Annotated in this window: 115 protein-coding genes, 1 tRNA gene, 1 pseudogene and 1 other annotated feature (2 of these 118 running past the window's edge); of the genes and pseudogenes, 66 read left to right on the top strand and 51 right to left on the bottom strand. The window is 62.3% G+C overall.

Going from position 1 to position 110,728, the window contains the following annotated elements; all coding sequences use genetic code 11:
• From ACZ1JW_RS01960 to ACZ1JW_RS01945, 4 genes are all read left to right on the top strand, one after another.
• Window positions 1-1,168 carry the 3' portion of a GMC oxidoreductase gene (locus ACZ1JW_RS01960; RefSeq protein WP_465141756.1) on the top strand. It extends 512 nt beyond the left edge of the window, so only the last 1,168 of its 1,680 coding nucleotides appear in the window; the start codon falls outside the window, past its left edge; it ends in the stop codon at window positions 1,166-1,168.
• A gap of 1 nt (window position 1,169) precedes the next feature.
• Window positions 1,170-2,624, top strand: a complete 1,455-nt coding sequence (locus ACZ1JW_RS01955) for an MFS transporter (protein ID WP_465141755.1) — start codon at window positions 1,170-1,172, stop codon at window positions 2,622-2,624.
• Window positions 2,625-2,685: 61 nt separating this feature from the next.
• The gene (locus ACZ1JW_RS01950) at window positions 2,686-3,273 is read left to right on the top strand and encodes an HD domain-containing protein (protein WP_465141754.1); all 588 of its coding nucleotides are present in this window, start codon (window positions 2,686-2,688) and stop codon (window positions 3,271-3,273) included.
• 102 nt (window positions 3,274-3,375) lie between these two features.
• Complete coding sequence (locus ACZ1JW_RS01945) at window positions 3,376-4,974, top strand: fatty acid--CoA ligase (protein ID WP_465141753.1); 1,599 nt, start codon at window positions 3,376-3,378, stop codon at window positions 4,972-4,974.
• Between the two features lie 262 nt (window positions 4,975-5,236).
• On the opposite strand, the gene ACZ1JW_RS01940 is transcribed toward ACZ1JW_RS01945, so the two are convergent.
• The 6 genes from ACZ1JW_RS01940 to ACZ1JW_RS01915 form a co-directional block, all read right to left on the bottom strand.
• On the bottom strand, window positions 5,237-6,217 hold the full coding sequence (locus tag ACZ1JW_RS01940) for a DUF4402 domain-containing protein (protein ID WP_465141752.1): 981 nt from the start codon (window positions 6,215-6,217) through the stop codon (window positions 5,237-5,239).
• Window positions 6,217-8,985, bottom strand: coding sequence for a hypothetical protein (locus tag ACZ1JW_RS01935; protein WP_465141751.1), 2,769 nt, complete (start codon window positions 8,983-8,985; stop codon window positions 6,217-6,219). The genes ACZ1JW_RS01940 and ACZ1JW_RS01935 overlap by 1 nt, the downstream gene beginning before the upstream one ends.
• Before the next feature lies 1 nt (window position 8,986).
• Entirely contained in the window at window positions 8,987-9,916 is a 930-nt protein-coding gene (locus ACZ1JW_RS01930) for a fimbrial biogenesis chaperone (RefSeq protein ID WP_465125134.1), read from the bottom strand.
• Window positions 9,917-9,934: 18 nt separating this feature from the next.
• A complete protein-coding gene (locus tag ACZ1JW_RS01925) occupies window positions 9,935-10,342 on the bottom strand; it encodes a hypothetical protein (RefSeq protein WP_465125135.1) in 408 nt (135 codons plus the stop codon).
• Between the two features lie 78 nt (window positions 10,343-10,420).
• Complete coding sequence (locus ACZ1JW_RS01920; protein WP_465125136.1) at window positions 10,421-10,945, bottom strand: DUF4402 domain-containing protein; 525 nt, start codon at window positions 10,943-10,945, stop codon at window positions 10,421-10,423.
• A 568-nt stretch (window positions 10,946-11,513) separates the two neighbouring features.
• Window positions 11,514-11,789, bottom strand: a complete 276-nt coding sequence (locus ACZ1JW_RS01915; protein ID WP_144902088.1) for an HU family DNA-binding protein — start codon at window positions 11,787-11,789, stop codon at window positions 11,514-11,516.
• A gap of 355 nt (window positions 11,790-12,144) precedes the next feature.
• Between ACZ1JW_RS01915 and ACZ1JW_RS01910 the strand changes: the two genes are divergently transcribed.
• The 3 genes from ACZ1JW_RS01910 to ACZ1JW_RS01900 are packed head-to-tail and all read left to right on the top strand — an operon-like array spanning window position 12,145 to window position 17,873.
• Window positions 12,145-13,326: an efflux RND transporter periplasmic adaptor subunit gene (locus ACZ1JW_RS01910; protein WP_465141750.1), complete on the top strand. Its 1,182-nt coding sequence runs from the start codon at window positions 12,145-12,147 to the stop codon at window positions 13,324-13,326.
• 6 nt (window positions 13,327-13,332) lie between these two features.
• The gene (locus tag ACZ1JW_RS01905; RefSeq protein WP_465141749.1) at window positions 13,333-16,467 is read left to right on the top strand and encodes an efflux RND transporter permease subunit; all 3,135 of its coding nucleotides are present in this window, start codon (window positions 13,333-13,335) and stop codon (window positions 16,465-16,467) included.
• Window positions 16,464-17,873 (top strand): efflux transporter outer membrane subunit, encoded by a 1,410-nt coding sequence (locus tag ACZ1JW_RS01900; RefSeq protein ID WP_465141748.1) that lies wholly within the window; start codon window positions 16,464-16,466, stop codon window positions 17,871-17,873. Before ACZ1JW_RS01905 ends, ACZ1JW_RS01900 begins: the two co-directional genes overlap by 4 nt.
• Before the next feature lie 289 nt (window positions 17,874-18,162).
• Here ACZ1JW_RS01900 and ACZ1JW_RS01895 read toward each other — a convergent pair whose 3' ends face one another.
• The 5 genes from ACZ1JW_RS01895 to ACZ1JW_RS01875 are packed head-to-tail and all read right to left on the bottom strand — an operon-like array spanning window position 18,163 to window position 23,884.
• Window positions 18,163-19,332 carry an acyl-CoA dehydrogenase family protein gene (locus ACZ1JW_RS01895; protein ID WP_465141747.1) on the bottom strand — a complete coding sequence of 390 codons (1,170 nt, stop codon included), beginning with the start codon at window positions 19,330-19,332 and terminating at the stop codon, window positions 18,163-18,165.
• Window positions 19,329-20,543, bottom strand: coding sequence for an acetyl-CoA C-acetyltransferase (locus ACZ1JW_RS01890; RefSeq protein WP_465141746.1), 1,215 nt, complete (start codon window positions 20,541-20,543; stop codon window positions 19,329-19,331). The genes ACZ1JW_RS01895 and ACZ1JW_RS01890 overlap by 4 nt, the downstream gene beginning before the upstream one ends.
• Window positions 20,544-20,545: 2 nt before the next feature.
• Window positions 20,546-21,772, bottom strand: a complete 1,227-nt coding sequence (locus ACZ1JW_RS01885; protein ID WP_465141745.1) for a CoA transferase — start codon at window positions 21,770-21,772, stop codon at window positions 20,546-20,548.
• Window positions 21,773-21,775: 3 nt separating this feature from the next.
• Window positions 21,776-22,954 carry an acyl-CoA dehydrogenase family protein gene (locus tag ACZ1JW_RS01880; RefSeq protein ID WP_465141744.1) on the bottom strand — a complete coding sequence of 393 codons (1,179 nt, stop codon included), beginning with the start codon at window positions 22,952-22,954 and terminating at the stop codon, window positions 21,776-21,778.
• A gap of 12 nt (window positions 22,955-22,966) precedes the next feature.
• Complete coding sequence (locus ACZ1JW_RS01875) at window positions 22,967-23,884, bottom strand: SDR family NAD(P)-dependent oxidoreductase (RefSeq protein WP_465142817.1); 918 nt, start codon at window positions 23,882-23,884, stop codon at window positions 22,967-22,969.
• Between the two features lie 153 nt (window positions 23,885-24,037).
• Here ACZ1JW_RS01875 and ACZ1JW_RS01870 point away from each other — a divergent pair, with 153 nt between their 5' ends.
• The 3 genes from ACZ1JW_RS01870 to ACZ1JW_RS01860 all read left to right on the top strand — a co-directional run bounded on the left by ACZ1JW_RS01870 (window position 24,038) and on the right by ACZ1JW_RS01860 (window position 25,839).
• The gene (locus ACZ1JW_RS01870) at window positions 24,038-24,967 is read left to right on the top strand and encodes a LysR family transcriptional regulator (protein ID WP_465141743.1); all 930 of its coding nucleotides are present in this window, start codon (window positions 24,038-24,040) and stop codon (window positions 24,965-24,967) included.
• Between the two features lie 151 nt (window positions 24,968-25,118).
• The gene (locus ACZ1JW_RS01865) at window positions 25,119-25,679 is read left to right on the top strand and encodes a hypothetical protein (RefSeq protein WP_465141742.1); all 561 of its coding nucleotides are present in this window, start codon (window positions 25,119-25,121) and stop codon (window positions 25,677-25,679) included.
• A complete protein-coding gene (locus ACZ1JW_RS01860; protein ID WP_465141741.1) occupies window positions 25,654-25,839 on the top strand; it encodes a hypothetical protein in 186 nt (61 codons plus the stop codon). The genes ACZ1JW_RS01865 and ACZ1JW_RS01860 overlap by 26 nt, the downstream gene beginning before the upstream one ends.
• 80 nt (window positions 25,840-25,919) lie before the next feature.
• Here ACZ1JW_RS01860 and ACZ1JW_RS01855 read toward each other — a convergent pair whose 3' ends face one another.
• The 4 genes from ACZ1JW_RS01855 to folE form a co-directional block, all read right to left on the bottom strand.
• Window positions 25,920-26,297, bottom strand: coding sequence for an endonuclease domain-containing protein (locus ACZ1JW_RS01855; RefSeq protein ID WP_465141740.1), 378 nt, complete (start codon window positions 26,295-26,297; stop codon window positions 25,920-25,922).
• Between the two features lie 212 nt (window positions 26,298-26,509).
• Entirely contained in the window at window positions 26,510-26,986 is a 477-nt protein-coding gene (locus ACZ1JW_RS01850) for a PaaI family thioesterase (protein ID WP_465125147.1), read from the bottom strand.
• Between the two features lie 43 nt (window positions 26,987-27,029).
• A complete protein-coding gene (locus ACZ1JW_RS01845; protein WP_465141739.1) occupies window positions 27,030-27,971 on the bottom strand; it encodes an NAD(P)/FAD-dependent oxidoreductase in 942 nt (313 codons plus the stop codon).
• A 46-nt stretch (window positions 27,972-28,017) separates the two neighbouring features.
• Window positions 28,018-28,614, bottom strand: a complete 597-nt coding sequence (folE, locus tag ACZ1JW_RS01840; protein WP_465126335.1) for a GTP cyclohydrolase I FolE — start codon at window positions 28,612-28,614, stop codon at window positions 28,018-28,020.
• A 165-nt stretch (window positions 28,615-28,779) separates the two neighbouring features.
• Here folE and ACZ1JW_RS01835 point away from each other — a divergent pair, with 165 nt between their 5' ends.
• Window positions 28,780-29,370 carry a PAS domain-containing protein gene (locus ACZ1JW_RS01835; RefSeq protein WP_465125149.1) on the top strand — a complete coding sequence of 197 codons (591 nt, stop codon included), beginning with the start codon at window positions 28,780-28,782 and terminating at the stop codon, window positions 29,368-29,370.
• On the opposite strand, the gene ACZ1JW_RS01830 is transcribed toward ACZ1JW_RS01835, so the two are convergent.
• Both ACZ1JW_RS01830 and ACZ1JW_RS01825 read right to left on the bottom strand, forming a co-directional pair.
• Window positions 29,367-30,341, bottom strand: coding sequence for a sensor histidine kinase (locus ACZ1JW_RS01830; protein WP_465125150.1), 975 nt, complete (start codon window positions 30,339-30,341; stop codon window positions 29,367-29,369). The two genes, ACZ1JW_RS01835 and ACZ1JW_RS01830, sit on opposite strands and share 4 nt — an antisense overlap.
• A 144-nt stretch (window positions 30,342-30,485) precedes the next feature.
• Window positions 30,486-30,878: a hypothetical protein gene (locus ACZ1JW_RS01825; protein WP_465141738.1), complete on the bottom strand. Its 393-nt coding sequence runs from the start codon at window positions 30,876-30,878 to the stop codon at window positions 30,486-30,488.
• A gap of 153 nt (window positions 30,879-31,031) precedes the next feature.
• Here ACZ1JW_RS01825 and ACZ1JW_RS01820 point away from each other — a divergent pair, with 153 nt between their 5' ends.
• Both ACZ1JW_RS01820 and ACZ1JW_RS01815 read left to right on the top strand, forming a co-directional pair.
• Entirely contained in the window at window positions 31,032-31,427 is a 396-nt protein-coding gene (locus ACZ1JW_RS01820) for a protocatechuate 4,5-dioxygenase subunit alpha (RefSeq protein ID WP_465141737.1), read from the top strand.
• The gene (locus ACZ1JW_RS01815) at window positions 31,424-32,269 is read left to right on the top strand and encodes a class III extradiol dioxygenase family protein (RefSeq protein WP_465141736.1); all 846 of its coding nucleotides are present in this window, start codon (window positions 31,424-31,426) and stop codon (window positions 32,267-32,269) included. The genes ACZ1JW_RS01820 and ACZ1JW_RS01815 overlap by 4 nt, the downstream gene beginning before the upstream one ends.
• A 134-nt stretch (window positions 32,270-32,403) precedes the next feature.
• Here ACZ1JW_RS01815 and ACZ1JW_RS01810 read toward each other — a convergent pair whose 3' ends face one another.
• The 4 genes from ACZ1JW_RS01810 to ACZ1JW_RS01795 all read right to left on the bottom strand — a co-directional run bounded on the left by ACZ1JW_RS01810 (window position 32,404) and on the right by ACZ1JW_RS01795 (window position 35,902).
• On the bottom strand, window positions 32,404-32,778 hold the full coding sequence (locus ACZ1JW_RS01810; protein ID WP_465125154.1) for a Rap1a/Tai family immunity protein: 375 nt from the start codon (window positions 32,776-32,778) through the stop codon (window positions 32,404-32,406).
• 378 nt (window positions 32,779-33,156) lie between these two features.
• A complete protein-coding gene (locus ACZ1JW_RS01805; protein WP_465141735.1) occupies window positions 33,157-33,459 on the bottom strand; it encodes a GIY-YIG nuclease family protein in 303 nt (100 codons plus the stop codon).
• Between the two features lie 185 nt (window positions 33,460-33,644).
• Window positions 33,645-34,271, bottom strand: coding sequence for a response regulator (locus ACZ1JW_RS01800; protein WP_465125156.1), 627 nt, complete (start codon window positions 34,269-34,271; stop codon window positions 33,645-33,647).
• Window positions 34,268-35,902, bottom strand: a complete 1,635-nt coding sequence (locus ACZ1JW_RS01795) for a sensor histidine kinase (RefSeq protein WP_465141734.1) — start codon at window positions 35,900-35,902, stop codon at window positions 34,268-34,270. The genes ACZ1JW_RS01800 and ACZ1JW_RS01795 overlap by 4 nt, the downstream gene beginning before the upstream one ends.
• Window positions 35,903-36,149: 247 nt before the next feature.
• Here ACZ1JW_RS01795 and ACZ1JW_RS01790 point away from each other — a divergent pair, with 247 nt between their 5' ends.
• The 4 genes from ACZ1JW_RS01790 to ACZ1JW_RS01775 all read left to right on the top strand — a co-directional run bounded on the left by ACZ1JW_RS01790 (window position 36,150) and on the right by ACZ1JW_RS01775 (window position 38,339).
• Window positions 36,150-36,725: a helix-turn-helix transcriptional regulator gene (locus ACZ1JW_RS01790; protein ID WP_465141733.1), complete on the top strand. Its 576-nt coding sequence runs from the start codon at window positions 36,150-36,152 to the stop codon at window positions 36,723-36,725.
• A 112-nt stretch (window positions 36,726-36,837) separates the two neighbouring features.
• Window positions 36,838-37,239, top strand: a complete 402-nt coding sequence (locus tag ACZ1JW_RS01785) for a hypothetical protein (protein ID WP_465125159.1) — start codon at window positions 36,838-36,840, stop codon at window positions 37,237-37,239.
• Between the two features lie 48 nt (window positions 37,240-37,287).
• Complete coding sequence (locus tag ACZ1JW_RS01780; RefSeq protein ID WP_465141732.1) at window positions 37,288-37,746, top strand: hypothetical protein; 459 nt, start codon at window positions 37,288-37,290, stop codon at window positions 37,744-37,746.
• Between the two features lie 65 nt (window positions 37,747-37,811).
• Window positions 37,812-38,339: a MarR family transcriptional regulator gene (locus ACZ1JW_RS01775; protein WP_465125161.1), complete on the top strand. Its 528-nt coding sequence runs from the start codon at window positions 37,812-37,814 to the stop codon at window positions 38,337-38,339.
• A 52-nt stretch (window positions 38,340-38,391) separates the two neighbouring features.
• Here ACZ1JW_RS01775 and ACZ1JW_RS01770 read toward each other — a convergent pair whose 3' ends face one another.
• The 3 genes from ACZ1JW_RS01770 to ACZ1JW_RS01760 all read right to left on the bottom strand — a co-directional run bounded on the left by ACZ1JW_RS01770 (window position 38,392) and on the right by ACZ1JW_RS01760 (window position 42,914).
• Window positions 38,392-39,048: a hypothetical protein gene (locus ACZ1JW_RS01770; RefSeq protein ID WP_465141731.1), complete on the bottom strand. Its 657-nt coding sequence runs from the start codon at window positions 39,046-39,048 to the stop codon at window positions 38,392-38,394.
• 428 nt (window positions 39,049-39,476) lie between these two features.
• A complete protein-coding gene (locus ACZ1JW_RS01765) occupies window positions 39,477-41,915 on the bottom strand; it encodes a tetratricopeptide repeat protein (RefSeq protein WP_465141730.1) in 2,439 nt (812 codons plus the stop codon).
• Window positions 41,916-42,914, bottom strand: a complete 999-nt coding sequence (locus ACZ1JW_RS01760; RefSeq protein ID WP_465141729.1) for a hypothetical protein — start codon at window positions 42,912-42,914, stop codon at window positions 41,916-41,918.
• Between the two features lie 297 nt (window positions 42,915-43,211).
• Between ACZ1JW_RS01760 and rpsL the strand changes: the two genes are divergently transcribed.
• The 29 genes from rpsL (at window position 43,212) to gdhA (ending at window position 62,456) form a co-directional block, all read left to right on the top strand.
• Window positions 43,212-43,583, top strand: a complete 372-nt coding sequence (rpsL, locus tag ACZ1JW_RS01755) for a 30S ribosomal protein S12 (RefSeq protein WP_011444902.1) — start codon at window positions 43,212-43,214, stop codon at window positions 43,581-43,583.
• Window positions 43,584-43,725: 142 nt separating this feature from the next.
• Window positions 43,726-44,196 carry a 30S ribosomal protein S7 gene (rpsG, locus tag ACZ1JW_RS01750; protein WP_039334380.1) on the top strand — a complete coding sequence of 157 codons (471 nt, stop codon included), beginning with the start codon at window positions 43,726-43,728 and terminating at the stop codon, window positions 44,194-44,196.
• Window positions 44,197-44,292: 96 nt separating this feature from the next.
• Window positions 44,293-46,365, top strand: coding sequence for an elongation factor G (gene fusA, locus ACZ1JW_RS01745; protein ID WP_465125165.1), 2,073 nt, complete (start codon window positions 44,293-44,295; stop codon window positions 46,363-46,365).
• Between the two features lie 91 nt (window positions 46,366-46,456).
• Window positions 46,457-47,647 (top strand): elongation factor Tu, encoded by a 1,191-nt coding sequence (gene tuf, locus ACZ1JW_RS01740; protein ID WP_144902039.1) that lies wholly within the window; start codon window positions 46,457-46,459, stop codon window positions 47,645-47,647.
• A 171-nt stretch (window positions 47,648-47,818) separates the two neighbouring features.
• The gene (gene rpsJ / locus ACZ1JW_RS01735) at window positions 47,819-48,130 is read left to right on the top strand and encodes a 30S ribosomal protein S10 (RefSeq protein WP_039334374.1); all 312 of its coding nucleotides are present in this window, start codon (window positions 47,819-47,821) and stop codon (window positions 48,128-48,130) included.
• Between the two features lie 313 nt (window positions 48,131-48,443).
• The gene (rplC, locus tag ACZ1JW_RS01730; RefSeq protein WP_465141728.1) at window positions 48,444-49,202 is read left to right on the top strand and encodes a 50S ribosomal protein L3; all 759 of its coding nucleotides are present in this window, start codon (window positions 48,444-48,446) and stop codon (window positions 49,200-49,202) included.
• A 3-nt stretch (window positions 49,203-49,205) separates the two neighbouring features.
• Window positions 49,206-49,829, top strand: a complete 624-nt coding sequence (gene rplD / locus ACZ1JW_RS01725) for a 50S ribosomal protein L4 (protein WP_465125167.1) — start codon at window positions 49,206-49,208, stop codon at window positions 49,827-49,829.
• Window positions 49,822-50,124 carry a 50S ribosomal protein L23 gene (locus tag ACZ1JW_RS01720; RefSeq protein WP_039334368.1) on the top strand — a complete coding sequence of 101 codons (303 nt, stop codon included), beginning with the start codon at window positions 49,822-49,824 and terminating at the stop codon, window positions 50,122-50,124. Before rplD ends, ACZ1JW_RS01720 begins: the two co-directional genes overlap by 8 nt.
• Before the next feature lie 9 nt (window positions 50,125-50,133).
• Window positions 50,134-50,970: a 50S ribosomal protein L2 gene (gene rplB / locus ACZ1JW_RS01715; protein ID WP_144902033.1), complete on the top strand. Its 837-nt coding sequence runs from the start codon at window positions 50,134-50,136 to the stop codon at window positions 50,968-50,970.
• Window positions 50,971-50,976: 6 nt separating this feature from the next.
• Complete coding sequence (gene rpsS / locus ACZ1JW_RS01710) at window positions 50,977-51,255, top strand: 30S ribosomal protein S19 (protein WP_144902031.1); 279 nt, start codon at window positions 50,977-50,979, stop codon at window positions 51,253-51,255.
• Window positions 51,255-51,632 (top strand): 50S ribosomal protein L22, encoded by a 378-nt coding sequence (gene rplV / locus ACZ1JW_RS01705; RefSeq protein WP_144902029.1) that lies wholly within the window; start codon window positions 51,255-51,257, stop codon window positions 51,630-51,632. Before rpsS ends, rplV begins: the two co-directional genes overlap by 1 nt.
• A gap of 2 nt (window positions 51,633-51,634) precedes the next feature.
• The gene (gene rpsC / locus ACZ1JW_RS01700) at window positions 51,635-52,330 is read left to right on the top strand and encodes a 30S ribosomal protein S3 (protein WP_144902027.1); all 696 of its coding nucleotides are present in this window, start codon (window positions 51,635-51,637) and stop codon (window positions 52,328-52,330) included.
• 22 nt (window positions 52,331-52,352) lie between these two features.
• Complete coding sequence (rplP, locus tag ACZ1JW_RS01695; RefSeq protein ID WP_144902025.1) at window positions 52,353-52,787, top strand: 50S ribosomal protein L16; 435 nt, start codon at window positions 52,353-52,355, stop codon at window positions 52,785-52,787.
• A gap of 11 nt (window positions 52,788-52,798) precedes the next feature.
• A complete protein-coding gene (gene rpmC / locus ACZ1JW_RS01690; RefSeq protein ID WP_039334358.1) occupies window positions 52,799-53,005 on the top strand; it encodes a 50S ribosomal protein L29 in 207 nt (68 codons plus the stop codon).
• A gap of 10 nt (window positions 53,006-53,015) precedes the next feature.
• Entirely contained in the window at window positions 53,016-53,285 is a 270-nt protein-coding gene (gene rpsQ / locus ACZ1JW_RS01685; RefSeq protein WP_144902021.1) for a 30S ribosomal protein S17, read from the top strand.
• Window positions 53,286-53,399: 114 nt separating this feature from the next.
• On the top strand, window positions 53,400-53,768 hold the full coding sequence (gene rplN / locus ACZ1JW_RS01680) for a 50S ribosomal protein L14 (protein ID WP_084278971.1): 369 nt from the start codon (window positions 53,400-53,402) through the stop codon (window positions 53,766-53,768).
• A complete protein-coding gene (gene rplX / locus ACZ1JW_RS01675) occupies window positions 53,768-54,085 on the top strand; it encodes a 50S ribosomal protein L24 (RefSeq protein WP_144902019.1) in 318 nt (105 codons plus the stop codon). The genes rplN and rplX overlap by 1 nt, the downstream gene beginning before the upstream one ends.
• Window positions 54,078-54,659, top strand: a complete 582-nt coding sequence (gene rplE, locus ACZ1JW_RS01670) for a 50S ribosomal protein L5 (RefSeq protein ID WP_465141727.1) — start codon at window positions 54,078-54,080, stop codon at window positions 54,657-54,659. Before rplX ends, rplE begins: the two co-directional genes overlap by 8 nt.
• Before the next feature lie 29 nt (window positions 54,660-54,688).
• Complete coding sequence (gene rpsN, locus ACZ1JW_RS01665; protein ID WP_144902015.1) at window positions 54,689-54,994, top strand: 30S ribosomal protein S14; 306 nt, start codon at window positions 54,689-54,691, stop codon at window positions 54,992-54,994.
• Window positions 54,995-55,004: 10 nt separating this feature from the next.
• Window positions 55,005-55,400, top strand: coding sequence for a 30S ribosomal protein S8 (gene rpsH / locus ACZ1JW_RS01660; RefSeq protein ID WP_039334346.1), 396 nt, complete (start codon window positions 55,005-55,007; stop codon window positions 55,398-55,400).
• Window positions 55,400-55,933 (top strand): 50S ribosomal protein L6, encoded by a 534-nt coding sequence (gene rplF, locus ACZ1JW_RS01655; protein ID WP_465141726.1) that lies wholly within the window; start codon window positions 55,400-55,402, stop codon window positions 55,931-55,933. The genes rpsH and rplF overlap by 1 nt, the downstream gene beginning before the upstream one ends.
• A complete protein-coding gene (gene rplR / locus ACZ1JW_RS01650; RefSeq protein WP_144902011.1) occupies window positions 55,933-56,283 on the top strand; it encodes a 50S ribosomal protein L18 in 351 nt (116 codons plus the stop codon). The genes rplF and rplR overlap by 1 nt, the downstream gene beginning before the upstream one ends.
• A 2-nt stretch (window positions 56,284-56,285) precedes the next feature.
• Entirely contained in the window at window positions 56,286-56,996 is a 711-nt protein-coding gene (gene rpsE, locus ACZ1JW_RS01645; RefSeq protein ID WP_465125170.1) for a 30S ribosomal protein S5, read from the top strand.
• Between the two features lie 6 nt (window positions 56,997-57,002).
• Window positions 57,003-57,179, top strand: coding sequence for a 50S ribosomal protein L30 (gene rpmD / locus ACZ1JW_RS01640; protein WP_144902007.1), 177 nt, complete (start codon window positions 57,003-57,005; stop codon window positions 57,177-57,179).
• 171 nt (window positions 57,180-57,350) lie between these two features.
• Window positions 57,351-57,866 (top strand): 50S ribosomal protein L15, encoded by a 516-nt coding sequence (rplO, locus tag ACZ1JW_RS01635; RefSeq protein ID WP_465141725.1) that lies wholly within the window; start codon window positions 57,351-57,353, stop codon window positions 57,864-57,866.
• A gap of 150 nt (window positions 57,867-58,016) precedes the next feature.
• Window positions 58,017-59,384: a preprotein translocase subunit SecY gene (secY, locus tag ACZ1JW_RS01630; RefSeq protein WP_465141724.1), complete on the top strand. Its 1,368-nt coding sequence runs from the start codon at window positions 58,017-58,019 to the stop codon at window positions 59,382-59,384.
• 30 nt (window positions 59,385-59,414) lie between these two features.
• Complete coding sequence (locus ACZ1JW_RS01625; protein ID WP_144902001.1) at window positions 59,415-60,065, top strand: adenylate kinase; 651 nt, start codon at window positions 59,415-59,417, stop codon at window positions 60,063-60,065.
• Between the two features lie 45 nt (window positions 60,066-60,110).
• Window positions 60,111-60,917, top strand: coding sequence for an SRPBCC family protein (locus ACZ1JW_RS01620; RefSeq protein ID WP_465141723.1), 807 nt, complete (start codon window positions 60,111-60,113; stop codon window positions 60,915-60,917).
• A gap of 183 nt (window positions 60,918-61,100) precedes the next feature.
• Window positions 61,101-62,456 carry an NADP-specific glutamate dehydrogenase gene (gdhA, locus tag ACZ1JW_RS01615; protein ID WP_465125175.1) on the top strand — a complete coding sequence of 452 codons (1,356 nt, stop codon included), beginning with the start codon at window positions 61,101-61,103 and terminating at the stop codon, window positions 62,454-62,456.
• A 68-nt stretch (window positions 62,457-62,524) separates the two neighbouring features.
• On the opposite strand, the gene ACZ1JW_RS01610 is transcribed toward gdhA, so the two are convergent.
• Together ACZ1JW_RS01610 and ACZ1JW_RS01605 are read right to left on the bottom strand one after the other, a co-directional pair.
• Window positions 62,525-62,908 carry a hypothetical protein gene (locus ACZ1JW_RS01610; RefSeq protein WP_465141722.1) on the bottom strand — a complete coding sequence of 128 codons (384 nt, stop codon included), beginning with the start codon at window positions 62,906-62,908 and terminating at the stop codon, window positions 62,525-62,527.
• Window positions 62,909-62,918: 10 nt separating this feature from the next.
• Window positions 62,919-63,728: a helix-turn-helix domain-containing protein gene (locus tag ACZ1JW_RS01605; RefSeq protein ID WP_465141721.1), complete on the bottom strand. Its 810-nt coding sequence runs from the start codon at window positions 63,726-63,728 to the stop codon at window positions 62,919-62,921.
• Window positions 63,729-64,098: 370 nt separating this feature from the next.
• Between ACZ1JW_RS01605 and recA the strand changes: the two genes are divergently transcribed.
• The 5 genes from recA to ACZ1JW_RS01580 all read left to right on the top strand — a co-directional run bounded on the left by recA (window position 64,099) and on the right by ACZ1JW_RS01580 (window position 69,946).
• Window positions 64,099-65,169 (top strand): recombinase RecA, encoded by a 1,071-nt coding sequence (gene recA / locus ACZ1JW_RS01600; RefSeq protein WP_144901993.1) that lies wholly within the window; start codon window positions 64,099-64,101, stop codon window positions 65,167-65,169.
• Window positions 65,170-65,319: 150 nt separating this feature from the next.
• Entirely contained in the window at window positions 65,320-65,946 is a 627-nt protein-coding gene (locus tag ACZ1JW_RS01595) for a glutathione S-transferase family protein (protein WP_465141720.1), read from the top strand.
• Window positions 65,947-65,950: 4 nt separating this feature from the next.
• A complete protein-coding gene (locus ACZ1JW_RS01590) occupies window positions 65,951-66,766 on the top strand; it encodes a class I SAM-dependent methyltransferase (RefSeq protein WP_465141719.1) in 816 nt (271 codons plus the stop codon).
• Between the two features lie 52 nt (window positions 66,767-66,818).
• Entirely contained in the window at window positions 66,819-69,464 is a 2,646-nt protein-coding gene (alaS, locus tag ACZ1JW_RS01585; protein WP_465141718.1) for an alanine--tRNA ligase, read from the top strand.
• On the top strand, window positions 69,464-69,946 hold the full coding sequence (locus ACZ1JW_RS01580; protein WP_465141717.1) for a hypothetical protein: 483 nt from the start codon (window positions 69,464-69,466) through the stop codon (window positions 69,944-69,946). Before alaS ends, ACZ1JW_RS01580 begins: the two co-directional genes overlap by 1 nt.
• A 3-nt stretch (window positions 69,947-69,949) precedes the next feature.
• Here the strand turns inward: ACZ1JW_RS01580 and ACZ1JW_RS01575 are convergent, their stop codons facing one another.
• Both ACZ1JW_RS01575 and ACZ1JW_RS01570 read right to left on the bottom strand, forming a co-directional pair.
• Entirely contained in the window at window positions 69,950-71,734 is a 1,785-nt protein-coding gene (locus ACZ1JW_RS01575) for a cation:proton antiporter domain-containing protein (protein ID WP_465141716.1), read from the bottom strand.
• Between the two features lie 112 nt (window positions 71,735-71,846).
• Window positions 71,847-73,070, bottom strand: a complete 1,224-nt coding sequence (locus tag ACZ1JW_RS01570; protein ID WP_465125183.1) for an NADP-dependent isocitrate dehydrogenase — start codon at window positions 73,068-73,070, stop codon at window positions 71,847-71,849.
• A gap of 197 nt (window positions 73,071-73,267) precedes the next feature.
• Between ACZ1JW_RS01570 and ACZ1JW_RS01565 the strand changes: the two genes are divergently transcribed.
• Window positions 73,268-74,032 carry a crotonase/enoyl-CoA hydratase family protein gene (locus ACZ1JW_RS01565; protein WP_465141715.1) on the top strand — a complete coding sequence of 255 codons (765 nt, stop codon included), beginning with the start codon at window positions 73,268-73,270 and terminating at the stop codon, window positions 74,030-74,032.
• 240 nt (window positions 74,033-74,272) lie between these two features.
• Here ACZ1JW_RS01565 and ACZ1JW_RS01560 read toward each other — a convergent pair whose 3' ends face one another.
• The 3 genes from ACZ1JW_RS01560 to ACZ1JW_RS01550 all read right to left on the bottom strand — a co-directional run bounded on the left by ACZ1JW_RS01560 (window position 74,273) and on the right by ACZ1JW_RS01550 (window position 76,847).
• Entirely contained in the window at window positions 74,273-74,584 is a 312-nt protein-coding gene (locus tag ACZ1JW_RS01560; protein WP_465141714.1) for a hypothetical protein, read from the bottom strand.
• Between the two features lie 877 nt (window positions 74,585-75,461).
• Window positions 75,462-75,887, bottom strand: a complete 426-nt coding sequence (locus ACZ1JW_RS01555; protein WP_465141713.1) for a hypothetical protein — start codon at window positions 75,885-75,887, stop codon at window positions 75,462-75,464.
• Between the two features lie 69 nt (window positions 75,888-75,956).
• Window positions 75,957-76,847: a hypothetical protein gene (locus tag ACZ1JW_RS01550; RefSeq protein WP_465141712.1), complete on the bottom strand. Its 891-nt coding sequence runs from the start codon at window positions 76,845-76,847 to the stop codon at window positions 75,957-75,959.
• 158 nt (window positions 76,848-77,005) lie between these two features.
• On the opposite strand from ACZ1JW_RS01550, the gene ACZ1JW_RS01545 reads away from it, so the two are divergent.
• Together ACZ1JW_RS01545 and ACZ1JW_RS01540 are read left to right on the top strand one after the other, a co-directional pair.
• A complete protein-coding gene (locus ACZ1JW_RS01545) occupies window positions 77,006-77,746 on the top strand; it encodes a hypothetical protein (protein ID WP_465141711.1) in 741 nt (246 codons plus the stop codon).
• Between the two features lie 67 nt (window positions 77,747-77,813).
• Window positions 77,814-78,479 carry an ATP-binding protein gene (locus ACZ1JW_RS01540; protein ID WP_465141710.1) on the top strand — a complete coding sequence of 222 codons (666 nt, stop codon included), beginning with the start codon at window positions 77,814-77,816 and terminating at the stop codon, window positions 78,477-78,479.
• Between the two features lie 104 nt (window positions 78,480-78,583).
• On the opposite strand, the gene ACZ1JW_RS01535 is transcribed toward ACZ1JW_RS01540, so the two are convergent.
• Window positions 78,584-78,892 (bottom strand): DUF6626 family protein, encoded by a 309-nt coding sequence (locus ACZ1JW_RS01535; RefSeq protein ID WP_465141709.1) that lies wholly within the window; start codon window positions 78,890-78,892, stop codon window positions 78,584-78,586.
• A 738-nt stretch (window positions 78,893-79,630) separates the two neighbouring features.
• Here ACZ1JW_RS01535 and ACZ1JW_RS01530 point away from each other — a divergent pair.
• Window positions 79,631-80,197: a tyrosine-type recombinase/integrase gene (locus ACZ1JW_RS01530; RefSeq protein WP_465141708.1), complete on the top strand. Its 567-nt coding sequence runs from the start codon at window positions 79,631-79,633 to the stop codon at window positions 80,195-80,197.
• A 268-nt stretch (window positions 80,198-80,465) separates the two neighbouring features.
• Here the strand turns inward: ACZ1JW_RS01530 and ACZ1JW_RS01525 are convergent, their stop codons facing one another.
• Entirely contained in the window at window positions 80,466-81,071 is a 606-nt protein-coding gene (locus tag ACZ1JW_RS01525; RefSeq protein ID WP_465141707.1) for a hypothetical protein, read from the bottom strand.
• Window positions 81,072-81,149: 78 nt separating this feature from the next.
• A complete protein-coding gene (locus ACZ1JW_RS01520; protein ID WP_465141706.1) occupies window positions 81,150-81,455 on the bottom strand; it encodes a hypothetical protein in 306 nt (101 codons plus the stop codon).
• Between the two features lie 238 nt (window positions 81,456-81,693).
• Between ACZ1JW_RS01520 and ACZ1JW_RS01515 the strand changes: the two genes are divergently transcribed.
• Entirely contained in the window at window positions 81,694-81,798 is a 105-nt protein-coding gene (locus tag ACZ1JW_RS01515; protein ID WP_465141705.1) for a hypothetical protein, read from the top strand.
• Between the two features lie 7 nt (window positions 81,799-81,805).
• Here ACZ1JW_RS01515 and ACZ1JW_RS01510 read toward each other — a convergent pair whose 3' ends face one another.
• Together ACZ1JW_RS01510 and ACZ1JW_RS01505 are read right to left on the bottom strand one after the other, a co-directional pair.
• On the bottom strand, window positions 81,806-82,282 hold the full coding sequence (locus ACZ1JW_RS01510) for a hypothetical protein (protein ID WP_465142828.1): 477 nt from the start codon (window positions 82,280-82,282) through the stop codon (window positions 81,806-81,808).
• 320 nt (window positions 82,283-82,602) lie between these two features.
• A complete protein-coding gene (locus ACZ1JW_RS01505) occupies window positions 82,603-82,977 on the bottom strand; it encodes a hypothetical protein (protein WP_465141704.1) in 375 nt (124 codons plus the stop codon).
• A gap of 351 nt (window positions 82,978-83,328) precedes the next feature.
• Between ACZ1JW_RS01505 and ACZ1JW_RS01500 the strand changes: the two genes are divergently transcribed.
• Window positions 83,329-84,387 (top strand): hypothetical protein, encoded by a 1,059-nt coding sequence (locus tag ACZ1JW_RS01500; protein WP_465141703.1) that lies wholly within the window; start codon window positions 83,329-83,331, stop codon window positions 84,385-84,387.
• 261 nt (window positions 84,388-84,648) lie between these two features.
• Window positions 84,649-84,831, top strand: a complete 183-nt coding sequence (locus ACZ1JW_RS01495; protein ID WP_465141702.1) for a hypothetical protein — start codon at window positions 84,649-84,651, stop codon at window positions 84,829-84,831.
• Between the two features lie 545 nt (window positions 84,832-85,376).
• Here ACZ1JW_RS01495 and ACZ1JW_RS01490 read toward each other — a convergent pair.
• The 5 genes from ACZ1JW_RS01490 to cpdR all read right to left on the bottom strand — a co-directional run bounded on the left by ACZ1JW_RS01490 (window position 85,377) and on the right by cpdR (window position 88,760).
• Window positions 85,377-85,760 (bottom strand): hypothetical protein, encoded by a 384-nt coding sequence (locus ACZ1JW_RS01490; protein ID WP_465141701.1) that lies wholly within the window; start codon window positions 85,758-85,760, stop codon window positions 85,377-85,379.
• Between the two features lie 399 nt (window positions 85,761-86,159).
• Window positions 86,160-86,837: a PDZ domain-containing protein gene (locus ACZ1JW_RS01485; protein WP_465141700.1), complete on the bottom strand. Its 678-nt coding sequence runs from the start codon at window positions 86,835-86,837 to the stop codon at window positions 86,160-86,162.
• A 190-nt stretch (window positions 86,838-87,027) separates the two neighbouring features.
• Window positions 87,028-88,014, bottom strand: a complete 987-nt coding sequence (locus ACZ1JW_RS01480; protein WP_465141699.1) for a site-specific integrase — start codon at window positions 88,012-88,014, stop codon at window positions 87,028-87,030.
• Between the two features lie 176 nt (window positions 88,015-88,190).
• A tRNA-Val gene (locus ACZ1JW_RS01475) sits at window positions 88,191-88,265 on the bottom strand.
• A 117-nt stretch (window positions 88,266-88,382) separates the two neighbouring features.
• The gene (gene cpdR, locus ACZ1JW_RS01470; protein ID WP_465126337.1) at window positions 88,383-88,760 is read right to left on the bottom strand and encodes a cell cycle two-component system response regulator CpdR; all 378 of its coding nucleotides are present in this window, start codon (window positions 88,758-88,760) and stop codon (window positions 88,383-88,385) included.
• A gap of 202 nt (window positions 88,761-88,962) precedes the next feature.
• Here cpdR and ACZ1JW_RS01465 point away from each other — a divergent pair, with 202 nt between their 5' ends.
• Window positions 88,963-89,925, top strand: coding sequence for an N-formylglutamate amidohydrolase (locus ACZ1JW_RS01465; protein WP_465125186.1), 963 nt, complete (start codon window positions 88,963-88,965; stop codon window positions 89,923-89,925).
• A gap of 289 nt (window positions 89,926-90,214) precedes the next feature.
• Here the strand turns inward: ACZ1JW_RS01465 and ACZ1JW_RS01460 are convergent, their stop codons facing one another.
• Both ACZ1JW_RS01460 and ACZ1JW_RS01455 read right to left on the bottom strand, forming a co-directional pair.
• Complete coding sequence (locus tag ACZ1JW_RS01460; protein ID WP_465125187.1) at window positions 90,215-90,994, bottom strand: SapC family protein; 780 nt, start codon at window positions 90,992-90,994, stop codon at window positions 90,215-90,217.
• 109 nt (window positions 90,995-91,103) lie between these two features.
• The gene (locus ACZ1JW_RS01455; protein WP_465141698.1) at window positions 91,104-92,522 is read right to left on the bottom strand and encodes an FAD-binding oxidoreductase; all 1,419 of its coding nucleotides are present in this window, start codon (window positions 92,520-92,522) and stop codon (window positions 91,104-91,106) included.
• A 194-nt stretch (window positions 92,523-92,716) separates the two neighbouring features.
• Here ACZ1JW_RS01455 and ACZ1JW_RS01450 point away from each other — a divergent pair, with 194 nt between their 5' ends.
• The 3 genes and pseudogenes from ACZ1JW_RS01450 to ACZ1JW_RS01440 all read left to right on the top strand — a co-directional run.
• Window positions 92,717-93,259 (top strand): hypothetical protein, encoded by a 543-nt coding sequence (locus tag ACZ1JW_RS01450; protein WP_465141697.1) that lies wholly within the window; start codon window positions 92,717-92,719, stop codon window positions 93,257-93,259.
• Between the two features lie 144 nt (window positions 93,260-93,403).
• A complete protein-coding gene (locus ACZ1JW_RS01445) occupies window positions 93,404-94,801 on the top strand; it encodes a DEAD/DEAH box helicase (protein WP_465141696.1) in 1,398 nt (465 codons plus the stop codon).
• Window positions 94,802-95,125: 324 nt separating this feature from the next.
• Window positions 95,126-96,351, top strand: a pseudogene (locus ACZ1JW_RS01440) (IS3 family transposase); the annotation flags it as partial.
• Window positions 95,407-95,521 (top strand) — a sequence feature (AL1L pseudoknot). Its footprint overlaps the pseudogene before it by 115 nt.
• Before the next feature lie 695 nt (window positions 96,352-97,046).
• Here ACZ1JW_RS01440 and ACZ1JW_RS01435 read toward each other — a convergent pair.
• On the bottom strand, window positions 97,047-99,341 hold the full coding sequence (locus tag ACZ1JW_RS01435; RefSeq protein WP_465141695.1) for an ATP-dependent helicase: 2,295 nt from the start codon (window positions 99,339-99,341) through the stop codon (window positions 97,047-97,049).
• A 170-nt stretch (window positions 99,342-99,511) separates the two neighbouring features.
• On the opposite strand from ACZ1JW_RS01435, the gene ACZ1JW_RS01430 reads away from it, so the two are divergent.
• Both ACZ1JW_RS01430 and ACZ1JW_RS01425 read left to right on the top strand, forming a co-directional pair.
• Window positions 99,512-100,138, top strand: a complete 627-nt coding sequence (locus ACZ1JW_RS01430) for a hypothetical protein (protein ID WP_465125193.1) — start codon at window positions 99,512-99,514, stop codon at window positions 100,136-100,138.
• Between the two features lie 128 nt (window positions 100,139-100,266).
• Window positions 100,267-101,526 (top strand): MFS transporter, encoded by a 1,260-nt coding sequence (locus ACZ1JW_RS01425; RefSeq protein WP_465141694.1) that lies wholly within the window; start codon window positions 100,267-100,269, stop codon window positions 101,524-101,526.
• 109 nt (window positions 101,527-101,635) lie between these two features.
• Here ACZ1JW_RS01425 and rsmD read toward each other — a convergent pair whose 3' ends face one another.
• Both rsmD and ACZ1JW_RS01415 read right to left on the bottom strand, forming a co-directional pair.
• The gene (gene rsmD, locus ACZ1JW_RS01420) at window positions 101,636-102,181 is read right to left on the bottom strand and encodes a 16S rRNA (guanine(966)-N(2))-methyltransferase RsmD (RefSeq protein ID WP_465141693.1); all 546 of its coding nucleotides are present in this window, start codon (window positions 102,179-102,181) and stop codon (window positions 101,636-101,638) included.
• On the bottom strand, window positions 102,178-102,990 hold the full coding sequence (locus ACZ1JW_RS01415; RefSeq protein WP_465141692.1) for a pseudouridine synthase: 813 nt from the start codon (window positions 102,988-102,990) through the stop codon (window positions 102,178-102,180). The genes rsmD and ACZ1JW_RS01415 overlap by 4 nt, the downstream gene beginning before the upstream one ends.
• Window positions 102,991-103,174: 184 nt before the next feature.
• Here ACZ1JW_RS01415 and ACZ1JW_RS01410 point away from each other — a divergent pair, with 184 nt between their 5' ends.
• On the top strand, window positions 103,175-104,878 hold the full coding sequence (locus ACZ1JW_RS01410) for an AmpG family muropeptide MFS transporter (RefSeq protein WP_465141691.1): 1,704 nt from the start codon (window positions 103,175-103,177) through the stop codon (window positions 104,876-104,878).
• Here ACZ1JW_RS01410 and ACZ1JW_RS01405 read toward each other — a convergent pair whose 3' ends face one another.
• The 4 genes from ACZ1JW_RS01405 to trpB all read right to left on the bottom strand — a co-directional run bounded on the left by ACZ1JW_RS01405 (window position 104,879) and on the right by trpB (window position 109,191).
• Window positions 104,879-106,186 (bottom strand): bifunctional folylpolyglutamate synthase/dihydrofolate synthase, encoded by a 1,308-nt coding sequence (locus tag ACZ1JW_RS01405; protein ID WP_465141690.1) that lies wholly within the window; start codon window positions 106,184-106,186, stop codon window positions 104,879-104,881. It abuts the gene before it with no gap.
• Window positions 106,187-106,331: 145 nt separating this feature from the next.
• Window positions 106,332-107,183 (bottom strand): acetyl-CoA carboxylase, carboxyltransferase subunit beta, encoded by an 852-nt coding sequence (gene accD, locus ACZ1JW_RS01400; RefSeq protein WP_465141689.1) that lies wholly within the window; start codon window positions 107,181-107,183, stop codon window positions 106,332-106,334.
• Window positions 107,180-107,980, bottom strand: a complete 801-nt coding sequence (trpA, locus tag ACZ1JW_RS01395) for a tryptophan synthase subunit alpha (protein WP_465141688.1) — start codon at window positions 107,978-107,980, stop codon at window positions 107,180-107,182. The genes accD and trpA overlap by 4 nt, the downstream gene beginning before the upstream one ends.
• Window positions 107,977-109,191, bottom strand: a complete 1,215-nt coding sequence (trpB, locus tag ACZ1JW_RS01390) for a tryptophan synthase subunit beta (RefSeq protein ID WP_465141687.1) — start codon at window positions 109,189-109,191, stop codon at window positions 107,977-107,979. The genes trpA and trpB overlap by 4 nt, the downstream gene beginning before the upstream one ends.
• A 385-nt stretch (window positions 109,192-109,576) precedes the next feature.
• Between trpB and ACZ1JW_RS01385 the strand changes: the two genes are divergently transcribed.
• Window positions 109,577-110,035 carry an outer membrane protein gene (locus ACZ1JW_RS01385; protein ID WP_465141686.1) on the top strand — a complete coding sequence of 153 codons (459 nt, stop codon included), beginning with the start codon at window positions 109,577-109,579 and terminating at the stop codon, window positions 110,033-110,035.
• Between the two features lie 166 nt (window positions 110,036-110,201).
• Here the strand turns inward: ACZ1JW_RS01385 and ACZ1JW_RS01380 are convergent, their stop codons facing one another.
• Window positions 110,202-110,728, bottom strand: partial view of a phosphoribosylanthranilate isomerase gene (locus tag ACZ1JW_RS01380; protein WP_465141685.1) — the 3' portion only. It continues 88 nt past the right edge of the window; 527 of the gene's 615 nt are visible here — the last part of the coding sequence; its start codon lies beyond the right edge, outside the window — the gene reads right to left on this strand; its stop codon occupies window positions 110,202-110,204.

The raw sequence follows: 110,728 nt of genomic DNA, 5'->3' as shown, positions 1-110,728 counted from the left end.
CGGCAAGTTCCAGCCGCCGATGGCACTCAATGTCGTCGAACAGCACGTGCGCAAGGTTGTGGCCGACAAGTACGGCCGCTGCGTCACCATCGGTCGCGTCGCCAACATGACCGAGGCCAAGCCGGACGAGGGCCGCTCGGCCTGCCAGAACCGCTCGATCTGCGCGCGCGGCTGCTCGTTCGGGGCCTACTTCTCCACCCAATCGAGCACGCTTCCCGCCGCCAAGGCGACCGGAAATCTCACGGTGGTGACCGACGCCATCGTCGAGGCGGTCGACTACGATCCCAAGACGAAGCGCGTGACGGGCGTGCGCTACGTGAACACCAGGGACGGCACGCGCGCCTCAGCCACCGCCCGTCTCGTGTTCCTCAATGCAGGCGCGTTCAACTCGGTCCACCTGCTGCTCAATTCGCGCAGCGAGGCGATGCCGACCGGCCTTGCCAATTCCAGCGGCGTGCTCGGCACGCAGATCATGGACCACGCCAACACGCTGTCCACCATCGCGCTGTTCCCGCAGTTCGGTGACCGCACCACCTTCGGCAACCGCCCGACCGGCGCAATCATCGCACGCTATCGCAACATGGACACGATGGACGGCGTCGGCCACACTCGCGGCTACTCGTTCCAGGGCGGCGCGCTGCAGAGCAACTGGGGCGCAGGCAAGCGCGAGGCTGGGATCGGTGCAGAGCTGAAGGACAAGCTCCACCAGCCCGGCATGTGGCGCTTCGTCCTCGTCGCCTTCGCCGATTGCGTGCCGCGTGACAGCAACCGCCTGACGCTCGACAAGGTCAAGACCGACCGCTTCGGCATCCCGCAACTCCACGTCGACTTCGCCTTCGGCAAGGAAGAGCAGGCCGCCCTCGCGCAGGCCAAGGCCGACGCTGCCGAGATGATGACGGCTGCAGGCGGCAACGTGATCATGGGACTCGACCAACCCGGCCCCGGCGGCACCGCGATCCACGAAATGGGCGGCGCGCGCATGGGCCTCGATCCGAAGTCTTCAGTGCTCAACAAGTGGAGCCAGGCGCACGACATCCCCAACCTGTTCGTCACCGATGGCGCTCAGATGGCCTCGTCGGCCTGCCAGAACCCCTCGCTCACCTACATGGCGCTGACGGCGCGGGCCTGCGATGCTGCGGTGAAGATGCTCCGCGAAGGCACTATCTGAGGTGACCTCCCCGACCATCGCCGGCATGACCGAGCGGCAGAAAAGTCTAGCCTTTTTCACCCTGATCACCGCGCTGGTGCTCGAGATCGTCGACGTCACGATCATCAACACCGCGCTGCCTGCCATGCAGGCCGATTTCGCTGCGCGCGGGCAGGATCTGGGCGGCAGCGCCGCGCAGTGGATCGCGGCGGGCTATTCGCTCGCCTTCGGGCTGCTGCTGATCCTTGGCGGCAGGCTTGGCGATCTGTTTGGCGGCCGGGCGATGTTCCTCACCGGCGTTGCGGGCTTCACCGTGGCCTCGGCGCTCTGCGGCATGGCGGCAGACCCGCAACTGCTGATCGCCGCGCGCGTGATGCAGGGTGCGGCAGGCGCGGTCATGGCGCCGCAGGTCATGGCGGTGATCCAGATTCTCTACGATCCCGTCGAGCGCATCGGACGCCTTGCCTGGTTCGGCGTGATCGGCGGACTTGCGGGCATTGCCGGGCCGATCATCGGCGGCCTGCTGATCTCGGCAGACATTGCAGGCCTCGGCTGGCGCACCGTGTTCCTGATCAACCTGCCCATCGGCATCGCGGCGTTCATCGCCGGCTGGCGCTACCTGCCGCGCGAAGTGGCGCACAAGGGCGGGCGGATCGATGTGATCGGCACGCTCGCGTTCGGCGCGGCGCTGGCGGCCATGCTCTTCCCGCTGGTGCGCGGCGAACATGCCGGGCTCGATACGGGGAGCCTCGCGCTTCTCGCCGCCTCGCCCTTCCTGATGTGGGCGGCATGGCGCGGTCTCGTCGCCCGGGCAAGCGCCGGTCGCCCGGTGATCTTCCCGCCGGAACTGATCCACAACCGCCTGTTCCGCACCGGCGCGCTGATCGGCCTCGTATTTTCGGCGGCCAACACCGGCTTCCTCTTCGTTTTCGCCCACGCGCTGCAATCGCGGCTCGGCTTCTCGCCCCTGCAGACCGGTCTCGTCCACATTCCGTTCAGCGCGGGCGTTATGATCGGCATGGGCTTTCTCGGCCGCCGCTACCTTGCCAAGGCGGGCAAGTGGGTGATGGTCTGCGCCTCGCTCGCGCTGTTCGTGGCCGATACCGCAGCGCTCGGCTGGATCGCATGGGGCGGTCCCGGCCTGCCGCTGCTCCTGCCCGCGCTGCTGCTGGCAGGCGTCGGCATGGGCACGCTGTCCGGTCCCGTCTCGCCCGTTGCTCTCGCGAGGGTGGACCGGTCCCACGCAGGCGCGGCCAGCGGCATCCTCAAGACCGTGCTGCAAATGGGCAGCGCCTTCGGCATAGCCCTCGTTGGCAGCGCCTACTTTGCATTGGGCGGACCCGTGACGGCTCAAGGCCCCGGCGGCGTCTATGCCGCGCTCGGCGTGATCCTCGTCCTCCTCGCCGGATGCCTCGCCCTCGCGCTTTCGCTGCCCGACCGGATATTTGCGACCCAACCATCTTCCCAAGCGGCATAATCGCGATACACTCTCCCGCAACAACCGCGCCGAACAAGGCGCGCGGGAGAGGACAAGCGCGATGGAAGACCTGCCAAGGGCAAAGTTCCACACCATGACCGAGGGCACCCAGCAAGACTGGGACGCGATCATGACCCACCTGCGCCCCCATGCGCAGAGCGGCGGGGCGAGGGTGCTCGATCACCTGCGCCTGCTCGAAGGCGATTGCGGCGGCTTTGCGGTCGACCGTCTGACCCACTGCCTCCAGACCGCCACCCGCGCCCACCGCGACGGCCGCAGCGAGGACTACGTCGTGATGGCCCTGCTGCACGACATCGGCGATACGCTGGGTGCCTACAACCACCCCGACATCGCCGCCGCCATCCTCAAGCCGTTCGTGTCGGAAGAACTGCTGTGGATCGTCCAGCACCACGGCATTTTCCAGGGCTACAACTTCTTCCACTTCATCGGCCTTGACCGCAACCTGCGCGACAAGTTCGCCGACCACCCCCATGCCGCCGCCACCGCCGAATTCATCGACAAGTACGATTGCCCCGCGTTCGACCCGGACTACGACACCCTGCCGCTCGATTTCTTCGAACCCATGGTCATGCGCCTGTTCGAAAAGCCCCTGACCAGCATCTACAAGAAGGCCATGGCCGAGGCTTGAGGCGGTCTGTCGCACCCGACACACACACTGTCACGAACACCACCCTTGCGCCCAACCTTAATTGCGTGATTAACTGCGCAAAATCGCTTGGGAGAGCAAGACATGGCCGATCCAGCCGTGAAGTCCGCCACCGCAATGCCTACCACAGCAGAGCGCACCGCGGACCTGTTCACGTTCGAGGAGTTCCTTCGCTTCTGGGCCGATGACCGCCCGCAAGGCACCGCGCTCGACGGTCCCGACCGCACGCTGACCTATGGCGCGCTGGAGCAGACCACCGCGCAAGTCGTCGCAGGCCTGCGCGATCTCGGCCTCGTGAAGGGCGATCGCGTGGCCTGGTTCGGCAAGAACAGCACCCTCTACTTCACCCTGTTCTTCGCCGCCGCGCGCCTTGGCGTGGTCATGGTGCCGATCGGCTGGCGGCTTGCTCCGGCGGAAGCCACGTGGATCGCCAGCGATGCCCAGGCCAAGGTCGTGTTCCTCGGTCAAGGCTTCGAAGGTCTCGCCGATGCCTTCAGCGCACTGCCCGATGTCCGCATCGCGATGACGCAGGAGCACGCGTGGCGCTGGATCGATGCGCAGGAGGCCGCCCTCTTCGAGGCCGCCGGACCCGACGATGCCGTGCTGCAGCTCTACACCTCGGGCACCACCGGCAATCCCAAGGGCGCAGTGCTGTCCAACCGCAACCTGTTCGGCCTGCGCAAGCAGTCCATCGGCAGTGCGCAACCCTACACCACGATGACCGACGACGAGGCGATCCTCGTCGCCATGCCCTGCGCCCACATCGGCGGCACCGGCCTTGGCGTCATGGCCATCGGGGCAGGGCTCCCCGGCGTGGTCCTTGCCGAATTCGAACCGCGCGCGGTGTTCGACGCGGTGGAGCAAAAGGGCGTCACCCGCTTCTTCATCGTGCCCGCCGCGTTGCAGATGCTGCTAAACCACCCCGACTGCGCCAGCGTCGACTTCAGCCGCGTGAAATACATCATCTACGGCGCCTCACCGATCCCGCTGGTGCTGCTGCGCGAATGCATCGCCATGTTCAAGGCCGAGTTCATCCAGGCCTATGGCATGACCGAGACCACCGGCACGATCTGCATGCTTCCCCCTGAGGACCACTGCGTCGAAGGCAACCAGCGCATGCGCTCGGCTGGAAAACCGCTTCCCGGCGTCGAAGTCCGCGTGATTGGCGAGACCGGCGAGGCGTTGGGTCCGAATGAGATCGGCGAAATCCAGACCCGCTCGTCCAACAACATGCTCTGCTACTGGAACCTGCCCGAAGCCACCGCCAAAACGATGACGTCCGACGGCTGGATCGCCACCGGAGACGCCGGCTACCTCGACGAGGACGGCTATGTCTACATGCACGACCGCATCAAGGACATGATCATCTCCGGCGGCGAGAACGTCTACCCTGCGCAGGTCGAAAGCGCGATCTACGGCCACCCCGATGTGCTCGAAGTCGCCGTCATCGGCGTGCCCGACGCGACCTGGGGCGAGGCGGTCAAGGCCGTCTGCGTGCCCAAGCCCGGCCACGCCATCGATCCGCAGTCGATCATCGACTGGACCCGCGAACGGCTCGCCGGATTCAAGGTCCCCAAGTCGGTCGACGTTATCGCAGCACTCCCCCGCAACCCCTCCGGCAAGATCCTCCGCCGCACCTTGCGCGAACCCTACTGGGCAGGGCGGGAGCGTCAGGTCAACTGAGGGCGAGGCGTCCCGTCACACCAACCTCGTTATCCGGGCGAAGGCCGGGACCCACGACGGCTCAACCTTGCACGACGGAGGAAATGGATTCCGGCCTTCGCCGGAATGACGGGTGGAAGAGGGAGCGATGAGAGTTTGGAACCCACCCAAACCCGAAAAAGACTCCGTCGCCCCGGCGCAGGCCGGGGCCCATGACGGTGCAATCCCACAAACCCTTCAAAACCAAAGCAAAGCTCGAAGCCCAAGCTCAAAGCACCACCACTCAGTTATACTGCACCGTCACCGTCACCGTCCCCGTAAACGTCCCCAACGCGCTCGAGCCCGAGAGCGGCACCGTGCCGCCCACGTTCACCTGCACGCTGCCTGCCGTCCCGGTCGAACCGCTCAGCACCTGCGCCCCGCCGCCAGTGTTGGAAAGCGTCGCCGTCACCGATCCGCTGCTGCCCGACAGCGTCACCGAACTCGGCACCGAAACCGTCACCGCCTGCCCGCCTTCGCCCGCCACAGTGAACCGGGCCGCCGTCGCGGCGGGCGAGGGAAAGCGGCGGACATTGGTGCCGGTCACCGAGGCCACGCCACCCGGCGTCAAAGTCAGCGTGCCCGAACCGCTGCTTGGCCGGGTCACGCTGCCGAACTGCAGGTCCTGCGTCTTGGCGATGCTGATCGGCCGGATCACTTTGGCGAGGATGTTGCCGACCAGCGAATCCGCGCCCCCGCCGAAGGAGCGCTGCGCGGTGATGATGTATGACGATACCGCGTTGCCTGTCGGGTCTGCAGAATCGTTGCCATCCACCGGCAGGTCGAATCCGATCAGGAATGTGCGCGCCGAACTGCGCGGGATCGGCGCAAGGTTGATCACGATATAGCTGCCCGCACTGAATGCCGAAGTGATCGTCGCAGTGCCGTTGGCGATGCTGATTGCGGTGATGTAGTTCAACCGACCCGTCGGCGTCCCCGCCAGCGCCAGCGTCACCTGCACGTTGGTCGAATTGCAGGCACTGGTGTTGCTGCACGAGATCGTCACCACGGCGTTCGCCCCCGAGCCTGACAGCCGCACGCCGCTCCCCGAAAGCAGGGTCACCGCCCCCGATGTCGCGCTTGAGCGGAACACTGTCTGTCCCGATGATGCCGAGACGATGTCGCCGAAGTTCGCGTCGGTGATGGTGTCCACCGAATATGTCTGGGCCTGCGCCGCGCTTCCGGCGAACAGCAGCATCAGGGTCAGGAGGAACAAGCGCAGCATCAGCGGGAAACCATCTGTGTCGGCTGGTTGAAGGCGACTTCGCCCGAAGCGTCAATGCTGCGTCCGTCAGCCCCCACGGTCACGAACACGGGTTCCTTCAAGTGCATGCCAAGCCGCGTGGCCTGTTCGGGATCGATCTCCAGCGCATAGCTGCCCGGCTTGACCTCGTCGAACACCGCAGTGCCGTCGAACTCGGTCATCCCTTGCACGACCACGCCCTTGGCCGAGACCAGCCGCAGCTTGACCGCCGATAGTCCGCTCAAGGAGCCCTCGCGCCCGCGGAAGCGGATGCGCGCGACCAATTCAGACGTCGGCACCATCGGATAGTTGATCTGCGCGACATTCCCCGCGCGCGCGGCGAATGTGATGTTCTGCGGCGGCGGGGCGACGAACATGGTCTCCGCGCCTGAGACATCGGCACGCAGCGACGTCATAGTGCCATCGCCAAGCCCCGTCACGAATGCACGCCCCTGTGCGTCGGTCACTGCCTTCAGTCCGCCGCCTTGGATGACCACGCCCGGCACCGCTTCCTCGCCCGCATCGCGTGTCCCGTTGGCATTGGCATCGATGAACGCCAGCAGCGCTGCGCTCGCACCGTTGGCGGGGCCGGGCGGGGTCATGCGATAGCGGCCTTTCAGCGGATCGCGGGCAATCCCGAAGTTGAGCTGTATGCCAACCCGCCAGCGGTTCTGGCTGGTCGACCAGTCGCCGCCCAATGTTGCCGTCGCCATCGGCAGGCGTGCGGTGAAGGCTGCCTGCAGTGCCGTGTCGCTGGCGGAGAAGTTGCGCGTCGCGCCGAGCCGCAGGCTGTAGCGCTCGCCGATCGTACGGTCGGCAGCAAAGCCCAGCGTGTCGAGCCGCGTGCCCGGCTTCAGGCGGAAATCGGCCGTCGCGCGCAGCTGCCACTTGTAGTCGATCAGCCGCATCGCGCCGAGATTGGCGTTGATCCGCGTGTCCGAGAAGCTCCCCTGCGTCCGGCGGCTGTAGTCCGCCCCGATCGCCAGCAGCGTCTGTCCGACATTGGCCGTGGTCCGCGCGCGGGCCGAAAGCGTCTGCCCGCCATCCTTGAATTCGGCGCGCTCGAAGCGGCCTGAAACCGGCAGGCCGAGCGAGCCCGGCAGCGGCACGGCAAGGTCGAACACCACTTCGCTGTAGCGGCGCATCGGACGGCCCGGATCGAACAGCATGTTGGCCTCGTCGGCAAAACCGCCGCCATATTCCACGTGCCGTCCAAGGAAGCTGATCCCCTTGATCCGCCCGGCCAGCCCGAGCGAGACCGCGCGCCCCTTGCCGAAATCGCTCGCCAGATCGGCCTGCACCGCAAGCCCCATCAGCGAGGTGCGCGTGCCGAGCGAGCCCATCGTATGGCTCGCCCCGCCAAAGTCGGTGAACCGCGAAAGCCCCGCCGCCACTGTCACATGCTCGCTGATCCCGTGCGCGATGTTGAATGTCGCGCGCAAGTCGCCCTTGCCCTTGCCGAAGCCGCTGAGGTTGGCGTCAGAAAGGTCGATCAGCGTGCGGTCCTGCGACACCACGCCGAGGTCCACCGTGGTCCTGCCCGCCGCCAGCTGCCCGCCGCCGACGTTGATCACCCGCGTCCGCTCGAGCCGCTCGCCACGCGGGCCATAGAGCACGACGCGCAGCGCGTTGCGCCCGCGCACCAGCGGAATGTCGTTGAACTCATAGCGCCCTTGCGCGGTCGATCCACGCTGTGCGGACCGCAGGATGTCGTTGACGTAAAGCTCAGCGTCATAGCCCAGCGGCAGCTCGCCGCGCAGGTTGATCCGCTGGAACACGCTCGCCTCGTCCAACCGCGATGACGAAAACACGAAGCCCGCCCCGCCAAGGCTGCGCGCGCCGACCACTTGCGGCGGCGTGAACACATCGCCCGCCGAGGCCGACGTGCCGCCGAGCGCGCCCAGCAGCCGCCCTTCCTCCGACCGCCGCGTAAACGCCACGCGCGCCGAGGAGGGCTTGCCCTGATCGTCTGTCGCAAGCCACGCCGAGAAGCCGGTCTGCAGCAGGTCGGCGGCAACGCGCCCCTCGAACCGCGTCACAGCCCGTCCGCCACGCGCCCCGCCTTCACGGTTGTAGCCAAGCTCGCTGGTGAAATCGAACGAGGGCGCGCCCACCCAGCGATAGGGCGTCGCCACGCGCAGCGCATCATCCTGCTGCTCGGGTGCCCCTGCAAGGCCTGCCATGCGCGCCAGCCGCTCGCGCTGCGCCTGCAGCGGCAGCTTCTCGGTCGCCTCCAGCGTCAGGATCATCTCGTCAGCCACCGACGTGATGCGCAAGGGCAGGAGTTTGGCCACCAGCGAGGCGCGCAGGTAGATGTCGGTTTCTGTAATGAGGCTGTCGGGTGGCACCAGCGCCACAACCTTGCCGCCAATCAGCGCCTGCCCGGATTTCAGATCGATGGTGATCGGCCGCTGCCCTTCACCGATGCGGCCCGAGGCGATGCCATTGCCCACATCGATGTCGAGCGGGATCTCGAGCAACCGCGACAGCTCGCCCAGCGGCAGCAGCGGATCGGCGGGATCGCCATAAGCGGTCAGCGCCTCGCTGATCGTGGTGCCGTCCAGCTGGACCGAGAACAGCAGCAGGTCATTGCCGAATGCGGGCACGGGCAGCCCAGACGTCGACAGGGCGCGCGTGGCTAAGCCCGCCTCGCGCGCGGCGTCGGCGGATTGCGCAGGCGCAACCGGTCCCTCCAGCGCGCCGCTGTTGCCAGCGGCGGCCAGGGCCAGGATACCCAGCGTTGTCAGCATGTCAGGGGGCGGTATAGGTCCCGCTGGCGATGGCGACGGGCTTCTTGCCGTCGTCCGCGCTGTAGGTCGCCGTCACCACTTCGCCCTTCTTCAGCGGGCGCAGCAGCGGCACCAGTGCCTCGCGCTCGTCGGCTTCGGGATAGACCGCGATGCCGCGTGCGACTCCGACTATCTCCTTGGCCGTGCGCAGTTCAAGGTTGCCGTAGAGCGATGTCACACCCTTGCGGCGCAGCGTGACCGAGAGGGCAGGCCCTTCGCGCACCGTCGCTGCCGCAATCGGCCCGATGCTGCCGGTCGCGTCCGGCTCTCCGCCGCGCACGATCAGCGGGATCGAGATGCCGAAGACCGACTGGATGCGCAGCACCAGCTCGCCCTTTTCCGCAGCCGCCGCCTGCTCCGCCGTCAGCCCGGTATCGGGCGCAGGAACGGTAGTGACGGTCAGATGCGTGCGATATTCGCTCGTGTCGGCGCCGTCGGCCAGCGTGGCGCGCACGCGGATCGTCTTGCCCTGGCCCGGCGGCAGCGTCAGCCGGCTCGGCGCTGCCAGCACGAAGGGCTTGGCAGAACGGACCTTGGCACCCACCGCTTCGGCTGCAGCACCGCGTTCAACCAGACGCGCCAGCGGCACGATCTCGCCCGAAGGCAGCATCGCGTTGTCGACCAGCGCCACGTCGACCGTCACCGGCGTCGTCCCCTGGTTGAACACATAGACCGCCTCGGTGCGCTTCGTGCGATCGAAGATCACGCGGCGCGGAGTAATGTTGATGTTGGCCGCAGCCGCCTGCACCGGCACGCTGAGCTGCGGTGCCTCGGCCTTGGGCGCGGTGATCGGCAGCGAAGCCTGCTGCCCCCACGCGCCGGTCGGCACCAGCAGCGGCAGCAAGGCCAGCATCGTCCTGGAATAGCGCTTCATGGCAAGATCAGCCTTCATGGAAGCCCGCTCAACCGGTCAGTTGAACTGGGCAAGAAACAGGATCGAACTTCCGCCCGGCGAGGCAGCACGGATCGTGTTGCGCAGGCGGGCAGGGGAGGCGGCGGTCTGCAGCAGGTCGATGCGGTAAACCCCGCTTGCCATCACCACCACGCCGCTCTGGCGCGAGGCATTCTGCCCGCCAGGCTTGCGCGGCGACAGCAGCATCGAGACCGAATCTCCCATGCCCCCGTTGAGAAACACCGCCGAGACGGCGTCGCTCAGGATATCGAACGAAAAGCCCGCACCCACCGGTTCGACGATCACGACCGACGCGCCTGCATCAGCCGTTGCGGCGTGGGCGACCGGAGACAGGTCCAAGGCCGCGCCCGCGATCAGAACCGCAGCGGCCAGTTGCCGCGCCTTGTTCTTGTTCGATGAGCGCATTGCCTTTCCCCCTCCTGCCTCCGGTACCCTTCCGCCCCGGGAGAGTTGCCGCATGGCGACATCTCTCCCGGAGTTGCCTCACTGATACGTGACGGTAACCGTGAAGTTGCCGGTATAGGCACCGGTCGCCTGTGTGTCAGGCAGGCTGAACGAGCCACCGACGTTGAGCGTGGAGGACCCTGCAGCAGCCAGCGCGCCCGAAAGCGTCACGGTCGAGCCGAAGTCGGGCAGCAGCGTGACCGCGATGGTGTTGGTGCCGCTGGTCAGGTTGACGGTCGCCGGGATCGAGGTCGTGACCGACTGGCCGCCTTCGCCATCGACGGTGAACTGTGCGCGGCTGGTGGTGCTGGCAAGCGCAACCGCGCCGCTGGCTGCAACGACGGTGTTGCCGGTGTTGGCCAGCGTGACCGTGCCCGTACCGCCGGTGCGCGGACGCACGATGCGGCCGAAGGCGAGGTCGCTGTTCTTGGTGATCGTCAGCGGGCGGACGATGGTGACCGACCCTGCTGCAGTGGCACTGCTGGTATTCGCGGCCTGGGCGAAGGCGGTGCCTCCGGCCAGCAGCCCGGCGGCAACAGCCGCACTGGCAAGCAACTTCTTCATCTCAATTCCCCTATCCAAGACCCCGGAGCCACCGGGGCCGTCCCGAAGCGAAATCCGTGAGGCTTGCCCGCAGATTTCGTTGCCGGCGAAACTGGCCGGACAGGGATTTCCCTAGGTAGACGTGCCTAAGCAATGGTTAACGGAAATGCGACCCGAGGCCGTTCAGCTGATCGCGATCGAGGGTGTATATTAACGATCAAATCAATGAAAATTATCGGCAATATGCCAAAATTCGGCAATGTGTAACGTCCGACTTTAACTGAACTTAATGTCAATGTGACCTGATTCCGGCTCGAAATTCGTTAACTTTCGGGGGGAGCCAGACTGTCTAGAGACAGGCTGTTATAGCGCCTTTCGGACCAGCGCCGGGGATGCCCGATGGCGAAAGATGCTCGGATGAAGAGTCAGGCCACGCAAGGCTGTCGGCGAGTCTGGTGCTGCGAGCCGAAAAGGCGGTGCCAGGGCGCGCGCCACGCACAAGAAGGGGCGCGCAAGGATGGGAATGCGAAATAATGGAGAGCAGGGGTGGACCCGGCGCCTGCACTGGCAGGCGCCGGTCCCGAACGGATCAGCCGTTCAGCTTGTCCTTGACCGCCTTGGCAGCCGAGAAGGTCAGCTTGTTCGAAGCTGCGATCTGGATGGTGGCGCCGGTCGAGGGGTTGCGGCCTTCGCGGGCCGGGGTGTTCTTGACCTTGAACTTGCCGAAGCCGTTCAGCGAGACTTCCTCGCCCTTCGCGGCTGCGTCGGCGATCGCTGCAAAAACGCTGTCGACGACCTTGCGGGCGTCTGCCTTGGTGAGGCCGTGGCTTGCTGCGATGGAATCGGCGAGGTCGCTGTTGTTCATTGTCCTGATGTCCTCTGCTGGAAAGGGAGCGCACGGCTAACGCATGGCGAACCGCGAAAGCCATGGCCTTTGCGCGTCTTTCCACTGAATTTCACAGGCACCGAGCGATTTTAGCTCGATTTTGGGCTTGTGCCCCGCCGAATCGGCATTTTTCGGGAACCTGCAGGGCATTTGTAACTTTGTGTCGCAACCCGCGACCTTGCCCATCAAGGGGCGTGCGCGGCTGCAGCAATATGCTAGACACAGGCTTCAAGGCCATTTCGCACTTGCGAAGTAAGGGCGGGTTTCGCACTGCGTGATTCGCCTCGAAGCAGTGCCGGAATGTGCAAATTGGCGTTTTCGAGTGAGACTGTCCTTGCGCTCCAGCATCCGTAATTCGTTTCTCGCAGGCCCCGTCGTAGTCGCATTGCTCACGCTTGGCGCGTGCGGTTCGTCCGACGCTGCCAAGCCCAAGCCGACCCCGGTCGTCGGCGTGATGATCGCAAAGACAGAGCCGGTCGAACTGACCGCCGAGCTTTCCGGCCGGACCGAAGCGTCGGAGGTCGCCGAAGTGCGGCCGCAGGTTGCCGGCATCGTCATGCAGCGCCTGTTCCAGGAAGGCTCGTTCGTGCGTGCCGGGCAACCGCTCTACCAGATCGATTCCCGCCTCTATGCCGCCAGCCAGGCGCAGGCGTCCGCCTCGCTCGCCGCTGCGCAGGCCACGGTCGAGGCCAATCGCCTCAAGGCAGAACGGTTCGAGGCGCTGGCCGTGCAGGGCGGCGTCAGCAAACAGGACGCGGCAGACGCACGCGCCGCCTACAACCAGTCGCGTGCTGCCGTCGGGCAGGCCCGGGCGGCGCTCGCCTCGGCACAAGTCAACCTCGGTTTCACCCGCGTGTCTTCGCCGATCAGCGGGCGCATCGGCATCTCGATGGTCACCAAGGGTGCCCTCGTCACCAATGCGCAAGCCACGCCCATGGCCAAGGTCCAGCGGCTCGATCCGATGTACGTCAACATCAAGCAGTCGGGCGCGGATTTCATCGCCCTGCGCCGCGCGATCGAAAGCGGCAAGCTTGTGTCGGGCGCGGCCCCGGTAACCGTCATCCTGCCCGATGGCAGCACCTACCCCATCGCCGGCAAACTCAATCCCGCCGACATCGACGTCGACCCCGAAACCGGCACTATCACCGTTCGCGCCGTCGTCCCTAATCCCAAGGGCGAATTGCTTCCCGGCCTGTTCGTGCGTGCCCGCGTGGCGCAGGGCACCGTGCCAGACGGCATTCTCGTGCCCCAGGCAGCGGTCAGCCGCGATCCGCGCGGTCGCGCCAGCGTGCTTGTCGCCAATGCCAGGGACGAACTCGAAAAGCGCGAGATCGTGGCGGACAGCCCGGTCGGCCAGAACTGGCTTGTGACCTCGGGACTGAAGCCTGGCGACCGCGTCGTCGTCGAAGGCCTCATCAACGCGCGCGAGGGCCAGAAGGCCAAGGTCGTCCCGGCGGGCAGCAAGCCGAAACCCGAAGCAGGCCCGGGTGCAACCGCCAAGAGCGGCGGGAACTGATCCCGCATGATTTCCCGCTTCTTCGCGCACCGCCCGATCTTCGCATGGGTGCTGGCCATCGTGATCATGGCCGCAGGTCTGTTTGCCGTAAGCACGATGGGGGTCGAGCAGTACCCCGACATTGCCCCGCCCACCGTCTCGATCAATGCCAATTATGGCGGCGCCGATGCCGCCACGGTCGAGAATTCCGTCACCCAGATCCTCGAGCAGCAGCTCAAGGGGCTCGACGGAATGCTCTATTTCAGCTCGACCTCGTCGAACGGCTCGTCGAGCATCACCGTCACGTTTGACAAGGGCACGGACCCCGATACCGCGCAGGTCCAGGTCCAAAACGCGATCTCGCGCGCAGTCAGCCGCCTGCCCGCCGTGGTCCAGCAGCAGGGCGTCAACGTCAACAAGGCGCAGTCCGACCAGCTGATGGTCGTCTCGATCTATGACGAGAGTGGCAAAGCCACCAATTCCGACATCTCGGACTACCTCACCACCCATTTCCAGGACCCGATCTCGCGTGTCGAGGGCGTCGGCAGCGCGCAGATCTTCGGCGGTTCCTTCGCCATGCGCGTGTGGCTCGATCCGCTCAAGCTCGCCGCCGTGCAGCTCATGCCGTCCGACGTGACCGCGGCCCTGCAGGCGCAGAACACCCAGGTCGCCGCGGGCGAGATCGGCGGCAATCCCGCGCCCGAAGGCCAGCGCCTCAACGCCACGGTCACCGCCCGCTCGCGCTTCGAAACGCCCGAGCAGTTCGAGAACATCGTGGTCAAGACCAACGTCGATGGTTCGGTGGTGAAGCTCAAGGACGTCGCCCGTGTCGAGATGGGCGAGGAAAACTACGGCGCGCTCAGCCGCTTCAACGGAATGCCCGCCACCGGTATGTCGATCAGCCTCGCCTCGGGCGCGAACGCCACGCGCACCGCCGATCTGGTCAAGGAAAAGGTCGCCGAACTGGCAAAGGACCTGCCGCCGGGTTACCATACCGCCTACCCCCGTGACAGCAGCATCTTCGTCAAGCTCTCGATCGAGGAAGTGGTCTGGTCGCTGTTCGAGGCGATCGCGCTTGTCGTGATCGTGATGTTCGTTTTCCTGCAGAACTGGCGCGCCACGCTGATCCCGGCGATTGCCGTGCCGGTCGTACTGCTCGGCACCTTCGGCGTGCTCTCGCTGTTCGGCTACACGATCAACACGCTGACCATGTTCGGCGTCGTCCTTGCCATCGGCCTGCTGGTCGATGATGCCATCGTCGTCGTCGAGAACGTCGAGCGCGTGATGCACGAGGAGCACCTCGGTCCCCTCGAAGCCACCGTCAAGTCGATGGACGAGATCACCTCGGCGCTGATCGGCATCACCCTCGTGCTGACCGCCGTGTTCGTGCCGATGGCCTTCTTCGGCGGCTCGACCGGGGCGATCTATCGCCAGTTCTCGGTCACCATCGTCTCGGCAATGACCCTGTCTGTCCTCGTCGCTCTGGTCTTCACGCCCGCCCTGTGCGCCACCTTGCTGGTGCCGGTCGAGCGCGAGAAGCCCAAGGGCCGGTTCTTCTCGCGCTTCAACCGGGCCTATTCCGGGCTGGAGGAGCGCTACAAGACCCGCCTGTCCCGCACCGTCGCGCGGCCCTTCCCGTGGATGGTGGCCTTCGGCGCAATCACGGTTGCCATGGTGCTGCTCTACCTGCGCCTGCCCACCAGCTTCCTGCCCGACGAGGATCAGGGCAACATCTCGATCAACTACCAGCTTCCGGTCGGCTCCACTTCCGAGCAGACCCGCGCCGTGGCGATGTCCATTTCGGACTACATCCGCAAGACCGAGGCCGACAACATCAAGGCGGTCTTCGTGGTCATGGGGCGCGGCCAGTCCGGCTCGGCGCAGAACGCAGGGCAGGGCTTCATCCTGCTCAAGGACTGGTCCGAACGTCAGGGTGCAGATCGCTCCGCCGCCGCGATCGCAGAGCGCCTCAACGCCTATTTCCGCAAATCGCGTGAAGCGCAGATCTTCATACTCAACCCGCCGCCGATCCGCGGCCTCGGCCAATCCGCGGGGTTCGAGATGTGGATTCAGGACAGTGCCGGTGCCGGCCGCGAAGCGCTCACCGCCGCCCGCCGCCAACTGACCAGGATGGCAGGCGAGGACGAACGCCTCGCCCAGGTCCGTCTCAGCGGCCTCGAAGACACTCCGCAGCTCAAGGTCGACATCGACGACGACGCCCTGACCGCCTTCCAGATCGCCCCCGCCAGCGCCAACTCCACGCTGTCCATCGCCTGGGGCGGGTTCTACGTGAACGATTTCGTCGACCGCGGCCGCGTCAAGCGCGTCTATGTCCAGGGCGATGCCCCCTATCGCGCCAAGCCTTCCGACCTCGGCCAGTGGTTCGTGCGCAGCGCCAATGGCGAGATGGCCCCTTTCTCCGCCTTCGCCTCCTCGCGCTGGACGCAAGGGCCCGTCCGGCTCGACCGCTTCAACGGCATCGCCGCCCAGCAGTTGAGCGGCAGCGGCGCGCCCGGCGTCAGCTCGGGCGATGCGATGAAGATCATGGAGGACAACGCAGGCCAGCTCGAAGGCAACTTCACCCCTGCATGGAGCGGCCTGTCCTATCAGGAACGCGCCGCATCCAGCCAGTCCACGCTGCTCTACGCCGCCTCGATCTTCTTCATCTTCCTGTGTCTTGCCGCGCTCTATGAAAGCTGGTCGGTGCCGGTCGCGGTGCTGCTGGTGATCCCGCTGGGCATCATCGGCGCGGTCCTTGCCGTCACCTTGCGCGGCTTTGACAACGACATCTATTTTCAGGTCGCCCTGCTCACCACCATTGGCCTGTCCGCCAAGAACGCGATCCTCATCGTCGAGTTCGCCGAATTCGCCATGGCCAAGGGCGCGACTCCCGTAGCTGCAGCGCTCGAAGGCGCGCGCCTGCGCCTGCGACCGATCATCATGACCAGCGTCGCCTTCATCGCGGGCGTCGTGCCGCTGGCGCTGGCGTCCGGTGCAGGTGCCAACGGCCGCCGCGCCATCGGCACCGGCGTGCTGGGCGGCATGCTCTCGGCCACGGTGCTCGCGATCTTCCTCGTGCCGGTGTTCTTCGTCCTGGTGAAAGGCTGGCTCGCCCGCAAGCAGCCCGCCGCCAGCCCTCAGCTGCAGGGAGAACCGGCATGAACCGCCGCGCCATCATCGCCACGCTCCCCGCGCTCGCCCTTGGCGGCTGCAACCTTGCGCCGAAGTACGTGCGACCCGAAGCCCCGGTTGCCCCCACCCTGCCGCAAGGCGCGGCGTACCCGGCGCTATCCTCTACAGAAACGCAGGTCGATGCTCTCGGCTGGCGCGATTTCTTCACCGATCCGCGCCTGCAGCAGGTCATCGCCAAGGCGCTGGCCGACAACCGCAACTTGCGCGCCACGCTCGCCAACGTCGAGCGGGCGAGGGCGCTCTACCGCGTCAACCGCGCCGCCCTGTTTCCCATCGTCAACGGCTCGGCCACGCTCTCGGCTGTGCAGGGCACGCAAGGCCGCGTGACCGACAACTTCCTCGTCCAGGCAGGGTCAAGCTCCTACGAGATCGACCTGTGGGGCCGCTTGCGCAATCTCAGCGCCGCCGCTTTCCAGACCTGGGCCGCAACCGACGAGGGCCGCAAGTCCACCCAGATCGCGCTCGTCGCCGAAACCGCCAGCGCTTGGCTCTCCTATGCCGCCACGGCTGACGCCCTGCGCATCGCGCAGGAAACCGTCGCCACCCGTAAGGACACGCTCAGCCTCAACCAGCGGCGCGAAGCCAACGGCATCGGCACCAGACTCGATGTCGCCACCGCAACCTCGCAGTTGAACGCGGCCGAGACCGCCGTGGCCGATCTGCAGACCAATCTTGCACAGGCCCGCAACGCGCTCGAACTGATCACCGGCGGCCCGCTGTCCGATGATCTGCTGCCCACCACGCTCGGCACCGGCGATCAGGTGCTCGGCGCCCTGCCGGTCGGCCTGTCGTCGGAGGTGCTGCTGCGCCGTCCCGACGTGCTGTCGGCAGAGCACAGCTTGCGCGCCGCCTATGCCAACATCGGCGCGGCCCGCGCTGCGTTCTTCCCCCGTCTGTCGATAACCGGCCTGTTCGGCTTTGCCTCGCCCGGGCTGACCCGCATCTTCGAAAGCGGCGATTTCCAGAAGACCGCGAATACCGCCATCAGCCAACGCATCTTCGACGGCGGCGCCACCGCCAACAACCTTGCCGCCGCCAAGGCCTCGCGCGATGCGGCGCTCGCCACCTACGAGCGCACCATCCAGACCGCCTTCCGCGAAGTGGCAGACGCGCTTGCCCGGCGCGGCACCATCGACGAAAGCCTGCGCGCGCAGACCAGCCTCGAAGCCAACGCCGCCACCGCCTTCCGCCTCAGCAAGCTGCGCTACGAAGCGGGCGTCGCCAACTTCCTCGAACCTCTCGACGCCCAGCGCACACTCTACAACGCCCAGCAGTCGCTCATCTCGGCCCGCCTGACCAAGGCCAGCAACATGGTCGAACTCTACCGCGCCCTGGGCGGCGGACTGGTCGAAACGACGGCTACGCCGCAAAGGTAGTGCGGCCTGGGCTCGACTCCAAAGATCGCTATTTGAACCGTCACCCCGGCGAAGGCCGGGGCCCACGCGCTCTAAGCGTGACGCCGTCCCAGACCGGCAAACCACCCCGCGGCAGCAAAGGCAGGAAAGCACCCCTGCTGCGGAGGAACTCTGCCCGTCAGCGTAATGGGTCCCGGCCTTCGCCGGGACGACGCTGGACTGCGCAAGACCATACGTCACCCCGGCGAAGGCCGGGGCCCATTACGTCGCCATAGAGCGCAACCCCCGAACCTCAAAAACGCCGCAAACCTCAATAACTCCGCGGCAACCCCAGCACATGCTCCGCCAGAAATGACAGGATCAGGTTCGTGCTGATCGGCGCCACCTGATAGAGCCGCGTCTCGCGAAGCTTGCGCTCCACGTCATACTCCTCGGCAAAGCCGAAGCCGCCGTGAGTCTGCACGCAGGCATTGCCCGCTTCCCATGAGGCATCGGCGGCGAGCATCTTGGCCATGTTGGCCTCCGCCCCCATCGGCAGCCCCGCCTCGTACATCCGCGCCGCCTCGCGCACCATCAGTTCGGCCGCGCGCATGTTCGCGTAAGCTTTGGCGATGGGGAAGGCGACGCCCTGATTGGCCCCGATCGCCCGCCCGAACACCTGCCGCTCCTTGGCATAGTCGACCGAGCGCCGCGTGAACCATTTGGCATCCCCCACGCATTCCGCCGCGATCAGCACGCGCTCGGCGTTCATACCGGAAAGGATATAGCGGAAACCCTTGCCCTCTTCGCCCAGCAGGTTGGCCGCCGGAATGCGCATGTTGTCGAAGAACACTTCCGTCGTCGCATGGTTCATCATCGTGCGGATCGGGCGGATGGTGAGCGACTTGCCCACCACCTCGCGCATGTCGACGATGAACACCGAAAGCCCGTCGGTCTTCTTGGCCACCTCCTCGCGCGGCGTCGTCCTCGCCAGCAGCAGCATCAGGTCGGAATGTTCCGCCCGGCTGGTCCAGATCTTCTGGCCATTGACCACGTATTCGTCGCCCTCGCGCCGGGCGAACGTGCGCAAGCTGGTGGTGTCCGTTCCGCTGGTCGGCTCGGTCACCCCGAAGGCCTGAAGCCGCCATTCGCCGCTTGCAATCTTCGGCAGATAGGTGCGCTTCTGCTCTTCCGAACCATGGCGCAGGATCGTGCCCATAATGTACATCTGCGCGTGGCACGCCCCGCCATTGCCGCCCTCGGACTGGATCGTCTCGAGGATCGCCGCCGCCGCGCCAAGACCCAGCCCCGACCCGCCATATTCCTCGGGGATCAGCACCGAAAGCCAGCCTGCTTCAGTCAGCGCGTTGACGAACTCGGTCGGATATTCCCGCTTCTCATCCAGCTTGCGCCAGTACTCGCCCGGAAACTGCGCGCAGAGCTTGCGCACGCCTTCGCGAATTTCGCCATAGTCCTCGGCATCATAAGGAGAAAGGATCATCGCGCCGCCTCGAACACCGCAGCGATGCCCTGACCGCCGCCGATGCACATCGTCTCCAGTCCATAGCGACCCCCACGCCGCTGCAACTCCCGCGTCAGGTTGGCCAGAATGCGCCCGCCGGTCGCGCCGATGGGATGGCCCAGCGAAATGCCCGATCCATTGACGTTGAGCATGTCATGGCGGCTGTCATCGTCAGACCAGCCCCAGCCCTTGAGGCAGGCCAGCACCTGCGGCGCAAACGCCTCGTTCAGTTCGATCAGGTCGATATCGCCCCATGAAAGCCCGTTGCGCGCAAACAGCCGCTCGGTCGCAGGCACCGGGCCATAGCCCATGCGCGAAGGATCGCAGCCCGCCGCCGCCCACGAATGGAACCACGCAATCGGCTCCAGCCCAAGCTCTTCCAGCTTGTCCTCTGCCACCACCAGGCACGCCGCCGCCGCATCGTTCTGCTGGCTGGCATTGCCCGCCGTCACCACGCCCTTTTCCAGCGGCTTCAGCTTGCCGAGCGACTCCATCGTCGCATCGGCGCGATAGCCCTCGTCATGCGCGAAGGTCACCGGCTCGCCCTTCTTCTGCGGAATGCTCACCGGCACAAGTTCATCATCGAACAGCCCCTTGGCCCACGCCGCCGCAGCGCGCTGGTGGCTGCGCACGGCATAGGCGTCGCACGCCTCACGGCTGATGCCGTAGTCCTTGGCGAGGTTCTCCGCTGTCTCGATCATGCCGCTGATCACGCCATAGCGCTCGATCGGCTGGCTCATCACCCGTCCGCGCGTCAGCCGGTCATGCAGCGTCAGCGACCCAGCCCGTACACCCTTGCGCACGTCGGTGGTATAGTGCTCGACGTTCGACATCGATTCCACCCCGCCCGCCACGACCACGTCGGAAACGCCGGTCTGCACCATCATCGCCGCATTGACGATCGCCTGCAGCCCCGATCCGCAGCGCCGGTCCAGCTGATATCCGGGCACTTGCTCAGGCAGGCCCGCCAGCAGCCACGACCAGTGCGAAATGCACGGCGCTTCGCCATTGCCATAGCCTTGCGCAAAGATCACATCGTCCACCCGCGCCGGATCGATCTTCGTCCGCTCCATCAGCGCGGTCAGGATCGTCGCCCCCAGCTGCCCGGCGGTGAACGACGAAAGCGAGCCACCGAACTTGCCGACAGCAGTGCGAATTGGCGCGACAATGGCGGCTCTACGAAGGGTCATGCTCATTCCTTGTCTGAAGTGCCCACCACACCGCGGTCGATCAGCGCGGCAATCTGGCCCGAAGCCATGCCCAGCCGCTGGCTAAGCACCTCCTCGCTATGCTGCCCAAGGTAAGGTGCAGGCTGCGGATCGCCCGCCTCGCGGTCGGGGATATTGGCGAAGCTGCGCGTCGCCGGATATTCAAACCCGCTGGGATTGGCAGGCGAGGGGCCGAACAGCGGATTGTTGCCTACAAGCTCGGGGTCGCGGGCCATCTCATACATCGTGCGATAACGCTCGAACGTTGCCCCCGCCTTGGTCAGCCGCGCCGCCATTTCGGCATAGTCGAACCGCTCCGCCGCCTCCTGAAACATCGAGAACAGCCGGTGCCGATGCACGAAGCGGTGATGGTCGCTGGCAGCAAAGCTCACGCCCAGTTCCGCCTCCACTGCGGCAACGTCTTCGGTCAGCCCGAACGCCGCGACCGTAGCCGTCCACTGTTTGGGCGTCAGCGCGGCGATCATGAAGCGGTGGCCGTCACGGCTCTGAAAATCCCGCCCGAACGCGCCCCAGATGGCATTGCCGATCCGCTCGCGGTCCCCGCCGCGATAGAGCATTTCGGGCGCGGCACCTGCGTTGAACGCCGTTCCAATCGCCACGTCGCCCAGCGGCACCCGCAACTCGCTGCCCTCGCCGGTCGCATCGCGATGGCGCAGGCCTGCGAGCAGGGCGAAGGCGCAATAGGCACCAGTGATGAAGTCCCAAGCCGGCAGGATCTGGTTCACCGGCGGCGCAGATCCCGCGTCCCACTCCTCTGGCCCGGTCATCAGCGGATAGCCCGACGCGGCATTGACGGTGAAGTCCATCGCCTGCCGCCCGTCATGCCAGCCCATGATCCGCACCGAGACCAGATCGGGCCTTCCGGCCGCAATCCGCTCATGCGCCATGAAGCTCTCCACCGGCAGATTGGTGACGACCTGCCCAACCTTGCCCGCCAGCGCCACCGCCAGCTCGCGCCCTTCGCCCGTCTGAAGATCCAGCGCCACGCTCTTCTTCGCGCGATTCAGGTTCTCCCACGAAAGCGACCGCCCCTCGCGGGTCATCATGTAGCGCTTGTAGTCCAGCCCCCCGCGTCGATCATCGATCCGGATAACCTCCGCCCCCAGCTGCGCGCAGTAAAGACCCACCGTGGGCGAGGCGACGAACGAGGAAACCTCGACGATCGATAGGCCGGAAAGCAGCTGGTACATGACCTACCAAACCGCCCCTTCACGCGCAAACTCGCGCAGCAGGCTCTTGGCGATCTGCAACTGCATGATCTGGCTCGTGCCTTCGTAAATCCGCAGGATGCGCGCATCGCGGAAGAACCGCTCCGCCGGATATTCGGCAAGGTATCCCGCCCCGCCGAACACCTGCACGCAGCGGTCTACCACGCGCCCGCAGGCCTCGGAGGCGAACAGCTTGGCCGCTGCCGCCTTTCTCTGGATGTTCTCGCCCCGGTCCGCCCGCGCGCAGGCATCGCTGACCATGCATTCGGCGGCATAAAGCTCGGCCTCGCTGTCGGCCAGCATCGCCTGAATCAGCTGGAAATTGGCAATCGGCTCGCCAAACGCCTTGCGCTCGGTGGCATAGCGGATCGCGGTATCGAGCGCGCGGCGTCCCATGCCAACGCCCATCCCCGCCACCGAAAGCCGCCCGTTATCAAGGCTCTGCATCGCGATCTGGAAGCCGCGCCCTTCCTCGCCTCCGACCAGCGCCGAGCCTGGAATGTGCACGTCCTCCATGATCACGTCGGCAATGTGTGCGCCCGACTGGCCCATCTTCTTGTCGGGCTTGCCAATGGTGATCCCCGGCGTCGACATGTCGACGATGAACGCCGAGACATGCGCGTTCTTCGGCAGCGCCTCCTTGGACGTGCGCGCCATGATCAGCCCGATCTTCGCCCAGGGGCTGTTGGTGATGTAGCGCTTGGTCCCGTTGAGCCGGTAGCCGTTGCCATCACGCACCGCCGTCGTCTGCATCGCCGCGCTGTCAGAGCCTGACCCTGGCTCGGTCAGACCGAAGCAGGCGATCTCGCCGCTGGCGATGCGCGGCAGCCATTCGGCCTTCTGCTCTGCCGTACCGAAGTTCTTGATCGCACTGCCGGTCATGCCGATGTTGATCGACACGGTCGAGCGGTAGGCGGGCGAGGCATAGGCCATCTGCTTCACCGTCTCGATATACTGGCTGATGTTCATGCCAGCCCCGCCGAACTCCTCGGGAATAGTGATGCCGAACAGCCCCATTTCGCGCATCTCGTCGAGGATCTCGTCAGGAATGCGGTCGTTCGCAATGACCTCGTCCTCCGCGGGGATCAGTCGCTCGCGCACATAGCGCCGCAGCTGCTCGATGAACTGGTCGAAGATTTCGGCGTCCATACCGGGATTGGCCATTTCGAAAACTCCTCAAACCGGATCATAGGGGAATACGTGGGCCGTAACTTCATCGGCCCGCGCGAAGCTGGATTTGAACGCCGGGATCAGCTCCTCGGCAATGCTCGCCGGCGTCCAGCCCTCGAGCTTGACCATCGAGCGCGCCGGGCGCGGCTTGGAGAACAGCACGATCTCGTTCTTGCGCACCGAGAACACCTGGTTGTTCACGTCCTTCGCCGCGTCCGACGCCAGAAACGCCACCAGCGGCGCGATCTTGTCCGCGCTCATCGCCTTCATCCGCTCCACCCGCTGCTTCTGCTCGGGCGTCTCTGCGGGGATCGAGGCGGTCATCCGGCTCCACGCAAACGGCGCAACGCAGTTCGACCGCACCCCCCAGCGCGCCATGTCGAGCGCGATCGAGTGCGACAGCGCCACCAGCCCCAGCTTCGCCGCCGAATAGTTCGCCTGCCCCACGTTGCCGATCAGGCCCGAGGTCGAGGTAAAGTGGATGAAGCTGCCCGATTGCTGCTCGCGGAAATAAGGCGTCGCCGCCTTTGACACGTTGAACGCACCCGTCAGGTTCACGTCGATGACGCTCGTCCAGTCCTCGTAGGACATCTTGTGCCAGATCGTGTCGCGCAGGATGCCGGCGTTGTTGACCACCGCATCGATCCGCCCGAAGCGCTGCACGGCATCCTCGATGATCGTCGACGCACCTGCCGGATCGGCCACGCTGGCAAGGTTGGCCCAGGCCCTGCCGCCCGCAGCGATGATGTCATCCACCGTCGATTGCGCCGGACCTGCATCGCCGCCATCGCCGCCCTGCGCCACGCCCGGATCGTTGACCACGACCGCTGCCCCCTCGCGCGCGCAGAGCAGGGCAACCTCACGCCCGATCCCGCGCCCCGCGCCGGTTACCGCGACGACCTTGCCCTCGAGCATCCCGCCCATCCGAATCTCCCACATGAGGCTTGCTGGCACTCTTGTTAAGCGACCGATTAAACCATTTCAACCGCAACCGCGCCTTGTGCGAAGCAACCCTTCGAACAGGCCTTCACAATCATCTGCAATTGTGGTCAGGACGGATAACCAATCACCGCGTGATTGATCGAAGGGTTTCCGCCGATGCGCTTCAAGGGTCTCGATCTCAACCTTCTCGTCGTGTTCGACGCGCTGATGGAAACCCGCAGCGTCACCCGCGCCGCCGAACGCATCGGCCTGACCCAGCCCGCCACCAGCGCCGCCCTGCGCCGCCTGCGCGACTATTTCGGCGACGAGATCGTCGTCGCCGTGGGCAAGCGCATGCACCCCACGCCCTTTGCCGAGGGCCTGCACCCGCAGATCCAGCTCGCCCTGCGCGGCGTCGAACGCGCGATCACCACGCCCACGCGCTTCGACCCGGCAAGTTCCAACCGGCGCTTCCGCATCATCGGCTCGGACTACATCATGGTCGCCGTGCTGGTCCCGCTGATCGAGCGTTTCGCCCGCACCGCGCCCGGCGTGCGCGTCGAGATCCTCCAGCCCAACGAGCACAGCGCGGCAGAGCTCGAACAGGGCAGGGCCGACCTCCTGATCACGCCCGAGCCTTTCCTTGCCTCATGGCACCCGCACGAAGTGCTGTTTGTCGAGGAGCAGGTCGTCGTCGGCTGGTCGCAGAATCCTGTGTTCGAACGCGGGCTGACCGAGGAGGACTTCTATGCTGCAGGCCACGTGACCATCGCCTTCGGTGCGAACCGCACCCCGGCCTTTGCCGATTCCACGCTGTCCCGCCGCGGGCGCGAACGACTGGTCGAAGTCACCGTGTCGAGCTTCGCTTCGGCCCCCTGGTTCATCGAAGGCACAGCCCGCCTCGCCGTCCTCCATGAACGCCTCGTCCGCCAGATCGCCCGCCGCTTCAACCTTGCCTGGGCACCGATGCCGTTCGACTTCCCCCGGATGCACGAAATGATGCAATTCCACGAATCCCGCGCCGACGACGCCGGCCTCACATGGCTGCGCCAGCAGATGCGAGAAGTTGCGGCGGAAGCGGCTTGACGGGCGGTTCCTTGCGACGCGGTGTAGGGGACCACTTCCGCTCGTCCTGAGCTTGTCGAAGGAAGGTTGGTGGAAGTGCACTTTCACCAAGGCTGATGCTGTCGGGCAGCGATGTATAGCCATGGCGTCATCCGCCCGCTAACCTCCGGGCATGGTTGGCGCATTTACCTATCGACCGGAGTTCGAGGCGGCATTGCGCCTGTTTGCGCAAGTTAGCGAGGCGATGCAGGCGCGCGGCGTGTCACGTCCCGTCCTCGTCGGTGGTGCCGCAGCAGAATTCTGGTCGCTAAGCGCTATCAGCACCGGAGATTTCGATCTCTGCACTACCCGACAAGACATACTCGACGAGGAAATGGCGAGTGCCGGCTTCATCCGGCCTGAGGGCGCGGGAAGGATGCTCAAAGGTTGGGTTCATCCTCGTCTCAAACTTGGTTTCGAAGTTGTCGCAGAAGTCCCGATGGACGGTAACGTGGATGCCGCGCACATCCGCATGGTGCGGCCCGTCGGTGGCGAGGGGTTGTTCCGTGTAATCTCCGTCGAGGACCTGATCGCTGACCGCATGGGGCAGTATGCCTCCGGAACGGCAGCGGATCGCCTCGATCAGGCACGCATTCTGTTCAGCCTTCACCCCGATGCCGAAATGGATTACCTTGAACGCCGTATCCGCGAAGAAACCTTTGGCGATTATGGCCTCGAAGACCTCAAGCTCTGATCCTGCAGAAATCATCGACATGGCAGAGCTTGCCGTGCGTCTTGCCAAAAGGCGCGAACTGACCGGTCTGCCCGATCTTCCCCGCAACACCGGAACCCGCCGAACCCCATCCAAACGCGCCTTGCTCAAAGCGATCGAGGATCTCGGCGGCAAGTGGTGACCGGTGCCAACATCGCACCATCGCACTGACTCCCTTCCCCCTCGATGGGGGAAGGATACCGCAGCTTGCGGGCTTGCCCGCTAGCGAAGGTTGGATGGGGGTGAGATACCCGGCGAGAACCCTCCAAGCTCCGTGATCAGCACCATCGCCACCCCTTCGATGTTTCCCAGCACCTCGTTGTTCCAGAACCGCACCACGCGATAGCCTTCGCGCACAATCATGGCATCTCGGCGCGCATCCTCGGGCCCGCCATGCTGGCCGCCATCAATCTCGATCACCAACCGCGCCTTGTGGCTGGCAAAGTCGCAGATCGCGTGGGCAAGAGGAACTTGCCGACGAAACCGCCAATCCCCGAAATGCGCCCTCAACAAGCGCCACATTGCCGCCTCAGCCAACGTCGGCTCCCTGCGCATTTGCCGTGCGCGCTGGATTGCCAGTGGCGGCGGTGCCTTCTTCACGCCCGGGCGTCACCCCCATCCAACTCCGGCTAGGCAGACAAGCTGCCAAGCCTTCGTATCCTTCCCCCATCAAGGGGGAAGGGGAAGCGCAGTTGCCGCCATTCCTGCAAGACCGCCAATTACCTTCCCCCTCGATGGGGGAAGGATACCGCAGCTTGCGAGCTTGCTCGCTAGCGAAGGTTGGATGGGGGTGATGAAGGGCCCACAAGCCCCTAATGCGAAGTCCGCTTCGCCCGCTTGATCGTCCCCGAAAAGCTGAGCACGGCCTCTTCCCTGCCGTCTGCCCCAACACGCAGCACCGTGCCGCGCGCGAACACCAGACTTCCGCCTGCCCGCACGCATTCCCCGCGCGCCGTAAGCAGGTCCCCGGCCTGCGCGCCGCTGACGAATTCGCAGTTCATCGTCACCGTCACGCCGCTCACTTCATCGCCATTCGAGGCTGCGACCATGAACAGCGAGAAATCTGCAAAGGTCATCAGCGACCCGCCGTGGACGATGCCGTGGCCATTGAGGTTTTTCGCCTCGGGAATGAACCCGGTGACGATCCCGCGCTCGTCCTTCCTCACGAAGAATGGGCCAGTGCCATCCTCGAACGGGTCTTTGCCCGACCATTTCCACCAGCCGGCCCAAGGCCCTTCGCTGATCTGTTCGAAATTGCCCCGGATTGGCGATACTTCTTCAGTGCTCATGGCCGCTCTCTTAAGCGGACGATTGAACCTGTGTCGATAGCAATCAGGCCACTTCCTCACGCTCGCGCGCCATCATCCGCGTTGCCAGCGTCCGGCCCGAAATCCACGCATTCTCGACGCGCGGCCCGAGCAGCCAGTCGCCGCAGATGCCGATCTTCGACTGCACGCTCCACAGCGCGCCAAGATTGCTGCCGGTAGACATGGCATAGCGCCAGCGGTGGGCAGACGCGGTGACGGGTTCCGGCAAGCTGATCTCCAGCGCGTCCTCCAAGGCAGCCAGCAGAGCGCGCGCCACGTCCTCCACCGAATCCTCGATATGGCTGGTCGACCAGTGCGGGCTCGCCTGCACCACCCAGGTCTCCAGTCCCTTGCGGCCGGGCTTGGCGGTGTTGCGCGCAGCCCAGCTGATCAGCCCCGCCTCGCGCACTGTGTCCAGCTTGGAGGGCACACGCTCGCCAAACGCGAACATTCCGGTCCAGCAAGGCTGCGAGCGGGCGGCAAGGGCCGTGGAGGCCAGCGACAGGTCATGCAGCGCGACAATTGCCGCGGCCTGCTCCGGCGGAAGCGATACGACCACTGCGTCGAACGGCCCCGCCTGCGCCCGGTCACCGCCGGCCAGTTCTCCGCTGAGGTGCCATTGCCCCTCGCGGCGGACCAGCCCGCGCACGTGCCAGCCGAACGTCACGTCATGCTGGTCGGCCATTTCCTTGACCACCGCGTTCATCGTCGGAACGCCAACCCACGCGCCGGTTCCGGCAGCGGGCCAGGGTGCGGCAACGCCGCTGGCCGACCAGCGCGCGACTTGCGCCATGAACGCGGGATCACGCACGGTGAAGTACTGCGCGCCGTGATCGAAATGCGCTTCACCAAGCGGCGTCTGCATCCGCCGGGTAGACATGCGCCCGCCCGGGCCGCGTCCCTTGTCGAACAGCGATACAGTGTGGCCCGCACGGACAAGCTGGGCAGCACACGAGAGTCCGGACATGCCGGCCCCGACAATGGCAACTTTCATTTTCATGGGTTTGAGAGGATCAACCACGACCCATCAACGCCAGGACTTCCTTGCGGCTGCTGGCATCGTCGAGGAAGCAACCGAGCATCCGGCTGGTCACCATGCCCACGCCATGCGTCCGCACCCCGCGTCCGGTCATGCAGCCGTGCTGAGCCTCGATCACCACGGCCACGCCATGGGGCTGGAGGTTGTCCCAGATGCACTTGGCGACTTCTGCGGTCAGACGCTCCTGCACCTGCAGGCGGCTTGCATAGCCATGCAGCACACGGGCGAGCTTGGAGATGCCGACCACCCGGTCCTTGGGCAGGTAGGCGATCGACGCGGTGCCGATGATCGGCGCCATGTGGTGTTCGCAGTGGCTCTGGAACGGAATGTCCTTGAGCAGCACGACCTCGTCATAACCGCCCACTTCCTCGAACGTGCGCGAAAGGTGCAGGCCGGGGTCTTCGGCATAGCCGCGGCAGTATTCGCGCCAGGCGCGCGCCACACGCTTGGGCGTGTCGAGCAGACCTTCGCGCTCGGGCTCGTCGCCCGACCAGCGGATCAGCGTGCGGATCGCATCCTCGACATCGGCCGGGACGATGATCTTGCCATCCTCGCCGATAACGTCAGCCATGCCGGACGATGCGGCGAGGGAAGGGGAAAGGACGTTCATCTGCTTACGCGCTCCGGCTCGCAATGTTGCGGGATGCTGACCGGATGCGCCGCGACCCCCTCGGGAACAACACGGACCAAAGGGCACGGACTGGAAAGCGGCGCGAAAGCGCGTATATGTGCACCCATGTCCATAGCCGAAATGATCGCCTCCAGCCCGACGGCAGCCGTCATCAGCAATCCGCGTTTGCCGGACAACCCGATCATTGCCTGCAATGACGCGTTCGTCGAACTCACCGGATACAGCCGCGAGGAGATCATCGGTCGCAACTGCCGCTTCCTGCGCGGCCCCACCACCGAGGACGACAAGGCACGGGTCCTGCGCGAAGGCATTCACCGCAAGCAGCCGGTCATGGTCGAGATCATCAACTACAAGAAGGACGGCACCCGTTTCCGCAACGCGGTCATGGTCGCGCCGATCTTCGATGCCGATGGCGAGGTCGAGTATTTCCTCGGCTCCCAGGTCGAACTGGCCGAAGAACAGGGCGCAGCCAACGATGCGCGCCGCAACGGTGCTGCCGAGCGGGTCGAGCGCCTCAGCCGCCGCCAGAAGGAAATCCTCGTGCTCATGGCCGCAGGCAAGCTCAACAAGCAGATCGCCTACGAACTGGGCCTCAGCGAACGCACTGTGAAGATGCATCGCTCCGCCGTGCTCAAGGGTCTCGACGTCAAGACCAGTGCCGACGCCATCCGCGTCGCGATCGAAGCCGGCTTCTAACGCTCCAGTCTCTTCGCACCCTCGATCCGGAACTCGCACCACACGCCCGCCGGATCGAACGTCAGTTCCACTGCGTCGAGTCCCGGCTGCGGCATCAGCAGCTTCGTGCCGATCCCCGCGCGCGTCGGCGGGCTCACTTTCGGTCCCCCGCGCTCCGTCCATAGCAGGTAGAGCGTCGAGCTGCCCGGTCCGATGAACCAGCTCAGCTCCACATGCCCCCGCTCACCCGCCAGCGCGCCATGCTTGACCGCGTTGGTGCACAACTCGTGCAGCGCCATGATCAGCGGGATGCAGCTGTCGGTCGGCAGCAGGCAAGGCTCCCCGCTCAGCCGGATGCGCCCGTCGCGGTCGAACGGCGCGACCGTCTGGCGCGCGAGCTGCGGCAAGCGCCCTTCCGCCTCTGCCCCGATCTGCAGCAGGTCGCTCGCCGCTGCGAGACCCTCGATGCGCAGGCTGAATTCCTTGTAGAAATCCAGCGGAGAGGCTGCCTTAGGCCCGCGCGAAGCCAACGCCTGGATCAGCGTCAGCATGTTGCGCACCCGGTGACGCAATTCGCGGTTGTAGCTCTCGCGCTGGTCGCTGACCTCGCCGAGCCGCCGCATCGTCTGCCGCAGCATGCTGCCGATGAACACCGTGAACGCGCCCGAGAACACGAACAGGCCGAAGAACAGCACGCGCACCACGTTCACTTGCGAAAACCACAGCTCGCCCCCGAACAGCCGCTGCGCCAGCAAGGCCGCGATGACCGTGTAGGCCAGCGCATAGCGCAGCTCCAGCGCCAGCGAGGCGATCAGCAGGGCGGGCCAGTAGGTCACGAACGGCCGTCCCAGCGATCCGGTGTCGAGCACCGCGCGCATCACGGTCGGCACGATCAGCAGCACGGCGATCCACGCGAGCGATTGTGCTGGGGAACGCTGCGGATCGACCAGCAGACGAACAAGCTTCGCCTGCCGCGCTTCGTCCAGTCTCACGAGGCTCTCCCCTGCATCCCCAGCGGCCAGCCGCTCGGCATAGTTGGTCCGCTTTGGATAATACTAGGGTTGGAGAGAGAGCAAGTCCAAGAAAATAAAGCTGTTTCAGGGCTTCCGGGTGGACGTTAACCAATCCCCGAAACGTCAGGCGACCTCGGGAAGCGCAAACTTCGTCGGGGTGGCAAGGCGCAAGACATCCGCCAGGGCGATCACTTCCGCCACGGCATGCGCTTCTTCCGGGGTGAGCCCCGAAAAGTCGGGAAGAAAGGCCCGGCAGGTCTGCAGCAGATTGCCCGGTGAGCGCTCCAGCTCGGAACGATAGGCATCAAGCGTGCGGCACCCGTCGATCTCGCCCCAGGACAGCCCTGTGGGCGAGGGCCGCTCATGGTAGGCCCACAGTGCCTGAACTGCCCGTTCCACCGCCAGCTGGGCCTGCGTCACCACGGCCGCGCCCGACGCGCGGGCCTTCAGGCGCTGGCGATAGCGGCGCTGGCGTTCCGCGTTGGAGAGTGGTTTAGCGGCGGTCGAGAAAGGCATGCCGAATTTTTACCGATTAACCAACACGTTGCATACTCCGTTACGTTACTTAGGCCGCATTCACCGTCTTTGACCTCGATCAAGGTCAATATCGTATGTGTTGCATATGAAATTCCCCGAGAGGGCAATCCAGCCCGCCGGGAGATTCGCACCATGGGGCCTCAACCAGCCACTGCTGTCGCGCAGGAGCAGTCGCTGCGCCGCGCGATACCGCTGTTCGACGGCGCATTGGCCACGCGCGGCTTTGAACTCAACGCGATGTGCTTCTCGTTCAACGAGAAGGCCAACCGCGACGCGTTTCTTGCCGACGAGGACGCCTATTGCGCCCGCTTCCACCTCACGCCCGAGCAGCGCAAGGCCGTGGCGGACCGCGACGTGCTGGCGATGCTCGATGCCGGCGGCAACGTCTATTACCTCGCCAAGCTCGCCGGCATTTTCGGCCTTGGCGTGCAGGACCTCGGCGCCCTGCAGACCGGCATGTCGGTCGACGCGTTCAAGGCCATGCTCGTCACATGGGCCGAAAAGATCCCCACCAAGGAGAACGCATGATGGCACAGGTCATCGGAGGCTATTTCACCAGCCACGTCCCCGGCATCGGCGGCGCGATCATGCGCGGCGATCAGGACACGCCCTACTGGAAGCCGTTCTTCGAAGGGTTCCCCCCGATCCGTGAATGGCTGGCCGAGGCAAGGCCCGATGTCGCCGTCGTCTTCTCCAACGACCACGGCCTCAACTTCTTTCTCGACAAGATGCCGACTTTCGCGGTCGGTGCCGCCCCGTCCTACGACAACGCCGACGAGGGCTGGGGCCTGCCGGTCTACAAGAGCTTCACCGGCCACCCTGCGCTGTCCTGGCATGTGATCGACAGCCTCGTGCGCGACGAGTTCGACATCACCACCTGCCAGAAGATGCTGGTCGATCACGCCGTATCGATCCCGTTCGAACTGGCTTATCCGGGCGTCGAAAGCTGGCCGCTCAAGCTGATCCCGATCTCGATCAACACCGTGCAATACCCGCTGCCAAGCCCCAAGCGCTGCCTTGCGCTGGGCCGCGCCGTCCATCGCGCGCTGCAATTGTGGGCCGGTAACGAGCGTATCCTGATCTGCGGCACCGGCGGCCTCTCGCACCAGCTCGATGGCCCCCGCGCCGGTTTCATGAACCCGGACTACGACCTGTTCTGCCTCGACAACCTCGCCGCCAACCCCGATGCGCTCACCGGCCATACCGCCGAACAGGTCGCCGAACTCGCCGGCACCCAAGGCGTCGAAATCCTCAACTGGATCGCCGCGCGCGGTGCGATGGGCGATGTCCCGCTGGCGGAAGTCAGCCGCAACTACCACATCCCCATCAGCAACACCGCCGCCGCCAGTCTCTTGCTCGAACCGGCGTAGGCCATCGCCCCTTTTGAATCCTCTCCATTTTCACGAAGTGCAAATGGGCCCGCCATCCCTTCAACTCCTCCCCATTTTCACGAAGTGCAAATGGGGAGGTGGCAGCCGCGCCAGCGGCTGACGGAGGGGAAAAACTAACGCCCCCGCCGCTTGCGCACCTTGACCGGAGCCTTGCGCTTCGGCGGAGCATCCACCTTGGGCTGGATATCCGGCCATGCATCCGCCACCGCAGCCTTCACCACCATCCGCCCCTCAAGGCTCCGCGCCTCGGGATGATCGGCCAGGTACTTCGCCACCACGCTGCGCACTTCCCCCGCGCTCACGGTCTCGGGCACCTTTGGCGCCCGCTCCAGCGCCCGAAATCCGTCGAGCACGCCGATCACGTAGGAAAGACACATCGCCCGGTCGACTGGAACGCTGGTCGAACAGGTATCCTGCAACTGCTCCCCGCTCATCCACTCGGCGCGGGCAGGCGAGGCCAGCAGGCCAAGGGCAAGAAGGACGGGCAAACAACGTAGCAAGGTCGAGGCAACTCCACAGCGGTCGCTCACCTAACCCGCACAGCCCGGTTTTGATCCGGTGAGCTTCCCTCAAACCACCATTTCAAATCCTCCCCTTTTTTACGAAGTGCAAAAGGGGAGGTGGCAGCTGCGCGAGCGGTTGACGGAGGGGCCAAAACCCCATCCCCTCCGTCATTCGCTGCCGCGAATGCCACCTCCCCATTTGTGCTGCGCAAAAACAGGGAGGATCATTGGCGGTTATCGATAGAGTCGTTTCGAAAGCTGCCCGCAAGGACAGGACGCCATTGTGGACGCTGGCACCATTTCCCACACAGCCCCGCCGTCACCCCGGGCTTGACCCGGGGTCCCGCTTTCTCTTCGCGCAAGCTATCCAAGGATCGCGTCGTAAAGATCCAGCCAGTCAGGATTGCCGCGCTCGATCAGGTCGAACTTGAACGCTCTGCGCCAGCGCTTCACGCGCTTCTCGTGCGCTATGCAGTCCTCGATCCGATCACCGCGTTCTGCCCAGACCAGCCGCTTCAAACCATAGCGGGCACAGAAGTCCGATCCCCGGTCCTCGCGATGTTGGTGGATGCGCGCCGCAAGGTGCGCAGTCACGCCAACGTACATCGCGCCTCGGTAGCGATCGGCCATGATGTAGACCCAACCGCCGAGCCTTTCCCTATCCATGGCGCAAGGAGAAAGAAAGCGGGACCCCGGGTCAAGCCCGGGGTGACGGTAATGGCGCGGTTATGGTGGCGATTCTTGCTACCACCCACCCCACCCCAGACATCCACAACCCCAACCCCAAAACCTCACCGTCGCCCCGGGCTCGACCCGGGGCCCCGCTTCTTTTCGGGCCTCAGGAAACCCCCTCAGGCGTCCTGATCGTTCACCGCCAGCAGTGCCAGTTCGGTGCGGTTGTCGATGCCCAGCTTCTGGTACATCGTGTGGAGATAGACCTTCACCGTGCCTTCGCCGATCCCCAGTTCCGAACCGATGTCGCGATTGCGCAGGCCGCGGGCAACCAGTCCGGCAATCTTTCGCTCACGCGGGTTGAGCTTGGCGAGAGGGCCTTGCGTGTCGGGCCGCAGCGAAAGATCGATGGCGCGCTGCAGGAAGGTCGGCTCGATCGCCTTCTGGCCGGCGTGAACCTTCTCCAGCACTTCGACGAGACCATCTTCCGCCCCGTCCTTGGACACGATGCCCTCGACCCCTGCCCGCATCACCGAAAGCAGCTGGCGGTCATTGATCTCTGCAGTCAGCAGGACCACCGGGCGTTTGTCACCCCGTTCGCGCAGGGCTTCAAGTGCCTGTACCCCGTTCATGCCCGGCATGTTGATGTCCAGCAGCACGATTGCCGGATCATGGGTCTTGACCGCGTCGAGCGTTTCCTCGCCGCTCGCCGTGGCGGCTACCACTGCAAAACGCGTTCCCCGCAAGACGGCTTCGACACCGGCGCGGATGAAGCCGTGATCGTCTGCAACGAGAATGGGGATCATGCGAATTCTCCGGATCTGAGCGCTATTTCAAGACGGGCACCGCCGCCGCTGCTGTGTAATTCGAAACTGCCGCCGAGAGCCTCCACCCGCTCGGTGATCGAGCGCGGCCTCGGTGCGGTATCGATCGGCGGAAAACCCATGCCATCATCGGCGATGCTCAGCCGGATCTGCCCGCCTTCGTCATCCACGCGGACGGTGACCTTGCGGCACTTGCCGTGTTTGGCGGCGTTTGCAACCGCTTCGCGCACCAGCTGTCTTATCTCGTGGGAAAGCTGCACGGAAACGGGCAGCGCACGGTCGGGCAGGACCAGGGCGGTTTCGATATGCCAGTGCGCACCGGCTTCGGTGAGCAGGTCTTGCAGTTCCTCAGCGATGTCGGTTCGCCGGTCGCTCTCCTGGCCTCGACGCAGGCGTTCGATCAGCAGGCGCAACTGGCCCTGTTCGCGGCGCAGGGCGTTCTTGATCGAATCTATTTCGCCTTCGGGATCGTTGCCTTCGCGAATCCAGCGGCGTAGCGCTTCCAGCCTGAACAGGGTTCCGGCAAGAAACTGCGCGACGCTGTCGTGCAAATCACGGGCGACGGCGTGCCGCACGCCGGTTTCGGCGGCATTGCGGGCCAGCCGGGCCATTTCCTCACGGTCGAGCGCGCGGCCCAGTTCATCCGCGATTGCCCCCATCAGGCCGATGTCGTCGAAGCTCAGCGCGTCGGTGTCCCAGGCCACCAGATGGCCTGAGCCCGTCACGCTCTGCACGGAAACCATGATACCGCTGTCGGCGCCAAGAGTGCGCGCGAGGCGCGATTGCAGCTTGTCTTCGGCCCGTATGATGGTCGGGTCCTGCGCCAGATGGGTCAATATGCGCCCGCGCTGTAAATCGAACAGCGCTGCGCTGCGCGGTGCCAGCAATTCCTCGGCGAATTCCTCGGGCGAAAGCTGGCCCCTCGTCAGGGTCGATCCGTCGAGGCGGCGCAGTTCGATCCAGGGCTCCTCGCTGCTGGCAAAGGCAAAGGCCACATGTGTGGCGCCGAACGAACGTGCGACAAGCGCCAGCGCCTCATCGAACACGATATCGCGGCGCTCTCCGGGGATGCCCGAAGGTTCCGGCAGGGTAATCGTGCGCCCGCTGCCGCGTGACATGCTCAGCCAGATCAGCATCGATGACAGCAGGATCATGTAGATCGTCCTGCGGACGAACCGGAACAGGTCGATGTCGACGCCGAGCTTGTAGAGCGTGATGCCGAAGATCAGGTTGGTGCCCAGCAGCACGATCGCGGTGAGCACGGTTGCGCGCCAGTTCCAGCGAACCATCGCGGCAACCAGCAGGAACGCGGCAAAAGCCAGGAACGGGCTCTGGAACTCGGTGAAGCGGCTTTCGGTGAAATAGACCGCTGCAAGAAACATCGCGATGTCGAGGCCTTGGGCGAGGCTCGCCAGACGGAAGTCGAACCACCAGCTCCGCCAGGCCACGACCATCAGTGCGGCCGTCCACAGGGTGTAGATGCTCAGCAGTGCATAGCCGTAGGTTGCACCGCGTGCAGGAACCGAGGGATCTAGCCAGAGGGCGAGCAGAAATGCGAGCGCCAGAATGGCACGTCCCATTGCCACGACCCGCCCAGTGTTGCGTCTCGCCATGCGATTTCCCGTCATCCGACCGATTCGGTCCCCGGATGGCTTGTGCACCAGCTTGCGACCCATGAACAGCAAGTCCCATCTACACAGATGATACGATGCGGAATTAGACCGACGTTAACCAATATCTGAGGATTTGGTAACGCTTTATGAAAGACGAGTTGGAAATTTCGCCGCTTTCGGGCAAGATCGGGACAGGGGCCGTTTACCCTTTTTGTGGGGCGCGGATTGATCGGGACACGGCGAACATATGATCGTGACAGGGGAAGTATTCGATAACCCGCTGGTCGAGCTTACTGCCAAGCAGCGCGAAGTTCTCGACCTGCTGATCGAGCACAAGACCTCGAAGGAGATTTCCCGCCTTCTGGGCATCTCGCCGCACACGGTCGACCAGCGCATCATGCTCGCCCGCGCCAAGCTCGGCGTCGCCACTCGGGGGGAAGTCGCGCAGGCCTATCGGCGCCTGATGGCGACATACGAACAACCCGTATATGAAGATTCCCATATAGGTTTCCCCCCGCTTCCCGTCGCATCACCGGTCCGGGATGACGTGGATGTCGGAACGTCTGCGGCAGGGTTCGGATTTCCGGTGCACGATGCACCAGGGATCGAGAGCAGGGACCATGCCGCACTTGCCGGGGAGCCTTCTCCTTCTGGCAAGGTGGACGCAACCGCCTATCACCACGTTCTCCCGGAGATGTTCGACGGGCCGAACGGCACCTTTCTGCGGCTGGGTTACATTGGCGGCATAACGGTGTTCCTGATCCTGATCGTGCTGGGAGGGCTGAGCATGTTCGTGCAGCTGTCCACCATGCTCGATCACTGATCGCACTCTGCCCGGCCACGCATCTCCGTCCATGAACCGGATGGTCGGCGCGGGGGCGCCGCCATCCTCGAGAAAGGGGTCTGCCGTTCCAAAGACGGCGGGATGGGGTGTAATGATGAAAGCTACCGACAACACTGTTACCGTGAACTTCGGGACCGAAGCCGCCGCGCGTTCCAACGACAACGCCGTCGCCGTCCACGGCATGCGCATCACGCGGGACCTTCACCAGGCCGAAGCCGCGCTCGACGAGGCGCTGATCCGCCAGGCCAACCTGCTTGCCACCATGGTCCGCGCCCGGCGCGAGACCGCCGCAGGCCCGTTCACCGGCCATGACGCCCTGCTCCGCCTCGCCGCCAGCCAGAAAGCCGTGCTCGATGCCAGCGGCGAACTCGCCCGCGTCCACGGCAAGCTGCTCGACGTTGGCCGCGAGATGGGCTCGTTCATCGACGATTGCCCGCCTGCTGGCTCGCTCGGTGACGCAGGTCGCCCGGTCGCACTGGCCGATGCCGCGTAAGGCGCCCGACAAGCCGAGGCGCCGGCCGCCCGGGGGAGGGCGCAGGCGATGGTGCTGATATGGCTCTACCGTGCCGCCATCGTCGCCACCCTCGCCTTTGCCTTGCGCAAGGGCGAGGAGCCCGAGCGGCTCGTCTCGGGCATCATCATCGCCACCGCCACGGCTGACGCGATCAACCACGCCATGTTCGGAGACCCGGCGTTCTTCGCGCTCAACCCCGGCCACCTGGTGATCGACGGCTGGGCCCTGCTCGGCATGCTGTGGGTCGCGCTGAGGGCCAACCGCGGCTGGCCGCTCTGGGCCTGCTCGGCGCAGATCATCGTCGTCCTCGCGCACACGTCCAAGCTGATCGACCTCTCGCTCGTCCGCTACGGCTACTTCGCGATGACGCAGCTGCCCGTCGCCATCCAGACCGCGGCGCTCTTCGCAGGGACCCGCGCCCACCTCAGGCGCAAGCGGCACATCGGCCCGTACCACGCCTGGCGTCCTGCCCTGCAACCCGCCTGATCGGGCACTGCCCCGGCGTCATCACGCCACCAGGCGACATATCTCCTCCAGTTCAGGAGCCCCATATGACTGTCCGTTCCACGCGCGCCACCGCCACCGCCACGCCGCCGTCCACCGGCCGCCGCAACGGCCTGCGCCTCGTCGTCCCCGCCACGATCCGCCCCGCGCTCGACGAGGCGACGATCCAGCGCCACACCGCCTTGGCGCGCGAGCTCTACGCCAGCCGCCGCCGCCGCCACCGCTACCTCCCCGCCGAGCTGTTCGGCGAGCCGACCTGGGACATCCTGCTCGATCTCTACGTCGCCGCGCGCGAAGGCCGCCGCGTGCCGACCACCAGCGCCTGCATCGGCGCCCACGTACCGCCGACCACGGCGCTGCGCTGGCTGCGCATCCTCGAGGCGCGCGGCATGGTCGAGCGCGAGGACGATGGCCGCGATGGCCGCCGCACCTTCGTCTGCCTCAGCACCACCGGCCTTGCCGCGATGGACGCCACGCTCGCCACCTTGTGCAAGCGCGCCCTCGCCATCGCCGAGGAACTGGCCGACCCGGTCCCGGAACCCGCCGCCGACGAGGACGCCGCCGAGCCTGCCTGACAAAACCGACACCCCCGGGCCGGCCACACCGGCCGGCCCCGAGCGAACGGAGTCAGCAGAGCCCGCCCGCTTCCCCTGGCGCCCCCTCCGCTGGCTCCGTTTCCGCCTCTTCAAAACCCCGCTCTCCCTGAGCCTGTCGAAGGGCCTCATCCTCCCGCAGCGCCAGCACCCGCTCCCGCATCTCCAGCAACCGCCCGTGCAGGGACCGCCGCACTGCCTCGGCCTCCACCACATCCGCCGCCGCCCGCTCGCGCTCCCACTGCACTTTCAGCGCGTCATAGACCGGATGCCCCGGCCGCAGGTCGCCCACCCGCACCGCGCCATACTTCTCTGGCCGCCGCGCGCGCAGCAGGAACATCAGCAGCCCGGTATTGTGATGCGTCCACGTCGCCACGACCTTCCCGCGCGAGACCACCGGCCGCTCCTCCCCCGCAATCGCCCGCTCCAGCGCGCAATCCTCGAGCCGCGAATACCCCCGCTCCACCGCCGCATCCCACGCCCGCGCAAAGTCCTCCGCGCCCACCCGATGCCGCAACTTGTACAACGCCTCCACCGAAGCCCCGATGCTCAGCGCCGCCTGACTCACGATCCCCGTAGCCGCCAGCGTAGCAATAAACCGCCGCTGCTTGTCCGGCGTGATCGAATTGCGCCGAGGCGCCACATGCACAAACGGCACAAACTCGAGCGCCGACTCCTCCACCACATCCACCCGCCGAACCCGAGAAGTCCGCTTTTCCTCCCCGCCTGTCCCGGCGCAGGCCGGGAGGGGAGGGGGACCACCGAAGGTGGTGGAGGGGCACCCGCCGTTCAGCGATTCACTCCGCTCATCCTGAGCCTGTCGAAGGAAGGTGGTGGAGGGGCACCCGCCGTTCAGCGATTCACTCCGCTCATCCTGAGCCTGTCGAAGGAAGGTGGTGGAGGGGCATCCGCCGTCAAGCGATTCACCCCGCTCATCCTGAGCTCGTCGAAGGACCATCCCGCCTCACCCCACCGCTCATCCTGAGCCTGTCGAAGGGCGCAATTAACCCATACGGTTAAATGTAGGAAAGCGAAAACTTGCAAAGGGTCAGAAGGAAAGGAAAAACACGAGGGTCAAAACCCTCGCGCACCCGCGACTTAGCCTTCTCAAAAATCGACCTATGCTGCCTCAAGTAAAAGGACATCTCTCTCGCGAGCAGAAACCCAGTTAAGATCCCGGCGTGCCTGAAAGTCAATGACATTATAGTTAGAAGCTATTTCATCTCTCAGTTCGTGATAAGGCTCAGGCAGATATGACTTCAGTAGATGCTGATATAGCTTCAGAGCAGGACCTTTGTCTTGGGAACTCGCCATTGCATGGAAACGAAAGAGCTCCGTCACGTCACCGAGGCACTCACTCGAAGTTTTAATTGCAGCATCGGTGTGACCCTTTTGTAACTGCAGCTTAGACAATGCCGCACGAAGAAATCGCCGCTCTCTTGGAAACACGCAATTTTCGATTCCCCAATTGAAGCGCTTCGCTGCATACTCTGAAAATCCTGTGGCAACATCAAGCATGCCCTTTAGCGTGAAGTTCCTCCACTCATCTTCACTCTTCGGGTCATTTGTGGTTAGCAGGGCTAAGGCATCATTATATCTTTGATTATGTATATAAATGCTGGCCAAGCCATTTTTTATGAAGAGACTGTAAGGATTTTTTTCTAAAGACCTTTCGTAAATTAACCGAGACTCTGTCATGTTTCCTAGGCGGCGGAGCATGTCGGCACGCCTAAGTTGAATCCAATCATTCGAAGGAAAGTCTCGCGCTGCTTCGTCGTAAAGTGCCAGTGCCTTTGCGTAGTTACCTTTAGCTTTCTCGATACGAGCAAGGCCAGCACGTATCCCGACCACATGCTTGTTGTTACTGAGGGCTGACGTCAGCACTTCAGAGGCTTCGTCAAATTCACGTGCGTCAATCAGTGCATCCGACAGGATCCACAGACTGTCTGCCGACAGAGGTGTCATTCGGCAAAAATCTCTTGCAAGCTGGATTGCTTCAGTAATTCGACCTGACTCCCGAAGTACGCCTACTAATCCGCCAACTGAATGCGAGTTAAAGGGATATTTGGTTATTATGTCCCTATACTCTTCCTCAGCCCCTTTGAAGTTACCAGCGCGTCGATACAAGGAGGCAATACCATTCCGAGGAACGACATTGTCATCGTCCAGGTTGCACGCCGTAATGTAACCTTCCAAAGCTTCTTCGTATCTGGTTAGGTCGACCAAGGTGGCGGCTCTGCCTGCGTGCAAAGCTGCCTCATATGGGTATTGCGCTAAAGCGTCATCGTACGTTGACAAAGCCTCAGGCAGCTTTTCCATATCTCTCAGGCATTCGGCTATGCCCGCTAGGTTGTAAAAGCCACGCGGAAACTGTTCTTGCGCCTCGCGATAAGCCTGTAGGGCTTCTGGAAAATGCCCTTGGTAACGCAAAATTCGAGCGCGACCAGTCGCAGCAAAATTGCCTTGTCCGAATGTCTGGGCGAGGTCTAGGCTCTGTTGAGCCTCGATATATCGGCCAACGCGCATGAGCAGATCTGCGAATTGCGCATGAGCTAGGGCATCGTCAGGTTTGGCCTCTACGGCCTGCTGTCCCCATTCAAGCGCAAGTTCTATTACGTCTAGTTGCTTTGCCTTTTGGCTGATACTGGACAAAGACTTTGCGAGATGCTCTGGGTCGCTTGATCGCCGTTGTTCGGTCACCAGGTCTCTCGCGAAGCGACGCGCGGTATCGAAGTCCGCTGACCTTATGCGATCTACGATCGCAAGCTGCTGTTGAAGAGCGCGTTCGTACGCTTTTCTTCGGTCTGTTTCCGACAATACATCCCTGTAATCTCGTTTTTCCTCATCCTCTCGCACAAGTGTGTAATTTTCACGTGTCCGAGAGAAAGAGCTAGTCCACTGCTTGATAACTTCTCTATTGTTGTCGAGATCTCGTAGGTCTGAATATAACTGGAAAAGTGCGGTATCTATTTTGTCGGCAGCAGCAGCTAGCACGAGGGCACGAAAACTTCCTTTATCTATCGCAGCCTCAAGAAAATTCATTCTAGCGAGAGTGGATTCGAAAAATCGGTCATCTATACTGTCGAATGCGAATCGAACTTGAGAAATTAAGGGCTGAAGGCGAAGGAAGCGCTCAAAAAATGCCGTCGAGAGCGGTGAATCCCCAATTGCGTTTTTTATCGCTTGGGCATCGATGGCTGCGGGAAGTGGGGCGGAAAAAAGCTGATACTCCGCGAGAATCCCCACATCAGGGTCGAAAATTAGTTCGTCTAGCGCCTCAGCAACATCCACAAGTTCGCCGGAATCCTCGCTGGGATCCAAAAGGATTGCAAATAGCCTCACCGCCCGGTCGGCAGACCAAGCTAACTCTGCCCTATGACGTGCTTCATTTTCGTTTTTTGCAACGAATGCATTCACATCGTTGCAGCCTGCAAAATAGTAAGCGAGCTCCCGCGACCCCGCATGAAACCGTTGGCCGGTGTCAACGCGTTCAATGGTGAAGCCTGTGGCAGTTTGAATCGCTAGGAGTCCTGCTTGGCCAGATGTCAGAACCTGCACTTAGTCCTCTTCCACAATTGCGCCGAGCGCATGCAGCGACTTTTTCACGCGACTCCAGATAACCTTGTCCGCGCGCTTCGTTGGCGGAATGGCCACCACGCGCTCGATAGCCCGCGGATGCATAGCGCCATATATATGGACTTCAATAAAGTCACTATCTGAAGATTTCACCCCTTGCTCGACCAACACACTTGGAAACGCGTCGGCCGTCATTCCGGGCGCGATCCTAGGGTGAAGTTTTGCCATAGCGAGTTCGCCTCGCCTGGGCCACGACGCTCGATGGCCTGGGGGAACACTACCTGTGGGTGGCACGGGGTACTTTTCAAGGAAGGAAAAGGGATTTTCTTCAAACACGCTGGTCCTTGCGGCTATCATCTGCTCTCGAAGGGTTACGGAGTAATCGCCATACCAACTTACTCCACGACCATTGAGCGATAAGGCCGCGCAATGGATAGACTCGTGCACGCCATGCAGGTTTATGGTTCCGTCGATCCGTGCGCGATTGGAATCGTAAACGTTGTCTTCAGCTAAGCGGGATCCTGCGCGAACGGCTTTGTAATAGGTCGCCAGGGCGACATTCTGTTGGGAAACAAGGCTGTCGAGTGCGCTAAGGTTGCGCACCATCACAGCTTGCGAAGCAGAGGCCGAAGTGCCGAAGTTCTCCAACTCGTCCTTGCACCCCCGAGCTTCAGCCGCGATTTGCGCGACTCTGATACGCTCGCGCAGGGCTTCAATTTCCTCTTGCCGATTGGCAGCTCTCACATTCGGAAAACCAACGTCCCTTCCGCATCCAATACAATCGCGCGCGTCGTAAGGGATTTCCGTCTCGCAGACTTCGCAAGTCGGCGCCGTAAGTTTAATTGGCATAACACTTATCCCTCTCGGCGCTTTAAAAGGCATGTAATCAGGCAATGCCATTGCGTTCATGAAAATACTTATTTTATCTAACTGCTTCAAGGCGTTTTCATGTTCAAATCGATCATGCAGAGCAGTGATCAACACTCTCAACACCCTTGACCCCACCCCCAAACCCGCCTAAGGGCGCGTCCTTCCACAGGTGCGGCCTCGCCGTGTCCGTGGCTTGAGCTGAACATTGCCGGTGCGTCTGGGGCTCCCAGGTAATCCGTCAAAGTAACCCGGTGACGAAAGTTGCGGGTGGAGCGTTTCGGTTCGTGATTGCGTTTGGGGGAGTGGCCCAAGGGCTTAGGCTCGGCCAACCTTTCCGGTTTGCGCATTTGCGGAATCCGCATCCTTCACCTTCTGCCGAAGCGCCAGAACTACAGGTGAAGTTTTCACATGCCCACAATCAATCAGCTGGTCCGCAAGGGCCGCGAACCGCAGAAGGCCAAGTCCAAGGTCCCTGCGATGGAGCAGAACCCGCAGAAGCGCGGCGTCTGCACCCGCGTCTACACGACCACCCCGAAGAAGCCGAACTCGGCTCTCCGCAAGGTCGCCAAGATCCGCCTGACCAACAGCCGCGAAGTCATTTCGTACATTCCGGGTGAAGGCCACAACCTGCAGGAGCACTCGGTCGTGCTCATCCGCGGCGGCCGCGTTCGCGACCTTCCCGGCGTTCGCTACCACGTCCTGCGCGGCGTGCTCGATACGCAGGGCGTCAAGGACCGCAAGCAGTCCCGCTCGAAGTACGGCGCCAAGCGTCCGAAGTAAGGTTTAGCGAGGCCCGGCTGCGGCCCGCTCCCCCTCCCGGCTACCTTTGCGAAGGTAGCATCTGGGTGGCCGGGAGGGGGAGCGGGCCGGAGCCGCAAGGTGGACCCGGATGGGGCCACCGCACTCCGAAGGAGTATAGAGTATGTCACGTCGTCGTCGTCCGGAAAAGCGGGTCATCCTGCCCGACCCGAAGTTCGGTGATCAGGTTCTGTCGAAGTTCATGAACAACCTCATGCTCGATGGCAAGAAGTCGGTTGCCGAAAGCATCGTCTATGGCGCTCTCGAAACCATGCAGACGCGTGCGAAGGCGGACCCGGTCCAGCTGTTCCACGATGCGCTGAACAACGTCCGTCCGCAGATCGAAGTGCGCTCGCGCCGCGTCGGTGGTGCGACCTATCAGGTCCCGGTCGAGGTTCGCCCCGAGCGTGCCCAGGCGCTCGCCATCCGCTGGCTGATCACGGCTGCGCGCAACCGTTCGGAAACGACGATGGCCGCGCGCCTCTCGGCCGAGCTGCTCGATGCTGCCAACAACCGTGGCAACGCCGTCAAGAAGCGTGAAGACACCCACCGCATGGCCGACGCCAACCGCGCGTTCAGCCACTACCGCTGGTAATCACTGGCGGTATTTGCGGCCGTCTTTAAACGGTCACAATGGTAACCATATGGGCGGGACCTGTCCGGTCCCCCCATACTCCCAAGGAATAGCACCATGGCACGCAGCCATCCGCTCGAGCGCTATCGCAATTTCGGCATCATGGCGCACATCGACGCCGGCAAGACGACGACGACCGAGCGCATCCTCTACTACACCGGCAAGTCCTACAAAATCGGCGAAGTCCATGACGGCGCCGCCACGATGGACTGGATGGAGCAGGAGCAGGAGCGCGGCATCACGATCACGTCGGCCGCCACGACCTGCTTCTGGAACGACCACCGCCTGAACATCATCGACACCCCCGGCCACGTCGACTTCACCATCGAAGTCGAGCGTAGCTTGCGCGTGTTGGACGGCGCTGTCGCCGCCTTCGACGGCGTCGCCGGCGTCGAACCCCAGTCGGAAACCGTCTGGCGCCAGGCCGACAAGTACAACGTCCCCCGCATGTGCTTCATCAACAAGCTCGACCGCACCGGCGCGAACTTCAAGTACTGCGTGCAGACGATCATCGACCGCCTCGGCGCGAAGCCGGCGGTGCTGTATCTGCCGATCGGTGCCGAGAGCGATTTCAAGGGCCTCGTCGACCTCGTCGAACAGCGTGCGATCATCTGGAAGGATGAATCGCTCGGCGCCGAGTTCTTCTACGAAGAGATCCCGGCCGACATGGCTGACGAAGCCGCCGAGTATCGCAACAACCTCATCGAACTCGCCGTCGAGCAGGACGACGAGGCGATGGAAGCGTATCTTGAAGGCAACGAGCCTGACGTGGCGACGCTGAAGGCGCTTATCCGCAAGGGTACGCTCGGCCAGGCCTTCGTGCCGGTGCTGTGCGGTTCGGCGTTCAAGAACAAGGGCGTCCAGTGCCTGCTCGACGCAGTGGTGGACTACCTGCCTTCGCCGATCGACATCGAAGACGTGCAGGGTATCAACCCCGACACGGACGAGCCGGACAGCCGTCCGACCGCTGACGATGCACCGTTCTCGGCGCTGGCGTTCAAGATCATGAACGACCCGTTCGTCGGCTCGCTGACCTTCACCCGCATCTACTCGGGCACGCTGACCAAGGGCACGTACCTGAACTCGGTGAAGGACAAGAAGGAGAAGGTCGGCCGCATGCTGCTGATGCACTCCAACAACCGTGAAGACATCGATGCAGCCTATGCCGGCGACATCGTTGCCATCGCGGGTCTGAAGGAGACGACCACGGGCGACACCCTGTGCTCGGAAAAGCACCCGATCATCCTCGAGCGCATGGAATTCCCCGAGCCGGTCATCGAACTGTCGGTGGAACCCAAGACCAAGGCCGACCAGGAGAAGATGGGCATCGCGCTCAACCGTCTCTCGGCCGAGGACCCTTCGTTCCGCGTTTCGACCGACCACGAATCGGGCCAGACGATCATCAAGGGCATGGGCGAACTTCACCTCGAAATCCTTGTCGACCGCATGAAGCGCGAGTTCAAGGTCGAGGCGAACGTCGGTGCGCCGCAGGTGGCCTACCGCGAATACCTCGCCAAGCCGATCGATCTTGACCACACCCACAAGAAGCAGTCGGGCGGCACCGGCCAGTTCGGCCGCGTCAAGGTCAAGGTCACGCCGGGCGAGCGTGGTTCGGGCTTCGTCTTCAAGGACGAAATCAAGGGCGGTAACATTCCGAAGGAATACATCCCCGCGATCGAAAAGGGCTTCCGCGAAACCGCGCTGACGGGCTCGCTGATCGGCTTCCCGATCATCGACTTCGAAGTCCTGCTTTATGACGGTGCGTACCACGACGTCGACTCGTCGGCCCTGGCCTTCGAAATCTGCGCCCGCGGTGCCATGCGCGAAGCCGCCCAGAAGGCCGGCATCAAGCTGCTCGAGCCGATCATGAAGGTCGAAGTGATCACGCCGGACGAATATCTCGGCGACGTGATCGGCGACATCAACTCCCGTCGTGGCCAGATCCAGGGCACCGACAGCCGCGGCAATGCCCAGGCCGTCGTGGCAATGGTGCCTCTGGCAAACATGTTCGGCTACGTGAACCAGCTCCGCTCGTTCACCCAGGGCCGTGCAAACTACTCGATGTTCTTCGACCACTACGACGAGGTCCCGGCGAACGTCGCGACCGAGCTCAAGGCGAAGCTTGCATAAGAGCACGGATAGCATTAGGGGCGGCGCTCGATTCAGCGGGTGCCGTCCATTTCCCGCAGTATCTGCACACATTGAAAAGAAGGTTTGAACAATGGCCAAGGCTAAGTTTGAGCGGACCAAGCCGCACTGCAACATCGGCACCATCGGTCACGTCGACCACGGCAAGACCACGCTGACCGCCGCAATCACCAAGGTTCTCGCAGAGACCGGTGGCGCGACGTTCACGGACTACGCGAACATCGACAAGGCTCCCGAAGAGCGCGAGCGCGGCATCACCATCTCGACCGCACACGTCGAGTACGAAACCGCCAACCGTCACTACGCGCACGTCGACTGCCCGGGTCACGCTGACTACGTGAAGAACATGATCACCGGTGCTGCCCAGATGGACGGCGCGATCCTGGTCGTGAACGCTGCTGACGGCCCGATGCCGCAGACCCGCGAACACATCCTGCTCGCCCGCCAGGTCGGCGTGCCTGCTCTGGTCGTGTACATGAACAAGGTCGACCAGGTTGACGACGAGGAAATCCTCGAGCTCGTCGAACTCGAAGTTCGCGAACTGCTGTCGTCGTACGACTTCCCGGGCGACGATATTCCGATCGTCAAGGGTTCGGCTCTGGCCGCTCTCGAAGGCCGTGACGACAACATCGGTCGCGACTCGATCAACGCGCTGATGGAAGCGGTCGACAGCTACATCCCGCAGCCGCCGCGTCCGACCGACAAGCCGTTCCTGATGCCGGTCGAAGACGTGTTCTCGATCTCGGGTCGTGGCACCGTGGTGACCGGCCGTATCGAAACCGGTATCGTCAAGGTTGGCGAAGAAGTCGAAATCGTGGGTCTGAAGGACACCATGAAGACGACCGTGACCGGCGTCGAAATGTTCCGCAAGCTGCTCGATCAGGGTGAAGCCGGCGACAACGTCGGCGCGCTGATCCGTGGCATCAAGCGTGAAGAAGTCGAGCGTGGCCAGGTTCTCTGCAAGCCCGGTTCGGTCAAGCCGCACACCGAGTTCTCGGCTGAGGTCTACGTGCTGTCGAAGGACGAAGGTGGCCGTCACACGCCGTTCTTCGCCAACTACCGCCCGCAGTTCTACTTCCGCACCACCGACGTGACCGGCGAAGTGATCCTTCCCGAGGGCACCGAGATGGTCATGCCGGGCGACAACGTCACTCTGGCTGTCAAGCTGATCGCTCCGATCGCGATGGATCCGGGTCTGCGCTTCGCAATTCGCGAAGGCGGCCGTACCGTCGGTTCGGGGGTTGTCAGCACGATCACGAAGTAATATAGGCCGCGCACCGGCGGGGAGATTCGCTCTTCCCGCCGGTCGGTTTTTTACTGACTGATCGCTTTTAGGCAGTCGGCCCGCTCTCCCCGAGCTTCAGGAAATGGGGTGGGGTAGAGGGCAGGTTGACTGACCTTTTTTGTTTTTGCTCTTTCGCATCGGTAAACGGACATGGACGCCCAGAATATCCGCATTCGCCTCAAGGCCTTTGATCATCGTGTGCTCGACCAGGCCACTGGAGAAATTGCAGATACCGCCCGCCGCACCGGCGCGCTGATCCGGGGTCCCATTCCGCTCCCGACGCGCATCGAGAAGTTCACCGTGAACCGCGGTCCGCACATCGACAAGAAGTCGCGTGAGCAGTTCGAGGTCCGTACCTACAAGCGCCTTCTCGACATCGTGCAGCCCAATGCGGCCACTGTCGACGCGCTGATGAAGCTGGACCTCGCGGCCGGCGTGAACGTCGAGATCAAGCTGGCCTGAGGCCGCTGATCGAGCGGCCTGCGAAAGCAGTCGCCAGCTCCGGTCGGGTCGTCCGCAACGACCCAGAATTTCTGGTCGGACTTGTTCGGCCAAGCCTTCATTTCGGTGAAGGGCCAGAGTTTCCGGGGTAACAAAAGCCTCGTTGACAATGGGATACCTCCGGCGCCGCCCTTACGGGCACAGCCGGGCAAGCGTCCCCCGATTGCTTCTGCCAAGGCAGGGGCACTCAGCCCGGTCGGGGGCGCGCTTCACATACGGGCTGAACACGCATGTCGGGATGGGCCCGGCATGCCTCTGTTATGGAGTATGGATCATGCGCACCGGCGTGATCGCGAAGAAGGTGGGGATGACCCGCCTTTTCCAGGAAGATGGTCGGCACGTGCCGGTCACTGTCCTGTCGCTAGAAAATTGCCAGGTGGTTTCGGTTCGCACTGAAGACCGTGACGGTTACGTCGCGGTTCAGCTCGGTGCTGGCCAAGCCAAGCAGAAGAACGTTGCCAAGCCGCAGCGCGAGCATTTTGCCAAGGCAGAAGTTCCGCTGAAGATGGAAGTCGCCGAGTTCCGCGTTGCAGAAGACGCGCTGCTCGATGTCGGCTCGACCATCGCCGCTTCGCACTTCGTCCCCGGCCAGTATGTCGACATCACCGGCAACACCCAGGGCAAGGGCTTCCAGGGCGCTATGAAGCGCTGGGGCTTCGGCGGTATGCGCGCCACCCACGGTGTCTCGATCTCGCACCGTGCTCACGGTTCGACGGGTAACCGCCAGGATCCGGGTCGCGTTTTCAAGAACAAGAAGATGGCCGGCCACATGGGCGACCGTCAGCGCACGCAGCAGAACCTCGAAGTCGTCCGCACCGACGACGAGCGTGGCCTGATCTTCGTGAAGGGCTCGGTGCCCGGTTCGAAGAACGCATGGCTCCTCGTGCGCGACGCCGTGAAGGTCTCGCGTCACGCTGAAGCGCCCTATCCCGCCGGCCTCAAGCAGGCCGCCAACAGCAATGACTCGGCAGCTGCCGACACCCCGGCGGAAACCGTCGCGGCTGTCGAAGCCACCGAAGGTCAGGAGGGCTAAGTCGTGAAGGTTCAGATCCTCAATCTCGACGGCACTGCCGGCAAGGGCGAAGTCGAACTGTCGGAAGCCGTGTTCGGCGTCGAGCCCCGCGCAGACATCCTGCACCGCGTTGTCACCTGGCAGCTCGAAAAGCGTCGCGGCACTGCCCGCAAGGCGCGCGAGCGTTCGGACGTTGCCCGCACCGGCAAGAAGTTCGGCAATCAGAAGGGCGGCGGTACGGCTCGTCACGGCGATCGCGCAGCTCCGATCTTCATCGGCGGCGGCAAGGCCCATGGTCCTCGCGTTCGTGACTTCAACCCTTCGCTGAACAAGAAGGTTCGTGCGCTCGGTCTGAAGATGGCGCTGTCTTCCAAGGCCAAGGCTGGTCTGGTGATTGTCGACAACCTCGACATCGAAGCCAAGACCAAGGCTCTGGTTGCAGAACTCGGCAAGGCCAACTGGGGCCGCAAGGTTCTGGTGATCGACGGCGATGCGGTGAACGACAACTTCGCCAAGGCTGCCCGCAACATCGTCGGCGTCAACGTGCTGCCCGCGATCGGTGCGAACGTCTACGACATCCTGAAGCATGACACGCTGGTGCTGACGCGCTCTGCTGTCGAAAAGCTGGAGGCGCGTTTCAATGGCTAACGCAATCGACACGCGTCACTATGACGTGATCGTGGCTCCCCACATCACCGAAAAGGCAACGCTGCTGAGCGAAAACAACGCCGTGGTCTTCAAGGTTGCCGAAAAGGCGACCAAGCCGGAGATCAAGGCAGCGGTCGAAGCCCTGTTCAACGTCAAGGTCACCAAGGTGAACACCCTGACGCAGAAGGGCAAGACCAAGCGCTGGAAGGGCAAGCCCTACAAGCGCTCCGACGTCAAGAAGGCTGTCGTGACCCTGGCCGCAGGCCAGTCGATCGACGTCACCAGCGGGATCTGAGGCTAGACCATGGCACTCAAGAGCTACAATCCGACCAGCCCCGCCCGGCGCGGCCTGATCCTCGTCGACAAGTCGTCGCTGTGGAAGGGCAAGCCGGTCAAGGCGCTGACCGAAGGCAAGTCGAAGACCGGCGGCCGCAACAACAAGGGCCATGTCACTTCGCGCGGCATCGCCGGTGGTCACAAGCAGAAGTACCGCTTCATCGACTTCAAGCGTCGCAAGTGGGACATGCCGGCTACCGTCGAGCGTCTGGAGTATGACCCCAACCGCACCGCGTTCATCGCTCTCATCAAGTATGAGGACGGCGAGCAGACCTACATCATCGCTCCGCAGCGTCTGGCTGTCGGCGATGTGGTCGTCGCTGGCGAGAAGACCGACGTGAAGCCGGGCAATGCCATGCTTCTGTCGCAGATGCCGATCGGCACCATCATTCACAACGTGGAGATGAAGCCGGGCAAGGGCGGGCAGATCGCACGTTCGGCAGGCACCTATGTCCAGCTCGTCGGTCGTGACCGCGGTATGGTCATCGTTCGCCTGAACTCGGGCGAGCAGCGCTACCTGCGCGGTGACTGCATGGGCACCGTCGGTGCCGTGTCGAACCCGGACAACGCGAACACGAACCTTGCAAAGGCCGGTCGCAACCGCTGGCTCGGCAAGCGTCCGCTGACTCGCGGTGTTGCCAAGAACCCGGTCGACCACCCGCACGGTGGTGGTGAAGGCCGTACTTCGGGTGGCCGTCATCCTGTGACTCCGTGGGGCAAGCCGACCAAGGGCGCCCGCACCCGTCACAACAAGTCGACGGACAAGATGATCATTCGTTCGCGCCACGCGAAGAAGAAGAGGTAAGACCACATGGCACGTTCCGTCTGGAAGGGCCCCTTCGTCGAGCTGCACCTCCTGAAGAAGGCAGAAGCCGCTCAGGATGCAGGCAGCCGCGCTGGCCCGATCAAGACCTGGTCGCGTCGTTCGACCATTATTCCGCAGTTCGTTGGCCTGACGTTCAACGTCTACAACGGGCACAAGTTCATCCCCGTCTCCGTCTCGGAAGAGATGGTCGGCCACAAGCTTGGTGAATTTGCGCCCACGCGCACGTTCCCGGGTCACGCCGCTGACAAGAAGGGCAAGCGCTGATGAGCAAGCCTAAGGCACCCCGTCGCGTTGGCGACAAGGAAGCGCTGTCGGTCGGCACGCAGATCCGTGGTTCGGCGCAGAAGCTGAACCTCGTGGCTGCGCTGATCCGCGGTCGCAAGGCCGAAGAGGCCATGAACATCCTGGCCTTCTCCAAGAAGGGCATGGCGGTTGACGCTCGCAAGGTTCTCGCTTCGGCGATCGCCAACGCGGAAAACAACCACAACCTCGACGTCGACGCTCTGGTCGTGGCGGAAGCCTCGGTCGGCAAGTCGATCACGATGAAGCGCTTCCACACCCGTGGTCGCGGCAAGTCGACCCGCATCCTGAAGCCGTTCAGCCGGCTCCGGATCGTGGTCCGCGAAGTTGAGGAGGCCTGATCATGGGTCATAAATCGAACCCCATCGGTCTGCGCCTGCAGATCAACCGCACCTGGGACAGCCGCTGGTACGCGGAAGGTCGCAACTATGCGCAGATGCTCAAGGAAGACCTTGAGATCCGCAAGTTCATCGTCACGAGCCTGCCGCAGGCGGCGATCTCGAAGGTGGTGATCGAGCGTCCTGCCAAGCTGTGCCGCGTGTCGATCTATGCCGCCCGTCCGGGCGTCATCATCGGCAAGAAGGGCGCTGATATCGAGAAGCTTCGTTCGAAGCTTGCCGCGATGACCAGCAGCGACGTGAAGCTGAACATCGTCGAAATCCGCAAGCCGGAAATCGACAGCAAGCTCGTTGCCCAGGGCATCGCCGACCAGCTGGTCCGCCGCGTTGCCTTCCGTCGTGCGATGAAGCGCGCCGTGCAGTCCGCTCTGCGTCTTGGAGCCGAAGGCATCAAGATCACCTGCGGTGGCCGTCTCGGTGGTGCGGAAATCGCCCGCGTCGAATGGTATCGCGAAGGTCGCGTTCCGCTGCACACGCTGCGCGCGAACATTGACTATGCCGAAGCCGAGGCGCTGACCGCTTATGGCATCATCGGCATCAAGACCTGGATCTTCAAGGGTGAGATCCTCGGTCACGATCCGATGGCCCAGGACCGACTGATGATGGAAGCTCAGACTTCCGGCGTCCGTCCGGCTCGTTGATCCTCGAGGTTAGAGAAGCACCATGCTGCAACCGAAGAAGACCAAGTTCCGCAAGACCTTCAAGGGCCGCATCCACGGCCTTGCGAAGGGTGGCACGGACCTGAACTTCGGCTCCTACGGCCTCAAGGCCCTGGAACCGGAACGCGTCACCGCCCGCCAGATCGAAGCGGCCCGCCGCGCGATCACGCGCCACATCCGCCGTCAGGGCCGTCTGTGGATCCGCGTGTTCCCCGACGTGCCGGTTTCGAAGAAGCCCGCCGAAGTCCGCCAGGGCAAGGGCAAGGGTTCGATCGAATACTGGGCAGCCCGCGTGAAGCCGGGCCGCATCCTGTTCGAACTGGACGGCGTCCCCGGCCCGCTCGCGGCCGAGGCTTTCAGCCGCGCCGCGATGAAGCTGCCGATCAAGACGAAGGTCGTTGCCCGCCTGGGTGACACTTCGCACCTTGGCGGCGAGTGATTGGGAGTCGAATGATGGCCAAGATCGAAGACCTTCGCGCCAAGAGCGACGACCAGCTGAACGCTGAACTCGCCGAGCTGAAGCGCGAGCAGTTCAACCTGCGTTTCCAGGGCGCGACGAACCAGCTTGAGCGCCCCGCGCGCATCAAGGAAGTCCGTCGCGACATCGCGCGCATCAAGACGCTGCAGACTGAGCGTTCTCAGTCGGCCCAGGCGTAAGGAAGCTACTATGCCCAAGCGTATTCTGGTCGGAACCATCGTTTCCGACAAGACCGACAAGACCGTGGTCGTGAAGGTCGAGCGCAAGGTGAAGCACCCGCTCTACGGGAAGATCATCCGCCGCTCGAAGAAGTATCACGCCCATGACGAGGCGAATGCCTTCAAGACCGGCGAGACCGTGCGCATCGAAGAGACCGCGCCGATCTCGAAGCTGAAGACGTGGAAGGTCATCGACCGCGTCACGGCCGGCAAGGGCACCGCGATCGAAGCGGACGTCTGATAGTCGTCAGTCAAGTTAGGGGTTGCTTCGCGGCACCAGTCGTGTAGCGGCCCCGGCTACTGTTTTGGAACTGCCGGACTGGTTCTGGCAAGCCAGTGAGAAGGAACCGGATCAATGATCCAGATGCAATCCAATCTCGACGTGGCGGACAACAGCGGCGCAAAGCGCGTCCAGTGCATCAAGGTGCTGGGTGGCTCTAAGCGTCGGTTCGCAAGCGTCGGCGACATCATCGTGGTGTCGGTCAAGGAAGCGCAGCCGCGTGCCCGCGTCAAGAAGGGCGACGTGCACCGTGCGGTTATCGTGCGCACCAAGAAGGATGTCCGCCGTGCAGACGGTTCGGTCATCCGTTTTGACGGCAACGCTGCCGTGCTCGTCGGCAAGAACGAAGAGCCCATTGGCACGCGTATCTTCGGACCCGTCGTTCGCGAACTGCGCGGCAAGGGCTTCATGAAGATCATCTCGCTCGCGCCGGAGGTGCTGTAATGGCTGCCGCGAAGATCAAGAAGGGCGATACCGTCGTCGTTCGTTCGGGCAAGGACAAGGGCCGTACCGGCACCGTTCTTCAGGTCCTTCCGAAGGATGAGAAGGTCGTCGTGCAGGGCGTGAACATCGCTGCCCGTCACCGCAAGCCGAGCCAGCAGAACCCGCAGGGTGGCATCGATCGCTTCGAAGCGCCGATGCACATCTCGAAGGTTTCGGTTGCCGACAAGGATGGCAAGCCCACCCGCGTCCGCTTTGAAACCAAGGACGGCAAGAAGGTCCGCGTGGCCGTGAAGTCCGGGGAGACGATCGATGGCTGACAAGTATACGCCGCGTCTGCGGTCGAAGTATGACGCCGAGATCGCTGCCGCGATGCAGGCCAAGTTCGGCTACAAGAACGCGATGGAAATCCCGCGCATCGAAAAGATCACGCTCAACATGGGCGTGGGCGAAGCGAGCCAGGACAAGAAGAAGGTCACGACCGCAGCTGCCGAAATGGAGCGCATCGCCGGCCAGAAGCCCGTCATCACCAAGGCGAAGAAGTCGATCGCGCAGTTCAAGCTGCGTGAAGGCATGCCGATCGGTTGCAAGGTTACCCTGCGCCGCGAACGCATGTACGAATTCCTCGACCGCCTCATCACCATCGCAATGCCCCGCATCCGCGACTTTCGTGGTCTGAACCCGAAGTCGTTCGACGGTCGCGGCAACTACGCGATGGGTCTGAAGGAGCAGATCATCTTCCCGGAGATCAGCTACGACCAGATCGAGAAGGTGCGTGGCATGGACATCATCGTCACCACGACCGCGAAGACGGACGACGAAGCGCGCGAGCTGCTCCGCCTGTTCGGTTTCCCGTTCCCGCAGGAAGCTGCTGAAGAGCAGCAGGCCGCGTGATCCAGAATTGAAGAAGAGAGCTTAAGTCCATGGCGAAACTGAGTTCCATCAACAAGAACGAGAAGCGCAAGAAGCTCGTTCAGAAGTTTGCGGCGAAGTATGCTGCGCTCAAGGCTACGGCTGACGACCAGTCGCTCGACGAAACCGAGCGCCTGATTGCCCGCCTCAAGATGGCCGAGCTTCCGCGCAACGCGAACCCGACCCGGGTGCGCAACCGCTGCGCAACGACCGGCCGCCCGCGTGGCTACTATCGCAAGTTCGGCCTGTGCCGCATCGAGCTGCGGGACAAGGGCAACAAGGGCCTTATCCCCGGCCTGACCAAGTCGAGCTGGTAAGGATCATCCGATGGCTATGACCGACCCCTTGGGTGATATGCTCACCCGCATCCGCAACGGCCAGCAGGCAAAGAAGGACTCGGTCCTTTCGCCCGCCTCAAAGCTGCGTGCGCACGTGCTCGAAGTCCTTCAGCGTGAAGGCTACATCCGCGGTTTCTCGGAGGACGCCACCGGCGCCCACCCGCAGCTGCGCATCGAGCTCAAGTATTTCGAAGGCCAGCCTGCGATCAAGCATGTTGCCCGTGTCTCCAAGCCTGGCCGCCGCGTCTACTCGGGTTCCAAGGAACTCCCGGTGATCCGCAACGGTCTTGGCATCACCATCGTCTCGACGCCCAAGGGCGTGCTTTCGGATGCCGAAGCACGCGCTGCCAACGTCGGTGGCGAAGTGCTTGCGGAGGTGTTCTGATGAGCCGCATCGGCAAGAAGCCGGTGGCGATCCCCGGTGGCGTCACTGCGAACATCGCAGATGGCGTGCTGACCGTGAAGGGCCCGAAGGGCACCCTGACGCTCACGCTCCGTGACGAGATCAGCTACACCGTCGACGGCGACACGATCCTCGTGAAGCCGGCGAACGACACCAAGGCTGCGCGTGCCTTCTGGGGCATGCAGCGCACCCTCGTCGACAACCTCGTGACTGGCGTTACGCAGGGCTACACCAAGGTTCTTGAAATCACCGGCGTCGGCTATCGTGCCAACGCTCAGGGCAAGAACCTGAAGCTGCAGCTCGGCTACAGCCACGACGTCGATTTCCCGGTGCCGGAAGGCATCGAGATCAAGACCCCTGACAACACCACGGTGGAAATCTCGGGCATCGACAAGCAGAAGGTCGGCCAGGTCGCCGCAGAGATCCGTCGCTGGCGCAAGCCCGAGCCTTACAAGGGCAAGGGCATCAAGTACCGCGGCGAGTTTATCTTCCGCAAGGAAGGGAAGAAGAAGTAATGGCAAAGCTGTCTCTCTTCGCACGCCGCCGCCGTCGCGTCCGCACGGCGCTCAAGGCTCGTTCGGGCGGTCGTCCTCGCCTGTCGGTGCATCGCTCCGGCCGTCACATCTACGTCCAGATCATCGACGACGCAGCGGGCAAGACGCTCGCTGCCGCCTCGACGCTGGTCAAGGGCCAGAAGTCGATCGGCGCGAACGTCGATGCCGCCACCAAGGTTGGTACCGAGATCGCCGAGAAGGCCAAGGCTGCCGGCATCACCACCGTCGTGTTCGATCGCGGCGGGTTCCTGTTCCATGGCCGCGTCAAGGCGCTGGCTGACGCTGCCCGCGCAGGCGGGCTGGAGTTCTGACGATGGCTGACGAAACCAACCTGGAAGTCGCCGCCCCGGTCGAATCGACCGGCGGTGAGCAGCGCGAAGGTCGCGGTCGTGGCCGCGGCCGTGGCGGAAATGATCGTGGTGGCGAACGTGGCGGCCGTGGCCGTCGCGATGACCGTCGCGGTCGTGGCAACAACGACGAGGAAGGTGGCGAGGAGCTGATCGAAAAGCTCGTCCACATCAACCGCGTCTCCAAGACCGTCAAGGGCGGCAAGCGCTTCGGCTTTGCAGCACTCGTCGTGGTCGGCGACGGCAAGGGCCGTGCAGGCTTCGGCAAGGGCAAGGCTCGCGAAGTGCCTGAAGCGATCACCAAGGCCACTGCCGCTGCAAAGCGCGCCATGGTCCGCGTGCCGCTGAAGGAAGGCCGCACCCTGCACCACGACGGCAAGGGCCGTTTCGGTGCCGGCAAGGTCAACGTCCGTTCGGCTCCGGCCGGTACCGGCATCATCGCCGGCGGTCCGATGCGCGCTGTCTTCGAGAGCCTCGGCGTTGCCGACGTGGTGACCAAGTCGGTCGGCACCTCGAACCCCTACAACATGATCCGCGCCACCTTCGACGCGCTGACCGACCAGACTTCGCCGAAGTCGGTTGCCCAGCGTCGTGGCAAGAAGGTTGCTGATCTCCTCGGCCGTGGTGGCGCTTCGCAGGTCGAAGCCGAAGCCGCTGCCGAAGCCATCGCGGAGTAATCGGTCATGGCTACCATCAAGATCAAGCAGATCGGTTCGCCGATCCGTCGCCCTGAAGCCCAGAAGAAGATTCTGGTCGGCCTGGGCCTGGGCAAGATGCACCGCGTTGTCGAGCTGGAAGACACGGCCGAAGTGCGTGGCGCCATTGCCAAGCTTCCCCACATGGTGGCCGTGGTCGACTGACCACTGCTCCCGTTGCGGGTTACAGGGACACCCCGGCCATGTGCCGGGGTTTTCCATTGGGGCTACGGGGCATGGGTTCCGCTGGTCCTGCGAGGGGGTGACAAGCCGGGCCTGATGGTCTAGGCGGCGCCCTTTCCGAAGCGCGTCTCAAAGCGAAAGCGAGTGCAGAACATGAAGCTCAACGAACTCAACGACAACTATGGCGCCCGCAAGGGCCGCATGCGCGTGGGCCGCGGTATCGGCTCGGGCAAGGGCAAGACTGCCGGTCGCGGCCAGAAGGGTGCCAAGGCACGTTCGGGCGTCAGCGTGAACGGCTTCGAAGGCGGCCAGATGCCGCTCCACATGCGCATCCCGAAGCGCGGCTTCAACAACATCTTCGCCAAGGACTTCGCTGAAGTGAACCTCGGCATGATCCAGAAGATGATCGATGCCGGCAAGCTGGACGTTTCCTGCACTGTCGATCACGCAGCGCTGAAGGCCGCTGGTCTGGCCCGTGGCGGCAAGGATGGCGTGCGCCTCCTCGCCAAGGGTGAGCTGACTACCAAGGTCGCGTTTGCGGTGACCGGTGCCTCGAAGGGCGCGATTGCCGCTGTCGAGAAGGCCGGTGGCTCTGTCACGCTTCCCGAAGCGCAGCCCAGCGAGCACGAGAAGAAGACGGCTCGCCGCGAGGCCAACAAGGCCAAGTAAGCACTTTTCCGGTCCCCGCCCGCCAGTCGGGCGGGGATTTCGGCATTGCAGGGGTTCGACTTTCGTCGCCCCGCACTATATGGGCTAGCTCAAGACGTCCGAGATACGTGGCCCAGGGCCCGATTTCGCAGCAAGGCTTAGAACCCCGAAATGGCATCACGCGCCGATAACATCGCCAGCAACCTCAATCTGGCCAACTTCTCCAAGGCAACCGAGCTCAAGAAGCGCATCTGGTTCACGGTGGGCGCGCTCATCGTCTTCCGGTTTCTCAGCTTCGTGCCGCTGCCCGGCGTAAATCCGCTGATCATGGAGACGCTTTACGACCAGACCCGCGGCGGCGTTCTCGATATCTTCAACGCGTTCTCCGGCGGTTCGCTCGAACGCATGAGCCTCATCGCACTGGGCGTCATGCCCTATATCACCGCGTCGATCGTGGTGCAGCTTGCCGCCTCGCTTCACCCCGCGCTTGCCGCGATGAAGAAGGAAGGCGAAAGCGGGCGCAAGAAGCTCAACCAGTACACGCGCTATGGCGCAGTGCTGCTGACCGCGATCCAGGGCTGGGTGCTCGCCTCCGGGCTTGAAGCATACGGCGCGTCGAGCGGTCTGCAGGCGGTGGTAAATCCGGGCCTCCTCTTCCGTGTCGGAGCGGTCATCTCGTTGATCGGCGGCACCATGTTCCTGCTGTGGCTGGGCGAGCAGATCACCTCGCGCGGGATCGGCAACGGCGTTTCGCTGATCATCATGGCCGGCATCGTCGCGCAGCTGCCGAAGTTCTTCGGCAACCTGTTCGAAGGCGGCCGCACCGGCTCGATCTCGCCGTTCCTGATCGTGGGCATCGTGATCATGCTGATCGGCCTTGTGCTTGCGATTTGCTTCTTCGAGCGTGCGACGCGGCGGCTGCTGATCCAGTATCCCAAGCGTGCAACGCAGCGCGGCATGATGAATGCCGACCGCAGTCACCTGCCGCTGAAGCTCAACACCGCAGGCGTGATCCCGCCGATCTTCGCCAGCTCGCTGCTGCTGCTGCCGCTGACCATCACGCAGTTCGCCGGCAAGTCGATCTCGCCCGACACCACAATGGGGCAGGTGATCGTCTCGCTGAACCAGTACCTTGGGCACGGCAAGCCGCTCTACATGCTGTTCTATGCGCTCGGGATCATCTTCTTTTCGTTCTTCTACACCGCCGTGGTGTTCAACCCGGAAGAGACGGCCGAGAACCTCAAGAAGAATGGCGGGTTCATTCCCGGCATCCGTCCGGGCAAGAACACCCAGACCTACTTAGACTATGTGCTAACTCGCATCACCGTGCTGGGTGCGGCATACATCACCGTGGTCTGCGTCGTGCCGGAATTCATCATGGCGGAGACAGGCATGGGCACGCTGTTCTTCGGCGGCACCAGCCTGCTGATCGTGGTCAACGTCACGGTCGACACCATTACCCAGATCCAGTCGCACTTGCTGGCGCACCAGTATGGCGACCTGATCAAGAAGGCGAAACTGAAGGGACGGCTGCGCTGAGGGCAGCAGCTGCATGAGGGGAGCGATTTCGTGAACATCATCCTGTTGGGGCCTCCGGGCGCGGGCAAGGGCACGCAGGCCCAGCGTCTGGTCGAACGCCATGGCATGAAGCAGCTCTCCACGGGCGACATGCTCCGTGCGGCGGTCAAGGCTCAGACGCCGGTCGGCCTCAAGGCCAAGGCCGTGATGGAAGCGGGTCAGCTCGTTTCGGACGAGATCGTCTCGGCCCTGATCGGTGATGAACTCGATGCGCTGGCCGAGGGCCAGGGCGCGATCTTCGATGGCTATCCCCGCACCGCCCCGCAGGCGGAATCGCTCGAGGCGATCCTGGCGAGCCGCGGCAAGAAGCTTGACTACGTGATCGAGCTCGACGTGAACGAGGATGCGCTCGTCGAGCGCATCACCGGGCGTTACACCTGCGCCACCTGCGGCAAGGGCTATCACGACACGTTCGAGAAGCCTGCTGTCGAAGGTACCTGCGACAAGTGCGGCGGTCACGAGTTCAAGCGCCGTCCCGACGACAACGAGGAAACCGTGCGCACCCGCATGGCCGAATATCGTGCCAAGACCGCGCCGATCCTGCCGATCTACGAAGCGCAGGGCATCGTCAGCCGGGTTGATGGCATGGCGGACATGGATGAGGTCACGGCAGCCATTGAGGCAATCCTCGGCAAGCGCTAACACGCAGGCGTGACCCGCCCGTCCCGGTGCGGGCGGAGGCGCGTGATGGCCAAGGTCCTGAAATTCCTGACGGCGGGGCTTGGCGGCCTCGCCGTTGTTGCGTCTGCTCCCGCTCGCGCCGAAGTGACGACGCGGACTGACGTAGGGTTCGTCGTGCGGGTGACTGCAGAGGTCGCCGCGAGCCCCGCCGATGCGTGGAAGGCCTTCACCACGCCATCGCTGTGGTGGAACCCACAGCACACCTTTTCGGGCGAGTCCGTGAACCTGGCCATGGACCCTTCAGCCAACGGGTGCTTCTGCGAGAAGCTGCCGGTGCCCAAGGGCGCGCCAGCGACGCAGAAGCCGGGGTCGGTGATGCACATGCGGGTGGTCTATGCCGAGCCCTACCGGGCGCTGCGGCTCGTCGGTGGATTGGGTCCGCTGCAGTCCGAGGCGGTCAACGGCACGATGACAGTGACGTTCAAGCCGGTCGACGGGAGTGGCGGCAAGACCACGCGGATCCTGTGGGAGTACGTGGTCGGCGGTTTCATGCGCTACAAGACCGAAACGATCTCCGGCGCGGTCGACAAGGTGCTGACCGAGCAGATTGCGGGTCTTTCCAAGCTGATCGGTCCGGCGGTGATGCAGGCTGCGCCGGCAGCTGTAGTGCCCGAAGCAACGCCTGAGCCAAAGGTGCCCGATGCTGCGTCCGAACCGCCTGCGATGAAGCAGGAGCCTGTCGGCGAGGATGCGCCGACCTACACGCCCGATCCCAACAGGGACGACGCGGCCGCTGCGGAATCGGTCAAATCGGCACTGGATGGCCTGTTCAAGAAGAAGGTCGAGGACGACCGACTCCCGCCAGGGCGCTAGACAGGCTTCAAGGTGCGCTTCGCCGCTTTCCCGTAGCGCAAAACCCGCTAATCTCTCTTCCACAACAGCGCGACTCGGGGCTTGGCCGAAGTCGTGCAGACACGGGCCGCACCCAGCGAATCCTGGCCGCCATTCCGGCAGCCGCATCGGGAGCCAAAAGGCTCCGATCAGGGGGAGAGTACCGTGGCCGTTTCCGATCATGTTGACCTGCCGACTTTCATGGAAGGCGTGAAGAAGCGTAATCCCTACCAGCCCGAATTCGTCCAGGCGGTGCAGGAGGTTGCCGAAGACATCTTCGAGTTCATGCAGGACAAGGAAGAGTACCACTCGCAGCAGATCCTGCGCCGCATCGCCGAGCCGGACCGCGTGGTGTCCTTTCGCGTCTGCTGGGAAGACGACAAGGGCAACATCCGCGTGCAGCGCGGGTGGCGCGTGCAGAACAACAACGCGATCGGCCCCTACAAGGGCGGCATCCGTTTCCACCCATCGGTGACCGAATCGGTCCTGAAGTTCCTCGCCTTCGAGCAGACCTTCAAGAACGCGCTGACCGGCCTGCCGATGGGCGGCGGCAAGGGCGGATCGAACTTCAATCCCAAGGGCAAGAGCGTGCGCGAGATCATGCGCTTCTGCCAGTCGTTCATGACCGAACTCTATCGCCATATCGGTGCCGACGTCGACGTTCCGGCAGGCGACATCGGCGTGGGCGGGCGCGAGATCGGCTTCATGTTCGGCCAGTACAAGCGCATCACCAACAACTTCACCGGCGTGCTAACCGGCAAGGGCCTGGAATGGGGCGGCTCGCTGATCCGCACCGAGGCGACTGGCTATGGCGCAGTCTACTTCCTTGCCAACATGCTCGCCACCAAGGGCGAGGACCTGACCGGCAAGACGGCGGTGATCTCGGGCTCGGGCAACGTGGCGACCCATGCGGCCGAGAAGATCGTCCAGCTGGGCGGCAAGGTGCTGACCCTCTCGGATTCAGGGGGCTACATCCACGATCCTGATGGCATCGACCAGGAGAAGATCGACTGGGTCAAGACCCACAAGACCCATCGCCGCGGCCGCATTGAGGAATATGTCGAGGCCTTCCCGAAGGCGACGTTCGTGGCAGGCAAGACGCCGTGGGGCGTGCCATGTGACGTGGCATTGCCGTGCGCCACGCAGAACGAGCTGCTGGGCGACGATGCGCGCATGCTGATCGCCAATGGCTGCAAGGCGGTGGCCGAGGGCGCGAACATGCCGACCGACCTTGACGGCGTGCACGTGTTCAAGGCGGCCAAGATCCTCTATGCGCCGGGCAAGGCCTCGAATGCGGGTGGCGTTGCCGTCTCCGGCCTCGAAATGAGCCAGAACTCCGAGCGCCGTTCCTGGAAGGAAGAGGAACTCCAGCAGATGCTCAAGGACATCATGGCCGGCATCCACAAGTCCTGCCTTGCCTATGGCGACCAGGGCGGCGGGTACATTGATTACGTGAAGGGTGCCAATATCGCCGGCTTCAAGAAGGTGGCCGATGCGATGCTGGCGTTCGGCGTGGTGTAGCGCACCGGCGCTTTGCGCATGATGAGATGAACACGGGCCCGGGGCAAGTCTTCGGGCCCGTTGTCGTTTCAGTCCTCGAACTCTGTGGCAATCCGCGCGAGGCAGCGCAGGAACGCGGCGAACACGGCGCCCGGTAGCGTGGTGGCATTCTGCGAGTAGCCGCTGTGAATCCCGGCAAGTGCAACCTTGGCGATATGCGTCTTCGAGGATTCGAAGCGCGATGCGGCAATTTCGAGGCAATCCGGAATCGCGGCAAAGGCAGCGGCTTCGTGCTCGCCCGCGGCATAGCGGCGGAGCGCATCGGCGATCCTGCGCGGATCAATTCCCGGAGCCGTGATCGCGAAGCGTTGTTCGCCCAGCACGATATCACACAGTTCGGCAGCCCCCGACTCCATGCCGTGCTGGTCGTTGCGCTCGACGCTTTCGGCCATCTTGAGCAGACGGCTGCGCAAGTTGGCGATGCTAATGATCTGCCCCGCCTGCGGCGGCGGCGAGAAGGTCGGCCACGGGAGAGACTTCCTGCAAGGCATATCCTGACGATCCATGGCTCGTGATCCTGATGCTGGGTTTCAATTTGGCTCTGAGGCCGGAGATGAGGACCTGGAGGGACTTCGGCGAGATCGGGCGATGCACAGACCTTCCGGTTGCGGCGAGCCTCTGGTTGCGAACGGGCGATCCCCTGGCTGCTACAAGCAACGACAGGATCTTTGCTTCGCGGCCGAGAAGGGGCGTGACGACGTAATGCTGAAGGTGCAGCTCACGCACCTCGCGCAGCAGTTCGTCGGTCTGCCGCTGACCCATGCGGGCGAGAATGGCCTCGATGCGGGCCTGTCCTTCCGGCGTGGACATGCCGACATCGAACACGTCATCGAAACCGACGTTGAGAATCTGCGCACGTACTCTTGGTCTGGCATCACGCAGCAGGGCAATCTTGGCCTTGCCCTTCAGCAACGGGCGATAGATGCGCATGAACTTGCGGATGCGGACCGGATCGCTTCCCACAACGAAGATAACGCTGTAGGCCTGACGCCCGTCATCGGTGTAAGCCGTGTAGTCGTCGGTGATGCGAAAGACTTGTGCCGTTTCGCAAAAGGCTGCGGCACAGGCCACTTCCATCGGCGGAGCGCCGTTTCCAAAATGAAGAATCCTTGCGGCCACCCCTACAGTGTGGCTCTGCCTTGCGGTCAGGAATTGATCTTCGGAACTCCAGGCCGAATCCGCCGCGCGCAGCTTCGTAGACGTCTTGCGCCTTCGGTCGCTATTGAAAGGCATGTTACTATAACTTTCGATATATCTAGAGATATACTTATAGATATGCGTTAGCCTTGCAATTGCGATCAATGGTTAACGGACCGGACGTGGGCCGAGTCGCCAGCTATGGGGGGTGGAGAGCCCTTTGCGACGTTGAAATGAGGGTGCCGCGTCGGTGGCATGGTGGATGCGGCGGTTCTCCGGGCCGTGTGAGGCACACATGACGGGTTGCTTGTCGGCCGGGAAAAGCGTCTGGCGATAAGTGTTTGCGATAACGTGCTTCCAGAACGGAGCGATTTTTTCGTTCCCCTCTTGTTCTAATGGAACACAACAAGTACATAACCCTTGTTGACGGCTCATGTCAGCCAACTCTAGCAAGGGAAACGAAGCCATGGCGGCTCAGCTCAAGCTCATCGAGGAAGGTAAGATCAAGGACATGGATCGTCAGAAGGCGCTCGACGCGGCCCTTGCGCAGATTGACCGCGCGTTCGGCAAGGGGTCGGCAATGAAGCTGGGCTCGAAGGAAGCGATGCAGGTGGAAGCGATCTCCACCGGATCGCTCGGGCTCGATATCGCGCTCGGCGTGGGCGGATTGCCGCGCGGCCGCGTGATCGAGGTTTACGGGCCGGAAAGTTCGGGCAAGACCACGCTCGCGCTGCACGTGATTGCCGAGGCGCAGAAGAATGGCGGCACCGCTGCCTTCATCGACGCCGAACACGCGCTTGACCCGGTCTATGCCCGCAAGCTGGGCGTGGACATCGACAACCTGATCGTCTCGCAGCCTGATACGGGCGAACAGGCGCTGGAAATAACCGACACGCTGGTGCGCTCCAACGCGATCGACGTGCTGGTGGTGGACTCGGTGGCAGCGCTCGTGCCGCGTGCCGAAATCGAAGGCGAGATGGGCGACAGCCACGTCGGTCTCCAGGCCCGCCTGATGAGCCAGTCGCTGCGCAAGCTGACCGGCTCGATCAGCCGCTCGCGCTGCATGGTGATCTTCATCAACCAGCTGCGCATGAAGATCGGCGTGATGTACGGCAACCCCGAGACGACGACGGGCGGCAACGCGCTCAAGTTCTACGCTTCGGTCCGCCTCGACATCCGCCGCACCGGGCAGATCAAGGACCGTGACGAGATCGTCGGCAACGCCACGCGCGTGAAGGTGGTCAAGAACAAGGTTGCCCCGCCGTTCAAGCAGGTCGAATTCGACATCATGTATGGCGAGGGCATTTCCAAGATCGGCGAGATTCTCGATCTCGGCGTCAAGGCCGGGCTTGTCGAGAAGTCCGGCGCCTGGTTCAGCTATGACTCCATTCGCATCGGGCAGGGGCGTGAGAACGCCAAGAACTTCCTGCGCGAGAACCGTGAACTTTGCGACCGGTTGGAAGCTGCGATCCGTGGCCGCACCGACAAGGTTGCCGAAGGTCTGATGGTCGGTCCGGACGCGGACGACGACGTCTGATCTTCAAGGCGGCGGGCCTGCAGCCTCCATCCGCACCCGCCTGCCACACCAAAGAGCCCGCGCATTCCCCGGCAGGAATGGGCGGGCTTTTTGTTTGCGTTCTGATGGTTGGCGTTTAACCTTGCGGTTAATCCAACAGGAGTCCCGACCATGTCGATCATCGTTCACCACCTCAACAACAGCCGTTCGCAGCGCGTCCTGTGGCTGCTCGAGGAACTGGGCGTGGATTACGAGATCCGCCACTACCAGCGTGATACCGTCACCAATCTCGCGCCGCCCGAACTGAAGGCGGTGCATCCCCTGGGCAAGTCGCCGCTGCTCGAGATCGATGGCCGGGTGATCGAGGAATCAGGCGCGATCGTGCAGGTGCTGTGCGAGCGTTATGGCAATGGCGCGTGGTTGCCTGCTGCCGGCTCCGACGAGGCGCTGCGCCATCTCGAATTGATGCACTTCGCCGAAGGCTCGGCGATGACGCCTATTCTCCTCCAGCTTTACACCTCGCGCCTTGGCGATGCTGCGGAACCGTTGAAGCCGCGCATCGACGAGCAACTGGCTGCGCACTTCGGCTACATGGAACAGATCCTGCGCCCCTCCGGGCACTTCATCGGTGACGACTGGACCGGGGCGGACGTGATGCTGAGCTTCCCGGCAGAGATCGCAGTGATGAACGGCGCAGGCGCGCACTTCCCCAAGCTCGCGGCCTTCGTCGCTGCCGTCCATGCGCGTCCCGCGTGGCAGCGGGCCCGCGAGAAGGGCGGCGCCTACTTCGGGATGTGATGCGATGACGAATGCAGGGGACTGGCAGGGCACCGTCGGGCGGAGCTGGGCGGCGGAATGGCGGCGGACCGACGTCAGCTTTTCCGAGCTTACCCCCGCATTGCTTTCTGCCATCGCGGCCGAGCAGGGGAGTGACGTCGTCGATATCGGCTGTGGTGCGGGCGAACTGGCCTTGGCCGTCGCGGCGGCGAGACCTCAGGCACGGGTGACGGGAATCGATATTTCGCCGGACCTGATCGACGCGGCCTCGGAGCGCGCCTCTGCTGCGAACCTTTCGTTCGAACTGGCCGATGCGAGCACGTGGCAGCCGCGCAGCAGGCCAGATCTGCTGGTGTCGCGGCATGGGGTGATGTTCTTCACCGATCCGCCGCACGCCTTTGCCCATCTTGCAGCGGTTTCTGCGCCGGGGGCCCGCATCGTGTTCTCATGCTTCCGTTCCGCAGCGCAGAACGAGTGGGCCGCGGCGATTGCCGACCTTCTGCCGAGGTCAGAGCCGCCACCGCTACAACCGTTCGCGCCCGGGCCCTTTGCCTTCGCGCAGCCAGAGCACGTGCGGCGCTGCATGGCAGGGTGGCGCGACCTTGCATTCACGGCGGTCGATTTCGACTACATCGCCGGGACGGGCGCGGATGCCGTGGGCGAGGCGATGGCGCTGTTTCGCCGAATCGGTCCGGCAGCGGCTGCGTTGCGAACCCTGCCCGAAGAGCAGCGCGAAGAGGTCGCCAAACGTCTTCAAGACCTTGTCGAAGCGCATCATCGCGAGGGGCATGTCGCGTTTCGGGCAGCGGCATGGCTGGTAACGGGCACATCCGATCACTGAGATGGATGAAACGTGCTTGTAGCGCGCCGAACGCTCGCCTAATCGGCCTTTCATGACTTCGACGAACGAAATCCGCCGCTCCTTCCTCGAATACTTCGGCTCGAACGGGCACGATGTGGTGCAGTCTGCGCCGCTGGTGCCGTACAACGACCCGACGCTGATGTTCACCAACGCGGGGATGGTGCCGTTCAAGAACGTGTTCACGGGCCTCGAAACCCGTGCGACCCCACGCGCCACCTCATCGCAGAAGTGCGTGCGCGCAGGCGGCAAGCACAACGATCTCGACAATGTGGGCTACACCGCGCGGCACCACACCTTCTTCGAGATGCTCGGCAATTTCTCGTTCGGCGATTACTTCAAGGAGCAGGCGATCACGCATGCGTGGACGCTGCTGACGCGCGAATGGGGTCTGCCCAAGGACAAGTTGCTCGCCACGGTCTATCACACCGACGACGAGGCGTTCGAGCTGTGGAAGAAGATCGCAGGCCTGCCCGAGGATCGCATCATCCGCATCGCCACCAAGGACAACTTCTGGGCGATGGGCGATGACGGTCCGTGCGGACCATGCTCGGAAATCTTCTTCGACCATGGCGACCACATCTGGGGCGGCCCTCCGGGATCGCCTGAGGAAGACGGCGACCGCTTCATCGAGATCTGGAACCTCGTGTTCATGCAGTTCGAGCAGACGGCGGGCGAGATCACCGGCAGCCTGCCCAAGCCGAGCATCGACACCGGCATGGGTCTGGAGCGCATCGCTGCCGTGCTGCAATGCGAGCACGACAACTATGACACCGACACCTTCAAGGCGCTGATCGCCGCGTCCGAGAGCCTGACCGCGGTCAAGGCCGAAGGCGAGCAGCGTGCGAGCCATCGCGTAATCGCCGACCACTTGCGCTCGACCAGCTTCCTGCTGGCCGATGGCGTGCTGCCTTCGAACGAAGGGCGCGGCTATGTGCTGCGCCGGATCATGCGCCGCGCCATGCGGCATGCCCACCTGCTGGGCGCGAAGGACCCGCTGATGCATCGCCTGGTGCCCGCGCTGGTGGCCGAGATGGGCGCTGCCTATCCCGAGCTTGGCCGCGCGCAGCCGCTGATCGAGGAAACCCTGCTGCGCGAGGAAGTGCAGTTCCGCCGCACGCTGTCAAACGGCATCAAGCTGCTCGACGAAGCGACCGCGACGCTGGGCGAGGGCGACAATCTGCCCGGCGACACCGCGTTCAAACTCTACGACACCTTCGGTTTCCCCTATGACCTGACCGAGGACGCCCTGCGCGCTCGCGGCATCGCGGTGGATCGCGAAGGCTTCGACGCGGCGATGGCGCAGCAGAAGGCGGCAGCGCGCGCGGCTTGGAAGGGATCGGGTCAGGCGGCGGACAGCGAAGTCTGGTTCGACATCGCCGAACGCGTCGGCGCGACCGAGTTCACCGGCTACACCGCCACCACTGGCGAGGCGCAGGTTGTGGCGCTGGTTCGCGACGGCAAGGAAGTCGATAGTGCGGCTGCGGGTGACAGCGTGACCGTCATCGTCAACCAGACGCCGTTCTATGGCGAGAGCGGCGGTCAGACCGGCGATGCCGGGACGATCACAGGCGCTGACGGGCTGGTGCTGCAGGTGAGCGATACGGCCAAGCCGCTTGGCCGCCTCCATGCGCACAACGCGACGGTCGCGTCGGGTGCCGTGAAGGTCGGCGATGTGGTCAAGCTCGATATCGATGTCGAGCGGCGCGATGCGATCCGTGCCAACCATTCGGCAACGCATTTGCTCCATGCGGCGCTGCGTCACCGGCTTGGCGGCCATGTGACCCAGAAGGGCTCGCTCGTCGCGGCCGATCGCCTGCGTTTCGACTTCTCGCAGCCGACGGCACTTACGTCTGAGGACATTGCAGCGATCGAAGCCGAAGTGAATGCCGAAATCCGCGCCAACGAGCCGGTTACCACGCGCCTGATGAGCCCCGATGAGGCCATCGAAGCAGGCGCCATGGCGCTGTTCGGCGAGAAGTATGGCGATGAAGTGCGCGTGCTGAGCATGGGGCGCGTGGCGGACAAGCACTACTCGGTCGAACTGTGCGGCGGCACCCACGTGCGCGCACTGGGCGACATCGGCGTGTTCCGTATCGTCAGCGAAAGCGCGGTCTCTTCGGGCGTGCGCCGCATCGAGGCGCTGACCGGCGAGGGTGCGCGGCAGTGGTTCGTGGCGCGCGAGGATGCGCTGAAGAACACCGCCTCGATCCTCCGCACGACGCCCGAAGACGTGGAAGCCCGCGTCACCGCGCTGATGGACGAGCGCAAGAAGCTCGAACGCGAACTCGCCGAGGCGAAGAAGGCGCTGGCGCTCGGCGGTGGCTCGGCCAAGGCCGAGAATGCCGACGAGGACGTGGGCGGCGTGAAGTTCTCTGGGCAAGTGCTCGACGGGCTCGACCCCAAGGAACTGCGCGGACTGCTCGATCAGGCCAAGCAGCGGCTTGGTTCTGGCGTGGCGGTGATCGTCGCGGTGAACGAGGGCAAAGCTTCCATCGCGGCTGCGGTGACCGAGGATCTAGTCGGCAAGGTCAGCGCGGTCGATCTCGTCCGCGCGGGCGTCGAAGCGCTCGGCGGCAAGGGTGGCGGTGGCCGCCCGGACATGGCGCAGGGCGGCGGGCCTGATGGGGCGAAGGCGGCTGAGGCCATTGCGGCGGCAAAGGCCGTGCTGGCGGGGTGATGTCACGCAAGACCGCCGAAATTGTCCGCTATCTTGCCGGATGGACTGGCGGTCTGCTGTGGATGACAGTCTCTACGTTCCCTACCTTCGGTGGTGTTGCCAAACGCGATGTGCGGTGCCGTGGAAGGGTGTTCGAGGGCATTGATGACTGCTTCCCTGACATGTTGCCGCTCCTCGAGATACTCGCGCCGTTTGCAGCGCTCACACTGCTTTGGCTTTTCCTGCGCTTTTCTTTCACTTTGTGGGCGCCAGAGGTTGCCGTTCGCACACTTGGCTGGAAGCTGGCAGGGAAGAGCGGACGCAGTGGATATTTCCCGCTTCTGCAGATGATGGCACTGGCAGGATCGGCATGGTCTCTGTGGCGAGCGACCACCTATCCGTTCGACGCGGTTACGCTGCCCTACTTGCTGACATGGGTCTTGTTCTCAGCGTGGTTCATAGCTGGGGCTTTGGTCTCAGTGAAACCATCAACTGAGCCGTAAGCATCAACCCGCCCGTTCCCGCAGCGAGGCCGACTTCAGCTTCGGCAGAGAGTTCAGTTCGCCTTCTTCCTTGATCTTCTGGCGGAATTCGTCGCGCTTTTCGTGGATCGAGGCGATGACCGGGCCCATCGGGAAGCCGAGGTCGACCAGTACCGCTTCTGACAGTTGCAGCGAGCTTTCGAGGGTTTCGGGCACGGCGTGGCTGGCGCCTGCCTTGTAGAGTTCGGCGGCGTGGCTGGCGTCGCGCGCGCGGACGATGATCGGCAGGTCGGGATGGGCCGAGCGCAACCGCTTGACCATGCGCAGGATCAGGACCGGTTCGTCCATCGTCAGGATCATCGCGCGGGCACCGTCGAGGCCGAGGCGGGAGATCGCGGCTTCGCTGTCGACATTGCCGAACAGCACCGGCAGCCCGTCCTTGCGCGCGGCCTTGACGATGGAGGGGTTACTATCGATCCCGAGCCAGCTTGCGCCGTGCACGGTCAGCATGTCGGAGATCAGGCGACCCACGCGGCCGAAGCCCATGACCACGACGCGTTCGCCTTCGGGCAGTTCGACCGGGACCGATTGGCCCGCATCGGCACTTTCGCGGTTGAGCCGGCCTGCCCAGGTCTCGCCCAGCTTGGCCAGCATGGGTGTGATCGTCAGGCCGATGGCGGTGACGATCTGCCAGAACTGTGCGGTCTCGCGGTCGATCAGGGCGGCTTCGGCAGCGGCGGTCAGCACGATCAGGGTGGTCTCTGACGGGCTGGCCATGAGGATGCCGGTTTCGAGCGCGGTGGCGCGGCCCTTGCCCATCAGGCGCAGGGCAAAGCCGGTGACCAGCGCCTTGAGCACGACGACGCCGACCACGGCCAGTGTCAGCGGTCCGATCTGTGCCCAGACCACGCGCAGGTCGATGCCCATGCCGATGGTGATCAGGAAGACGCCCAGCGCGAGGCCCTTGAACGGCTTGGTGATGGCCTCGACTTCGGTGTGGTACTCGGTCTCGGCGATCAGCAGGCCGGCGAGCAGCGCGCCCATGATCGGCGAGAGGCCGACGAGCGAGGTGGACAGGGCCGAGGCGATGACTACCAGCATGGTCGCGGCGAGGAACAGTTCGGGGCTCTTGGTCTGTGCGGCCTGCGCGAAGAGTCGGGGCAGGAGCAGGCGGCCGAACACCAGCAGGGCGGCAACGACCAGCGCTCCGTAGAGCAGCGTCTCGCCGATGCCGGGGCCATGGCCCTGCGCGGCAAGCGGGGCGAGCGCGCCGAGCATGAAGATGATCGGGACGAGCGCGATATCCTCGAACAGCAGCATCGACAGCGCGGCGCGGCCGACCGGCCCCTGCGTGCCAGAGATCGGCAAGACCAGCGCGGTGGAGGACAGGGCGAGGGCAAGGCCGAGGCCGAAGGCGCCGCTGATCTGCAGGCCGGTCGCCATCAGGACCAGAGCGAGCAGCGTGGCCGATACCGCCAGTTCCATGGCGCCGAGGCCGAAGACAAGGCGCCGCATGTCCCACAGGCGGTTGAACGAGAGTTCGAGGCCGATCTCGAACAGCAGGAGGATGATCCCGAATTCGGCGAACGGCGTGATCGCCGCCTGATCGGTTATCGTGACGTGATAGAGCCAGGGGTACTGGCCGACGAGCGAGCCGAGGCCGAAGGGACCGACGGCAAGGCCGACCAGAATGAACCCGATGATCGGGGTGATGCGCAGGCGGGCGAAGGCCGGGATGACGATGCCGGCGGCACCGAGGACAACAAGGACGTCGGAAAGGGCTGTAGTCGGTTCGAGATTGCCTGCCATGCCCGCAGGTTAGGGGAGGGGGCGCGGGGTGTCACCCCCGATAAGGCCCCTCAAAAGCAAAGGGCTCCGGCGTGAACCGGAGCCCTTGCGTTATCGGTTGAAGATCGGGCGCTTAGGCCCAGTTCTTCATTTCCGTTTCGAGGTTCTCGACGATGGCTTCGAAGAACTTCTCGGTGGTCATCCAAGCCTGATCGGGGCCGATGAGCAGCGCGAGGTCCTTGGTCATCTTGCCGCTCTCGACGGTCTCGATGCAGATGCGCTCGAGCGTTTCGGCGAACTTCACGACTTCCGGCGTCTCGTCGAACTTGCCGCGATACATCAGGCCGCGGGTCCAGGCGAAGATCGAGGCGATCGGGTTGGTCGAGGTCTGCTTGCCCTGCTGGTGCTGGCGGTAGTGACGGGTCACCGTGCCGTGCGCAGCTTCGGCTTCGACGGTCTTGCCGTCGGGCGTCATCAGGACCGAGGTCATCAGGCCGAGCGAGCCGAAGCCCTGTGCCACGGTGTCGGACTGGACGTCACCGTCATAGTTCTTGCAGGCCCAGACGAACTTGCCCGACCACTTGAGCGCCGAGGCGACCATGTCGTCGATCAGGCGGTGTTCGTAGCTGATGCCGGCGGCAGCGAACTTTTCCTTGAAGCCTTCGGTGTCGAACACTTCCTGGAACAGGTCCTTGAAGCGGCCGTCATAGGCCTTGAGGATGGTGTTCTTGGTCGACAGGTACACCGGCCAACCCAGGCCAAGGCCATAGTTGAACGAGGCGCGGGCGAAATCGCGGATCGAATCGTCGAGGTTGTACATCGCCATGGCGACGCCGCCCGAAGGATAGTTGAAGACTTCGCGGTCGATCGTCTCGCCGTTGTCGCCTTCCCAGACGAGGCGGAGCTTGCCGGGGCCGGGGACGACGAAATCGGTGGCGCGGTACTGGTCACCGAAGGCGTGACGGCCGACGACGATGGGGTCGGTCCACCCTGGAACCAGGCGCGGCACGTTCTGGATCACGATGGGTTCGCGGAAGACCACGCCGCCCAGGATGTTGCGGATCGTGCCGTTGGGCGACTTCCACATCGACTTGAGGTTGAATTCCTCGACGCGCTGTTCGTCAGGGGTGATCGTGGCGCACTTCACGCCGACGCCGTACTGCTTGATCGCGTTGGCGGAATCGATGGTGATCTGGTCGTCCGTCTCGTCGCGCTTCTGGACTGAGAGGTCGTAGTACTTGAGGTCGATGTCGAGATAGGGGAGGATCAGACGCTCGCGGATCCATTCCCAGATGATGCGGGTCATTTCATCGCCGTCGAGTTCGACGACCGGGTTCTTCACCTTGATCTTCGCCATGTCCGTCCTGTCTTTCAAGCTGGGGAGAGAAATTGCGCTTCCCCTTAGCAGAGGCTTGCAATGGTGCAAGGAGGGCTACCCGCCGATCAGGAGATTCGCGCAATTTTTGGGGCTTTCCACTGGACATCGGCGGGTCGGCAATGCAGATGTTTAAGTGACCGGTTAAGTCCGGGACGAGATCTGTTCGGAGAGATACTATGAGCGAGGCTGAAGTCCTTACCGAAGTCGATGGCAGCGTGCTGATCGTCACCATCAACCGGCCCGACGCAAAGAACGCGATGAACAAGGCCGCTGCCGAAGGTATCTCGGCGGCGATGGACCGGCTGGATGCCGAGGCCGACCTGCGCTGCGCCATTCTCACCGGTGCGGGCGGGACTTTCTGTTCCGGCATGGATCTCAAGGGCTTCCTGCGCGGTGAATCGCCTTCGATCCCGGGGCGCGGCTTCGGTGGGCTTTCGGAATGGACGCCGAAGAAGCCGATCATCGCAGCGGTGGACGGCTATGCTCTGGCGGGCGGCATGGAACTGGCGCTGTCCTGCGACCTTATCGTGGCCAGCGCATCGTCGAAGTTCGGCATTCCCGAAGCCAAGCGCGGGCTTGCAGCAGCGGCTGGCGGCCTGATCAAGCTGCCGCGCCAGATTCCGCCGCGCATCGCGATGGAACTCGCGCTGACAGGTGACTTCATCTCGGCGCAGCGCGCTTATGAACTGGGCTTCATCAACCAGATCGTCGAGGGCCCGTCACTCGATGCGGCCAAGGCTCTGGCAGCAAAGGTTGCCGAGAACGGCCCGCTCGCGCTGATCGCGTCCAAGGGCATCATCCGTGATTCGCACGAATGGACCGAGGCCGAGATGTGGCAGAAGCAGCAGGCCTACATCGCGCCTGTGTTTTCCTCGAGCGATGCCCGCGAGGGTGCGGCGGCGTTTGCCGAAAAGCGCAAGCCGAACTGGCAGGGCAAGTAAGCAGGACCTTGGGGACGGAAGGGGCGGGGGCGCTGCCTGTTGCTCCCGCCTTCCGGGCAGGCCTGGCCCGTGCAGCTTGTCCGGCCAAGAGCCGGATCTCGCCGTGCATGGAGACTCGTGCGGGCAGGAAAGCCGAGCAATTCGGTGTTTCTGAAAACTCGCCCGATCTTTTGCGGGGGGGGGGGGGCAGCCTGAGCATATGCGTGGCGTGGGGCCACGCTTCCCGTCACCAGGCGATATTCAACGCACGATCACTGTGTCGGTTACGTACAGGACCAGATCGTGAAGGCCGAGCTTGTTCAGGAGCGCCAGGTAAGCGCGTGCTGAAGCGGTCTCTTCGAGATATCTGGACCGATAGAATGACCTCGTTCGGTCCTTTCGCGGCTCGAAAATCGCCCGAATGCGGTCGGCGTCACCAGAAACGAGCTCAGCCTTTGAGAAGACTTCTTCCTCGAAACCGCACTGCTTGCAAGCGATCGTGATGCTTTCGGGCTTGTGGGAGAGCTCCGTTTCGAACAGCTGCCGTTTGCGGTATGCATAGGTCGCTGGCATGGCAGATGTCAGCCCGCATTGAACACATCTCGTGTCGGGGCCAAAGCCGATTACGGTATATATTTGCGCCATTTTAATCAGCTAGATAGACTTTCTTGATCGCAAAAGCGATCGGGCTGGCAACAGGCTTCACGTAGAGGCAATGTGGGCATCTGAAGCCATGCTCGGTCGTCATGCCAAGCACCCGCCTCACACGCTTCATTACCAATTGATATGATGAACTCAGTTTGCAACGCGGACATATTTTCTCAGGCGTTCTGAGACTTCCACGAATCAAATGCCATTCTCCGCCTGGCTTTGGCACAAAGGCTCCCCGTCACGTGCTTTACCGAAAGGCGGTAGCCGGGCATCAAAGGTTATGGAAGCAGCCAAAATGGTGCTGTGGTTAGCGCCGTTGTAGCGGGTGGAATGTGCCCGAGGCCGGGCTGAAGCCTATCATGTCCCAGCCAATTTCTGCGACGGTCGGCAGCCTGCCGCCGTTCTGGTTGCAGAGAGCGAAGGCAGATCGCTTGCGCCGCAGGTCCATGTGACAGACCTGTGGAACAGATTGAGCCGGAAGGGATAGCTTGGCTGTCTGCTGGCGTGCTCGCCAACAGCGCCAGCGGATGGCGAGTACGTCTTGCTTTCAGCCTGTCGTGCAACAAAAAACCCCGCCAATGGCGGGGTTTGTTTTGCGATGGTGGGCGTAGCAAGGATTGAACTTGCGACCCCTACGATGTCAATAGTGTTCAACACTTTGATAACGCTATTGAATTTCATCGCTATCACACTGAGGCCATTGTGGGAATGCTTAAAATCACAAGATGGATTTGACCGTGACGAACTCTGTCACATGGTGCTCGGAATCTGGCGATTGTGATGTGATTGTGACCGCTTTTCAGCTGGTTACCTTGCGCTTGGCAGCGCCTGCCAGAGCTGCATCCAACTCCCCAGCAGCGGCAGCCGCGTAGAACGCCTGCAACACGCCGGGAACGTCTGAGAGCTGCTTCACGAACACGGCATTGCCATCTTTGCTGAGTGCCAGTGGCTTGGAGCTGTAGCGACACTGCACATAGTGGCCACCGTCTTGAGCGAAGAACCATGGACGAATCGTGCGCTGGCGCTCTTTGTGAACACGCTCACCCTGATCATCTTTGGACCAGTCAGAAATCGTCACGGTGAACTTTTTGCCTTGAGTCGCAGCTTCGGCAACCTTCAACTGCTGCTCAATGGCCGAGAGCAACTTGTTACGCTTGCTTTGAACCGGGTCGGAAGTGTCTTGGCGCAAGACACTTTTGATCGTCAGTTTGGCGAGATGAGACATCGCATTCTCCTTTTTGAGAATGACTCTGTGACTGGAACCTCCTGATATCGCTACCAAAAATATCCATTCTCAAGCTTTACGCACACGCTCATAAGATTCACGCTGCAAAATGAGCTTCCGGATCCGGGCTGCGTCAAATTTCAGGGCATCACGAGTGGGTGCGTAGCTCGGAAAACAACCTCGAGCAGCATTCTCGGCAATCAGGCGACCACGCAGAAGTGCTCGACTGGTCAGGATTTTTAGTGCGTATTTGCCGTCAACCACGTCTGTTTTGGCTGAGTCAGCTTTAACCGCAAGGTCTGCGCTGTATGTCGGGCTGAGATTGGCCAAAGCTCCGACCTTCCAAAGTGGCAGGCCTGGATTGAAGGCACGGCATTTCAACACTTCCATATAGCGAAGCAGGCTGCCCTCATCATGTTTCTTGCCATGCAGTTTGTATGTCGGCGGCGCGATCCTGAGACGCTTTTGATCATCACCCAAAGCATCCACAATCTGACCGATCTTCTTGAGAATCTGGGTCTTGGTCAGATTAGCGGGAATGGCGACAATCAATGTGTCTTGCCGACCTTCATCCAGCCATTTCCCGTCAAGGTAGGATTTGGTCTCATCGCGGAAGCGTGGCTCTGCATTTGGGCCACTTTGCAATGTGGCGATCTGTCGGACAGTCGGTTTGGAGCCGTGATAGCCGAAGTTATCAATACCACGATCTTGCCACCAATCGGGGAATGATGGGCGCAGGACATCGCCGAGATCGTCGTAGACCTTGAGGACCTTCTCAAAATCGGCGGGAATCTGGGTGCGATGATGATCGTTGAGGTCACCTGTCCTGTATCGTCGTGCCAAGTCATAGCTCGGACTGAGCTGCAGGAACTGAAACCAGAGCAGGTACATGCTCAGCTGCGGCGTCCAGACTCCTTCCTTTCTGAACTGCGCTGGGACCGATTTTCCGGATTTGGTCATTTTTGCCCCTAAAGGTTATCTCACTAAATAAAGAGTCAGCCTGTGAACTGACAGTGAGGATAACTCAATGGTAAACGCCTTTCATCGGCATGCAGATCGCAACGCCGCTGTGACCGACAATTCCGAAGGTCGCTCATCGAAAAAGAAAGGTAATACAAATGGCAATCTCTAATAACCTTGCTCCCGCTGATATGGTGGACCGTCTCAATGATCTCTCGCAGGCTCGTGCTGCGTGGGAAAACGGTGTCTACAAGCAGAGCAGCGCTGAACTCTACACGCTGCTGGATCGTTGCTTCACGCTGCTGGAACAGATGAAGGGCAAGCGTAAGCTGATTAAGGCACTCAACGCACATCTGGATGAGAAGAAGCTCAAGTGGAACAAAGGCACCTCGCTGGCGACCAAGATCGCGCGTTGCGTGTTCGGCACTGATAATCATCGTGTCACTGGCTATGCCCGTGTGCTTCGTGTCGCGGAAGCGGAGAAGGCGGAAAAGGTCAGCTTCATCACCTTCATCACTCACAAGGGCGGCGTTGAAGAGGTTCGCAAGCAGAAGGTCGCTGGCGTTCTCACGAAGGCGGAGCAGGCTAAGCAGGACATCGATTTCGCGGAAGGTCACTTCGTAAAGTCGGCTTCGCTGGTCTCGGGCATCGAGTGCAAGGCGAAGGAAGTGCAGCCTTGTGCAGACACGGGGCTGCAATTTTCGGCAGCGCTGCTGCGTAAGAACAAGGATGGCACGTTCAGCATCGTGTTCGGCTGCAACAAGGAGGCAGTTGTGAACACGCTGCTCGCGGAAGGCGGGAAGATTGCTCACCAAACGCGGTCGCAGCAGGATGCGGACGATGTCCTTCGTCTGTCGAAAGCAGCACGTTCTGCTGCAGTGAACGAAATCGAAGCGTAATTTTGTAAGACACGTGACGAGCATTTGTCTCGTCACATAACCCTCTCATATTTATAAGGAATTATCTATGTTTAATCGCAAGAACCATGAACCCAAGACCATTAATGACCTTGTTATCCCCGATCCTGCAACACGCCAGCGTCTGGAGGATTACGCTTCGGGTGATCGGCCTGGTCACATGATCATGCATGGACCGCGCGGGACTGGAAAGACCTCGGCGGCCAACATCATCAGCAAGCACCACGAAGCCCAAAACGATAACAGCCTGTTCTCACAGGATAACTTCAAATCCTATGAAGGTGCCACCATGACCGAGAAGGACATTCTGAACCTTCCGAACGAATGGGCATGGCGTTCGCAATGTGGAATGCAGCCGCCGACGGTAGTCATCAATGAGTTGGACAAGCTGTCGCCTGCGCTCAAGGAAAAGCTGCAGGCTACGATGGATCAACACAGGGGCGAAGGTCAGATCATTGCGACTACCAATAATCTGCACCAGTTGCCGCTCGCGCTCGAAGACCGTTTCGAATGCATTGAGATGCCGGTACCTTCGCCGGTAGACTTTGAGAGCCGTGCGCGCGCAATTCTTGCTACCTATGACATCAGTCTGAGCGAAGCTGAGCTGAGGAAGGTGCTTGCAACGACAAACGGCAGCTGGCGTGACGTGCAGTCGGCGCTGGAAGACATTGTCCTGAAAAAGGTCCTGAATGCTAAGCGCAAGCCGAAGCCGTAAACCTCGCTATCTTGGCAACATCAAAGCCGCCTTCCCGGCGGCTTTTTTGTGCCTGTTCTCGCAAGGTGTCTGGTGAAAAGAGTCTGGTGCAAGACACTCTCCCATCATGCGTGAACCAGATCCAACTCTACGGCCCCTTCGTTGACGAGCTGATGGCACTTCGCGCTGAGAGCCAGAAATTGCTCTGCAACATGCTGGTGGCGTGGTGATGCCATGATCTTCTCTCCGGCCTTCTGCAATCGGCTGCCGCAGATGGCGATGACGCCCAATGTCGGCTCGGTTTTTTTGAAACGCAAACCGCGAAAATAGCTGTCGCACTGGCCAAGCCAGTCCACACTGAAATCACTTTCGTTCTCGGCAATGCCGCGCTGCTTCAAAAATGCAAAAATATCAAAAATCACGTCTTTATTCATGGTTTTCCTCTCACTGTGATAAATAAACATGTCGGTACGTTGCGAGAGAGGAATGCAATGTATTTATCTGTGGGGCGAGTAATGCATTATCTAGCCAATAATGTGTGAGTCGCTATCTCATAGGGCTCTTATCAATAGCGTCGCGTTTGCCAGCTTGCTGTCGCCAACAGATTTTCGCTTAGCCCGGTCCCGCTAGCTGCAGAGGCGAGACAAAAAGAGCATCAAGTGCGTCTCTCCGCATGAGGTGTGGAGCAGGATAGAGGCCGCGAAAGCGGTTCCCTGCGTTTTCCATGGCGGTAAGTGACTGGCTGCTATGGCGATGCGTTGCGATCAACTCATCACACGTCTGAGGTAACAGCGTAACCCTACCTCCCAAAGTCTGGTACGTGTGCAGTCACTGGTAGAGGCCTCAGTGAATGTCTTTAGCCATAATGTGGGATTAGCCTCATTATGGCTAACCTAGTGAATGCCAGAGCCAAATAGAACATAAAGCCAATTAAAATATTCTATCAAAATCGCGATGCGGATCACGGAATGGAGCAAGGCGAAATTCCTGATCCGATATCGCATGAGAGCGTAAGCTCTCATCTCTGTTTCTCATAAACAAATGCATAAACCTTAACGATGATCGGCTAAGTGATTCTTGGATAACAGGACATTCCACTTGCGGCCTGCATGCCTCCAGCTACTCATAAACATATGATCCCACCCGATCATTTGTTTGTATAGGAGCTGATTTTGGCAAAAGCGAAGGTCCTGACACGCGACGAAATCAAGCGCGTCATGCTGATCGCCGATACCAGCAAAAATGGTCTGCGTGACCGTGTTGCACTGTCGCTGAGCATCCTTGCCGGAATGCGCATCGGTGAGATAGCCGCTCTGACGATAGGCGATGTCAGGGGTCTGGATGGCAAAGCAGTTCAGGTCATTCATCTCAGCAAGCATCAGACGAAGGGAAATCGTGCACGTCGCGTCTTTGTCTCTGACGAGCTGCGCAAACTGCTGAACGCTTATCTAGCAGAGATCAGTCAGCTTGATCCCAGCCGCGCGTTCATTCGCTCAAGCCGCACCGGTGGCCATTTCAGCAATGTCTCGCTGAGCTTGCGCTTCAAAGCGATCTATCTGGCTGCTGGCATCAACACGGGTAGCCATGCTGGGCGCAGGACATTTGCAACGCGGCTGAATGCTGCGGGGATCGGGATGCGGACGATTCAATCCGCACTCGGTCACGCGAACATTCAGACTACGGCCTTGTACTGCGATGTGTCCGACGATCAGTTGGCCAACGCCGTGAACTCGATCTGAGAAAGAGGCAGTGGTGACACAGGCGAGGCAGTGGTGGGTTCTCGTTCGCTACAAAGATGAAGCTGGCGCAGGCTTCGGGCGTCAGTATGTGACTGCATCGCACGCTTAAGAAGCGATACAGATGGAAAATGCGTTCTACGTGAAGCTGCTCATCTCTGAGAGAGCATCTCCTGCTTAACGAGCATCGCTCATTTCAAAGTGACGTGACAAAAATAATCTTTGGTCCTATCATGTCGCCTGGACAAGAATAAATACGCATCTGGTATAGCTAAAATCCGTTCATTCCTTCGATAGCATCATTATAATATTCCTGATATTCGTTCATGGCGACGCGACCCATATCTGCCGTCAAATCGCAGTTATCCATCCTGTATTTGTTTATAACATTATATTGCGCGTTAGCCCTTGCTGGGTCGCCAGATGTCAAATCGCCCTTGTGTGTGTTTTCAAATTTGAGATAAATTTCGTTCAATTCGTCGAGTGGTATATCCGAGTACTTATCAACGATTCCGCGACCAAGAGCTTTGTAAACGGCATATTGATGTTTAAACGAAGAAATCATCAAATCAATTTTTGGATCTAGGTTTCCATGCTTCTTCTCAAGGGAAGCAAAAATTACAACTGTCTTGTTGGCGAAGGAGCAGGAGCCATATTTTTCCAGATCAGCCTTATCCTTTGCATCCATGCTGACTGTTTCGGCAATTGACTTTGATGCGCGAGCGGTCGCACTTGCCGTAGATTGAACGTTTGCAGCATTTGCGACCGACGTAGGTTCAGCTTCTAAACCGCTTTTGTCTGTTTGCGTTGCGCCTCCGCATCCACTCAGCGCCAACGCATTCGCCGCAACCGCAGCCAACATAATCTTATTGCGCATCTGAGCCCCCAAGACGGATGAAATCAACAATCACGTAACACCCTCGTGAATTGACAGCGTTTGTGACCTGTGCCGTTTTTACGAGCCAGCCTTGCATTCGTTACGCATATCAGCATCTTTGATGAAGTCGCATTGTGAACGATCATTTGCCGCTTGCGCACGACATAAATTGCGCAAGTCGCTATTTTGAATGAAATTGCAGTTGCTGGCGTTGCCTTCAGCTCGCGCGCGACAAAAGTTTCGCCGGTCAGCATTCTGGATAAAACTGCACTTGCTCGCATCCTGCGCATGAGCTGTCACAATCACAGCATCAGGTGCCATCATGGCAGCAGATATGAGGATTAATGCAATCGCGCCCGCTACCTTGAGAACCTTATTGGGCATCAGAGCCTCCGGGAATGCTTTCAAATCTGCAAACACGCTAGCCGCGCGCAGCCGAAAAACAAGCGCAAAGCGTCAGATAGTCGCAAAGACTACGCTGCCTATTCAGTTATATGCGTGAAAATCTGAACCATCATATTTCCCGCTGCAGCCAGCAGCGTCCAAGTTTCTGGTTCGTCACACATCAAGTCGCTTAGTCCATAGGACGTTTACGACACGCAAGAACGAACTCGGCATCGGTATGCGCACCATTCAGCAGCTTCTCGGCCACGCTAATATCGCTACCACCGCGCTCTACTGCGATGTGTCAGACGAGCAGCTGGCGAATGCGGCCAATGCGATTTAGGTTATATTCATAGACCCATACATCCCGAAATTGATATATTTGTCCAAGCTGCCGGGTGTCTTATGTGTAGACATTCATTGATATTGCCCGCCTCTGCGCAATCGCGTTTAGCAATGTCATCTTTTTGATAACAGGCATCTTCATATACACGCTGTCTATCCATATAGCATTGGCGTTGCCTGTCATTAATAAGCCCATCATTATTTCCGAATTTTTCATCGCACTGCCGCTCCTCTTCGCGAAGTGCATCCCTTAAATCAGAATATGACATTTCTGTAAGTGATGGCGCTGAACTATTATTAAACATCGGCGTGATCGGTTCAGCTTTTGCGGCAGAACTGTCTGTCTCAACAGGAGCCACATCAGAATTGCCACTTGAGCTTGAGCCGCCGCAGCCACTCAGCGCACTCGCTGCAACAGCAACTAACAGGACCATATTGCGCATCAGATCCCCCACAGCAATCGCTTGCAAAGCTGAAAACACGATAGCTACATGCCGCCGCCAGACAAGCGCAAGGCGCTAACTAGTCATAACGGCTATGACACCAGCTCAAGCAAATACGAGGAAATCTGGACCGTCATTTTGCCCGATACCGCCATTTAAGCGGGAGGCAGCGCTCATGCTGCTGGTTCGTCACACCTCAAGTCACTCAGGCCGCAGGACGTTCGCGACGCGCAAGAAAAATTTCGGCAGTGGAGTGCCGCACCATGCAAACGGTGCGTGCGCTATGACAAATCTCCGGTATTGATAGATTTTCAAACACTATCTGTTTATGAAAAATATTATGTCCAGAATATGGTAATTTACTTTAATTTACCATTGAGCATATATTCATCTTTCTTTTCATCAAGATATTTGTAGCACTTATCCTGAGATGATTTCATATATTGAACATCTGCCTGAGTTGACATATCATTTTTATTTCTATCAAACATATCGTTAAATAATTTAAAATATCCATACTCTAATTTTTCAACATCACTTTTCATAACATTGTATTTTGTGATATCCTTTTCAAGGAATGTTTTGGAGGCAATTCCAAGAGACTCAAAGCTGCGTTGATATCCTTCTTTATTTTTATTGCTCTCATCTAGATTTAGATACAAAGATACGCACATTGCACCTATATCCAAATCATTTTTTCTGTCTTCGGATAGGTCGTGAATGCTAAATTGCATCTGACTTGATGCGTGATTTTTTTTGCTCGGCGCTTTCGCTAGCTGTGCCGCTTCCAGCTTCAGCAGTCACCTCGTCAGACTTGTCGCCTGAGCTAGAGCTTCCGCAAGAGCTCAGCACCATCGCACTCGCTGCAGCAGCCATGAGAAATCTATTGCGCATCACAGCCCCCAAGACGCATGGAAATCATAAGTTACGCTAATTCCTTGCAGCTTCAAGGCAAGTCTTAAGTCGAAATCAGACTTTATGATTATAAGTATAATCGGATAGTCTACAGCAAGAGTGGAATTTGCGTTTCACGCGGAGCGTAAACTTCTTTACGCAAAGAGAAATGTGTTTATTTGGAGGTGTATGTGGCTGAAGGAATGAGATTGATCGCATGCTGCGCCATCATTGGCACGCTGCTCGTCAGTGCCTCCAGTGCATCCGTTGCCCAAACGAACACAGATGCGCGAGCTATCGGTGGATTTCTGGGTCTGCTTGGCGGTATTGCGCAACAGGCGGCAAAAGCGAACGCGCAGAAAAAGTGGGATCAGGTCAAGCCTCAGGTCAAGCAATGCCTGAACTTGATGCTCTCAAGCAAGAATGTTTCAGTTGACCAGTTTGCCGCTGCCGGGATTGCCCCCAACGATCAGCGCATCACACCTGCCATCGATGCGTGCAATCAATATTTGGCCAGCCAGCCGCGTACCAATTTTTCCTGCACTGTGACAGACTCAAAGGGCCAGCAGGTTGCGACGACGTGCAATGAGTCATATGCCAAGCAGATCAATGGAGCGGTGGTTCCAATCTCCGGTGACGAATTCCTTCGAGCGGCTGGGAATGGCGAGAATGTCGTTGTTGCGAATTTTGAAACGCCTGACGCGCAGGCCGCGCGATTGATGGATGAAACACGAGCTGCTGATCAGGCGAAAAGAGCCGCCGAAGCGCAGCGTCAAGCTCAGGCTGCAGCGGCTGAAGAAGAGCGTCAGAGGTACTTAGCGTCACCTGAAGGTAAGCGGCAGGCTGCATTGGAGGCTGCAAGAGCGCGACAGGAAGCAGCCGCAGCCGCTGCTGCGAGAGCACGGAAGCCGCGTGGATATTACGTAGTCTGCTCAGGGGATGGAAACGCTGCCGCCTACAATCTACACATAATAAACTGCGCAATTCCGCGAGACGTTATGAATGGATTCCGATGGGCTGTACTCAAGTTGAGTACATCTCCGTCCGTAGACAATGGCTATTTCATTTTGGGGAGTAATTACTTTAGGGATATGGCGCGCGGATGCATGCAAAATATGTATAAATTTGAAAATATGCCTGTTGATATACAAAGAAATAAGCAGGTAATTTATGGATTGATGGCGCAATGTAACGTGGGGCTCCAGCAAATGACTGGTCCAAGCCAGGTTCAGGCCTCAAGGCGGAAATGATCATTTCCCAAGGATGACCTTAAGATTTTTGTGCAACGCCATTTCATAGCCAATTGCCGTCGAACTTTCATCAAAGCTCTTTTGCACGGTGTGAAGCGGATGACTGGCTGAGAGATTTATTTGTAGGATGCTGCCGGAGAGCAGTCACCAGCATGTTCGATTGGGGTTTTGGTATCTGCCACTCGGTGAAACGCAGATTCGCGTCTCCACCGCTCTAGAGCCGCAATCCAGACATATCGTTCGCCGATGCATAAATACGATATGCGTATCAACGAAATCAGACCTCTCAAAAACATCAAAGCGCTAACGCCTGCGCAGGCGATGATCGCAGCCAAGAAGCGCCAGGTTGAAGTCGCCAAGATGGCTCTCAATCGTGAGAAAGAGTTTCAACGGCGGAAGAAGGAGCTTGAGCGTCAGCGGAAAGCTGCTCAGCGAAAGCTCTGATCCCGTGACAGCCCGTCATGCCGATCGCCATCAGCTCACAGCCGCCCAACTCCCAGAGATCGTAAAGTGAGTTTGCAAGCCGTCGGCTCACAACGTTTTGCCGTAGCGGGCTCGTTTCACCGTCACGACGATCATCGTCGCCTTCATATTCCCATTCTGCAGACATTCCCGAATTCCTCTCACGTTTATTTATCACGCGAGAAAAATTGAATGTGATCAGCTTTGGCGAAAAAGAGTCTGGTCCAAGACTGTTTCGTGACCAGCTTAAGGTCAATTTGACGACGATGTGATGTAGCCAAAGTGATTATAGAAAAGGTGAATTAAGCATTCATAATCATTAAATCTATCGGGGGGTAGGTAATGGGGGTCATATGTATGCATTTCGGCGATGCGGCGGTCTGGTCGTTTGGCTAGTTTCTCTGATGACGTGTTGGATCGGCGCTTTTGTGGCTGTGGAAAGCTTGCTGCAGCGATAGGAGTTGTTGGAAGGCCAATATTACAACGAGTTTTCAATAAATTATCGCGCCAACAGTGATTTGACCAGATCAATCGCTTGCTTGCTGAAATATCACCGTGTCCGTGATGTATAGAACGAGTTCATATAGGCCGAGCTTGTTTAGTAGTGCCAGGAATTTTCGTGCATCTGCGCTGCCAGCTAGATAGCGCGCGCCATAATACGACTTCGTGCGAGCTTTTTGCGGTTCAAGATATGTCTGAAGCCGCTCATTCTCTTGAGATTTCAGTTCAATCTTTGAGAATACCTCTTCCTCAAATTCGCACTGCTTGCATGCAATCGTAATAGATTCAGGCTTATGATCCGCCAGTATGGATGACTGATAGAGATAGGTCACTGGCTTTGAAGACGAGATGCCACATTGCGCGCATTTCGCCTCGGGGCTGAAGCCGATGATCGTGCGGAATTTTGCCATCTCAACTCGCCAGATAGACTTTTTTGATTGCCAAAGCGATTTCGTCGCAGACAGGTTTCACATGTCGGCAATGCGGGCATCCAAAGCCGTGCTGAATTTTGGTTCCGAACATACGCTTCTCCCGTTTCATCACCATTTGATATGACGACGGCTGCTTGCAGCGGGCACAGCGTTGTTCTGGGAGTCTGAGGTTTCCACCGATCAGATGCCAATCTTCTCCAGCCTTTGACACATACGCTCCAGATTGACCTACTATCTAAAGTCGGTAGCGACGCATCAAACGTTATGAAATAGGCCAAAATGGTGATGTGGGTCACGCGGCTGCTGGAGCGGAAATGTGTCTGGTCCAAGACACTTTCACCACCACGTCCGCGCCAGCTTCTCAGCCAAGCATGCCCATTAGTGGCCAATGGCAGCCTTAGTGACGATGACATCACCTTTGCCAACCATCGTAAGGGTGACGGAGCCGCTGGCTGCTTGGAGAATTTTTGCGATTGTGTCTTCGTTCATGCCTTTAACAGAAATGCCGTTCACGTTTGAGAACACCATTCCTGCGACTATGCCTGCTTGAGCTGCAGCGCTGTTTGGAACGACCATTGCGACATATCCGCCTTCAGTGACGCTCTTGACGCCTATGCCGAGTTGAGGCGTTTCAGGGGGAATCGTGTAAGTGCTTTGACCAGTCGCGACTTTGTTACACAGCGCTGATGTGGCCCATGAACCTTGACCGTAGAAGCCGAAATTCGCACCCTTCTCGTGCCTGAAAGGCTGTCCGTTAGAGAAGAAGACCGTGTAAACCTCTTCCCCCGTATATCCGCCGTAGCTGTTTTTGGCATTCACGGCCACGTTCACGGCCCAGCCGTTCCAAGCGATTTTGCGCTTTTGAAACACTCCCGCCTTGCACCAGCCTGTGTAGATGTCTCCGAAGCGGTAGATGGCGGATGAGGGGTCTTTCAGCACGCCCTCAAAGTACGATTTGACCTTGGACTGAGCATTGTCGGGCTGCGGATCATACTGCAGCTGTGCGACTTCCTCCGCAAGATTTCCCGCATGAGCTGGCACTGCGAAACTGATCAAAGCTCCCGAGAACAAGATACATACGGACTTCCTTGCCAAGGTAGTCGCCTCCCATTGCGCGTCAAATCACGATCCTGCTCTGGATTGCTTAATCTTTGTGCCATCGCAGGCAATAAGCTTTAGGTATGGTGGCCGTGAACGTCACATTTGAGCCATGTCCGCAAAGAGTCTGGTCCAAGACCCTTTCTCATCACATCTCCGCTAGCTTCTGAGCCAGCTGATATGGCACCAGATGGGTATATCGCATCAGCATTCGTGGATCACGATGGCCAGAGATCAAGGCTACCTCTGGCATGCTGAGACCCATCTCAAAGAAGCGTGACACGGCCTCGTGCCTGAGATCGTGAAAGTGCAGATCATCTATCAAAGTCTTGGCCATCACGCGCCGCCAGCACATCTTGAGAGCATCTGACGACACTGGAAACACCAACGGACCTGAACGCGATTGCTTCTCCAGCACCTCTATCGCACCGTTGGTCAGTGGAACCGTGCGAGCGTGACCATTCTTGGTTCGGGGAAGGTGAGCTGTCCTTCGCTTGAGATCAACGAATCGCCATTCAAGCCCAAGAATCTCACCACGACGCATTCCTGTTTCCACAGCGAACTGAATCACAGCGATCACATCGTGCCGTCCGATCTCCCGAAGCTCAGTGACCACCCGATCAATCTCGTTCTGCGAGACGCGCCTGTTTCGTGCATTCTGCAGCTTGGGCTTTTTGACCTTCTCCGCGACGTTCTCTGGCAGGTGATACCCCCATTCGCGTATCGCGATGCTGAGAGCATGCTGGATATGATGCAACTCTCTGCACACTGTGCCTGCTTTCACATGCCCCAGCCGTTCGTCCCGATACATCGCGATGGCATTGGCAGAGAGCTTTTCAAGCGAGATGTCAGCCAATGGAGAGCGAATCACTTTCGCTAGCTGGTAACACTCAATCTCATGGCCGCGATTCTTCGGGCTCACTTCCCTGAGATAGCGCTCAAGGATGTCTCTCAAGGTGGTTCGTTTCAGATCAGCGAGAGCGCCGACAGGCCTCGTTGATGTGCGTCGCGCATCTTCCTGACTGGCCCACGCGACAGCCTCAGCGTGCGACGGGAATGTTCGGCTGACAGGCGCGAAGCCCTTGCGACGAATTTGGACGCAGTAGCCGTGTTTTCTCTTGGTGATGGTAGCCAATGGATCTGCTCATTGTGATCGCATTGTGATTTCAAGCATCCGACACCGTCCTGAGACTCTGCTCTGCAGGCTGTCTTGAACCGCGTCAGCCACTACCTTCTCAGGTAGGTGGTCCGTTGTTTTCTCAGTATGTTAGACAACAAAAAACCCCGCCGATGGCGGGGTTTCTTATGCGATGGTGGGCGTAGCAAGGATTGAACTTGCGACCCCTACGATGTCAACATAGTGCTCTACCACTGAGCTATACGCCCGCACCATCTGCTTGTCCCGGACCTTGCGGCGAGCCGCTCTTGTCGTCGGGAAGCGCGCCATTAGCCTTGGGTTCGAGGCAAGGCAAGGGGGAATTTTGCGTGGTTGCCCACGCGTGGTCAGCGGCTCCCGGCAAACGGCGCATCTTCGAACACGCGCTCCACTTCGAGCACGAGATCCTTGAGGTGGAACGGCTTCGACAGCACGCGCGCCTGGGGAGCCTCGCGATTCGCCTTGAGCGTAACGGCGGCGAATCCGGTGATGAACATGACCTTCGTTCCGGGGCTGATCTCGCTGCAGCGCTGGGCCAGTTCGATCCCGTCCATTTCGGGCATGACGATGTCCGAGAGGAGAAGATCGAAATGCTCGCTTTCCAGCAGCGGGATGGCTGCGGTGCCGCGATCGACGGCAGCCACGGAGTACCCTGCATTTTCGAGCGCGCGGGTGAGGTAAGTGCGCATCGCCTCTTCGTCTTCGGCGAGCAGGATCCGGATCATGGCCAACCTGTATCTGTTTCGGGCTTCGGTTCGGGCGGAGGGCGCACAGAGGCGACCTGACCCGTCATAAGCCCAGCCAGGTTAACATTCTTCCGACATCGCCACTTCGTTCATGCCGCTTTTCATTTCCCTGAGCTGGATAGCACTGACACCTATCGGACGTTGTTTTGACTTCGTTGCGAATCGGTTGCACGGTTCGCCCATGCAGCAATCCGGAAAGCATGACGGCGATTCGGCACTGGTCCAGGGAGGATCGGTACCCGGCCATGCCGGCGTGCCCGCGTTCAGCCTCAAAACTGTCGATCCATCGCCGATCCCGGTGGTGATCGCCGTGCCCCATGCCGGACGAGCCTATGCCAAGTCGCTGCTCGACCGCATGCGCCACCCGGCGTTTGCCGCACCACGGCTCGAGGATCGTTATGCCGACCTGCTCGGCGAGGCGGTTTCGCGCGAGACTGGTGCGGCGCTGCTGGTGGCCCATGCCCCGCGGGCCATGCTTGATCTCAACCGGGCCAGCGACGATGTGGACTGGGAAATGCTGGGCGGGCCGCCCGCCGATGCATCCGCCGCGCCGAGCGGTTTCGGCAGGCGCGCGCGCAGCGGCCTCGGGCTCGTGCCCCGTCGCTTGCCGGGGCTGGGCGAATTGTGGAAGCGTCGGCTGGATCATTCCGAGCTCAACGAGCGGATCGCGGCGATCCACCAGCCCTATCACGCAGCTCTGGCCACGACCCTTGAGACCATTCGCGACCGGTGGGGCGCCGCACTGCTGATCGATCTTCATTCGATGCCGCCGCTGGCCGCACGCTCGCCCGGCGAGCGCGCACCCGAGTTCGTGGTGGGCGACCGGTTCGGCGCGTCCTGCGACGGCGGGATTGTCAGCGCGGCTTTCGGATACTTCACCGAATCGGCACGGCGCGTTTCGCACAACCGCCCATATGCCGGCGGCTATGTCCTCGAACGTCATGCCCGCAGGATCGAAGGGTTGCACTGCATGCAGCTCGAGATCGACCGGACGTGCTATCTCGATCCGCGCATGGCAGAGCCTGGGCCGGGTTTCGAGGCCACGGTCGAACTGCTGATCGGGCTGGTCCGGCGGCTGGCGGTGGACGTTGCGGACCTCGGCCGGACGTCTGATCGCGGCCGCTGGCGCGCTGCCGCAGAATAGCCGACCTTCCGCCCCTTCCTGAACACCCCAAGAAAAAACCACCTGGAGCGATGCTCCAGGTGGCCAAGGTTCAGGGAGGAGGTGCACGTGAGTGCACCAGTTACGCTGGGCCATGAGGGGAGCCGCAACGCAACATGCTCTAAATAGGGGAGGGCCTTGGAGCCTGCAAGGGGTTTCGAGGGATTTTTGCAACACTCCAAGAAAAAACGCGACGAACCGTGTGGCTCGTCGCGTTTTTGTATTGACCTGTTGCCCTTGCGTCGGGGCTTCGTGTCTTTTTATTTCTGATTTACTCGGCCGGGATGGCGATCGCCGGGGTCGGCCCCTTGCCGAGCTGAACCTGTGCGCCAAAGATCTGGCTGATCAGTTCCAGCGAGAACAGGTGCGCATAGAGCAGCGGCAGAAGCCCGCTCTGCGCCCAGCCACGCAGCACGTCGCCACGGGTTTCGCGCAGCTTGTCCTGGTTGACCATCTGGAAGCCACGATAGACGAACGGCTGGTCATTGCCCTGCTGCTGGATGGCGACTTCGCCTTCCATGAGCAGGTCGTGCTTCTTCAGCTCGTCGATGAAGGCCTGCGTGCGCTGGCCTGCCTGTTCGAACTGCTCGCAGAAGCCGAGTGCGGCCTGCGTGGCTTCCGAAGGCTTGCCATCGGTGAACAGTTCCTGGCCCTCGACCGAATCACCCAGCAGGTTTGCCGAGGGGTCGAAGCACAGCGACAGCTCTTCGCTGTTCGGGTTGAGCTTGGCGAGGAGGAAGGGATAGCGGCGGACATAGGCCGGGATGTAGATCGGCTGCGTCACCTTGCCTTCGTCGTCGACGAAGACGTTTACGCCTTCGTTCAAACCCATCAGCGCCAGCGGCACGGGATTGTCGCCCGAGGCGAAGATGATCGGATAATGCCGTGCAGCCTGCGGAAATTCCTCAGCCGTCAATGGGATGGCATGCTGACCGACGAGCCAGGGAGCCGCATCCGCGTTCTTGGCCTTCCACGTGGCGTGGTCGCGGCTGTTGAGCGGCATGAGGTCGTTGTAGAACATCGGCAGGTTCGCTTGCGGCGCGCTGGCCATTTGGCATCTCTCCAAGAATCAACACTGAACGCGCGGCATGAACTGGCTATGGCCGCGGCTTGCGGGAACCGCGGTTCTTAGGGACTGACAAAAGGCCGCGCAAGCCGCGTCAGACAAGCTTTCCCGGGTTGAGCAGGCCTTTGGGGTCCAGCGCCTGCTTGATTGCACGCATTGCCGCCAGCATCGCCGGGTCAGCGAGGCGGGCAAGATCGTCGCGCTTGAGCCTGCCGATGCCGTGCTCGGCCGAGATCGAGCCGCCCCATGCGGTGACCATGTCGTGCACTTGCGCGCTGATCGCCTTGCCGTCGCCCGCTTCCCACGCTGCTCGCTCGCGGCCCGGTGGTGCGATGACGTGGAAGTGCACGTTGCCGTCGCCGAGATGGCCGAAGCAGACTGCGCGCGTACCCGGCCAGTCTGCTTCGAGGCGCGGGACCGCAGCCTCGACGAAGGCCGGCATCTTCTCGACCGGGACCGAGATGTCGTGTTGCATGGCCGGGCCGATCGCGCGCTCGGCGGGCGAGATGGTCTCGCGGATCAGCCAGAGCCTCTCGGCCTGGTCCTCGCTGGCGGCGATCGTGGCGTCGTTGATCAGTCCGCGCTCGAACGCAGTGGCGAGCAGGTGCTCGGCGATTTCGGACAGGCGGGCCGCCGTCCCCTCGTCTCCTGCGACAAGTTCGATCAGGGCGTGCCAGGCGTGCGGCTCTGCCAGCGGCGCGCGCGCATCGGGCAGATAATCCAGCACGGCTTCGAGGCTGTGCTGGGGGAGGACTTCGAAGCCTTCGACCAGCCCCGGTGCAAGGTCCTCGGCCAGAAGCAGCAGGCTGCGCGCATCGTGCAGCGATGTGGTGCCGGCCCACATGACCGTGCGTCCGGCGATCTGGGGCACGAGCTTGAGTGTTGCCGCCGTGACGATGCCGAGCGTGCCCTCCGAACCGATCAGCACCTGCTTGAGGTCAAAGCCGCGGTTGTCCTTCTTGAGCGGGGTGAGCAGATCGAGCACCGATCCGTTGGCCATGACCGCTTCCAGCCCGAGGACCAGCGCCCGCATCGAACCATGGCGCAGGACCTGCGTTCCGCCCGCATTGGTGGAAATCAGCCCGCCGATCGTGGCCGAACCCTTGCCGCCGAGCGTCAGGGGAAAGCGCAAGTCGGCCTTTTCCGCCGCTTCGTGCAGCACCTGCAGGATCACGCCTGCCTCGCATGTGGCCGTGCGTCCGGCCGAATCGAGGCTGCGGATGCGGTTCATCCGGCGCAGCGACAGGATGACCTCGCCGCCGTGCTCGAACGGGGTAGCGCCGCCCGACATGCCGCTGTTTCCGCCCTGCGGCACGATCGGCACGCCATGCTTCGCGCATAGCCGCACAAGGGCCGCCACCTCCTCGGTGTCGGCGGGCGAGGCGAGGGCCAGCGCCTTTCCGGTATAGCGCCCGCGCCAGTCCGTCAGCCACGCGGCCATGTCGGCGGGGTCGGTGGTCAAGCCTTTGGGCCCGAGCAGGCGGGCCGCTTCTGCAAGAAACGTATCGCTCATGGCGCATCGGCTATTGCCACCCCGGCGAGAGGGCAATTCATTTTTGATTGCTGGCGGGTTAAGCAGAGGTTCAACCCCTTGGGCTAAGGGGTAGGGAGCGAAGGTGCAGGGCGGATCAGGGCCGTCTGCTCCAGAGAGGGGTCGAAGAGAGTTCTTTTGCAATAATGCCCAGTATCTTCAATCTCTTGGCCTCAATGGGCATGGTGCTGTCGTTGCCGACGGCAAGTCCTATGGCAACGCCGGGGATCGACGAGCAATGGGCGGCTGCGAAGGTTCCGGCAGGCTCTCCACTTTTCGATGAGGATTTCACCCAGAGCCCGTTTGCCTCGTTCGTCGTGCAGGGCCTTGCCGACCAAGGCTGGGATCAGGTGCGTGTCGAGCAGCGCATGATCATTCGCATTGCGCCCCGGATGCCTGCGCAGATGTACGCCCCGCTGCCGTCCGCACCGCAGCCGCCCCGGTTCTATGAGCGCAAGACCGACAAGTGCCTGCCGATCACCAGCATTGCGGGCGTGCAGATCGAATCGCAGGACCGCCTGCTGCTGATCACCCGCAGCCGCAAGCTGATCGGAGCGAGCCTCGACAAGGCGTGTCATGCGCGGGACTTCTATTCGGGCTTTTACGTCGAACGGAACGAGGACGGCCAGCTCTGCGCGGGCCGTGACACGATCCATTCGCGCGCCGGAGCGAACTGCGCGATCACCAAGATGCGCGAGCTTGTTCCCGATGATGACTGAAGCCTTCGTCACATCGCGGATTTCTTGACTTTTCGGGCCATATCGTCTTAGCGCGCATTCAGTGCTGGCGGCGTCTTGCGATGCAAGCTGTCCAGCGGGCGCGACACTGTTTTCGCCGTCTCTAATTCTCGGAAAATTGCCTGCATGAAGTTTGCCGATCTCGGCCTCTCGGATGAATTGCTCCAGTCGGTGCTCGACGCCGGCTATGATGAGCCCACTCCGATCCAGGCGCAGGCAATTCCCGCCGTCCTCATGATGAAGGACATCATCGGCATCGCCCAGACGGGTACCGGCAAGACCGCCGGGTTCGTGCTGCCGATGATCGACATTCTGGCCCACGGCCGCCGCCGCGCACTGATGCCGCGCTCGCTGATTCTCGAACCCACGCGCGAACTCGCCGCGCAGGTTGCCGAGAATTTCGAGAAGTACGGCAAGAACCACGATCTCAAGATGGCGCTGCTGATCGGTGGCGTGCAGATGGGCGATCAGGTCAAGGCGCTGCAGGACGGCGTCGACGTGCTGATCGCCACGCCCGGCCGGTTGATGGACCTGTTCGAACGCGGCAAGATCCTGCTCACGGGCTGCGACCTGCTGGTGATCGACGAAGCGGACCGCATGCTCGACATGGGCTTCATCCCCGATATCGAGAACATCTGCACCAAGCTTCCGGCCCAGCGCCAGACGCTGCTGTTCTCGGCCACGATGCCGCCGCCGATCAAGAAGCTGGCCGACAAGTTCCTGTCGAACCCCAAGATGATCGAGGTGGCGCGTCCCGCCAGCACGAACACCAGCATCGTCCAGCACAAGGTCCGCTGCACCACGCGCCAGAAGCGCGAAGTGCTGCGCCACCTGCTGAAGACCGACAACGTGACCACCGCCATCGTTTTCGCCAACCGCAAGACGACCGTGCGCGAACTCGCCAAGTCGTTGCAGAGCCACGGCTTTGCTGCGGGCGAAATCCATGGCGACATGGACCAGAACTCGCGCAACGCCGAACTGCAGAAGTTCAAGGACGGCGACATCACGATCCTGTGCGCCTCCGACGTTGCCGCGCGCGGGCTCGACGTGAAGGGCGTGAGCCACGTCTTCAACTTCGACACGCCCTGGCACCCCGACGATTACGTCCACCGCATCGGCCGCACCGGTCGTGGCGGGGCGACGGGCCGCGCGTTCACGCTGGTTTCCGACGAGGATCTCGAATCGATCGAGAACGTCGAAAAGCTGCAAGGCACCAAGATCCCCGAATTCAAGATCGAGGTTGCCGAAAAGCCCGAACACAAGCCGCGCGAAGCCAAGCCCGAGCGCGCTGAAGAGCGCCGCGAGGAAGAACCCAAGCGCGAAAGCCGCCGCGAACGTCCCGCGCGCGAGGAACGCAAGCCCCGCGCCGAACGCGCGCCGCGCGCCGAAGCCGTGCCAGAATCGCGCGCCGAACGTGCCCCGCGCAGCGAACCGCAGCGCTACCGCGAGCAGTCCGAGCCGCCGTCAAAGCCTGGCGAATGGAACGGCCCGATTCCGGAATTTCTGGCGGTTTCGGCGCTCTGACGCTCTAGCCCTCTCCCCTTCAGGGGAGAGGGTTGGGAGAGGGGGCCTTGCGCCCAGCCTCACCGTCCAAGCCCCTCTTGGGCTTCGGCTAGGCGGCAAGCCGCCAAGCCTGCGTATCTCTCCCCTGAAGGGGAGAGAGCGACGGCACTCGGCGCAGGATAACATCCCATTCCATCGTCGGCCCGGACTTGATCCGGGCCTTGGCTTTTCTGTTCTGGCGCTGCGCCGGAAGAACAGCCCAACGCCGTGCCAAGCACGGGGTGACGGAAGGAAGTGAAGCGTCCCGGGTTTTCCGGAGGCTCCTATCTGTGAGAAGGAGCTGTGATGAGCGCTACAAGGAACAAGTTTTCGCCTGAGTTTCGCGACCGTGCCGTGCGGATGGTCGATGAGCATCGAGGGGATTATCCGTCGGAGTGGGCGGCGATGACCTCGATCGCCGGGAAGGTTGGCTGCACGACCGAGACGCTGCGCCGCTGGTGCCGCGAGGAGGCGAGCCGACGAGCGGGGCCAGTGGCGCAGGCCGCCACTGACCGGGAACGCCTCAAGTTGCTGGAGCGGGAGGTCAAGGAGCTACGGCGGGCCAACGAGATCCTGCGCAAGGCTTCCGCGTATTTTGCGATGGCGGAGCTCGACCGCCACGGCAGATGATGATGGCGTTCATCGACGCCCATCGCGAGGACCTGGGTATCGAGCCGATCTGCCGTGAACTGGCGATCGCCCCGTCCTCCTATCACGAGCATGCTGCCCGCCTTGCCGATCCCGGCAGGCGACCGGCTCGGGCACGACGGGACGATGAGATGCGGGCACAGATCAAGCGCGTCCATGAGGCCAGCTTCGGTCTCTATGGGACGCGCAAGGTCTGGCACCAGCTGCGGCGCGAAGGCGTGGTGATCGCCAAGTGCACAGTGGAACGCCTGATGGCAGCCATGGGGCTGGCAGGTGTGCGGCGTGGCAAGAAGACTATCATCACGGTCGGCGATCCGAAGGCGCCATGCCCGCTGGACAAGGTCAACCGTGAGTTCCGCGTCAGTCGCCCCAATGCCCTGTGGGTGGTCGACTTCACCTACGTCCACACCTGGGCAGGGTTCGTTTACGTAGCCTTCGTGATCGATGCCTATGCCCGACGGATCGTGGGCTGGAAGGTTAGCAGCTCGGCGACCGCCGGCTTCGTCCTGGATGCCCTCGAACAGGCGATCCACGCCCGCCGCCCCGGCCCCGATGACGGCCTGATCCACCATAGCGACCGGGGCGTTCAATACCTTGCCATGAACTACACCCAGCGCCTCGCCGAGGCGAACCTTGTGCCGTCGGTCGGCAGCGTCGGCGACAGCTATGACAATGCCTTGGCCGAGACGATCAACGGCCTCTATAAGGCCGAAGTCATCTGGCGGCAGCGGTCATGGCCCAGCGTGTCAGCCGTGGAAATGGCAACCCTGCGCTGGGTCGATTGGTTCAACAACCATCGCCTGCTCGGCCCCATCGGACACATCCCGCCTGCTGAGGCCGAGGCCAACTACTATGCAGCCAACGAGACCCTCGATTTGGTGGCATGTCCCAATTCAAACTGCCTCCGGAAAACCCGGGACGCTTCAAAGATCAAGGCAAGTTTACGGGATGGCCGCGAATGGGTGGAAACCGAACGTAGACCACGTTAGCAACGCTCATGATGAAGTTGCAACTGACCGCTGCCACACCATGGGTGTCCCGCCACCTCGTCAGAGTAGGCGGACTTATTGGCATAGGTTTCGCAGCCGATTCTGATTTGCTTCTGGTGGCAAGTCACGATGGTCGCGGGGTTATCGATTGCGTTACGGGCGAGCTTCTAGCTCGGGACGATGATCCGCTTTTCCCGTTCGATGAAGACACGCAGATGGTGTACGGGGTAGGACCGCTAGCGGATCAGGAAGTTAGGATTGCGGGGCCGGTCTATGGCGGCACTCTACCGACAGAGACGCAAGACGGTTGGTCCTTGTTGGGAGGATTGACGAATAGCAGCGATGACGCCGTCGTTCTGCTTCCTCCAACAGCGCAAGGTGGTGAACCCCATACATTTACAGGCTTCGTCCCAGAAGTCCGCGTCTTCGGGTTCTCACCGACGGGGCGTTCTTTCGTCATCGGAACTGGCGCGGAAGTCTACACCTTCGCCCGCTAACCAGCTCTTTCGAGTCACCGTGCATCATAGCCGAACGTCAGGCTTTGGGCGAATTCGCTGGTCCAACAATAGCGCGCGACAAAGGCAACGCCCTCAAGCCAGCTTCACAAAACTATCAATCACCCGCTTCCGCCCGGCGCTTTCGAAGTCGATCTCCAGCTTGTTGCCTTCCTGCTCGGCCACGGTGCCATAGCCGAACTTCTCGTGGAACACGCGCGCGCCCACGGCGATGTCGGCGCGGGGTTTGGCGGCGAAGCTGGCGGCGCTGCGGGTGGGTTCGGCGATGCGGCGCGGGGCCGGGGTGAAGGGTTGGGCGGCGGCGCGTTGCCAGCCCGGGCCGCGGGAGGCTGCGCGGTTGGCACTAGCCTGTGCGACATGGGCAAAGGGATCGTCACGCTCGCTCCAGTTGGCGCGCCACATCGATGCGCCGCCCGAGAGCGTGGTTTCCTCCTCGATATGCTCAGCAGGCAGTTCACCGATGAAGCGCGAGGGGATCGAACTGGTCCACTGGCCGTAGATCTGGCGATTGGCGGCGTGGATGATCGTGCAGCGCCGCCGGGCGCGGGTGATCGCGACATAGGCGAGGCGGCGTTCTTCCTCCAATGAAGCGAGCCCGCCCTCGTCCAGCGAGCGTTGCGAGGGAAACACGCCTTCTTCCCACCCCGGCAGGAACACGTTGTCGAACTCCAGCCCCTTGGCCGCGTGGATGGTCATGATCGTGACCTTGTCCTCGTCGGCAGTGTTCTCGTTGTCCATCACGAGGCTGACGTGCTCGAGGAAATCGCCCAGCGTCTCGTACTCTTCCATCGCGCGGGCGAGTTCGGTGAGGTTTTCGAGGCGGCCTGCGGCTTCGGCGGTCTTTTCGGCCTGAAGCGCGGCGGTGTAGCCGCTTTCGTCGAGGATCGTGCGGGCGAGTTCGGCAGGCACCAGCTGCTTGGCGGCATCACGCCACCGTGCGAAATCGCGCATCAGCGCGGCGAGGGTGTTGCGCGCGCGGGCTGGCAGTTCGTCGGTATCGAGAATCTCCACCGCCGCCAGCGAGAGGGGGATGCCGCGCGAACGGGCATGGCGGTGGAGCTTTTCCAGCGTCTTGTCGCCAAGGCCGCGCTTGGGGGTGTTGTAGATCCGTTCGAACGCAAGGTCGTCCTGCGGGCTGGCGATCTGGCGCAGATAGGCCAGCGCGTCCCGGATTTCGGCGCGTTCGTAGAAGCGGAAACCGCCGACGATGCGATAGCCAAGGCCGATCTGGATGAAGCGGTCTTCGATGGTGCGCGTCTGGAACTGCGCGCGCACGAGGATGGCGACGCGATCGAGCGCCGCGCCCTCACGCTCAAGCCGCTCGATGTCCTCGCCGATTCGCCGCGCTTCCTCAGGCGCGTCCCACACGCCGATCACGCGAACCTTGTCGCCGCCGTCGACCTCGGTCCACAGCGTCTTGCCAAGCCGTTCGGAGTTCTCCGCGATCAGGCCCGATGCCGCGCCGAGGATGTGCGGGGTGGAGCGATAGTTCTGCTCCAGCTTGATCACCTTCGCGCCCGGAAAATCCTTTTCAAACCGGAGGATATTGGCGACTTCGGCCCCGCGCCAGGAATAGATCGACTGGTCGTCATCCCCCACCACGCAGATGTTCTTGCGGTTCTGCGCGAGCAGGCGCAGCCACAGGTACTGCACCGCGTTGGTGTCCTGATACTCGTCCACCATCACGTACTTGAAGCGCTGCTGCCAGCTTTCCAGCACGTCGCGCTCACGCCGGAAGATGTTGAGCATGTGCATCAGCAGGTCGCCGAAATCGCAGGCGTTCAGTTCGCGCAACCGGTTCTGGTAAAGCGCGTAGAAGCGCTGGCCCTTTCCATTGGCATAGGCCTCGTTCTCCAGCGCATCGAGATCGCCGGGATTGAGCCCGCGGTTCTTCCACTTGTCGATGAGGCCCGCGAGCTGCTTTGCCGGCCAGCGCTTGTCGTCAATCCCCTCGGCCACGATCAACTGCTTGAGCAGGCGCAACTGGTCGTCGTTGTCGATGATCGTGAAGTTGCTCTGCAGGCCGACCAGTTCGGCGTGGCGGCGCAGCATCTTGGCGGCGATGGCGTGGAACGTGCCGAGCCAGGGCATCCCTTCCACCGCCGGGCCGATCAACTGGCCGACCCGCTCGCGCATCTCGCGCGCGGCCTTGTTGGTGAAGGTGACGCACAGGATCTCGCTCGGCCAGGCGAGCCGCTGGCGCAGCAGGTTGGCGAGGCGGGCGGTGAGGGCGGCGGTCTTTCCGGTGCCAGCCCCTGCCAGCATCAGCACCGGCCCGTCGGTGGTCGTCGCCGCCTCGCGCTGGGGCGGATTGAGGCCATCGAGCCATGCGTCAGCATGGCCGGGATTCACGGAAACAGGGGAAGACATAGGTGAACAGATAGGGACCAAACCTCGCGCGGGCAATCGCAATCGGCCCTTCCTTCACAGCATTCGGTTCGTCGCAGACTTCTCTGCGCTCCGTCGCAGGGGCGGGAACCTGCGTAGCTGCGGGTGCTTGGCTTTAGCAATCGGGTTCAAGAAAATTCAGGAGAATTCAGATGCGAAACCTTTTTGCGGCGAGCGCGCTGGCGCTTGCCATGGCAACGGCCCCGGCCATGGTCGCGGCACAATCCACCACACCGCCGACGACCATGCCGGACTCCACTTCGCCCACCGGCACGCAGGACACAACTGCACCGACGACCGCCACCACCGGCACGTTCTCGCCCACGCCTGATCAGCAGACCCAGATCGACGCCTGGGCCGCCGAGCAGAAGACCAAGTACAATGCCTGGCCTTCGACCTATCAGGAGTATTTCTGGACTCTCGATCCCGACCAGCAGAAGGGCTGGTGGGCGCTGACGGACGAGCAGAAGGCCCAGATCTACGCGATGACGCCCGAACAGCGCACGCAGGTCTGGCCCGCCATCGTGGCGCAGGTCACCGGGCGCGCGGTGCCGTCTTCTGGAGCCACGCCTGCGCAGCCCACTCCTGGCGCGGGGATGGGCGCTACGCCCGCAACACCGGCCGAGCCCGCAACGCCGCCCTCGCGCGGCATGAGCGCTGGCATGGACAGCACGACTACAGGCAACATGACTCCGCCGCCCGCCGCGGCGATGAACAAGAAGTATCCGGTCTGCAGCAAGACCGTGACCGACAGCTGCCGCAATCGCGGCGGCGTCTGACGCGAGCAGCAGTCGTCACGTGAGAGGGGCGCCGGGGAACCGACGCCCTTTTTCGTGTGCGCAGCAGTTGACCCGGAAGGAGCGCAGCCCAAAGAGCATCACTGCGACAACAGGGGGAGAGCGCGCCGATGAGTCCGATTCGCCAGCATGGCCGCGTGCTTGCTGCCAGCCTCGTCGGCACGGCGGTCGAGTTCTACGACTTCTACATCTACGCCACGGCTGCGGCGCTGGTCATCGGACCTTTGTTCTTCCCCACCGAATCGGCTGCGGCGCAGACGCTGCTCTCGTTCATGACCTTCGGCCTCGCCTTCTTCGCCCGACCGGTGGGCGCGGTTGCCTTCGGCCACTTCGGTGACCGCATCGGCCGCAAGTCTACGCTCGTTGCCTCGCTGATGCTGATGGGGGGATCGACGCTGCTCATCGCTTTCCTGCCGACATACGCGATGGCCGGCTGGATCGCGCCCGCGCTGCTGTGCCTGCTGCGCTTCGGGCAGGGTTTCGGCCTTGGCGGCGAATGGGGCGGTGCCGCCTTGCTTGCGGTGGAGAACGCGCCACAGGGCTGGGAAGCGCGCTTCGGCTCGGCCCCGCAATTGGGCGCGCCGCTCGGCTTCTTCTTTGCCAATGGCCTGTTCCTGCTGCTGGGCCTTGGCCTGTCGGACGAGGCCTTCGCCAGCTGGGGCTGGCGCGTGCCGTTTCTGGCGAGCGCCGTGCTGGTCGGCGTCGGCCTGTGGGTCCGCCTCAAGATCGGCGAGACGCCCTCGTTCCGCGAGGCCATGGAGAAGGCCCCGCCGCCGCAAGTGCCCGTCGCGAGCCTGCTGCGCGATCACACCCCGGCGGTCGTTGCAGGCATCGCGGGCGTCGTTGCCTGCTTTGCCGTGTTCTACCTCGCCACGACTTTCGCGCTGTCCTTCGCCACGACCAAGCTGGGCTATGCCAAGCAGGAATTCCTCGGCATCCAGCTGGGCGCCAACGCCTTCTTCGCGCTGGGAATTCTCGTCGCGGGTTACTGGGCCGACAAGTCCTCGGTCCGGCGCGTGCTGGGGACTGGCGCAGCGTTGACGGCTGTGATCGGACTGGTCTTCGGCACCGGCCTCGGCTCCGGTTCGCTGCCTGTGGTTTTCTCGACGCTCGCCGGATCGCTGTTCGTGATGGGGCTGGCCTATGGCCCGCTGGGCGCGTGGCTGCCGACGCTGTTTCCGGTGTCGGTGCGCTACACCGGCATTTCGGTGGCGTTCAACGTCGGCGGCATCATCGGCGGCGCGCTGGCACCGTTCGCGGCCGCTTGGGCGGCTTCTGCGGGCGGGACGGCTTATGTCGGCATCTTCCTGACGCTTGCGGGGACGATGACGCTGGCGGGCGTGCAGTTCTCGCCAAAGCTGCGGGTCTGAAACCCTCTCCCCTTCAGGGGAGAGGGGATTGCGCAACGCCCCCTCTCAACTTCGGCTAGGCAGACAAGCTGCCAAGCCTTCGTATCTCTCCCCTGAAGGAGAGAGAGCATTACGCCTTCAACCGCATCAGCGTGATCAACGCCTTGCCGACCTTGCGCTCTGCATCGACCTCGCAGACCCGCACATCCGGCACTTCCTTGGCGGCAGTTTCGAGGCAGATCCACGTCGCCTCGCCGATCCAGCCAAGCCGCGCCAGTCGCTCGATCGCCACCGCGCCTGCGCCAGTGCCATAGGGCGGGTCGAGCAGCACAAGATCGAGCGGCTGCTTCACCGGCCCCAACGTCAGCACCGAACTTGCGCGCACGTCGCACTGCGGGGCGCAGCGCAGCGCGGCGATGTTGGCGCGGATCGTGCGGACGGCGGCGGCATCGCTTTCAACGAACACCGCGCTCGCCGCCCCGCGCGACAAGGCTTCGAGGCCTAGCGCGCCCGAGCCTGCAAACAGATCGGCCACGGCCAGCCCTTCAAAGCTGCCAAGGCGGCTGGCGAGCATCGAGAAGAGCGTCTCGCGCGTGCGGTCTGCGGTAGGGCGGGTTGTGTCACCCTCGGGCGCGCGCAAGGGGCGGCCGCGCCATTCTCCGGCGATAATTCTCATTTGGCTTTCAGCATCTTTCGGAAGCGTTCGACCTGGACCTGGGGGATTTCCTCGACCGATCCGCGCTGCAGATCGGCCAGTTCGAACGGGCCATAACTGGTGCGCAGCAGGCGCGACACTTCGAGGCCGAGGTGTTCGAGCACGCGGCGGATTTCGCGGTTCTTGCCCTCGGTCAGGGTCATCTCGATCCACTTGTTGCGGTTGGCGCTGCGTTCCAGATTGGCGTTGATCGGGCCATAGCGAACGCCGTCGATCTCGATGCCCTCGATCAGCTCTTCAAGCCGCGCCTGCGAGATTTCACCGAAAGTGCGGGCGCGATAGGTGCGCGGGATGCCGGTGGAGGGCAGTTCCAGCGCGCGCTTCAACTCGCCATCGTTGGTCATCAGCAGCAGCCCTTCCGTGTTCACGTCGAGGCGGCCGACCGGCATGACGCGCGGCGAGTCCTTGGGCATGGAATTGCGCAGGGCGGTGTAGATCGTCGGGCGGCCGGTGGGGTCGCGCTCGGCGGTGATCAGGCCTGCGGGCTTGTGGAAGCGGTAGAGGCGCGGCGCGGCAATCGGGCCGACCATCTTGCCGTCCACGCTCACCCCCTTGAGGCTGGTGAGCAGCGTAGCCGGCGTGGTGACGACCTCGTCGCCGATCTTGACGCGGCCTTCCTCGATCATCCGCTCGACCTCGCGGCGGCTGGCAATGCCCGCGCGGGCGAGCAGCTTGGCGATGCGATCACCCTCCCGCTCGGAGCCATCCTCGTTCAGCGCGCGCTTGGCAGGCACCACCGGCTGCGAGGTGCGCGGCGCACCGCTGCGCATGGAAAAAGGCTTCTTTTCGGGCGTGCCGGGCCGAGGGCTGAACCTCTTCGGCCGATCGCCGCCGTTTCTTGGGGGAAAAGTCATGGGGGTGCCCTTACGCGAGATAGCGCAATCCGTCACCCCTAGCCGTCGGCCCAAACCGCGCTAGTGTATTGGCTTAACGACAAAGGGATCGAACCTGACAATGGCATCGACAGCCACAGCCGAACCAAAGCCGCCCCGCCCCAAAGGCTGGAAGCTGCTGAAGATCGCGCTGAGTTCGCGCAAGTCCTCCACGATGTTGGGCTTCGGGTTTTCCTCAGGCCTGCCCTACGCCTTGCTTATCGGCACGCTGAATGCCTGGCTGGGCGAGGAAAAGATCGACCTTGCGACCATCGGTGTACTGTCGTGGATCGGCCTTTCGTATTCCTTCAAGTTTCTCTGGTCACCGCTGGTTGACCGCTTGCCGCTGCCCATGCTCGAGCGGATCGGGCGTCGGAAGAGCTGGATCCTCTTGTGTCAGGTGGTGCTCGTCGGAGGTTTTGCAGGACTCGCGATCACTGACCCGTCGCAGGCTATCGGCACCTTTGCCCTGTTCGCGTTTGTCGCCGCATTGGCGTCGGCCACGCAGGACGTTGCAGTCGATGCATGGCGAATTGACGTGGCCGATGAAGAAACGCCCGTCGAACTGCTCTCTTCAATCTATCAGTTCGGGTACCGTATCGCGTCCATCGTTGGCGGCGCACTGGCCCTGTTTCTGGCGGCGCGGATGGCGTGGGAGATTGTCTATCTCCTGATGGCGGGCCTGATCGGCCTGATTGTACTCGTGACGCTGCGGGCACCGGACACCCCCCGGCCAGAGCAAGGGGCACTGCATGCGGCGCTGGCGGAGCCGGGTGAACTCGCACCGCAGGCGCGGTGGCTGGCATTGGCGATCGTCGGCGCCAGCTGGGCCTGGGCAATCGGGACGATCGTGCACTTCATGGCGGGCATGTTGAGCCCGCTGCCGCCCGGCGAAAAACATCCTTCGGTTTCGGATTTCACGAAGGCCTACGCGCCGTGGATCGTGCTTGCTACAGTTGCGGTGCCGTTGGTCGTGGCGGCCATGACCAACTGGCTGAAGGCCAATCGCCATGCGGTGCTGACTGCTCCCGATCACAAGGTCACCTCGCTGCGAACAGCCGCAAATCATCTCTACGTGGCGCTGGTGTTGCCTCTTGCCGAACTGTCCGAGCGCCTGCGCTGGGGCGTGCTGGTGGTGATCGGCATGATCCTGACCTACACCTTGTGCTACAACATCTGGGGAAGCTTTGCGTTTCCGTTCTACCTTGAGGAACTGCACTACACGAAAGACGAAGTGGCCTTCGCGTCAAAGGTGTTCGGCATCTTCATGACCATCGCGGGCATCAGCCTTGGCGGTTATCTGTTTCTGCGGTTGGGCCGGATGCCGACCATTCTGATCGGCGCGATCCTGCCGGTTCTCGGGAATTTCGTATATGCCGACCTTGCCGAAGGTGCGGTCCATATCGATGCGGTCGGACGGACGCTGGGCCTCAATGTTCTGTTTGCAGCGTTCGGATTCGATGAACGCATGGTTCGCCTGCTTCTGGCGATCAGCTTCGAAAATGTGTCGACGGGCATAGCTGGTGCTGCCTTTGTCGCCTACCTGTCGGGGATCGTCAGTCGCAATTACACCGCTGTGCAGTATGCCTTGCTTTCATCGATGACATTCCTTGTCGGATCTTTGGGGCGCGGCATCGCAGGGGATACGATTGACCGTTTCGGCTACCCGGTCATGTTCCGCTGGACAGCGGCAGCCGGTGCCGTGGCCGTGGTGTTCGTCCTGCTGGAATGGGTTCGGGCAACGCGTGAGCGGAAGGCCGAACCTGCCGAGCCAGCAGCAGCCTGATCAGTCCGGAATTTCCTCGTTCAACCGCAGCACTTCGCCCGCAAGGTAGAGAGAGCCGACGATCAGCACGTCGCCCTCTGAGGGAAGCGCGGCAATCGCTTCGGGCACGGTCTTGAAGCTGCCTACGGGCAGGCTCGTATAAGGCGCGAAGTCCTCGGGCCGATGCGCCTCGTGTCCCGGCGCGGGGACGACCGAGATCGACAGCGCCCGGTCTGCCAGGGGCTTGAGGATCGCCGATGGGTCCTTGTTCGCCAGCATCCCCATGATCACGTGGACCGGCGGCTGGCTCTCCAGATGCCGGGCAATGGCGAGGCCTGCGTCGGGGTTGTGCCCGCCATCGAGCCACACGGTGCGCCCGCCTGCGAGCGTCGTCAGCGGTCCCGCCCCAAGCCTCTGCAGCCGCGCGGGCCAGCGCGCATCGACGATGCCCTTGCCAACTGCGCCAAGCGTGACCTGAACCGCGCGCTGGTGGCGGATCATGGCGACGGCCAGCGCCGCGTTCTCTGCCTGATGCGTGCCGGGGAGGGCAGGCAATGGCAGTGGCAATTCGCCGTGCTGGTCGCGATAGAGGATCGAGCCTGCAATCTCGGCATCCCAATCGCGCCCGCGCATGATCAACGGCGCACCGATCCGCGCTGCGGTCTCGGCCACGGAATCAGCGGCGATCTGCGGATAGGCCATCGTCACCAGCGGCACGCCGGGCTTGGCGATGCTCGCCTTCTCGAACGCGATCCGGGCGAGCGGCACGGTCGGCACGCCTTCTTCGGGCGCAAGCAGGAACGCCTCGTGATCCATGCCCAGCGTCGCGATCCCGCACACCGCAGCGGTCGGCATCACGTTGGTAGCATCGAGCCTGCCGCCAAGCCCCGTCTCGATCACGCAGGCGTCGGCGGGATGTCGTCCATAGGCGAGGAAGGTGGCAACCGTCGTCACTTCGAAGAAGCTCGGCTCCAGCCCTTCGCCCGCATCGAGCACTTCCTTGAGCAGCGCGGCAAGCAGCTCATCCTCGATCAGCTTTCCAGCAATGCGGATGCGCTCGTTGTAGCGCACCAGATGCGGCTTGGTGGCGGAATGGACCGTCAGCCCTTCGGCTTCGAGAATATAGCGCAAGTAGCTGCAGGTAGAGCCCTTGCCATTGGTCCCTGCGACATGGAACACCGGGGGCAAGTGGTCTTGCGGATTGCCCAAGCGCGCGCACAGTTCGCGCACCGTATCGAGGCCGAGGCGGCCTGATGGCAGCGAAAGCGCCCCCAACCGGTCAAGCTGCGCCTGAACCGCCGCGTTTTCGGAGATCGCGAAGTCTTTCAAGCAACCCCTCCGTCATTGGCCTCGCCAATGCCACCTCCCCATTTGCATTGCATGAAAATGGGGAGGAACCGTGCTGATCCTCCCTGTTTTGGCGAAGCCCAAACGGGGAGGGGGACCGCCGCCGAAAGGCGGGGGTGGAGGGGCCTTACGCCGCCGCCCTGCCCGCCATCAGATAGTCGATCACCTGCGCCAGCGTCACCTTCAGGTCGCGGCGGTGGGTCACCATGTCGACCATGCCGTGGGCGTGGAGGTATTCGGCGCGCTGGAAGCCTTCGGGCAGCTTTTCGCGGATCGTGTCCTGGATCACGCGCTGTCCGGCAAAGCCGATGAGCGCGCCCGGCTCGGCGATCTGCACGTCGCCGAGCATGGCGTAGCTTGCGGTCACGCCGCCGGTGGTCGGATCGGTCAGCACCACGATATAGGGCAGGCCCGCCGCGCGCAGGCGGGCAATGGCCACCGTCGAACGCGGCATTTGCATCAGGCTGAGAATGCCTTCCTGCATGCGCGCGCCACCTGCGGCGGTGACGGCGATGTAGGGGCACTTCTCGCGCACCGCACGCTCGCATCCGGCGACGAAGGCATTGCCCACGGCCATGCCCATCGATCCGCCCATGAACGCGAATTCCTGCACGCCGACGACGGCCTTCTGCCCCTCGATCTTGCCGAACGCATTGGTCAGCGCATCGGCATGCGGGTTGGCCGCGCGGGCGGCCTTCAGGCGGTCTACGTACTTCTTGCTGTCGCGGAACTTGAGCGGGTCTTCCTTGACCTTGGGCGCGGGCAGCAGTTCGTAGCCAGCGTCGAGCAACTGGTCGAACCGCGCGTCGGCACCGATGCGGCCATGGTGCTCGCAATGCGGGCAGACCGAGAGGTTGTCCTCATAGTCCTTGGTGAACAGCATCTCGCTGCACGAAGGGCACTTGATCCAAAGGTTGTCCGGCGTGTCCCGCTTCGGCGTGAAGGGGAGCGCGTTGCGGACCTTGTTGAGCCAGCTCATGCGATTTCTTTCCGGGCAGAGTGGACGGCAGCGGCAAGGGCGGCGGTCAATTCCTTTACCGGCTCCGCCGCATCCGCGCCATGCTTGGCAACCAGATCGACCAGCGCCGACCCCACGACGACGCCATCGGCAACCTTGGCGATGGCTTCGGCCTGCTCGGGCGTGCGCACGCCGAAGCCGACGGCAACCGGGATCGTCGCCGAAGCCTTGATCCGCGCCACGGCCTCGTCGATCGAGGCCTGCGCCGCCTGCTGCATGCCGGTGATACCGGCGACCGACACGTAATAGAGAAAGCCCGAAGAGCCATCGAGCACGGCGGGCAGCCGCGCCGCATCGGTCGTCGGCGTGGCGAGGCGGATCAGCGAGATGCCAGCATCGCGCAGGGCAGGGCCCAGTTCGGCATCTTCCTCAGGCGGAATGTCGACGCAGATCACGCCATCGACGCCAGCCTTGACACACTCGGCGGCAAACCACTCCGACCCGCGAATGGTCATCGGATTGGCATAGCCCATCAGCACCAGCGGCACTTCGGGATGGCGCGCGCGGAATTCGGTGGCGATGCGCAGAATGTCGGCAGTCTTGGTGCCAGCGCCCAGCGAGCGCAGATTCGCCAGCTGGATCGCCGGACCATCGGCCATCGGATCGGTGAACGGCAACCCCAGCTCGATCACATCCGCCCCGCCTTCGACGAGCGCGTCGAGGATGGAGGCGGTGGCGTCAGGCGTCGGGTCACCGCCGGTGACGAAGGTGACGAGGGCGGGGCGACCCTTGGCGAAGGCGTTGGACAAACGGCTCACAGCGAAACCCCCAGATGCTCCGCCACCGAGAAGATGTCCTTGTCGCCGCGGCCGCAGAGGTTGGCGAGGATGATCTGGTCCTTGCCCATGGTCGGCGCGAGTTTCTTGACGGCAGCAATTGCGTGGGCGGGTTCCAGCGCGGGGATGATGCCTTCGGTGCGGCAGAGAAGCTGGAATGCGTCCAGCGCTTCCTTGTCGGTCACCGAGGTATAATCGACGCGGCCGATTTCCTTGAGCCATGAATGCTCAGGGCCAATGCCGGGATAGTCGAGGCCAGCGCTGATCGAGTGGCCTTCGGTGATCTGGCCGTCCTCGTCCTGCAGCAGGTAGGTCTTGTTGCCATGGAGGATGCCGGGGCGTCCGCCTGCGAGGCTGGCGGCGTGTTCCTTGTCCAGCCCGTGGCCCGCCGCTTCCACGCCAAGCATCTTCACGCTGGCATCGTCGAGGAACGGGTGGAACAGGCCGATGGCGTTCGATCCGCCACCGATGGCCGCGACCAGCACGTCGGGCAGGCGGCCGGTGCGGGCGAGCATTTGCGCGCGCGCTTCCTTGCCGATCACGCTCTGGAAATCGCGGACCAGTTCGGGATAGGGGTGCGGACCTGCTGCAGTGCCGATGATGTAGAACGTGTTGTGCACGTTCGCGACCCAATCGCGCAGCGCCTCGTTCATCGCGTCCTTTAGCGTGCCTGCGCCCGCCGTTACCGGCACCACTTCTGCACCCAGCAGCTTCATGCGGAACACATTGGGGGCCTGGCGGGCAACGTCGGTCGCGCCCATGAAGATCACGCAAGGCAGGCCGAAGCGCGCGCAGACCGTGGCGGTGGCAACGCCGTGCTGGCCCGCACCGGTCTCGGCGATGATCCGCGTCTTGCCCATGCGCATGGCGAGCAGGATCTGACCGATGCAGTTGTTGATCTTGTGTGCGCCGGTGTGGTTCAGCTCGTCGCGCTTGAACCAGACTTGCGCTCCCCCAAGCTCTTCCGTCAGCCGGGGCGCGAAATAGAGCGGGCTCGGGCGGCCGACATAGTGTTCGAGCAGGTCGTCGAACTCGGCCTGGAATGCCGGGTCGGCCTTGGCCTTGCGATATTCCTGCTCAAGATCGAGGATCAGCGGCATCAGCGTTTCGGCGACATAGCGGCCACCGAACTGGCCGAAGTGGCCGCGTTCGTCGGGCTGGTTGCGGAAGCTGTTGGGAGTCTGCGCGTTCATGGGTGTGGCGCTTGGCAGAGCCTTTGCGGAAAGTCCAGATTTGCCATGCCCATTTGCATTGTGAGGCCCTTTGGGGCAGGGGCGCATGCTGCATTGCGGAAACCTGCACAGACCGTTCATGTGCGGGCAATCTGTCGCAGTCTAGAGCGGTCTGGCAACGTCGTGAAGGCGGCTCCGAAAGGGGTCGCCTTTAGTCGTTATAATAATGGCCAAATAAATCCTGAAAGTAACAGGATTTGTTAGTCTGGCTAATGTTGCAGCGATGTCACATTTTGCCAACGATTTGTGTTTAATGTGATTTTCGTCATTGTCACTGAACCAGGTCGAAACTACCTGATCCCTCGCCACCTTCACAGAAGGGGCCAAAAAGTCAGGAGTAAAATCTATGCGTCTGGTTCTTATCTCTCTCGCCGCCTCGCTTGTTGCGGCTACCCCGGCTCTCGCCAACGAAGCACGCGTCGAAGCACGCGGCGGCGCCATCTGGGGCTCCGGTCAGACCGAAGCGATCGCCGGCGTTGCTGCTGGTTACGACTACGACCTCGGCAAAACCGCGTTCGTCGGTGCGGAAGTCACCGCCGACAAGATCCTCACCAGCGGCACCAAGGTGACCTTCGGCTTCAACGGCCGCGTTGGCGCCAAGATCGCTGAAAACGGCAAGCTCTACGCCGTTGGCGGCTACAACACCGAAAACTGCGACCTGTGCGATGGCACCTGGACCGCAGGCGCTGGCTACCAGCACTCGTTCGGCAAGCTCTATGGCAAGGTCGAATACCGTCACTCGTTCGTGAACGACGGTTTCCCCGACTTCGACGCTGTCGTTGCCGGCCTCGGCGTGAAGTTCTGATCGAACTTCGCGACAAGCGAAATGAAGCGGGCGGCCTCGAAAGAGGTCGCCCGTTTTCGTTTGGGTCGGTCGTTACAAGCGCCCCGCTTTTTCGCTCCCCTCCCGCAGGCGGGAGGGGTTGGGGGTGGGCTTGCGACGGCTGCGTCAGGCGCCCTTCGTTTGAGACTCAGGCCGTCCGCGCGTTGAAGCAGAACGTCCGAATGCGCTCGGCATCCTTCACGCCCGGAGCACTCTCGACGCCGGACGAGACGTCTACCAGCGTCGTCCCCGTCCCGCGCACAGCATCGGCCACGTTCGCCGGAGAAAGCCCGCCCGCAAGGCCCCACGCCAGCGGTCCCTTGTAGGCCCGCAGCAGGTCCCAGTCGAACGCCAGCCCCAGCCCCCCTGGAAGCGCGGCACCCTTGGGCGTCTTGGCATCGAACAGGATGAAATCGGCCACGCCCGCATAGGCATCGGCCTTGGCCACATCGCCGGGGCCTGCCACCGAAACCACCTTCCACACCGGTTTGCCGAATCGTGACCGGATGGCAGCGATTCGCGCAGCGTCTTCGCTGCCGTGCAACTGGATCACATCGAGGCTCGCTGCGGCAACTGCATCGGCCAAAGCGGCATCATCGGCATCGACGAAGACGCCCACCCGCTGCAGCCGTCCCTCAGCCTGCCTGGCCAACGCCGGAGCATTTGCCAGCTTCA

The sequence above is a fragment of the Novosphingobium sp. BL-A-28-Hi1-0D genome (assembly GCF_055521755.1).
The sequence above is the reverse complement of the archived record's forward strand: the minus strand, read 5'-3'. Positions and strand labels throughout refer to the sequence as shown.

Bases quoted from the DNA above. Each gene is read 5' to 3' on its own strand.
- ACZ1JW_RS01950 (WP_465141754.1), top strand. From the start codon at position 2,686: ATGGAAGACCTGCCAAGGGCAAAGTTCCACACCATGACCGAGGGCACC.
- ACZ1JW_RS01945 (WP_465141753.1), top strand. From the start codon at position 3,376: ATGGCCGATCCAGCCGTGAAGTCCGCCACCGCAATGCCTACCACAGCA.
- ACZ1JW_RS01940 (WP_465141752.1), bottom strand. From the start codon at position 6,217: ATGCTGCGCTTGTTCCTCCTGACCCTGATGCTGCTGTTCGCCGGAAGC.
- ACZ1JW_RS01935 (WP_465141751.1), bottom strand. From the start codon at position 8,985: ATGCTGACAACGCTGGGTATCCTGGCCCTGGCCGCCGCTGGCAACAGC.
- ACZ1JW_RS01930 (WP_465125134.1), bottom strand. From the start codon at position 9,916: ATGAAGGCTGATCTTGCCATGAAGCGCTATTCCAGGACGATGCTGGCC.
- ACZ1JW_RS01925 (WP_465125135.1), bottom strand. From the start codon at position 10,342: ATGCGCTCATCGAACAAGAACAAGGCGCGGCAACTGGCCGCTGCGGTT.
- ACZ1JW_RS01920 (WP_465125136.1), bottom strand. From the start codon at position 10,945: ATGAAGAAGTTGCTTGCCAGTGCGGCTGTTGCCGCCGGGCTGCTGGCC.
- ACZ1JW_RS01915 (WP_144902088.1), bottom strand. From the start codon at position 11,789: ATGAACAACAGCGACCTCGCCGATTCCATCGCAGCAAGCCACGGCCTC.
- ACZ1JW_RS01905 (WP_465141749.1), top strand. From the start codon at position 13,333: ATGATTTCCCGCTTCTTCGCGCACCGCCCGATCTTCGCATGGGTGCTG.
- ACZ1JW_RS01900 (WP_465141748.1), top strand. From the start codon at position 16,464: ATGAACCGCCGCGCCATCATCGCCACGCTCCCCGCGCTCGCCCTTGGC.
- ACZ1JW_RS01895 (WP_465141747.1), bottom strand. From the start codon at position 19,332: ATGATCCTTTCTCCTTATGATGCCGAGGACTATGGCGAAATTCGCGAA.
- ACZ1JW_RS01890 (WP_465141746.1), bottom strand. From the start codon at position 20,543: ATGACCCTTCGTAGAGCCGCCATTGTCGCGCCAATTCGCACTGCTGTC.
- ACZ1JW_RS01885 (WP_465141745.1), bottom strand. From the start codon at position 21,772: ATGTACCAGCTGCTTTCCGGCCTATCGATCGTCGAGGTTTCCTCGTTC.
- ACZ1JW_RS01880 (WP_465141744.1), bottom strand. From the start codon at position 22,954: ATGGCCAATCCCGGTATGGACGCCGAAATCTTCGACCAGTTCATCGAG.
- ACZ1JW_RS01875 (WP_465142817.1), bottom strand. From the start codon at position 23,884: ATGGGCGGGATGCTCGAGGGCAAGGTCGTCGCGGTAACCGGCGCGGGG.
- ACZ1JW_RS01865 (WP_465141742.1), top strand. From the start codon at position 25,119: ATGGTTGGCGCATTTACCTATCGACCGGAGTTCGAGGCGGCATTGCGC.
- ACZ1JW_RS01860 (WP_465141741.1), top strand. From the start codon at position 25,654: ATGGCCTCGAAGACCTCAAGCTCTGATCCTGCAGAAATCATCGACATG.
- ACZ1JW_RS01850 (WP_465125147.1), bottom strand. From the start codon at position 26,986: ATGAGCACTGAAGAAGTATCGCCAATCCGGGGCAATTTCGAACAGATC.
- ACZ1JW_RS01845 (WP_465141739.1), bottom strand. From the start codon at position 27,971: ATGTCCGGACTCTCGTGTGCTGCCCAGCTTGTCCGTGCGGGCCACACT.
- folE (WP_465126335.1), bottom strand. From the start codon at position 28,614: ATGGCTGACGTTATCGGCGAGGATGGCAAGATCATCGTCCCGGCCGAT.
- ACZ1JW_RS01835 (WP_465125149.1), top strand. From the start codon at position 28,780: ATGTCCATAGCCGAAATGATCGCCTCCAGCCCGACGGCAGCCGTCATC.
- ACZ1JW_RS01825 (WP_465141738.1), bottom strand. From the start codon at position 30,878: ATGCCTTTCTCGACCGCCGCTAAACCACTCTCCAACGCGGAACGCCAG.
- ACZ1JW_RS01820 (WP_465141737.1), top strand. From the start codon at position 31,032: ATGGGGCCTCAACCAGCCACTGCTGTCGCGCAGGAGCAGTCGCTGCGC.
- ACZ1JW_RS01815 (WP_465141736.1), top strand. From the start codon at position 31,424: ATGATGGCACAGGTCATCGGAGGCTATTTCACCAGCCACGTCCCCGGC.
- ACZ1JW_RS01805 (WP_465141735.1), bottom strand. From the start codon at position 33,459: ATGGATAGGGAAAGGCTCGGCGGTTGGGTCTACATCATGGCCGATCGC.
- ACZ1JW_RS01800 (WP_465125156.1), bottom strand. From the start codon at position 34,271: ATGATCCCCATTCTCGTTGCAGACGATCACGGCTTCATCCGCGCCGGT.
- ACZ1JW_RS01795 (WP_465141734.1), bottom strand. From the start codon at position 35,902: ATGGCGAGACGCAACACTGGGCGGGTCGTGGCAATGGGACGTGCCATT.
- ACZ1JW_RS01790 (WP_465141733.1), top strand. From the start codon at position 36,150: ATGATCGTGACAGGGGAAGTATTCGATAACCCGCTGGTCGAGCTTACT.
- ACZ1JW_RS01785 (WP_465125159.1), top strand. From the start codon at position 36,838: ATGATGAAAGCTACCGACAACACTGTTACCGTGAACTTCGGGACCGAA.
- ACZ1JW_RS01780 (WP_465141732.1), top strand. From the start codon at position 37,288: ATGGTGCTGATATGGCTCTACCGTGCCGCCATCGTCGCCACCCTCGCC.
- ACZ1JW_RS01775 (WP_465125161.1), top strand. From the start codon at position 37,812: ATGACTGTCCGTTCCACGCGCGCCACCGCCACCGCCACGCCGCCGTCC.
- rpsL (WP_011444902.1), top strand. From the start codon at position 43,212: ATGCCCACAATCAATCAGCTGGTCCGCAAGGGCCGCGAACCGCAGAAG.
- rpsG (WP_039334380.1), top strand. From the start codon at position 43,726: ATGTCACGTCGTCGTCGTCCGGAAAAGCGGGTCATCCTGCCCGACCCG.
- fusA (WP_465125165.1), top strand. From the start codon at position 44,293: ATGGCACGCAGCCATCCGCTCGAGCGCTATCGCAATTTCGGCATCATG.
- tuf (WP_144902039.1), top strand. From the start codon at position 46,457: ATGGCCAAGGCTAAGTTTGAGCGGACCAAGCCGCACTGCAACATCGGC.
- rpsJ (WP_039334374.1), top strand. From the start codon at position 47,819: ATGGACGCCCAGAATATCCGCATTCGCCTCAAGGCCTTTGATCATCGT.
- rplC (WP_465141728.1), top strand. From the start codon at position 48,444: ATGCGCACCGGCGTGATCGCGAAGAAGGTGGGGATGACCCGCCTTTTC.
- ACZ1JW_RS01720 (WP_039334368.1), top strand. From the start codon at position 49,822: ATGGCTAACGCAATCGACACGCGTCACTATGACGTGATCGTGGCTCCC.
- rplB (WP_144902033.1), top strand. From the start codon at position 50,134: ATGGCACTCAAGAGCTACAATCCGACCAGCCCCGCCCGGCGCGGCCTG.
- rpsS (WP_144902031.1), top strand. From the start codon at position 50,977: ATGGCACGTTCCGTCTGGAAGGGCCCCTTCGTCGAGCTGCACCTCCTG.
- rplV (WP_144902029.1), top strand. From the start codon at position 51,255: ATGAGCAAGCCTAAGGCACCCCGTCGCGTTGGCGACAAGGAAGCGCTG.
- rpsC (WP_144902027.1), top strand. From the start codon at position 51,635: ATGGGTCATAAATCGAACCCCATCGGTCTGCGCCTGCAGATCAACCGC.
- rplP (WP_144902025.1), top strand. From the start codon at position 52,353: ATGCTGCAACCGAAGAAGACCAAGTTCCGCAAGACCTTCAAGGGCCGC.
- rpmC (WP_039334358.1), top strand. From the start codon at position 52,799: ATGATGGCCAAGATCGAAGACCTTCGCGCCAAGAGCGACGACCAGCTG.
- rpsQ (WP_144902021.1), top strand. From the start codon at position 53,016: ATGCCCAAGCGTATTCTGGTCGGAACCATCGTTTCCGACAAGACCGAC.
- rplN (WP_084278971.1), top strand. From the start codon at position 53,400: ATGATCCAGATGCAATCCAATCTCGACGTGGCGGACAACAGCGGCGCA.
- rplX (WP_144902019.1), top strand. From the start codon at position 53,768: ATGGCTGCCGCGAAGATCAAGAAGGGCGATACCGTCGTCGTTCGTTCG.
- rplE (WP_465141727.1), top strand. From the start codon at position 54,078: ATGGCTGACAAGTATACGCCGCGTCTGCGGTCGAAGTATGACGCCGAG.
- rpsN (WP_144902015.1), top strand. From the start codon at position 54,689: ATGGCGAAACTGAGTTCCATCAACAAGAACGAGAAGCGCAAGAAGCTC.
- rpsH (WP_039334346.1), top strand. From the start codon at position 55,005: ATGGCTATGACCGACCCCTTGGGTGATATGCTCACCCGCATCCGCAAC.
- rplF (WP_465141726.1), top strand. From the start codon at position 55,400: ATGAGCCGCATCGGCAAGAAGCCGGTGGCGATCCCCGGTGGCGTCACT.
- rplR (WP_144902011.1), top strand. From the start codon at position 55,933: ATGGCAAAGCTGTCTCTCTTCGCACGCCGCCGCCGTCGCGTCCGCACG.
- rpsE (WP_465125170.1), top strand. From the start codon at position 56,286: ATGGCTGACGAAACCAACCTGGAAGTCGCCGCCCCGGTCGAATCGACC.
- rpmD (WP_144902007.1), top strand. From the start codon at position 57,003: ATGGCTACCATCAAGATCAAGCAGATCGGTTCGCCGATCCGTCGCCCT.
- rplO (WP_465141725.1), top strand. From the start codon at position 57,351: ATGAAGCTCAACGAACTCAACGACAACTATGGCGCCCGCAAGGGCCGC.
- secY (WP_465141724.1), top strand. From the start codon at position 58,017: ATGGCATCACGCGCCGATAACATCGCCAGCAACCTCAATCTGGCCAAC.
- ACZ1JW_RS01620 (WP_465141723.1), top strand. From the start codon at position 60,111: ATGGCCAAGGTCCTGAAATTCCTGACGGCGGGGCTTGGCGGCCTCGCC.
- ACZ1JW_RS01605 (WP_465141721.1), bottom strand. From the start codon at position 63,728: ATGCCTTTCAATAGCGACCGAAGGCGCAAGACGTCTACGAAGCTGCGC.
- recA (WP_144901993.1), top strand. From the start codon at position 64,099: ATGGCGGCTCAGCTCAAGCTCATCGAGGAAGGTAAGATCAAGGACATG.
- ACZ1JW_RS01595 (WP_465141720.1), top strand. From the start codon at position 65,320: ATGTCGATCATCGTTCACCACCTCAACAACAGCCGTTCGCAGCGCGTC.
- ACZ1JW_RS01590 (WP_465141719.1), top strand. From the start codon at position 65,951: ATGACGAATGCAGGGGACTGGCAGGGCACCGTCGGGCGGAGCTGGGCG.
- alaS (WP_465141718.1), top strand. From the start codon at position 66,819: ATGACTTCGACGAACGAAATCCGCCGCTCCTTCCTCGAATACTTCGGC.
- ACZ1JW_RS01580 (WP_465141717.1), top strand. From the start codon at position 69,464: ATGTCACGCAAGACCGCCGAAATTGTCCGCTATCTTGCCGGATGGACT.
- ACZ1JW_RS01575 (WP_465141716.1), bottom strand. From the start codon at position 71,734: ATGGCAGGCAATCTCGAACCGACTACAGCCCTTTCCGACGTCCTTGTT.
- ACZ1JW_RS01570 (WP_465125183.1), bottom strand. From the start codon at position 73,070: ATGGCGAAGATCAAGGTGAAGAACCCGGTCGTCGAACTCGACGGCGAT.
- ACZ1JW_RS01565 (WP_465141715.1), top strand. From the start codon at position 73,268: ATGAGCGAGGCTGAAGTCCTTACCGAAGTCGATGGCAGCGTGCTGATC.
- ACZ1JW_RS01560 (WP_465141714.1), bottom strand. From the start codon at position 74,584: ATGCCAGCGACCTATGCATACCGCAAACGGCAGCTGTTCGAAACGGAG.
- ACZ1JW_RS01555 (WP_465141713.1), bottom strand. From the start codon at position 75,887: ATGTCTCATCTCGCCAAACTGACGATCAAAAGTGTCTTGCGCCAAGAC.
- ACZ1JW_RS01550 (WP_465141712.1), bottom strand. From the start codon at position 76,847: ATGACCAAATCCGGAAAATCGGTCCCAGCGCAGTTCAGAAAGGAAGGA.
- ACZ1JW_RS01545 (WP_465141711.1), top strand. From the start codon at position 77,006: ATGGCAATCTCTAATAACCTTGCTCCCGCTGATATGGTGGACCGTCTC.
- ACZ1JW_RS01540 (WP_465141710.1), top strand. From the start codon at position 77,814: ATGTTTAATCGCAAGAACCATGAACCCAAGACCATTAATGACCTTGTT.
- ACZ1JW_RS01535 (WP_465141709.1), bottom strand. From the start codon at position 78,892: ATGAATAAAGACGTGATTTTTGATATTTTTGCATTTTTGAAGCAGCGC.
- ACZ1JW_RS01525 (WP_465141707.1), bottom strand. From the start codon at position 81,071: ATGCGCAATAAGATTATGTTGGCTGCGGTTGCGGCGAATGCGTTGGCG.
- ACZ1JW_RS01520 (WP_465141706.1), bottom strand. From the start codon at position 81,455: ATGCCCAATAAGGTTCTCAAGGTAGCGGGCGCGATTGCATTAATCCTC.
- ACZ1JW_RS01515 (WP_465141705.1), top strand. From the start codon at position 81,694: ATGCGCACCATTCAGCAGCTTCTCGGCCACGCTAATATCGCTACCACC.
- ACZ1JW_RS01505 (WP_465141704.1), bottom strand. From the start codon at position 82,977: ATGCAATTTAGCATTCACGACCTATCCGAAGACAGAAAAAATGATTTG.
- ACZ1JW_RS01495 (WP_465141702.1), top strand. From the start codon at position 84,649: ATGCGTATCAACGAAATCAGACCTCTCAAAAACATCAAAGCGCTAACG.
- ACZ1JW_RS01490 (WP_465141701.1), bottom strand. From the start codon at position 85,760: ATGGCAAAATTCCGCACGATCATCGGCTTCAGCCCCGAGGCGAAATGC.
- cpdR (WP_465126337.1), bottom strand. From the start codon at position 88,760: ATGATCCGGATCCTGCTCGCCGAAGACGAAGAGGCGATGCGCACTTAC.
- ACZ1JW_RS01465 (WP_465125186.1), top strand. From the start codon at position 88,963: ATGCAGCAATCCGGAAAGCATGACGGCGATTCGGCACTGGTCCAGGGA.
- ACZ1JW_RS01460 (WP_465125187.1), bottom strand. From the start codon at position 90,994: ATGGCCAGCGCGCCGCAAGCGAACCTGCCGATGTTCTACAACGACCTC.
- ACZ1JW_RS01455 (WP_465141698.1), bottom strand. From the start codon at position 92,522: ATGAGCGATACGTTTCTTGCAGAAGCGGCCCGCCTGCTCGGGCCCAAA.
- ACZ1JW_RS01450 (WP_465141697.1), top strand. From the start codon at position 92,717: ATGGGCATGGTGCTGTCGTTGCCGACGGCAAGTCCTATGGCAACGCCG.
- ACZ1JW_RS01445 (WP_465141696.1), top strand. From the start codon at position 93,404: ATGAAGTTTGCCGATCTCGGCCTCTCGGATGAATTGCTCCAGTCGGTG.
- ACZ1JW_RS01435 (WP_465141695.1), bottom strand. From the start codon at position 99,341: ATGTCTTCCCCTGTTTCCGTGAATCCCGGCCATGCTGACGCATGGCTC.
- ACZ1JW_RS01430 (WP_465125193.1), top strand. From the start codon at position 99,512: ATGCGAAACCTTTTTGCGGCGAGCGCGCTGGCGCTTGCCATGGCAACG.
- ACZ1JW_RS01425 (WP_465141694.1), top strand. From the start codon at position 100,267: ATGAGTCCGATTCGCCAGCATGGCCGCGTGCTTGCTGCCAGCCTCGTC.
- rsmD (WP_465141693.1), bottom strand. From the start codon at position 102,181: ATGAGAATTATCGCCGGAGAATGGCGCGGCCGCCCCTTGCGCGCGCCC.
- ACZ1JW_RS01415 (WP_465141692.1), bottom strand. From the start codon at position 102,990: ATGCGCAGCGGTGCGCCGCGCACCTCGCAGCCGGTGGTGCCTGCCAAG.
- ACZ1JW_RS01410 (WP_465141691.1), top strand. From the start codon at position 103,175: ATGGCATCGACAGCCACAGCCGAACCAAAGCCGCCCCGCCCCAAAGGC.
- accD (WP_465141689.1), bottom strand. From the start codon at position 107,183: ATGAGCTGGCTCAACAAGGTCCGCAACGCGCTCCCCTTCACGCCGAAG.
- trpB (WP_465141687.1), bottom strand. From the start codon at position 109,191: ATGAACGCGCAGACTCCCAACAGCTTCCGCAACCAGCCCGACGAACGC.
- ACZ1JW_RS01385 (WP_465141686.1), top strand. From the start codon at position 109,577: ATGCGTCTGGTTCTTATCTCTCTCGCCGCCTCGCTTGTTGCGGCTACC.